This is a genomic window from Streptomyces sp. NPDC049687 (genome assembly GCF_044465285.1).
GTDB lineage: Bacteria > Actinomycetota > Actinomycetes > Streptomycetales > Streptomycetaceae > Streptomyces.
Genome location: NZ_JBITLN010000013.1, coordinates 113,996 through 229,338, shown reverse-complemented (window position 1 = coordinate 229,338; position 115,343 = coordinate 113,996). Strand labels below are relative to the sequence as shown.

Here is a 115,343-nt window from a genome sequence, read left to right as displayed (position 1 = left end):
GCACCTCATACCTCCGCGATCTCGACACGGCGTGCCGACGAGAGCAGTTCCCGGGTGTAGTCCTCGGCGGGGGACTCGAAGAGCGCGTCCACGTCGCTGCGTTCCACGATGTGGCCGTCGCGCATGACGCTGACCGTGTCGCAGATGTCCGCGACGACACCGAGGTTGTGGGTCACGAGGATCACAGCGAGACCGCGTTCGTCGCGCAGTTCGCGCAGCAGCTCCAGTACCTCGGCCTGCACGGTCACATCCAGGGCCGTGGTGGGCTCGTCGGCCACGATCAGGTCGGGGTTCGAGGCCACCGCGCCGCAGATGAGCACGCGCTGTGCCATGCCGCCGGAGATCTCGTGCGGATACTGGCGGAAGACCCGCTCGGGATCCTTGATGCCGACCCGTGCGAGCAGTCTCAGCAGCTCCCTTTCCGCTTCCTGCTTGGACATCTTCTTCACCGCGCGCAGGCCGTGGGTGAGTTGCGCGCCGACCGTGAAGCAGGGGTCGAGGTTCGACATGGGTTCCTGCGGCACGTAGGCGATGCGCCGACCGCATGCCGCGCGCAGCTGCTGGTCGTCGGCCAACAGGTCCTTGCCGTCCAGCACGATGCTGCCGCCGAGGACGACCGCCTCGCGGGGCAGGATACCCAGGGTCGAGAAGGCGATCTGGGACTTGCCGGAGCCTGACTCGCCCACCAGGCCGTGGATCTCGCCCCGCCGTACGTCCAGGTCGACGCCGTGCACGACCTCGCGGACGCTGTTCTCGCCGTCCGGGTAGCCGATGCGCAGGCCGCGGATCGACAGGACCGCTTCGGCCGGTGCGGCTGCGGGGTCGGCGGTGGTCGACTGGCGTTGCTCCTGCGCCTGCCGGGTCAGTTCGCGGCGCCGGCGCGGGGACAGCGTCGTGCTGTGGGCCGACGACTGGAGCACATCGCGCAAGGCGTTGCCGAGCAGGACAAGCGCCAGGACGGTCAGACTGATGAGGAGGGCCGGCCACAGGACACCGGCCTTGTTGTTGTAGAGGTTGCCGAACGCCTCCTGCAGGACGCCGCCCCAGGATGCCTTGGCAGGGTTGCTCAGACCGAGGAAGCCCAGGCCGGCTTCCATCGCGATCCCGGCCGCGAGGACGAACGAACTCTGGATGACGACGGGCGCGCGAACGGCCCACAGTACGTGGCGGCCGACGATCCTCCGATCGGAGAGCCCGACCACCTTGGCCGCGTCCACGTACAGCTCGCTGCGGACTCCGAGGACGACGGACCGGACCAGCCGGAAGTACGACGGTGCCACGATGAGGCCGTAGACGGCCATGGCCGCGACGATGTTCGACCCGGTCCGGGCATACAGCGCGATGAGCAGGATGACGCCGGGCGTCGACATGACGACGTCGGAAACCCAGTTCAACACCGCGTCGACCCTGCCGCGGTAGAAGCCGGCAGCGAGGCCGCTGGTCACTCCGAGTACGACGGAGACGACGAGTACCACGACACAGGCGAGCAGCGTCTGGCGGGTTCCCCACATCAGCCGGGACAGGATGTCCCGCCCCGTCGAGTCCGCCCCGAGGAGGTGCCCGGAGCTGAACGGGGACGCGTCCACGGCGCTGAGGTCTGTCACGTTCGGGCCGTGGGGGGCCAGCCAGGAGCTGGACAGGCCCAGGAACACCACGAAGAGCAGGAAGGCCAGGCAGACCGCGCCCTGGGTGTTGGTGAGCAGCCGCCGGAAGAGGGATCGACGCTTCGCGGCCGCCTGCACAAGAACGGCCGTCTCCAGCGGGGGAGTGGTGGTCATCGCGTCCTCGCTTTCGGGTTGACCGCTGCCGTGACGAGGTCGCCCAGCAGATTGACGACAAGCACGACCACGATGGTCACCAGCACGCACCCCATCACCAGCGGCACGTCGCCCTTCTGCGCCGAAGTGTTGCTCAGGTCGCCCAGGCCGGGCAGAGCGAACACCTGCTCGATGACCACCGCCCCGCCGATGAGGCCGAGGGTCTGCAGGCTCAGGGCGGTGAGACCGGGACCGGCGGCATTGCGCAGCACATGCCGGAAGACGACCTGCGATTCCGGGATCCCCCGCGCTCGCAGCGTCCTTACGAAATCCTGGGAGAGCGTGTCCAGGACCGCTCCGCGGAACTGCGCGGCGGCGTTGGCGATGGATCCCACAAGGAGGGCGATGACCGGGAGGGTGACCGACTTGAGCCATCCGCTGAGACTTTGGTCCGGTGAGACGTACCCCGTCGCAGGGAGCAGCCGGACCGAGACGGCGAAGGCGAAGACGAGCCCGATCGCGATGATGAAGGCCGGCACGGCCGCTCCCAGCACGGACAGGAACTGCACCACCCGGTCCAACCACCCGCCGCGGACGGCGGCGGCGACGCCCAGGAGGACGCTCGCCACCGCTGTCAGCAGCAGCGACAGAACGATCAGGGTGAGGGTCACCGGTACCCGGGAGGAGAGGGCCGAGGTCACTGACTGGCCCGTGAAGAACGAGTCGCCGAGGTTGCCCGTGACGACGCCCTTGAGCCACTCGCCGTACTGCACCAAGAGAGGCTTGTCCAGACCGAGTCTGACCACCTCCGCCCGGACGTCGGCCTCGCTGGCCCGCGTGCCCAGGACGGCCCGCGCGATCCCCGGCCCGTTGCCGTACATCAGGACGAACGTCGCGAAGCTGACCACGAGCAGCACCGCCAGTGAGCGGACCAGCTTCTTCACCACAGAACCCAACACCTGTCACTCCAATCGTTCATGCGTGGGGCTACTGGAAGTCCCACAGGAGCGGGTGCAGGCCGGACGGGTCGGTGGACTTCCGGACCTTGAGCTTGGGGTTGTAGGCGTAGATGGTGCCCGTGGACACCATCGGGACGAACCAGGCCTGGTCGACGACGTAGCGGTTGATGGCCTGCTGATCCTTGGCCGACTGCTGCGGGTTGTCGGTCACGATCTTTTCCCAGAGCCTGGCCACTGTCGGGTCGGTCTGGTGCATGACGTTCCAGATGCCGTCGGGCAGGATGTAGTCGGCGATGTCCAGCCGCGACTCGCCGTAGTTCCCGAGCACCCACATGGGGATGGGGTACTTGCCGCTGAGCAGTTCACTGATGGCGTTCGGGCCGGACAGGGTGACCTGCTTGACCTTGATGTTCAGCAGGCCCAGCTGCTGCTTGACGACCGGCATCAACGCGTCCAGGTTCTGCCCCTGCAGGTACGGGATCTCGATGCTGAAGCCGTTCGCATATCCCGCCCTCTTCATCAGGGCCTTCGCGGCCTCGACGTCGTAGGGGTAGGGGTCCTTGAGGTCCTTGATGTACGCCGCGGAGCCGGGACGGAAGATCTGCGGGGTCGGGGTGGCCAGCCCTCGGAAGAGGTTCTTCGCCATGGCGTCCTTGTCGAACACCATGTTCATGGCGCGGCGGACGTCCACGTTGCCCAGAGCGGGGATCTTCTTGCCCAGGTGGTCGGTCAGCAGGAGCCGGGCCACCTCGCTCGGCTGCATCTGGATCTTCAGTCCGGATGACTTGGCCTGGCTGTACGTCGCCTGCGTGATGAGGGAGCCGTCGATCTGCCCGGTCTTGAGCGCGTTGATCGTCGCTGTCTCGCTGGTGATGACCTTCAGCACGAGCTTCTTGTACGGGAACGACTTGGCGTCCCAGTACGCGTCGTTCTTGACGAAGGTGTAGACCGAGCCACCGGTCGTCGCCGATGCGTCGAGGGTGTACGGGCCCGAGCCGACCGGAGCCTTGTTCCGGTTGCCCGAGGCCAGGTACTTCGGACTGGCTATCGCGAGGTCACACAGGCGTGCGGTGAGCAGCGGGTTCGACTTCGTGGAGATCACGGCGGTCAGCTTGTCCGGCGTGGAGACCTTCATACCGGCGAAGCGGGCTGTGCTGGCGCCGTGTGTCGCCGCGTACTCGACCGACGCCTTGACTGCCGCCGAATTGACCGGGGTTCCGTCGGAGAACTTCATGCCTGGACGTAGGTGCATTGTCACGCCGGTGTTGTCCGACTTGAATTTCCAGGTCTTCGCGGCGGCCGGCTGGGGCTTGCCCAGAGCGTCACACCGGAAAAGCTTGTCGTACACCGCCGAGGCGCCCCAGCCCTGGTAGCTGGGCTGGTTGACCGGATCCCAGCCCTGGATGTCCTGGGTCATGCCGAGCGTGAGTGTGCCCTTGCCGCCGGCGTTCCCCGAGGTGGAACTCGCGTCGGTACAGCCGCTCAGGGCGACCAGTGCGGCCAGGGCTGTGGTCATCGTGACTGCCGTGGCAGCAGGTCGGGTGGTGCGCCGCATAATGGACTCCTTCGGACGCGAATGAAGTTGCGGCCTGTTTACATGCGGGCCGACGCAGATCCGTCCAGCGCTCGGTGGGAGACAGCGCGAACTGGACGACGTGATGTGTACAACGTTCTACGCGGCAAGTTACGGAGACGGCCAGAACGAGTCAAGAGATCGCACCGACCCCGCCGAGTAACAGTTCCGCAACGCGCCGGTAGCGCGATCTTCACTCTCCAGTGCCGCACCACTCATCACCAGCTAAGTCTCGCCCTGACTGACTTTTTCGGCCCTGTGACAGCGGGCGTGGGCCGATGTGTCACGGGTCGCGGCAGCCCACCGGGTCAGCGAGAAGAGTGCACCGATGCACAAGGCGACGAGAAATGCACTGACAGGAACACGGGACGCGCTAGGAGGAGCGCGCCGCTCGTGCGGCACGGCCGCGCGCCGGAGCCGCGCTCGTCCCGCGGGGCACGAGCCGGGGCGCCACGACGTAGTGGACCGGCTGGGTGCGGCCATTGAGCCGCTCCAGGAGAAGCCGTGTGCTCATCTGGCCCGTGAGGTGGCCCGACTGGTCCACCGTCGTGAGCGAGACCCGGCCGATCGAGGAGGCGTTGACGTTGTCGTAGCCGGTCACCGTCAAATCTTCCGGTACCCGCAGACCGCGTTCCTCCGCTGCCCGCAGGGCGCCCAGCGCGGCGATGTCGGCGCCCGCGAAGATCGCGGTCGGCGGTGTCGGCCTGGACAGTGCCTCGGTGGCGGCCCGGTAGCCGCCCTCCTCCGTGTAGCTCGTCTCGATGACGTCAGGCTCGAGGCCGTGGCGCTGCATGGCCCTGATGTACCCGTCGCACCGTGCGGTGTGTGCGAGGACATGCGGGCGTTCCAGGACCCCCGTCGGATGGGTGGTGTGTGCGATGCGCCGGTGGCCGAGACTCACCAGGTGGTCGACCATGAGGCGCGCACCCCCCTGGTCGTCGTCGACAACGGTGTCGAAGGAGGTGGCGCCACCATGGCGCGCGACCACCACCGTGGGCAGACTCGCCCCGAGCCGTTCGAGCCAGGCCGTGCTCATCTCCGGCGCGATGATGACGAGGCCGTCGACCTGGCGGTCGACGAGGGCCTCGATGCTGCGTTGCTGGCGCTCGGCCGCGAGGCCGCCGGTGATGAGTATCTCCTGGTAGGGCGTCGGCTCCAGTTCGTCCGTGACACCCTCGACGATCTCGGGCTGGAAGGGATGGGACAGCGCCACGAGCATGACTCCGACGGTGTAGGAGCGGCCCCGCATGGCGCGCGCGCCGGCCTGCGGCCTGTAGCCCAGCTTCTCGATCGCGGCGGTGACCTTGATCCGCATCTCCGGGCTGACGCCGTAGGCGTCGCGCAGCACTTTGGACACGGCCGACACCGATACCTGCGCTTCCCGGGCCACGTCCTGGATCGTCACGCGGCGCACTACGGAGGACTGCGCGGTGCCATCGCCGCGCGAGCGGACAGGCCGCTTGTCTCCGTTGCGTGAAGCCGTCATGTCGCCCCGCAGATCGGCGTCAGCAGCGCTGTTGTCCATTCGCGCCATGCTACAAGCGCCCGTTCCGATCGGTACCCCATGGATCGGTCCCTTCTGTTGCCTTGACATGAATTCAGGCAGTTCCCTACGCTCCCCTGACGTAGAACGTTACACAACGCCGGCCCCCTCAGGTGGTTCCTTCCCCTGTGTGTGAGGGCGTTCCTGAGCGGAGCCACACAATGCCCGCCTCGGGCCCGGTCACCCAATGCTCGATGAGTCTGGAGACTTACATGGTCGTGGCTGCCGCTCCCTGCGCCCCTCGGTTCGAGCACCTCACCGATCCCTCACCGGTCCGCGGTGTCGGTACGGGCTCTCCCCGTCTGTCGTGGTCGGTCCCGCAGGCGGACGCGGACTACCGCCAGACCGCCTACGAGATCGAGGTCCTGCGGGGCGGCACCATCGAGACGTTCCGGGCCGACAGCGCCGAGCAGATCCTGGTGCCCTGGCCGGCGCGGCCGCTGGCCTCCCGGGAGTACGCCGCCGTGCGGGTCCGCGTCGCCTGCCGGGACCGGTGGAGCGAATGGAGCGAACGAGCTGTCGTGGAGGCCGGCCTCCTTGATGCGGCCGACTGGACGGCGGACTTCATCAGTCCGGTCGGCATCGCCGGCACGCGCATGCCCGCTCCGGTGCTGAGCGGATCGCTCGAGGTGCCGGGCGAGGTGCGCACAGCCCGCCTCTACGCCACCGCGCACGGCCTGTACGTCGCCACACTCAACGGCCGGCGCGTCGGCGACCTGGTGCTCGCCCCGGGCTGGACGGCCTACGAGCACCGGCTGCGCTACCAGACGTACGACGTGACTGAACTGGTCCGCAGCGGGGAGAACGTGCTGGAGATCCTGCTCGGCAACGGCTGGTACCGGGGCCGACTGGGCTTCAACGGCGAGCGTGCCCTGTACGGCGACCGGCTGGCCCTGCTGGCCCAGCTGGAGGTCACCACCACCGACGGACAGGTCCATGTGCTCGCCACGGACGGCACATGGACGGCTCGGGAGAGCGAGGTCCTCGCCGACGACCTCTACGACGGCCAGCGCACCGACCTGCGTCGCCGCGGCCCCGGCTGGCGCCCGGCAGCCGGCGCGGTCGAGGTGGTGGCGGGCGACCTCACCCGCCTCGTTGCCCCGGAAGGACCGCCCGTCCGGGTCAGCTGCGTCCTTCCGGCCGAGAAGGTGTGGACGTCACCGTCGGGCCGGACTCTGGTCGACTTCGGACAGAACGCCGTGGGATGGGTACGGCTGCGGGTGCGCGGCCTGGCTCCCGGTTCCGTGGTCGTCGTCCGCCATGCTGAGGTCCTGGAGGACGGCGAGCTCGGCACTCGTCCGCTGCGCGCGGCCGAAGCCACCGACACGTACCTCGTCGCGGGCACGGGCGAGGAGATCCTCGAACCGTCCCTCACCTTCCACGGCTTCCGCTACGCGGAGATCTCGGGCGTGCCAGGCCTGCGTGCCGAGGACGTCGAGACCGTGGTGATCGGGTCGGACCTGCGCCGCACCGGCTGGTTCACTTCCTCCCACACACTGCTCAACCGCTTCCACGAGAACGTGGTGTGGGGCATGCGCGGCAACTTCGTCGACGTACCCACCGACTGCCCGCAGCGTGACGAACGCCTCGGCTGGACCGGCGACATCCAGGTGTTCGCCCCGACGGCGACCTTCCTCTTCGACAGCACGGGGTTCCTCAGGTCGTGGCTGGCGGACCTGGCAGCCGAACAGCAACCCGACGGATCGGTGCCCTACGTCGTGCCGGACGTGCTGCGCGACCGCGCGCCGACCGCGGCAGCCTGGGGCGACGCCGCGACGATCGTGCCCTGGGCGCTGTATCAGCGCACAGGCGACCGTCAAGTCCTGGAGCGGCAGTGGCCGAGCATGCGCGCCTGGGTCGACCGGCTCGCGGACCTTGCCGGCCCGGACCGGCTGTGGTCGGGCGGCTTCCAGTTCGGTGACTGGCTCGACCCCACGGCTCCGCCGGAGGCTCCCTCCCGGGCCAAGGCCGACCCCGACGTGGTGGCCACCGCGCACTTCGCACGCTCCGCGGAAATCGTGGCCGAGGCCGCGCGAGTGCTGGGGCGCGAGAACGAGGCCGAGCGGTACGGCGCCCTGGCGGCCGAGGTGCGTGCGGCGTTCGCCCGCGCCTACGTCACGCCGGCCGGCCGGGTCCTCTCGGACGCGCAGACGGTCTACGCCCTGGCCATCGAGTGGGCGCTGCTGCCGGGCGCCGAACAGCGCGAGCGGGCCGGCCGGCGCCTGGCGGACCTCGTACGCGCGAGCGGCTTCCGCATCAGCACCGGGTTCGTCGGTACGCCCCTGGTGACCGACGCGCTGACCTCGACCGGTCACGCCCAGGTCGCCTACCGGCTGCTGCTGCAGACCGGCTGCCCGTCCTGGCTGTACCCGGTCACCATGGGGGCGACCACCATCTGGGAGCGCTGGGACAGCATGCTCCCCGACGGCAGTATCAACCCCGGTGACATGACGTCGTTCAACCACTACGCGCTCGGCGCCGTCGCGGACTGGCTGCACCGCACCGTCGCCGGCCTCGCACCCGCCGCCCCCGGCTACCGCGAGATCCTCGTCCACCCGCGACCGTCTGCCGACCTCACGTCCGCCTCGGCGCGCCACCGCACCCCGTACGGCGAGGCCGGTGTCGCCTGGGAGCGGGCCGGCGGGACGTTCCGGCTCGATGTCCGTGTTCCGGTGGGGGCCACCGCGCTGGTGCACCTGCCCGGGACGGCCGAGCCGAAGGCCGTCGGTCACGGTGAGCACCACTGGGAGGTTCCCGATCCGATGGCAGACGGTGCCACCCAGCACGCGACGGCCACCGTCCGGGATGTGCTCGACGACCCGGACACCTGGGCCGCCGTCGTTGCAGCCGCCGTCGAGACAGGCGTCGTTCCCGGAGGGGAGGCGCAGGTCGCCGGCCGGCTCGCCGCGTATCTCGACGCACCCGCCGCCGAACTGGTCCTGGCGCTGACACCGCAGGAGTCGCTGGCGGGCTTGGCCTCCCTGGAGCGACGGCTGGAGGCGATCCGCGGTCTGCGCCCTGCCTGACGGCGCTCCTGCGCGAGCCCCGCCCCCGAATCACCCGACGACCAGGAAAGCAGCCGGTCATGAAGCACGGCACCCAGCAGGGCAGCAGTTCGTTCAGGCCCGGCCAGGTGCGCCGCGACATCCCGGCCGGACTCCCGGCAGCTTCCGGGCACCCCACCGCGAGGAACGACCGTTGAGCAAGCCGACCGACAACCACCGTGACCCCCGCCTGCCCGCCGCCACGCGCGCCGAGCTGCTGCTGCGAGAGATGACCCTTGAGGAGAAGTGCCACCAGCTCGTCTCCGTCATGCCCTGGACCCTGGTCCGCGCCGACGGGTCGGACTCCGGCGAGCTCGAGGAATGGCTCGGGCACCCGCCGGGCCATGTGGCCGGACTGATCGTCGACACCCCGGCCAAGCTGGCGCACCTGGTCGGCAGCATCCAACGGCGGGCAGTCGAACGCACCCGGCTCGGCATCCCCGTGCTGTTCCACCAGGAGGCCCTCAGCGGCTTCCTGGCCGGCGGCCACATGGCCTTCCCCACCGGTACCGGGCTCGCGGCCACCTGGAGTCCTGACCTCGTCCAGGACATGACCGAGCTGATCCGCGCCCAGATGATCCGCACGGGTGTCCGCCACGCGCTGTCGCCCGTCATGGACGTCGCACTCGACCCGAGGTGGGGACGGGTGCACGAAACCTACGGAGAGGACCCCTACCTGTCCGCCGCGCTCAGCGTCGCCTTCACGCGCGGCCTGCAGGGCGACGACCTCGCCCGGGGCGTCATCGCGACCGGCAAGCACTTCCTCGGGTACGCCCTGCCGATCGGCGGTTCCAACACGTCGGCGTACGAGGCAGGTGCGCGCTGGACCCGGGACCTGTTCGCCTACCCGTTCGAGGCCGCCATCCAGCTCGCCGGCCTGCGCTCGGTGATGAACTCGTACGCGGACGTGGACGGCATCCCCGTGGGTGTCTCGCGGGAGGTGCTCACCGACCTGCTGCGCGGGGTCCTCGGGTTCGACGGGTTCATCTCGTCGGATTACACGACCCTGGAGCAGGTGGTCGACCGTCAGCGCGTTGCGGCCGACGCAGGAGAGGCGGCGTGCCTCGCGATCTCCGCCGGCCTCGATGTGGAGATGCCCAAGCCGTACGCCTACGGCCAGGTGCTCGCGCAACAGGTCGAGCAGGGCAAGGCGGACGTCCGCGACGTCGACACGAGCGTCCTGCGCGTTCTGAAGGCCAAGTTCGAGCTGGGCCTGTTCGAGAATCCCTATCCGGCTGAGCACATCGACGTGTCCGCGGTCGCGGCCGAGGGCACGGAGCTCTCGCATGAGCTGGCCCGGCGCTCCGTGGTGCTCGCCAAGAACGACGGAATCCTCCCCCTGACCCCTGGGACGCTGAACGTCGCCGTGATCGGGCCGCACGCCAATGCGGCCAAACTCCAGTTCCCCACATACACCTATGCCTCATGGCGGGAAGCGACCGACGCCGTCACACGCGGCGAACTCGGCAACATGCTCGGCGCGGAAGACGTCACGACCTCCTGGTACAAGGCGATGTTCGAACCCGTCGCCCCGGAGGCGTTTGTCCACGAACGGTTCGGGGCCCGCTCGATCTCGGAGGAGATCGCCGGATTCGCCCAGCAGGTGTGCAGCGAACAGGGATCCACGCTGACCCGCCCGCTGGAGCAGCAAGCCATCGACCGGGCTGTTGACATCGCACGCGAAGCCGACGTGGTAGTGCTCGCCCTCGGCGGCGGAAGTCTGTGGTTCACCGGAGAACGCACCGAGGGCGAGGCCAGCGACACCGCCGACATCTCCCTGCCGGCCGCACAGACCCGTATCGCCGAGGCGGTGGCCGCCACCGGCAAGCGCCTGGTCGTCGTGCTCGTGCAGGGACGTGCGTACGCACTGCCCGAGGTGGTACAGAACGCCTCGGCGATCGTGATGGCGCCCTACGGCGGACCGTTCGGCCCGAAGGCGATCGCAGAGGTCCTCTTCGGCGTCACCAACCCCAGCGGCAAGCTGCCCTACAGCATCCCCCGCCACTCCGGGCAGGTCCCCGTCTACCACCACCAGAAGGCCGGCTCCGGCTACCGCAACCCGCTGCCCCCGAACGTCGCCCAGCACTATCTCGACCTGGAGGCCACACCGTTCCTCCCGTTCGCGCACGGTCTGAGCTACACCGACTTCGACCTCGGCGGCCTGTCCCACGACACCCGGATCGACACCGACGGGACCGCACGGATCACCGTCACTGTCACCAACACCGGCCCGGTGACGGGCGCGACCGTCGTCCAGCTCTACGTCCGGGTCAACACCAAGGGCCTCACCCGGCCCGCCCAGCAGCTGGCCGGCTTCAGCCGCATCGAACTGCCCAGAGGCGGATCCCGCCGGGTCACCTTCCGCCTCGCCGCAGCCCAGCTCGGCTACACCAACCTCGCCCGTGACTTCGCGGTCGAGCCCGCGGGCGTCGACTTCTTCCTCGGCTTCGACTCCGACGACCGGCGGGTCGAAGGAGCCTTCGAGCTGGCGGGCAAGCCCCGTGTCCTCACGAGCGCCGACCGCGCCTTCCTGTCCGACGTGGAGATAGAGAATGTCTGAGCTGCCCAATCCGCTGATCCCCGGCTTCAACCCCGACCCGAGCTGCATCCTTGTCGCCGGGACGTACTACCTGGTCACGTCCACATTCGAGTACCTGCCGGCCCTCCCCGTCTACCGGAGCACGGACTTCGTCACCTGGGAGCACATCGGCAACGTCGCGACCAGGGAGGAGCAGGTCGGCCTGGCCCAGGCCACCTCGGCCGCCGGCGTGTGGGCTCCGACCATCCGTCACCACGACGGACGGTTCCACGTCATCGTCTCGGTGACCGACAGCCCTCGGGGCTGCGTCGTGTTCACCGCCGTCGACCCGGCCGGGCCCTGGAGCGACGGCATCACCCTCGCCGGGATCGCCGGAATCGACCCCGACCTCGCCTGGGACGAGTCCGGCGCCGCCTACGTCACCTACAGTGCCCTGGAGCTGGACGGGGTCGAGCCCGTCGGCTTCCACGGCATTCGGCAGGCACGGGTCGACCTCGACGCGGGCAAGATCCTCGAGGAGCCGCGGCCGATGTGGTCCGGCACCGGGCTGGTCGCGCCCGAGGCCCCTCACCTGTACCGGCGCGACGGCTACTGGTACCTGATCATCGCGGAAGGCGGCACCGGCCAGGGCCACGCCGTGAGCGTCGCACGCAGCCGCTCCATCGAAGGACCGTATGAGGGTGCGCCCAACAATCCCGTGCTGCGCGAGGCGGGTTGGAACCACCCGGTCGAATGCACGGGCCACGCAGACCTGGTCCGCGGCCCGGACGGCGACGACGTCCTCGTCCTGCTGGGCACCCGCCGCGCCGGCCACGGCTCGCCACTGGGCAGGGAGACCTATGTCACCGCCGTGGAATGGCGCGACGGCTGGCCGCAGCCCGCGCACGTTGACCTCAACCCGCGTCCGGAACCGGTGGAGGAGTACTTCGACTTCGCGGACGGCTCCGCCCTGACCGACCCCGGCTGGCTCGCCGTCGGTCGGCCACCCGCCGAGCTCGCCTCTGTCGGCGAGCAGCCCGGTCGGCTCACGATCCGCGCCGCCGACGGCGGTCTCGACGCCTTCCGCCCCGCCTTCCTCGGCCGCCGCCAACGCCATCTGGACAGCCTCTTCGAGACCAGGATCGACCCGGCGAACGGCCGCGGCGGCCTCGGACTGCGCTTCACCGAGGACTTCACCCTCTGCCTCGTCGCAGAGCGGGCCCCCTCGGGAACCGGCACGAGGATCACGGCGCGGGCGAGCATCCCGACCCTCAGCGAGTCCTGGAGCACCGAGGTCGCAGGCGACCAGGTCACGCTTCGCCTGGTCACGCAGGTACCTTCGCGATGCCGAGCGCCATGGTTTCCCCCCGGCGACCGCATCCGGCTGATCGTCGTGGACGACACCGGCGCCGAGACCCAACTGGCCGAAGTGGACGGGCGGTTCTGGTCGGTCGAGACCTCCGCGACGTTCACCGGCCGTGTCACCGGCATGTTCGCCGAGGAAGGCACCGTCCATTTCGCCGACTTCCGCTACCGCGGCGAGGGCGGCTCATGACCACCGGATCCACGGGCACACCCAAGGGAACCAGCATGTACGACTCCTTCCGGCCCGGCCAGACGTGGCTGGACACGAACGGCCACCGCATCCACGCACACGGCGGGTCCCTGCTGTTCGAGGGCGGCGTCTACTACTGGTACGGCGAGAACAAGGAGCACTCGAAGCCGGGGAGCGGCATCTGGACCTGGGGCATCCGCTGCTACACGTCGACCGACCTCTACAACTGGCAGGACCGCGGGTTGATCATCCCGCCGGTCCTCGACGACCGCACGTCGCCCCTGCACCCGTCCCAGATGATCGACCGCCCGCACATCATCCATAACCCGCACACGGGAACGTACGTCTGCTGGCTCAAGATCATGGGTGTCGGCGGCGAACAGCTCTGCACGGTCCTGACGGCGGACTCGCTCCTCGGTCCTTACGAGATCGTCCGTACGGGGCTCAGCCCGCTCGGCATGTCCGCAGGCGATTTCGACCTGGTCGTCGATCCGGCCGACGGCAAGGCGTACTACTACTTCGAGCGGGTGCACAGCGAGCTGATCTGTGCCGAACTCAACGATGACTACACGGATCTGACGGGAGCGCACTCCACTCACCTCCCCCGCCCGCACCCCCCACTGGTACGTGAAGCGCCCGCCTACTTCCGGCGCGGGGACAAGCACTACCTGATCACTTCGGGTACGACGTGGTACTTCCCGAACCCATCGGAAGCGGCCGTGGCCGACACGTACCACGGCCCGTTCACCGTGCTCGGCGACCCGCACCCCACGGACCCGAGCGGCACCTCGTTCCGGTCGCAGATCAGCTCCGTCTTCCAGCACCCGGACCACGACGACCTCTACATCGCGATCGCGGACCGGTGGCTGCCCCAACTGTCGGAGGAGGAGTCGAACTGGGGCGAAGCCTTCCAACGGCACTACTCGGCGAAGGCGGAGGGGCGCGAGGCTCCTTCCCTCGTACTGCCCGAGGCCGATACATCGGTCGCGGACCATGTGTGGCTTCCCATCCGGTTCGACGGTGAGATGCCAGTGATCGAATGGCACGACGAGTGGCGTATCGAGGACACCAAGTGACGGTCAACTGGATGGACTTGGCCACCAGGGGCTTGCTCGAAGTCACGGGCGGTTGACGATGCCGGCATCCGCCTACCGGGACCTGCTGCGCACGCCGTCGGTGCCCTGGCTGCTCGCGACCTCGGTCATCGGCCGCCTCAACCAGGGCATGACCGGCCTGGCTCTGCTGATGCTCACGACCGAGCATACGACCTACGCCGTGGCCGGCGTGGTGTCGACGGCCGGTGTGGTGGGAGGCTTCATCGCCGGGCCGGTCCTCAGCCGGTGGGCCGATGCCCATGGCCGCCGCCGAGTGCTCACTGTCACCGCGGTTTTCTACGCGTTCACCATGGGCGCGCTGGTCCTGGCACCGCCGCAACCGGCCCTGCTGACCGGTCTCTCGTTCCTGTGTGGGCTGTGCACACCTCCGATGACGGCGTCGGTCCGGGCGACGCTGCCTGCCCTGGTCGGTTCGGACCGACGTCGCAGCGTGTTCGCCCTGGAAGCCGCCTTTCAGGAAGTCATCTTCGTCCTCGGCCCGCCGATCGCCGCACTGTTGGCCGCGTTTGGCGGTCCTCGCCTCGCCCTGGGCGTGTGCGGGGCGCTCGTACTCGTCGGAACCCTCGCCTACGCACGCGACCGCAATGTCGACGCCGGCCGCGAGCCTGGCCTTCGTAAGAAGGATCGCCGTGTCCTGCGTGTGACGGGCGTGCCCCGAGTCATCCTGGCCGGCACCCTGCTCTTCGCCGCGCTGGGGTGCCAGGCGCTCGGCGTCATCGCCATGGTGAGCGGCTCCCGGGTGTCCGCGGACGCCGGACTGGTCGTGGCGTGCGGAAGCCTCGGGTCGCTGTGCGGCGGCCTGGTCTACGGTTCACTACCGCGTCACCGGGCCGGGCTGCGGCGTCTGATGCTCTACGTGGCGGCCGGTCTGGCCCTGCTTCCCCTGGCGCCCGGCCAAGGGCTGCTGTCTGTGCTGGTGTTCTGCTGGGGGCTGACCCTCGCTCCTGCGATGTCCGGGCTGTTCGACCGGCTGTCAACGCTCACCCCACGCGAGTCCGCGACGGAGGCGTTCGGCTGGATGAACAGTGCGGTCGCCGCCGGCAATGGTCTCGGGACCGCGCTCAGCGGTTTCCTGATCACCGAGTTCGGCGCCCGTGCCTCGCTGGCGGTGGCATGTGCGGCCGCTCTTCTCGCCGCGCTCGTCTGCGAGCCGTGGCCCGCTCGTACCCCAATGTCCGATCGATCAATGGAGTCTGTCATGCCCTACGGCCCCTCGTCCGTTCTAGGTGAGGTACTGCGCAACAAACAGGCCGAGGCGGTGGTCCGCAAGTACGCGCCCCATCTCGACAAGGAGATCGAGAGCGCCCAGATGCGGTACGGCACGCTCGCGCAGGTGACCACGATGCTGCAGGGGGTGCGGACCGACCCCGCGGCCCGCGACGCCCTCTACGCCGAGCTGGCCACCCTCGAAGAGCCGGACGATCATCCGGCGTCGCCCCGCGACGAGGAGATCATCCTGGCCGCGGACTACGAGTCAGAAGACGTGCCCTCCGGCAGCGCCCGGCTGGTCGCCGCCTCGCACGGCACCCTGTGGCGGACCTTCGAGCTGGAACTGCACGGCCCAGCGCACGGCAACCCCTTCACCGACGTCACGCTGCAGGCCGAGTTCCGCAACGGCGACCGCTCGGTGACGGCGCACGGCTTCTACGACGGCGAGGGCATGTACCGCGTCCGGTTCCTGCCGGACGCGGAGGGTGAGTGGTCATTCCGGACGACCAGCAACGCCCGTTCCCTGGACTCGGTCACCGGCACCTTCCACTGCGGCCCGGCCGGCCCCGGTGACCACGGCCCGGTCAGGGTCCACGCGGGCGCCCACTTCCAGCACGCCGACGGCACACGCTTCCTCCCGCTGGGCACCACCCTGTACGCCTGGACCCACCAGGGTGCGGAGCTGGAGAAGCAGACCCTCGCCACGCTCGCGGGCAGCCCGTTCAACAAGGTCCGGATGTGCGTCTTCCCGAAGTGGTTCGTCCACAACGAGACCGAGCCGCCCCGCTACCCCTTCGCGGGTTCCGTCGAGGAGGGCTGGGACTTCCAGCGGCCCAACCCCGCGTACTTCCAGCACTTGGAGCAGCAGATCGCCCAGCTCGGCGCCCTCGGCATCCAGGCCGACCTCATCCTCTTGCACCCGTACGACCGCTGGGGCTTCTCCACCATGTCCCCGGCCGAGGACGACCGCTACCTGCGCTATGTGGTCGCCCGGCTCGCCGCCTACCCCAACGTGTGGTGGTCCCTGGCCAACGAATACGACCTGCTGTGGTCCAAGTCGACCGACGACTGGCACCGGATCGCCGCGATGATCGGCGACCACGACCCGCACGGCCACCTGATCAGCGTGCACAACTGGGTGGAGCTGTGGGACAACGACGCCGACTGGGTCACGCACGCCAGCATCCAACGCACGCCCGAGGGCACCCGCGAATGGCGCGAGCGCTGGGGCAAGCCCGTCGCCGTCGACGAGCTGGGCTACGAGGGGGACATCGAGTGGGGCTGGGGCAACCTCAACCCTCAGGAGATGGTGCGCCGCTGCTGGGAGGGCGTCGTCCGCGGCGGATACGTCACCCACGGCGAGTGCTTCCTGGCGGACGACGACGTGCTGTGGTGGGCGAAGGGCGGAGTCCTCAAGGGCGAGAGCACGCCCCGGCTGGAGTTCCTGCGGACCATCATGGAGGACATCCCGTCGGACGCGGCGGGCATCGATCCGCTGCCGTCCGACTTCGACGTCCCGGTGGGCGGTGTCGAGGGACGCTACTACCTGGCCTACTGCGGCATCATGCAGCCCCGCCTACGCACCTTCCATCTTCCCCAGGGAAGCCGCTTCCGGGCCGACATCATCGACACCTGGAACATGACCGTCACCGAACTCCCCGACCTCTACGAGGGCACATGCACCGTATCCCTGCCCGGCCGGCCGTACCTCGCTGTCCGCCTGCGTGCAGTGGAGGGCCGATGACACCCGGGCAGGGAATCGCTTCGGCGCGCGTGCTGTTCGGCGCGGCCTACTACCCCGAATACCATCCCGCCGAGCTGAGGAAGACGGATCTCGACCTGATGGCCGAGGCACGCTTCTCCGTAATCCGGGTCGGCGAATCCGTCTGGTCCACCTGGGAGCCCGACGACGGCCACTTCGATCTGGACTGGCTGCAGCCGACGCTCGACGGTGCCCACGAGCGCGGAATCGCCGTCATCCTCGGCACCCCCACCTACGCGGCACCGCCCTGGCTCGTCCGCCTCTATCCGGAGATCGCCGGAGAGTCGGAGACCGGCCGGCGCATGGGCTGGGGCGCCCGCCAGGAGATGGACTTCACCCACGCGGCGTTCCGCTTCCACGCCGAGCGCGTCATCCGCAAGGTCGTCGCGCGCTACGCCGGCCACCCGGCCGTGATCGGATTCCAGGTCGACAACGAGCCGGGCCTGCACCTGCTCCACAACCACGGCGTCTTCCAGCGCTTCGTGAACCGGCTGCGCGCACAGTACGGCGACATCGACAAGCTCAACGAGGAGTGGGGCCTGGTCTACTGGTCGCACCGGCTCACGGACTGGGCCGATCTGTGGACCCCCGACGGCAATGCCCAGCCGCAGTACGAGCAGGCCTGGCGGCGGTTCCAGGCCGACCAGGTCGGCGAGTTCATCGGCTGGCAGGCCGACATCGTCCGCGAGTACACCCGCCCCGACCAGTTCGTCACCACCTGCATCGACTACAGCCGGCCTGCCGTCGCCGACGACGACCTGACCCGGCGTCTCGACGTCACCGCCGGCAACGCGTACTACGTGATGCAGGACGGTCTGTCCCTGCCGGCGCGGCCCCGGCGCGGCGAGGGGCAGACCTGGGCGGCGCAGGATGTCTGGGAGTTCTACCGAACCGCGGACCGGATGTACTCCTCCCGCCAGGAGCCGTTCCTCGTCACCGAGACCAACGCCCAGGCCGTCGGCCCGTCCTGGGTCAACCAGCCCGCCTACGACGGCCAGTGGCGCCAGGCCGCCTGGGCACTCGTGGCCCGCGGCGCATCGATGATCGAATACTGGCACTGGCGGACGCTGACCTTCGGCGTCGAGACGTACTGGGCGGGCGTGCTGCCGCACAACGGCCGTCCCGGCCGCACCTATCGGGAGGTCGCCCGCATCGGCGCCGAGCTGGAGCGCGCAGGGAGTCTGGTGGCCGATCTCGTCCCGGACGCCGACGTCGCGATGCTGTACTCCCACCCCAGCAAGTGGGCCATGACCGCCCAACCGGCGGTCACCGCGCCGGACGGCGATCCGGATCCACGCTCGTACGAGACCATCTTCGGCGCCTTCTACCGGAGCGCGTTCGACGCCGGCCTGCAAACCCGGGTGCTGCACGCCGGGCAGGCCACCGACGAGAATCCGGCTGAGCTGGCCGGGAAGCATCCGGTGCTGGTGGCCGCCGGGCTCTACATCGCCGACGACGCCACGCTGGACTGGCTGCACTCGTACGCCGATGCCGGTGGCCACCTGGTCCTCGGTCCGCGCTCGTGCTACGCCGACCACGAGGCTCGTGCCAGGCGCGACATCCAACCCGCCCGTCTCGCGGATGCGGCCGGAGCCTGGTACGACGAATTCTCCACGCTCGACGCCGACTTGGCGGTCCGGGCGGGGGACGATTCGCCCTTCCCGCTGCCCGAGGGCGCGGCCGGCACCCATTGGGCGGACGGACTCCACGCGGACAACGCCACCGTACTCGCCCGCTACGACCACCCGCACTTCGGGCAGTTCGCCGCCATCACCACGAAGGCGCACGGCAAGGGCCGGATCACCTACGTGGGCACCGTCCCCAACGCTGCACTCGGCGCGAGCCTGTTCCGGTGGCTGCTGCCGGACACCGGACCGTGGAGGTCGCTCTCCGCCAGTGTCACCGCCACCGGCGCGACCGCGCAGGACGGCCGTCGGGTCCGTTTCCTGCACAACTGGTCCTGGCAGGAGACGGCGGTGACCGTCCCCGTCCCGGTCAGCGACGTTCTGGACGAAGCCAGTTACGAACCGGGTACCCCGGTGCCACTCGGCCCCTGGGACGTCCGGGTACTACGGGAGACGTGATCACGAAGTCCGCTCGCTCTCCCCGCCCCAGCAGCGAGGGTGCGGCCACGTCGAAGAAGCCTGTGGTCGGCCTCATCGGGCAGAGTCACAGGCTTCTTCGACGCCTCCGGGCAGAGGCTCAGTCGACGTAGACGTGGGTGCCAGGACCCGCGGTCATCCTGCGGCCACTGGGCAGGATGACGGTGGCTTCAGTGCCCGGCGGTACGACCAGCCGCAGGTGCAGGCGGCCGCCGTCAGGCCGCCAGGCCGCCTCGATCCGGCCGTACGGGGACTCGTGGGCGGCCTCCGCCCAGGTGAGCCCGCCGCCGGGGCGGGATTGTACGAGGAAGCGCCGATAGCCGGGCTCGACCAGCTGGAGACCGGCCACGTAGCGGTGCAGGAAGGAGATGACCGCGCCCTTGGAGTAGTGGTTCAGGGACGCGGTGGCCTTGCCGTCGGCAGGGACTCCGCCCCAGTGCTCCCACACGGTGGTCGCACCGCGGTCGATCATGACGAGCCACGACGGCTCGGTGCCCTGCAGGAGGCGTTCGTAAGCCAGGCCGTGGCCGAAATCGGCGAGCATGATGGCGATATTTGAAAGTGGCTCTGTCCGCAGTCCGTGAATCCCCAGGTCAGGGAGGTGAGCGGGGGATCGTTTCGGCAGAGTATGTCCCGGCATGGCAAGCAAGACGGTCGAGGCTGTGCTGTTTCCCGGGATCGATGTGCGAGTGGAGCGCGTCAGCGACTCTTCAGGCGTCCTCGTGGTGGAGGCCGTGTCCACCGCTCGCCCGGGCCGGTGCCCAGACTGCCGGAAATAGGCGAGGCGCACACATAGCACGTATCAACGGGCATTGGACGAAAGGCCGTTGGGGCCTCGCCGGGTCATAGTCCGGCTGCAGGTCCGCCGGTACTTCTGTGATCGGAAGAACTGTTCCCGCAAGACGTTCGTCGAGCGGGTGCAGGGCCTGTCCGAACGGCACCGCCGATCCAGCATCGGGCTGACGAGCTGGCTGCGGTTGATCGCGGTCGAGCTTGGCGGCCGTCGGGCCGCCCGGCTGTGCCGCCGCCTGCGGCTGGCCGCAGGCCGTACCCGGCTGCTTAGGCTGCTGGCGGCGCCGGCGGTGCCGGACCGTGCACCGAGCCGGCCAACGCGCCTTTCAGGCGGTCGAAGGCCCTTGTCGCGGCGGCGAACGGATCGATGGCATCGAAGGCGTCGTAGGGTTTCACCGGCTCTACTTTCTGCGGCTTCGGTTTGGTGTGGTACCTCCGAAGTTAGAGAGAAGAGCCTCTATCGTTCCCGGGAGTTCGCCGATTCCCCGTCCGGCGCGGGGTGAGCCGGTGCGAACCGTCCGAGCTGGCTCTCGATCAGCCAGCCCCGTTCCACCAGCCGTTTGAGTTTCCCCCGCGTCCCTTCGATCTTCGCGGTCACCGCGGGCAGCCCGATCCGGGGCACGATCTGTTTGGCCTGCATCGGCCCCAGCGCATCCGCAACGACCTCGACGATGTCCCGATGCACATCCGGCAGCACGTCCGTCGTGAGACCTTCCCGCCAGTGCGGCACCATGATCGACCCCACCACCCGCACTTCGGGCTCGACCCGGGCTTCCGCCGCCACCGGTTCGGCGATCCGCCTCGAGTTCCTCCACCCGGGCGCGGGCCGCAGCCTCCCGCGCCTCCAACTCCTCGATCAACGACACCATCGACGCCCCCTACTTCACCCGCCACAGTAGAAGGACGCCCATCTGCCTACACCGTCAACCAGTGTTCTCCCAACTCAGGGCTTCCCTAGAGGGAAGCCACACCCATCCCGGAAAGCGCCAGCCTCCCATCAACTCCCTAGCGGGTAGGCTCCTTGTCGCATTTGCCGACAGGGTCAGATCTACCGCCGGATCTCGTGCCGGAACGCGGTTGAAGCGGCCGGGGATCGGTGGAGGTGTCACGCTCTCAGTCGAGGGCGCGATGGCTGACGCCGAGGGCATTGAGACGCTCCAGGTGCGGACGCAGGCGGTCGGTGACGAAGTCCGCGAAGTCGTCGACGCCGTTGCTGTCGTTCCGCCACACCGCCTCGGCGAACGCGCACAGACGCGGGAACAGCATGTACTCCGCGTGCTTGGGCGTCGGAACGTACTCCGTCCACAGCTGGCACTGCGCGCCCAGGACATGCCGCGCCGCTTCGGGCTCGTCGGCGAGCGCTGCGGGCACGGGGCGGTAGTCGTACACCTTGGACAGCGGGACGAAGCCACTGATCGCGAGCGGCTCCCTGTCGTGGTCCTCACTCTGGTAGCGGTCGAAGTAGAGGTACGCGCACGGCGCCATCACCACGTCGAGTCCACCGCGTGCCGCCTCGACGCCGGCCTCCTCGCCGCGCCATGACATGACCACGATGTCCTTGGGGAGGTTGGCTGGCCCGCCGCCTTCGAGTACCTCGTCCCAACCGATGAAGCGTCGGCCGTTGTCCGAGAGGAACGTCGCCATCTGGCCGGTGAACCACGCCTGCAGGGCGTCCTCGTCGGTGAGGCCGAGCGATCGCATCCGTGCCTGTGCGGCTGGGCTGGCCCTCCACTCCTCCTTGGGACATTCATCGCCGCCGCAGTGGATGAGCCGACTCGGGAACAGGCTCATCACCTCGGTGAGAACGTCGCGGCAGAAGTCGAGCGCAAGGTCGTCGACGTTCAGCACCTGCTCACTGATCCCCCATATGGTCCAGACCTGGGGGGGTCTCAGGCCGTTGCCCAGTTCGGGATAGGCCGAGATGGCGGCGAGCATGTGGCCAGGCATGTCGATCTCGGGGATGACAGTGATGAAACGTTCCGCTGCGTACGCCACGATCTCGCGGATGTCGTCCTGGGTGTAGAAACCGCCGTGCGGCGTGCCGTCGAAGGTGTACTCACCCTCCGGCCGGTCGGCATGGCCGATGAGCGTCTCGTGTCGCCAAGCGCCGACTTCGGTGAGGCGTGGGTACTTCTCGATCGCGAGCCGCCAGCCCTGATCCTCCGTGAGGTGAAGGTGGAGGACGTTGAGCTTGTGGAGGGCAAGGAGGTCGATCAGCCGGAGAATGAACTCCTTTGGCATGAAGTGCCGCGCGACATCGAGCATCATGCCGCGCCAGCCGAGCTGGGGCCCGTCGGTGACGCTGACGGCCGGCACCGTCCAGTCGCGTTCGACGGCCGTCGCCGAGAAGACCTCGGCCGGAAGGAGCTGCCGCAGCGACTGGACGCCGTAAAACACACCTGCCGGGTCGCCGCCCGTGATGGTGATGTGGTCGGACGTGACGGTCAGTTCGTACGCCTCGGCGTCGAGGGCCCTCGGGGCGACGGACAGAGTGATCGCGGCCTGCCCGCCATCGGCATCCGGCAGGGCAAACCCGGTCGCGGGTCGCAACGCACGGCGGAGAGCGTCGGCTGCGGGGGCCGAAGCGGCGTCGGACCGGATCGATGTGGTGCCGGTCAGGCGGAAGGCATCGTCATGCTCGTGACGGTCGAGGCGCTGAGGCTTAGGAAGAATCACACCATGTGAGCCTACTGCTCGAATCTGCGTGACAATAGGCCAATCAGATCAGCTTCACGCATCTTGAGGGGAGCTGCTAATCCGAGAATCGATGAGTCAGTGGGCAGGCGGCAGCGCCCGGCCGAGCGGTAGCGAGGTCGGGTGTCGTCGTGTGGGATCAGGCTGCGGCGGGTTCGAGGCTGACCTTGTAACCGAGCGCTTCGAGTTGATGGACGTGGCTGCGTTTGCGCCGTTCGGGATCGATGCGGCGGGTGTAGAAGTCTGAGCCAAGGTCCTCAAAGCGGGCATTGGGGTCGTCGAGCAGGTGCCAGACGACCACCAGGATGAAACGCCCAACCCCGACGATGGCCTTCTTCTTGCCGCGATGGTGGGCGATCCTGCGCTAGCGCTCGCCGAGGAAGGTGTCGGTTCGGGCGGCTCCCACGGCGGCCTCGCCGAGCACGCGGGCGAGGTAGCGGTTGCCGTGGCCGGTGGCGCCCCGACCCTTGTTCTTGCCGGCCGATTCCTTCACGCCCGGAGCGAATCTGGCCCACGAGGCCAGATGGCCGGCGGTGGGGAACCGGCTCATGCCCAGCCCGATCTCCGCGATGATGACGGCAGCCGCGGTCGGGCCGATCCCGGGGATCTCATCCAGCCGCTCCTCGCGGTGCCAGGGCCGCACCTCGACGCGGGCCCAGTCGAAGATCCGTCGGCCATGGGCTCCTTCACCGCAGGAACGGCGTTTCCATTTCTGCCGCGGCAGGCCGGGAAACAGGTCGTGGACGGGGTGGTCGATGAACCAGCGGGTAACGACAGTGTCATGCCGGGTGGTGGCCATGACGTGGAAGACGTCCGCTTGCTCCAGCTCGAACCGCCAGCCCTTGCTGTAGCCGTAAGCGGCGTCCGCCGTCACCCAGCCGAACGGAACCTTGTCGGCGATGGCGCGGCGGACCATCGCCTTGGCCATGGCCACCTTCGTGGCGAAGGCGGCGCTGTCGTCGATGCCCGCCCGGCGGCAGCGGTCCCGGTCGTCCGTCCAGGAGGTGGGCAGATACAGCCGCCGGTCGATCAGTGTGCGTCCGCGGCCGGTGGCGTAGGCGAGGAACACACCGATCTGGCAGTTCTCGGTGCGGCCGGCGGTTCCGGAGTACTGCCTTTGCACGCCGGCCGATCGGATGCCCTTTTTCAGAAACCCGGTGTCATCGACGATCAGGACGGCGTCCCGGTCTCCGAGGTGTTCCACGACGTAGTCGCGTACGTCGTCCAGGACCTCGTCGGCGTCCCACTCGATCCGGTTCAGCAGCCGGTGGATGCGATCGGGGCCCGTGTGCCCGGCCTCCTCCGCCAGCGTCCAGCCGTTCTTCCGCTCCAGCGGCGCAACCAGCCCCCGCATATAAGCCAGCGCCGACTGACGTGGCTCCTCCCGGTTGAACCGGTGCACGAACCGCTCATGCAGTACGTCCAGCTCTCCGGCCCACAACCTGACTTCAGCAAGGCCCCCACCCACAACCACACCAACGAACGAGCTGGCCAGCAGTCACGGCAAGCACCGTTGCAGTACTAATACTCCAGCAGCGTTTCGCTATCTGGCCTGGTCAGAGGCATCGTCGGAAGTGTAGTGGGCGGATGGCGTGTCAGGGGCGGTCTTGCCGGTCCGCCCCTCCAACGAGTGGCATCGAGAACTGTCCGAGCTGTGATGGGGGCAGCCTCCTCGCGTGATCGACGACCTTGCCGACGCGACCTGGGACCGTGAACTCGAGGACCTCTTCCTGCGTATCGGCCACCGTTTCGGCCGCGCCGACCTGCGACGCCGCATGCGCGACTACGTCCGCGCCCTGCTCGCACCAGTCGGCCGCGAAAACGGCTGGCAACTGGCCGAACACGCAGGCCACCGCACCCCCGACGGCCTGCAACGGCTCCTGAACGCAGCCATCTGGAACGCCGACGACATCCGTGACGACCTGCAGACATACGTCGCCGACAAGCTCGGCGAAGCCGACGGGGTCCTCATCCTCGACGACACCGGCTTCGTCAAGAAAGGCGCCACCTCCGCGGGCGGGCAGCGCCAGTACTCCGGCACCGCCGGCCGCACCGAGAACTGCCAGATCGGTGTCTTCGCCGCCTACGTCACCACCCGCGGACGCGCCCTGGTGGACCGCGAGCTGTATCTGCCCAAGTCCTGGACGGACGACCGCGAACGCTGTCGCGCCGCCAAGATTCCCGATGAGAGGACCTTTGCCACCAAGCCAGAACTGGCCAGGGCCATGGTGCTGCGCGCACTCGCCTCGCCGCTGCCGATCGGCTGGGTGACCGCGGATGCCGCCTACGGCCAGGAATGCCGCTTTCGCCGGATGCTGGAAGAAACCGCCGTCGGCTACGTATTGGCCGTCCCGAAGTCCCAGCAGGTACCGCGCTTTGGTCGTGTCGACTACCTCTTCACGCAGGCGCCGGACGAGGCATGGGAGAAGCGCTCGTGCGGCGACGGCGCCAAGGGTCCGCGTGTCTATCATTGGGCTGCCGTCCAGCTTCCGGTGATCGAAGACTTCGACGGCGAGCGGCCCACCCATGACCGCTGGGCGCTGGCCCGGCGCAGTATCAGCAGACCCGATGAGATCGCCTACTACCTCGGTTATGCGCCGGTGGGCACCGGCGTCGGTCGGCTCGTGAGTGTTGCCGGGCGCCGGTGGGCGATCGAGGAGTGCTTTCAGGCCGCGAAGAACGAGTGCGGCCTGGAGCAGTACGAGGTCCGCCGTTACGTCGGCTGGACGCGGCACATCACCCACCGTGGCGGAAGTCCGCCGGCTGCTGGCAGCTGGCCTCGCGCACCGACCCTGCCCGCCGCTTCGCATCCACGCAATGAGCTGGTCACGGTGGCGGCGCAGGCGTCAGGCCGTCGCCAGACACTGCCACTACCGGCGACGATGCCACTCGTTGGAGGGGCGGTCCGGCAAGACCGCCCCTGACACGCCATCAGCCCACTACACTCCCGACGATGCTTCTGACCAGGGCCAGATAGCGAAACGATGCTGGAGTACTAACTGATCGTTTCAGAATGAGGCTCGCAGGCGGCGCAGACAGATGAGGCTGCAGGCCAGTTCGAGCAGACCCTGGTGAAGGTCGGCGCGTCGCTCGTAGCGGATGCGGAGTCGCTTGAATTGGTGCAGCCAGGCGAACGCGCGCTCGACCACCCAGCGGACCTTGCCCAGTCCAGAGCCGTGAGCGACGCCGCGTCGGGCGATCATGGGCTTGATGCCCCGCTTCCACAACAGGCGGCGGTACTTGTCGAAGTCGTAGCCCCGGTCCGCGTAAAGGTGCCGGGGCTTACGGCGGGGCCGTCCTCGCAGGCCCCGGATCGGTGGGACCGAGTCCAGCAGCGGCATGAGCTGGGTGACGTCATGGCTGTTGCCGCCGGTGAGTGTGACGGCGAGTGGGGTCCCGTGGCGGTCGACGATCAGATGGTGCTTGGAGCCGGCACGAGCGCGGTCGACGGGTGATGGGCCGACGTGGTCCCCCCTTTGAGGGCCCGGACGTGCGACCCGTCCACGGCACAGTCGCCCAGGTCCAGCAGATCGGCGCTCCGCAGCTCGGCCAGTAGAGCCGCGTGTAGACGCGGCCAGACGCCGGCCTCGGTCCAGTCCCGCAGTCGGCGCCACGCCGTCACCCCGGAGCAGCCCACGGTCTCCGTCGGGACGTCACGCCATGCGACGCCAGTCCGCAGCACGTACAAGACGCCAGCGAGGGCCACCCGGTCGGGAACACGCAGTCGCCCGGGATAGCGGTAACTGCGCTCGGGAGTACGCGGCAACAGCGGAGCCACCCGCTCCCACAGGTCGTCCGGAACAAGATCAGCACGCACTCGGACACCCTGCCCACCGTGACCGCCAACGGCAAGACCCGCAGCTCGACTTTGTCTCGGAGGGTGTCTGGTGGTGAGTTGGCGGGACGCGAATCGGATCAGCTCAGTTGTGGTGGGACCCAGGCATGGTGCCGAAGGATCATGCGCGTTGCGGCGCGGGAGGGTGTCAGCCGCATCGCCGTGTTCCGCAGGGCGACGGCCAGTGGGTGGGACAGCTGCTGGCCCATCCGCCCGGCCTGCCGCGCGGCCCGCGCGACGGCCTGGCTGCGCGGTCGGCGCTCGGCGTCGTAGCGAGCGAGCGCGGCCTTCACAGTGGCCTCGGTGGCTAGCGCGGCGGCCAGGGTGACTGCGTCCTCCAGCGCCTGGCAGGCACCCTGTCCGAGGTTGGGGGTCATCGCGTGTGCAGCGTCGCCGAGCAGCGCGATCCGGCCGACCGTGTACGAGGGGAGCGGTGTGCGGAGTTCGTTGACGTCGTGGTGCAGCACGGCGGCGGGCCGGGTCGCGTCGAGCAGGGCGGGGATCGGGTCGTGCCAGGTATGGAATCGCCCGCGCAGTTCGTCCAGTGGGTCGGCGAACCGCGTCCCGGCGGGGAGGCTGAGGACGGCGTGCCACTCGGCCCGCCCGTCGGGGAAGGCGATGTGCCCGAACTCGGCGCCGTGCCCCCAGGTCAGCTCGAAGTCGGTGCGCAGGTCGACCGCCTGCTCGGTGATGGCGCGCAGCACCGTCGAGCCGCTGTAGACCGGACCGGGGTGGGCTGGGAAGAGATGACTGCGCACTTTGCTGCCGATGCCGTCGGCCGCGACCACCAGATCGGCTTCCAGGACCGTCTTGCCGTAGCCGACCCGAACCGTCCCAGGGCCGGGCTGCTCGACCGAGTCCGCCTCGGAGCCGATCAGCAGTGCCTCGGCGGGCAGACAGTCGCGAAGCAGTCGGTGCAAGGTGGAGCGGGGGATGCCCATGATCGGTGTGCCCACCGCATTCTCCAGCGCCGAGCCGTCCATCCGGGCCAGCCAACCGCCCTGTGGTGTGCGAGTGCCGCCGTTGTACTGGCCTCGCGAAGCATCCCGTACCGCGTCGCCGACGCCGAGCTCATCCAGTGCCCGCAGGCCGTTGGCGGCCAGCGAGATGCCCGCCCCCGCGTCCTCAAGCATGGAGGCACGCTCGACGACCGTTACTTCCCATCCGATGCGGCGCAGTCCAATCGCGGCCGCCAGCCCGCCGATGCCCCCTCCAACCACCACTGCCGCGTTGCCCATACCGAAGCCCTCACCTTTCTACATCTGTAGAAGGGTGACTCTATCTGAGGCTCTACAGGTGTAGAAAGGAGTCATGGCTTCGGATCGGCGCACCCTCCTCGCGGACGCGGCTCTCGACGTGCTTGCCGACGAGGGAGTCCGCGGCCTGACTCACCGTGCAGTCGACCGCAAAGCGGCCATGCCGCCCGGCACCACGTCGGCCTACTTCCGCACCCGGGCCGCGCTGCTCACCGGACTGGTCACACGCCTGGTCCAACTCGACCAGGCGGAACTGCAAACGATGGCCGAAGAGCTTCCGCCTCTGCGCACCGTCGAGGAACTGGTGGACGGCATGGCGCTGCTCGCCCGACAGCGACTCACCGGCGAGGGCCGCCGCCGTTCGCTGGCTCGCTACGCCTGCGCCGTCGAGAGCGTGCGTGACCGTGAGCTGCGCGAGATCCTCGTACCCCGCGAGAACGCCGGCCGTGATGCTGTCCGGCTGTTCCTCGCCGCGCACGGCGTGACGGACGTCGAGAATCGCAGTCACGTCCTGCTGACCTGTATCGACGGACTCGTCTTCGACCGGCTGGTGAACGGCGGCGAAGTACCGCGCGAGGCCCTCGAAGGCCTGGTCGCCGCCGCCCTACGTTAGGACCCGGGCGTCCAGGTCCCCCTCGAACTGGCCTGCAGCCTCATCTGCCTCCGCCACCCACGCAGTCATTTTGAAACGATCAGTTAGTCAGCTGCCAGTGGGCTCGCGTCAGCTGCTTGATGACCTTGTGGCCCTCCGGGATCCGGCCGGCCAGGCGCTCCTGCTGTGTGAGCGTGATGGGCAGGCCGTAGTGCTCGCACGCGGCCTCGGTCAGCACGATCAGCGGGTCGGCGTCCTTGCCCGGCCCGGACAACTTCGGCTGACCGAGGCGCCCTTCGCGGAGCGTCCACTCCACCAAGGCCGGGATCGACTTGGCCGGTACGTCCAGGACCAGTCCGCCGACGCAATACGCCAGCACCTGGCCGTCTGCAACGTCGACGACCGCGAGCGGACCGTTCTCGAACCGCGGATCGGCGCCGCTTGCCAGGGTGTTTGCGGGGGCAGCCTTCTTCGCGGCCGGACGGCGCGACGCCGGCCTGGTCGGGGCCGCCGGACGCGGTACAGCGGCAGGGGCAGCGGGGCGGAGCGCGGTGTTCGCAGCCTCCGCAGCCGGGCCTGCGGGTGCGGTGCGGGCTTGCGCCGGTTCAACTGCCGATGGCGCAGGAGCGGCCGCAACGGCAGGCGTCTCGGGAACCGCCGTGTCCTCAGAAGACACCGGAGCGTTGGGGGGGTAGAGCTGGGCGAGCTGCTTGAGCATGCGGGCGTAGGCATCGCGCTCCGGCGGCCGCGGCTCGGTCTTACCGGCCTCCCAGCCGCTGACCGTTGCCCGCCGCACCTGCAGCGCGGCGGCCACCTCGTCCAGCGTCAGGCCGTGCGCTTGGCGCAGCCGCTTGCGCTCCGCCGGGGGCGGCAACGGGGAGCGGGACGCGATGAGCGCGTCGACCGCATCGAACAGCTCGGACATGCAGCACCTCCTGTCCCGCAACCCTAACGTGAAGCGCACATTTCGCGTACCAAACGCGTACGGGTGGCGTAAATGGCGGTTGGGGTAATAAATCTCGAGCCTGAGACAGCATGAGCTGCCATGAGATAAAGCCCCACGACAGCGATCCCACCCATCAACCTCTCACCCCCATGACAGCGACCCACCCACCCACAAACACCCCCTGACCAGCCCCGCAACACCCCACCCCAGAACGTCGCCACCGACTCTCACCACCACCGACACCAAACCGAGAGATCACATACAAGGAACTACCCCCTGGTCTGCTCTTCTACGACATGCCGCAGCCGTCGGGGGCACAGCCCGACCACGCTCTCCCCGGCGCGAGGGTCTGGACAGTCCCCCGGAACATCGTCACCGTGGAGACGATCAACTGCCTTGCGGCGCGGGCCCGTCGGTGCCGGCGGCGAGCGGCGTGCGCGAGGGTCCGTACACGGTCCGCACTCCAGGGAGCCCCCATGCCCGACACCACCGTCCTGCCCGCTCGCCCGCTCGGCCCCACCGGGATGCGGCTGTCCCGCATCGGCCTGGGCACCTGGGCCATGGGTGGGCAGGGGCCCCGGATGTCCTGGGGGCCGCAGGACGACGAGGAGTCCGTGCGGACGATCGTGTATGCGGTCGAGCAGGGGATCAACTGGCTCGACACCGCGCCGGTCTACGGGCTGGGGCACGCCGAGGAGGTGGTGGGTGCGGCGCTGCGGCGCCTGTCCCCGTCCGAGCGGCCGTACGTCTTCACCAAGTGCGGTCTGCGCTGGGACGAGCGGGCACAGGTGACCCGGCGGGGGGCTGCCGCCTCGCTCCGCCACGAGGTGGAGCAGTCGCTGCGCCGGCTCGGCGTCGAGCGGATCGACCTGTACCAGATGCACTGGCCTGCCGAGGACGGGACCGCGATCGAGGAGTACTGGGGCACTCTGCTCGCTCTGCGGGACGCGGGGTTGGTGCGGGAGGTGGGCCTGTCGAACCACACGACGGCCGAGCTGGAGCGGGCCGCGGCGGTCGAGGCGCCGGCGTCCGTGCAGCCGGCGCTGTCCGCGCTCGTACGGGACGCCGCCGCCGACGTGATCCCGTGGTGCCGGGAGCGGGGCGTGGGCGTCGTGGTGCACAGCCCCATGCGTCAGGGGCTGCTGTCCGGCGCTTTCGACGCCGCCCGGGTGCGGGCGCTGCCCGCCGACGACTGGCGCCGTGCGAACGCGGCGTTCTCGGACGACTCCCTCGCGCAGGCCCGGCCCGTCGTGACGGCGCTCGGCGCCGTGGCACGGGAACTGGGGGTGTCGACGGCGGCCGCGGCGGTCGCGTGGGCGCTTGCCGTGCCGGGGGTGACCGGGGCGATCGTGGGCGCGCGGGACCGCCGGCAGTTGGACGGCTGGCTGCCGGCCGCGCACGTCGGCGGGCTGGCCCCGGACGCCATGGCACATGTGGCGCAGGCCACGCGCGCGGCCGGTGCGGGCAGCGGTCCGCTTGTGGCGTAGATGCCCAGCTCACCGCGTTCCAGCGGCATTTGGGACGCTGTGCGCTGCCCGAGGCGTTCTGGAACGCGGGTGATCTCGCCCCTATAGTGCTGGCGCGGGCGGTCCTTCGTTACCGCTCCGCCGACCGTGGACTCGTATATCGCGAGGAGGTGTTCCCATGACCGTGAACTCCGCAGTCAACAGCGCCGTCAACTCCTGACCCGCATGCTCCGCATCCGAGCACGTCTCGGCTGATGTTCAGCGCGAACGTGTGAGCGCGGTGCCCCCGCGGACAGCCGCGCTCGCACGTCCCTCATGGTCCTCGCCGACCGGCTGACGCGGGACCGGTCCCGACGTCGAAGGTGGTGCCTCCTGACCCCCCTCAGCTACGGCCAGTTGTCCGTCCTGCGCAGCATCGAGCACATCCCCCGGCATGAGTGGTCGTCGGCGAACATCGCCCGCTGGCTGCCGCTCAGGCCGGGCGTCACCCTCGAGGAGATCCGCGCCGCCATCGAACTCCTGCCCCGGCGGCACGAGTCGCTGCGCACCGTGTACCGGCTGCCGGTGGACGCCACCCCGACCCAGCGCATCGAGGAACGCGCCACCGGTGTGGTCGAGTCGGCGGAGATCGAGGGCACGGACGAGGCGGCGTCGGCGCTCGTCGACGCGTCCCGGGAGCGCCCCTTCACGCTGGAGGACGACTTCGGGTGGCGGGCGACGATCGCCACCACCGGCGGGCTGCCCCGGGGCATCGCCCTGTGTGTCCACCACATCGCGGCCGACGGCTGGGCGCAGGACCTCATCGAGCGGGACCTGTCCCCCGTGCTCGCCGCGCCGCGGCCCGGCCCGCAGGCCGCCGGGTACGACACCGTCGGCGGCCCGCTCGCCCTGGCCGTGGAACAGCGTTCGGACGCCTGGCGGGAGCAGCGGCTCGCGGCGCGCCGCTTCCACGGCGAGGTGCTGCGCAGCGGGCTCCTCGCGCCGGCGCCCCTGGCTCCGGGCGAGCGTCTGCGGGAGCTGCCGCCGCGCTACGACGGTGAACTGCCCCTGGACCATCTCGCCGCGGCACTGGCCGAACGGGCCCGCGGGCTCCGGCTGTTCCCCCAGGCGCTGCTGCTCACCGCGGCCGCTCTGACCACGGCGGTGTGCTTCGGCGAGCTGTCCGCCGCGTGGTGGTTGATGACCTCGAACCGGTTCAACCCGCGGTGGAGCGATCTGGTCACCTCCATGAACCAGGTCGTGCCGATGCACGCCGACCTTGCGGCGGACGCCACGGTGGCGGACCTGGCCCAGCGCCTCCAGGCGTCCAGCGCCGACGCGCTGCGCTACGGCTGCTACGACGTGGACGAGATCAACGCCCTCTCCCGGGAAATCATCGGCGGGCTGCCGCTGTGGCGGTACATGTTCAACTACGCCGTGGGCGGCGCGATCTCGGGTCCACCGGACGGTGGTCACCCGGACGACATCCCGTACGCGCGGCCGCGCACCTCGACCTGCCGCCGGTCGGCGGCGGCCGCCTGCTACTTCGTCGTCTCCGACGAGCCCCACCTGATCCTGCGGTACTGCACCACGCTGGCGGACGCCGACGAGCCGCAGGTCGCCGCGCTGCTGCGGACGTACGAGACCCTGCTGCGGCAGGTCCTGCTCCGGCCGGAACTGCCGGTGCGGCGCCTGCTCGACACGGTCGGGGACGGCCTCGTCGGGGGCGGCCCCGCGGATCCGGCGGGTGACCGGTGAGCGCCGGAGGGCGGGCCGTGGCGGGCCCGGAGTTCCTGCGCTGGCTGCCGTCGCTGCGGGCCGATCCGGTCCTGGACCCGGGTGAGGTGACGCTGCTCTGCGTCCCCTACGCGGGGGGCAGCGCGTCCCTCTACCGCCCGTGGCGGGCCGCCGCGCCCGCCGGTATCCGCGTGGTCCCGGTCCAGCCGCCGGGCCGGATGGAGCGGTTACGGGAGGAACCGCTGCGCTCCGCCGAGGCCCTCGCCGAAGGGCTCGGCCGGGCGGTGCTGGACAGCGGCGTCCGCCGGTACGCCCTGTTCGGGATCAGTCTCGGCGCGCTGGTGGCGTACGAGACGGCCCACTGGCTGACCGCGGCCGGGCTGCCGCCGGAGCACCTCGTCGTCGCCTCCAGCCCGGGGCCCGCGCTGCCGCGGCCCGCCCAGGGCGCGGTGCATCTGGGGCCGGACGAGCAACTGGTCGATGTGCTCGCCGAGTTGGGGGTCACCCCGCCGGAGCTGCTGGCCCACCAGGAGATGCGGGGGCTGCTGCTGCCGGTACTGCGGGCCGACTTCGCGGTGACGGAGACGTACGTCCACCGCCCGCGGGCGGCCCTGCACGCCCCGGTGACCGTGGTCCACGGCGCGCAGGACCGGTACGTGGGCGACGAGGCCGCCCGGGCCTGGCGGCGGGAGACACGCGGGGCCTTCCAGGTGCGGCGGCTCGCCGCCGGGCACTTCGTGCTGCCCGAGCGGTCGGCCGAGGTCCTGGAGCTGGTGCGGGCCGCCCTGGCCGCACCGGTGGGGGCGCCTGCTCAGGAGTAGGCACGCGCCTGGGTCCGGTACAGCTCGCGGTAGCGTCCGTGCTCGTCGCGCATGAGCTCATCGTGGGTGCCGGTCTGGGCGATGCCGTGCCGGTCGACGACCACGACCAGGTCCGCGGTCCGGGTCAGGGCCAGCCGGTGCGAGGCGAACACGGTGATGCCGTCGCCCTCCCGGGCCGCCGCCCGCGCCGCGGCGATCTGCCGGGACAGCAGATCGTCCTCGGCCAGCGGGTCGACGGCCGCGGTCGGCTCGTCGAGGGCCAGCAGCAGCGGCGCGGTCCGCATCCGGGACCGGGCCAGAGCCATGCGCTGCCACTGGCCGCCGGACAGTCCCCGCCCGCCGTCGAGGGAGGCGCCGAGCGGGGTGTCTAGTCCGTCGGGCAGGGTCCGCACCACCTCGGCGGCGCCGCCGAGGGTCATCGCCTCGGTCACGGCGCGCTCGTCGTCGCGGCGCGGCAGGTCGCCGATGCCGATCGTGGTGCGAGCTGTGAACTCGAATGGGGTCGCGTCCTGGAAGCAGGCGGACAGCCGCCGCTGCCACTGCCGTGGGTCCCAGTCGGCGAGGTCGGTGCCGTCGACGGTGATCCGGCCCTCGGTGGGCCGGTACAGGCCGCACAGCAGCTTGATCAGGGTGCTCTTGCCCGCGCCGTTGAGCCCCACCAGCGCGACAGCCGCTCCGGCCGGCAGATGCAGGTCCACCCCGCGCAGGGCCCAGTCGTCGGAGCCGGGGTAGCGGAAGCCCACCCCGTGCAGGGTGATCCCCTCGCGCAGCGCGGCCACGGGCACCTCGGCCCCCCGGTCGTACCGGGCGGCGAGGCGGGCCGCCCGGTCCTCCAGGCGCAGCAGCCGGCGCATCGCGGAGAGGGTCTGCTGGAGGAACGCGTGGAAGGCGACGGCCTCCAGGACCTGGACGTTGATCAGCGTGACCATGCCGATGACGAGGACCACCTGTCCGGGCGTGGCGCCGCCGTGCTGGAACTGGCGGACCACGACGGCGAGAGCGGCCGTGTAGCCGAGGGCGAAGCCGAGCGCGGCCAGGGTCGTGCCGAGCAGATTGCGCCGTACGACGTCGACGACGTCGTCGTCGGCGCGGCGCGCGAGGTCACCGTGGCGGCGACGCAGATGCGGGCCGAGGGCGAACAGTCGCAGTTCTTTCGCGGCGGGGACGGAGACCGCGGTGCCGTAGAGGTGCCGGGCCAGTCGGCTGTCGGCCGCGGTACGCTCCAGGGCCTGTTCGTGCAGGCGGGCACCGCGCCGGGAGACGAGCAGCGCGGGGACGGCGAGCAATGGGGTGAGCAACAGCCAGGCGTTGGTGAGGGCGAGGACGGTGGCGGTGGCGGCGGCGCGGACGGCGGCGCCGGTCGTCAGGGCGATGGCGTCGGCGCCCTCGGAGAGCTGGACGCGCTGTCCGCGCAGCGCCTCCAGCTGGTCCAGGATCTCCGGGTCCTCGAGGTCCTCGATGCGGGGCAGGCCGCGGACGAGGTCCATCTGCCGCAGGTCGAGCAGGGCCGAGGTGCGTTCGATCATCCGGGTCGCCGCCTCGCTGGTGTACGAGGTGGTGCCCGCGGACACCGCGGCGGTGACGGCGATGCCCGCGGCGCCGGTGAGCAGAGCCGTGGTGCGTCCGTCGAGGGCCGCGTCGACGACGAGGCTGGTGAGGTAGGCGATGACGACGCCGAGGCTGGGGCGCAGTCCGAAGAAGAGGAACGTGGTGACGGTGTTGCGGCGGTCGGCCTGCCAGGACAGGCGCAGCGTCGCCCGGAGGGCACGCGCGGCGCCCACCTGCGAGTCGGTGGTCACGGGTGGCTTTCCTCTCCGGTGCGGTCCTTGGTGAAGCGGTCCGACTGGACGGTGAACATGCGGGCGTAGGCGCCGCCGCGCGCCATCAGCTCGCAGTGGCTGCCCGATTCGGCGACCGTGCCGTCGACGAGGACGACGATCCGGTCGGCCCGGCGAACGGTGGAGAAGCGGTGGGAGACGATCAGGACGGTGCTGTCGGCGGCCGCGGTGAGCAGGGTGTCGTAGAGGCCGGCCTCGCCGCGCACGTCGAGGGCCGAGGTGGGTTCGTCCAGGATGAGGAGCTGGGCGCCACAGTGCAGCGCCCACAGCGCACGGGCGAGCGCGACCCGTTGCCACTGGCCGCCGGACAGATCGGTGCCGTCGAACTCGCGGCCGAGGACGGTGTCCCAGCCCTCGGGCAAGCCGGCCGCGACCTCGGCCAAGCCCGCGCCGGCCACGGCCCGGTCGAAGCCGGGCGGGTCGGCGGGCGCGTCGACGGCCCCGAGGAGGACGTTGTCCCGCAGTGGCAGTCCCCAGCGCAGCCAGTCCTGGAAGAGGGCGGCGCAGCGCGGCTGCCAGCGGCGGACGCCGAGCTCGCGCAAGTCGGTGCCGTCGACGAGGATACGGCCCTCGGTCGGTTCGTACAGGCCGGTGAGGAGTTTGACGAGGGTGGTCTTGCCGGCGCCATTGGCACCGACGAGAGCGGTGGACGATCCCGCCGGGATCACCAGGTCGAGGCCGCGCAGCACCCAGCGGTCGCTGCCCGGGTAGCGGAAGCCCACGCCTTCGCACGTGATGGTGTGGTTCAGCCGCAAGGGCTCCGCTGGTGTCGCGGTGGCGTCGCGGCCGGTGCCGAGGTGCCGTTCCAGGGCGGTGACCGCGCGCAGGGTCTCGCCGGCGCGGGCGATGCTCAGCAGTCCGGGGCCGCGCAGGTGCAGGGCGAGGATGCCGGTGGCGGCGACGGCGTACGTGGTGAACTGGCCCGGGCTGATGCGGTGGTCGCGCACGTCGAGGGCGAGCAGGACGAAGGTGAGGCCCTGGGCGGCGAGCGCGGCGGCGCCGGTGAGCAGGTCGGCGCGGACGCCGCCGCCGCGGGCGCCGCGCAGCCGGTGGGCGGCCCGTTCCCGCTCGGCGCGGTACAGGCCGGTGAGCCAGTCGCCGAGCCCGAAGAGGCGTACGTCCTTGGCTGCGGTGGGCCGTACCACCAGCTCCTGGAGGTACCGGGCACGCCGCAGCCCCTCCGGGGCGCGTTCCGACGCGGTCAGAGAGCGCTGGTAAGTCCGGGACACCACGACCATGGTGGTGCCGTACGCCGCGATCAGCAGCAGGGCGAGCCACCATCGGTAGCCCGTGAGGAGCAGGGCGCCGGCCACGGCGCCGAGCCGGAGGACGGCCAGTTCGGTGGCGCCGACGACAGCGTCCAGGAGGGATGCCTCGGCGCGCCGGGCGTCGACGGTGGCGAGAAGGTCGCGTACGCCGGGTTCCTCGACGCGGGCGAGGGAGGCGGGGCGTTGCAGGGCCGCCATCACCCGGTCGGAGACGGCGCGGTCCAGGCGCCGCCCGGTGTGCTCGGCGAGGGCGACGGCGACCGGGGTGAGGGACTGCAGCAGGAAGAAGAGCAGTCCGAGCAGACCCACGGGGACGGCGACGGTGGTTCCGGTGGCGCCGTCGGCGAGGCGCGCAACCAGGGCGCCGGAGGTGAGGGCGAGGGCGGCGGGGACGCACGCGGCGACGGCGACGGCGCCGACCAGCAGGGTCAGCCCGTGCGGGTCGGTGCGGGCGGCGGCGCGCAGGAGCAGCGCGACGGGGGCATTGCGGGGTCGGCCGGGGTGCGGGTGGGACACGGGCGTTCGCCTCCGGTACGGGGTCAGCGCGCGGCGAGCACGGTGGTGCCCGCGGGCCGGTGCGAGGTCACGGCGTTCAGGGCGGCGTGGGGCAGTCGGCCGTCGACGACGTGCGCGCGGGCTACGCCGCCGTTCAGCGCGCTCAGGCACGCCTCGGCCTTGGGGCGCATGCCGTCGGTCATCTCCAGCGCCATGAGCTCTAATTGACTCGTCGTCAGTTCGCTGATGAGGGTCGGCCGATGGGGCCAGTCGGCGCAGATGCCGGGCACGTCGGTGAGCAGTACCAGGCTGCGCGCGCCCACGGCCACGGCCACGGCGGCGGCCGTCGCGTCCGCGTTGACGTTGAGGACGGCGCCGTCTTCGGCGACGGCCAGCGAGGAGACGACGGGGATGCGGTCGTCGGCGAGCAGGGTGGCGAGCAGACCGGTGTCGACGGCGGTGACGTCCCCGACCTGTCCCAGGTCCGCGCCGCCGCGCCGGCGCGCCGACATCAGCCGGGCGTCCTCCCCGGACAGACCCACGGCGTAGGGTCCGTGGCGGTTGACGGCGCCGATCAGCTCGCGCTGGAGGCGGCCGGTGAGCACCATGCGGACGACGTCCAGGACCTCCGGGGAGGTGACCCGTTGGCCGGCCACGAACTCCGCCTCGACGCCCAGGCGCCGCATGACCTGTGTGATTTGCGGGCCGCCGCCGTGGACGACGACCGTGCGCACTCCACGGCGCCGCAGTTCCACCGTGTCGGCCGCGAGCGCCTCGCGTGCGGCGGGGTCGTCCAGCACGGCGCCGCCCGCCTTGATCACGACGTCCGCCGTGGGCACTGGTGCGGGCGACGGACGGTCCGTGACGGCGGGCTCGTCCTCCTGGTGCGTTCCCAGACGCATGCGCATCCTTTCCCGTGACCGAGGTGACGATCAGTCTTGCCTGCCGGGTGGATGTTGTGAAGGGGCCCTCTGGGCACGGGCGTTGGGCGTGAACCCGTGGGCGGGGCTGCCGGGGGCCGGGGCCGTCTGGTGGCGCGGGGAACGCGCGGTTAGGGTGCGCGCATGGCATCGGAGGAGATCCTCGCGCGCGTGTGTTCCGTCTGGGCCGACGTCCTCGACCTACCGGAGGTCGGTCCGGACGACAACTTCTTCCAGCTGGGGGGCCGTTCGCTGACGGCCGTGCAGATCGTGCGGGGGACGCTCGACGCGTTCGCGGTGTCGCTGCCCGTGCAGACCGTGTTCGAGGCGCCCACCCCGCGCGCCTTTGTGGACCGGGTCACGGCCGGCGCCGAGGGAGGCGGGTTCGCCGGACCGGCGGCGCGGACCGCGGACACGGCACCGCTGTCGTGGCAGCAGGAGTGGCAGTACCGCCTGGAACAGGCCGTGTCCGGCAGCAACATCTACTCCTCGTTCGTCCGGTTCGAGCTGCGCGGCCCGGTCGACCGGGCCGCGTTCGACGGGGCGTGGCTGGACGTGGTGGAGCGCCACGCGGTGCTGCGCACCCGCTACCGGGTCGTCGGGGGTGCCGTGGAGCAGGTGGTGGACGGTGACGCCCACTACGACCTCGAGGAGCACGATCTGAGCGCCTGGGACGAGGCCACGCGCGGGCTCCAGCACCGCAAGGTGCACGAGGAGTTCACCCGCCGCGGCTACGACCTGGCGCGGGACGCGGGCCTGCGGGTGCAGCTGGTACTGCTGGAGCCGGACCGGGCGCAGGTGGTGGTGTCCGTGCACCACATCAACTTCGACGGATGGTCCCGGGACATTCTGCTCGCCGGGTTCGTCGCCGCCTATCGCGCCAGGCTGGGCCTCGGTGAGGCCCCCGCCGCGCCGCAGGCGCAGTACGCCGATTTCGCCCGCTGGCAGCGGATGCGCCTCTCGGAGGCGGCCGAGGACCATCTGCGGTTCTGGCGCGACGCGGTGGGGCCGGGGGCGCCGCGGCTGTGCCCGCGGGAGGAGAGTGCGCGGGCGACGTATCTGTCGGCCCGTCATGAGCTGGCGCTGCCGGCCGAGAGCGCACGGGGCCTGATCCGGCTCGCGCAGGAGGAGGGGACGACTCCGTTCGCGGCCTGCCTGGCGGTGTTCGGCGCGGTCCTGGCGGACCGGCTGGGTGTCGCGCGGCTCCCGGTGGCCACGATCACCGCCAACCGGACCTGGGCGGCGACGAACGACGTCATCGGGATGTTCCTGACCATCCTGCCGGTGGCCTTCGAGCTGGACGGCCGCGCGGACGTACGGGAGGCGGTGCGGCGTACGGGCGCGTCGGTGGTGCGGACCATGAGTCACCAGGAGTACCCGCTGGAGCACGCCTATCTGACGCAGGAGCCGGTGGCGACCCGCGCACTGGTGGAGGGGCTGCGGTACGGCATCGCCCTGCATCCGGCGTTGCGGCCCGAGCGCGAGCTGGTGCCGGGCCTGGGCCTGCTGCAACTGCCGCCGCGCCTGGAGACGGGCCCAGGCGACGAGGCGGACGAGGTCGATCCATCGACGTTCGACGTCACGCTGGAGCTGCGCGAGTCGCCGGACGGCATCGTGGGCCACCTCACCCACCAGGTCGACGCCGTGCCGCACGCCGAAGCGGCCGCGCTGGTGCGGTCCTTCGCCGCGCTGGCGACGCTCGCGCAGCGCGACCCGTGCGCGGTGTTGGCCGATCTGGCGGCCCGGGCGCGGTCGGCCGCCGACGACTGAATCAGCGCGGGGCGCCGGTCCACTGCAGCAGGACGCGCACCTGCCCCTCGACGACCTGCCGGACGGTGGGCTCGTCGAGGAGGTCGGTCATGTACTCGGCGGTGATCGCGAGGTCGTCGCCGTCGCGGCGCACCGCCACCGTCAGCGGGCAGGACGCCGCGCCGATGCCGGTGGGCAGGTCCTCGGCGTCCGGCGCCAGCCGCCGTACCCGCACGGCGCCCGCCGCCGCGGACCCGGCCGGTGCGGCGGTCCAGTCGACGGACAGGCCGACGTCGAAGGGGTGTCGGGCGGCCGCTTCGGGGCGGACGTGCTCGGCGGCGGTCTCCAGGGGCACGTCCTGGTGGATCTGGGCGTCGAGCACCGCCTTGGCGGCGGCGGCGATCAGCTGTCCGGGGTGGCGCTCGCGCAGCGGCAGCCGCAGGGCCAGCGTGGTGGCGAAGAGTCCCACGGCGGCCTCGAACTCGGCGCGCGGCCGCCCGGCGGCGAGCATGCCGAGCGACAACTCCTTCACACCGGTCGTCGTGTGCAGGGCGGCGCCCAGGGCGGCGGCGAGCACGGCGAAGGCGGTCGCGCCGCGACGCACTGACAACTCCTGGACGGCGGCGGCGAGTCCGGGGGGCGCGGGCAGGGCGATCGTGCGGGCGCCGTAGACGCGGTCGGCGGGCGGGACCGGGGGGCACGGCCAGGCGATCTCCTCGCGGCCGAGTTCCAGGTGGGCGGTCCAGTGGGCCAGCGCCGGGGCGAGCTCGCCGGCCTCCCAGCGCCGCCGCTGCCAGGCCGCGTACTCGCGATGGCCGAGGCGCGGTCCGGCGGGGCGTGCGGGCGCTGTGCCGGCCAGCAGGTCGCGCAGGTCGGCGGTGAGGATCTCCAGGGACAGGCCGTCGCAGGCGATGTGGTGCACGCACAGCAGCAGCACGGAGCGGTCGTCGGCCGCGCGCAGCCAGGCGGCCCGGACCGGTATCGCGTCGGCAAGCCGGAAGGGCCGCAGGTAGAGGGTGCGGGCGTGCTCTCGCAGGCGGCGTTCCGGGTCGGGCGCCGCGCGCAGGTCGGCCTCGGTGAGCGGGACCTCCGCGTCGGGCAGCAGCCGCAGGACGGGGTCCTCGTCGTCGCCGTCGACGACGCAGCGCAGGGCGGGGTGGTCGCGGACCAGGGTGCGCAGGGCGTGGACGACGGTGTCGCGGGAGACGGGGCCGTGCAGTTCGAGCGGCAGCACGACATGGGCCGACGGCAGTTCCGGCGCGGCCCGGTGCAGGGCCCACAGGGAGCGCTGTTCCAGGGCCAGCGGGACGGGCGTGTCGTCGGGTACGGGTACGGGTGCGGACGGGGAGCCGCCGGTGTCCGGGGCGGCGTCCTCGTCGGCGCGCACCGCGCGGGCGAAGGCGTCGAAGGTGCGGGAGGTGAAGATCGTGGGCAGGGGCACGGGGCGGCCGAGCTCCTTGCGGGTGCGGCCGATGAGGCGGGTGGCGAGCAGGGAATGGCCGCCGAGGTCGAAGAAGTCGTCGGTGTCGGCGACCTGGGGGACCTGGAGCAGTCGGCACCACACGGCGCGCAGCCGCTCGCGCTCCGAGCCGCCGGTCCCGGCGGGGGCCGGGGTGGGGGGTGCGGCGGCGAACAGGTCGCGTACCGCGGCGCGGTCGGTCTTGCCGTTGGCGGTGCGCGGCAGCGCGGGCAGCACCCGGATACGGGCCGGCACCAGATAGGGAGCGAGCCGCTGGGCGCAGTGGTCCCGCAGGGCGGCCTCGAGGCCCGCGCCGTCGGTGCGGCCGTCGGTCAGGGTTACGGCGGCGACCAGTCGGGCCTCGCTGGTGCGGGGGGCGAGGACGGTGACGGCGGCGGCGCTCACGCCGGGTGCCTCGCGCAGGGCGGCCTCCGTCTCGCCGGGTTCGACACGGTAGCCGCGCACCTTGCACTGGTCGTCGAGTCGGCCCAGCACGGTGAGCCGTCCGGCGGCGTCGAGCATCCCCTCGTCGCCGGTGCGGTAGACCCGGCCGACGCCCGGTTCGTCGGTGAAGTGCGCGACGGTCAGGTCGGGGCGGCCGAGGTAGCCGCGGCCGACACCCGGGCCCGAGATGTGGATCTCGCCGCGTTCGCCGGGGCCGAGCCGGGTGCCGTCGGCCGCGCGGACGAAGATGCCGACGCCGGGTAAGGGGGTGCCGGTGTGCGGCGGGAGACCGGCGGGGCGCGGGGGGTCGTCGTGATGCCACTCCCCCGTGGCCTGCACGGTGGCCTCGGTGGGGCCGTACACATTGGCGCGCAGGGTGTCCGGCAGGGCCCGGCGGGTCTCCTCCCACAGGTCGGGGGGCACCACCTCGCCGCCCAGGAGCACCGCCCGCGGCACCCGGTGGGAACCACCGGCTCCGGCGGGGCCCAGTTCTCGCAGGACCTCCGCCCAGAGCGAGGGCACGCAGTGCAGCGCGGCCCCGGGACGGGAGGCGAGCAGGGTGAGCAGTTGCGCGGGATCCTCCCGGGCCGAGGCGGGGGCGAGCCACACGTCCGCGCCGCGGGCGAGCGGTGCGTACACCTGCAGGACGGAGGCGTCGAACGACAGCGGGGTGAGCGCGGGCAGCGGCGGGACCTCGCCGTCGACGCGGTAGCGGTCGGCGACGGCGCGCACATAGTGCATGAGGTTGCGGTGCTCGATCATCACCCCCTTGGGGCGTCCCGTGGAGCCCGAGGTGAACAGGACGTAGGCGAGGTCGTCCGCGGCCGGACCAGCGCCCGGGTGCTCGGACGGGTGCGGCAATGACGCCTCCGAGAGCTCCAGCAGGTGCTCGACGGCGTCGGCGGCCGGGAAGCCGGACGGCCGCGTCGACAGGGCGAGGCGGGCGCCGCAGTCCTCGACGACGAGCCGGACCCGGGCGGCAGGATCTCTCTCGCCGAGCGGCACGACGGCGGCGCCGGCCCGCATGATGCCCAGCGCCGCGGCCACGCCCCAGGCGGTCGGCTCGCCGTGCAGCAGCACGCATTCCCCGCGGACGGGGGCGTGGGCGGCGACGGTGGCGGCCACCCGGTCAGCCATGGCGTGCAGGGCGGCGTAGTCGACGTGTTCGCCCCGGCCGGTCACCGCCGGTGCGCCGGGGGTGACCCGCGCATGGTGGGCCACGGCCTGGGGAAGGGTTTCGGCCCCGACCGGAATTGCCTCGGTTCGGGACATCAGCCTGTGCATGCCTTCCCCTTCCGTCTCTTGCCCGACCGCCAGTGAAGATCTGCCGGTCCATTAGAACAACGGCTCCCTCCCGCTTCAATACGACCTCTTCAACCGCCGTTTGCAGGCGGCCTGTTGTGACCTTGACGGCCCTTCAGGCACCTTGCTAGATTCAGCGAATCCGGCAACAGGTTCGAAAGTTTCTTTGGAATCCCCACTCCGTCCACTTCATAGCGGGAGTGCAGTATGCCGAGCTCCTTTTCCCGGTTTCTCTCCGAGGAAGAAATGCAGCGTGTACGGGAGTTGCATCTCCAGTCGCTGCAGGATTCCGAGCTGGACGAACAGGAGCAACCGCCACAGAGCGCTGAGGACCCTGCAGAGGGTGACCAGAAGTAAATGACGCGGGGGGAAGCACTCCGCGTCAGGAAAGAGATGGAGCAGGACGTGGCGGCGCTCTCCCGGCGCCGCTTCCCCGTGTTCACGAGCGAGCGGGGCGGCACCGCGTCGCTGGTGACCGGTGCCACCGGGTTCTTCGGCGCGGCGCTGGTCGCCGCCCTCCTGGAGCGCTCCGCCGACGAGGTCGTCTGCCTGGTCCGCGCCCCCGACGAGGAGCGGGCGCGCAAGCGGCTGTTGACGCATCTGGACCGCCATGTGCCGCAGGTACGGGGCCAGTTCGGGCGCCTGACGGCCCTCGCCGGGGACGTCACCGATGAGCACCTCGGTCTCTCCGGGGCCGCGCTCACCGCGCTCACAGCACGGATCGGCCGGATCTTCCACGCCGCCGCCGACGTCAACGGCAGCCTGCCGTACGCCGCACTGCGCGCCGGCAATGTCCGGGCGACGCTGCACCTGTGCGACCTCGCGGCCCGCTCGGGCGCGGATCTGCACCACATCTCCACCACGGCGGCCCGCACGGACGCGGCCGACGGCATCCCGCTGGAGCACCTGCCCAGCGGCTACGCACGGTCGAAGTGGATGGCCGAACAGGCGGTGGCCGCCTACCGGCGCTCCCTGCCCGCCGCCCGGGTGCTGATCCATCAACTGGGCGCTCTCAGCGCCCACACCGCGTCCGGGGTGTCGAACCCGGCGGACTTCCGCTGGCTGTTCCTGCGCGCCTGTCTGGACCTGCGGGCCGCGCCGCTGATGGAGGGCGGCCTGTGCTGGCTCCCCGTCGACTGCGCGGCCGCCGCCGTCGCCGCGGTCGCCCTGGCACCCGACGCCGATGCCGCCGGCCTGCCCGATCCGCTGCCGGTCACCGCCACCGGCGCCGTCCCATGGCATGACGTGTTCTCCTGGCTCCGCCAGGACGGACACCGGCTCGGGGTCGTCAGCCCGGACGGCTGGTGGCGCCGGCTCGACGCGCGTCTGCGCACCGGCCAGGACGAGCACCTGCTGGCGTTGGCAGCGCTGGCGCCCGCGCTGCCCGCCGCCCGGGCCCGTGGAGACGCCGCCGTCTGGCGTGCGCTCGCCGCACTGGCGGCACCGGAGACGCCCTTCGACCGGCCCCGGCTGCGCCGCAGCCTGCGGGCTCTGGCCTGCGCGCCCTGAACGTCCGCCCACCCGAGCACCGCCCGAACCGTACGACCACAGGCCGAGGAAAGGTATGCCCGTGCCCGCCCAGACTCTTCCCGTGATCCTCGACGGCGGCGGCGAATCGCTGTCCGACTGGTGGCGGCACAGCGAGCGGACCGTCCGTCAGGAACTGCTCGCCCATGGCGCCGTCCTGCTGCGCGGCTTCGCCGTGGACACCGTCGAGCGGTTCGAGGCGGCCCGCGCCCTGCTGCTGAGCCGCCCGGGCGCCTACGTCGAGGGCGCCACACCGCGCAAGCAGCTCGGCGCGCACGTCTACACCTCCACGGAGTTCCCCGCCTCCGAGGCGATCGCCCTGCACAACGAGAACTCCTACGCGCTGTCCTGGCCGGGCCTGCTGCTGTTCGGCTGTCTGAAGGAACCGGAGACGGGCGGGGCGACACCGGTCGCCGATGTGCGCAGGGTGCTCGACCGGATGGGCCCCGCGCTGGTCGAGGAGTTCGAGCGCCGGGGCGGCTGGCTGTTGCGGCGCACCTACAGCGACTGGTTCGGGCTCGGCTGGAAGCGGGCGTTCGGCACCGAGGACCGGGGTGAGGTCGACGCCTACTGCCGGGGCGCCGAGGTGGTCACGGACTGGCTGCCGGACGGGGCGCTGCGCACCCGGCAGGTGCGCCCCGTCACCGTGCGCCACCCGCTCACCGGCGAGCCGGCCTGGTTCAACCATGTGCACTTCTGGCACGCCTCGGCGCTCGGCCCCGAGACACGCGAGCTGCTGGAGGAGGAGTACGGGCCCGAGGGTCTGCCCTACTCGACGCACTACGGGGACGGCACGCCCATCCCCGACGACGTGGTCGCCCGGATCGTGGACGCGTTCCGCGCCGAGACAGCGGCGCGGCCGTGGCGGCGTGGCGATCTGATGCTCGTCGACAACATGCTGGCGGCGCACGGCCGGGAGCCCTTCACCGGCACCCGGCAGGTGGTCGTCGCCATGGGCGACCCGGTGTCCCGGGCCGTCGTGGTGTGACCCCGCCGCACCGCCGGCTCACACGTCGGGTGCGCCGGCCGCCGCCGCGGCGGCGGACAGGGCACGCACCACGTCCGCCAGATGATCCTCCGCCAGTACGCCCTCGCGGTATTCGAGTTCGCAGCGGATGCGGTCGCGTCCCGGGGTGATGAGCAGACCCAGGTCGTGCTTGGAGGCGATGAGCGGCACCGGATAGCGCGTCAGGCGCAGTCCGGCCGCCCGTTGTTCGTCGTCGTCCACGTTGGCGTGCAGGACCATCACGTTGCTGATCGCGTCCTCGCCGCGGCTGGCCTGGCCCACCGCCGCGCAGATCTCCCCGAACGGCACGTCCGCGTGGGCGACTGCGTCGGCCACTGCCGCCCCGGTCCGGCCCAGCAGGGCGTCCCGGTCGCCCTCCTCGGGCAGCCGCACCCGGACCGGCACGGTGTTGAGGAAGCAGCCGATCGTCTGCTGGGTCTCCGGGGCGCGCCGGTCGGCGACCGCGGTGGTGACGACAAGGTCGTTCTGGCCGGTGTGTCGGCGCAGCCAGTCGAGGAAGAGGGCGGTGACCCCGGAGAAGAGCGAGATGCCCCGGGCGCGGCACGCGGCGCGCAGCCCGGCCGTCTCCGCCGCGTCCAATGTGAACACCACCGAGCCGCCCTGGCGGCCGATGCCGTCGGAGGGGCGACGGCCGGGCAGGGCGATCGCCGTCGGCGCTCCCGCCAGCACCTCCTTCCAGTGCCGGAGGGACTCGGCGCGGCGCGCCGCGGGCGTGCGCACCGCGCGGACGGCGTCGGCGTAGGAGGCGGGCAGCGGCGGCAGGGCGGGGGTGCGGCCGGCACTCAGCGCCCCGTAGGCGGCGAGGAACTCGCGCAGGAACAGCCCGAGCGTCCAGCCGTCGGAGATCAGGTGGTGGAAGGTGACGACCAGGACGTGGTCGTCGGGGGCGGCCCGGATCAGGGCGGCCCGCCACAGGGGGCCGCGTTCCAGGTCGAAGGGGCGGCGGGCGGACGCGGTGACGGCCCGCAGCAACGCCGCCTCGTCCGCGCCGGGCACCTCGGTGACCGTGAAGTCGACGGCGTCGCCGTCCACCGGGGCGTGTACGGGGAGGCCCTCGTCGTTCTCCACGACGCGGCAGCGCAGCGCCTCGTGCCGTCCGGCCTCGTACCACAGGGCCTCGCGTACCGCGTCCGCGTCCAGGCGCCCGCGCAGCCGCACCGCAGCCGGGTTGTGGTAGGCGGTCGAGCCCGGCTGCAGCTGTTCGAACAGCCAGATGCCGAACTGGGCGGGCGACAGCGGGAGTTCTTCTTCCGGAGGCGGGGCCAGGCGGGCCTTGAGGGCCGCTCGCTGCTGCGGGGTGAGGCGGGCGAGCCGGGCGCGCAGGTCGGTCTCGGGGCGGGTCATCCCATCTCCTCACCGAGCGTCGCGGGTGGCCCGGGCAGGTGCAGGGCGGCCAGGCCGACGGGGGCGTCCCGGGCCGGCACACCGGTCAGCGGGTCGAGCAGGGTGGTCGTCACCCAGCCGTCCAGGACCAAGGCGGTGTCGGTCTCCGGGTCCAGGGGCAGGGCCTGCGAACGCTCCTCGACCACGATGCCGCCGTCTTGCGGGACGGCGACCAGGGAGGTGGGGCCGAAGGCTGCGAGTCGCCCGTAGCGCACGCCCCGCAGCTGTTCGAGGGGCAGGTCGGGGATGTTGACGTTGAGGACGGTGCGGCGGCGGGCCCCGCCGAGCCAGGCCAGGCAGTCGACGGCGACCTGCGCCGCGGCCGCCCAGTGCCGGGGGCGGTCGGCCGCGACGCTCACCGCGAGCGCTGACAGGCCCGCGGCCGATGCGGTGAGGGCCGCGCCGACCGTGGCCGAGTGCAGCACCGAACGCCCGGTGTTGGCTCCGGCGTTGATGCCGGACAGGACGGCCTGCGGGCGATCGCCGAAGGCGCCCATGCGTGCCAGCGTCACCGCGAGGGCCGGGCCCCCGTCGATGCCGAGGACGCGTGGCCCGCCGGGTTCGTCCTCCACCGACACGACGCGGACCGGCACGCCCGGCCGAAGGCCGAGCGCCGTGCCCGTGCCGCTGTGGTCCGCCAGCGGAGCCACGGCGAGCACGTCGTGGCCGGCCCGGGTCAGGGCGTCGGTCAGCGGGCGCAGTCCGTCGCTGTGCACGCCGTCGTCATTGGTCACCAGCACGCGCACGGTCGGTACTCCTGCCGTCGGTGACCAGGCGTGCGATGCCCGCCAGGTCGGGCGAGTCGAAGAAGTCCGTCAGGGAGATCCGGACGCCGAGGCGTTCCTCGACCATCCACACGATCTGCATCACGCCCAGTGAGGTGCCGCCGAGTTCGAAGTAGTCGTCGTCGGGCCGCACGCGGGGCCGCCGGAGCACCCGGGCGACGATCTCGAAGAACGCCGCCTCGTCCCCGCCGCCCGCTGTCGTTTCCACCGTGTCCACCAGCACGCCTCACTTCTGTGTCCGGGCCAGGTCCCGGTGTCTGAGCTTGCCCGCCTCCGTGCGGCCCAGGTCGTCGGTGAACTCGTAGCTCATCGGAACCTTGGCCAGCGACAGCCGGCGCCGGCAGTGGCCGTCCAGGTCCCAGGTGGCGGGCGGGTCGTCCGGGTCGGCCAGGGCGAGGACCGCGTGCACCGACTGGCCCAGGTAGTCGTGCGGCCGGCCGATCACCGCGGCGTCGCGCACGCCGGGGAATTCCAGGAGCACCGCTTCGATCTCCGCCGGGTAGACGTTGGCGCCGCCCACGTTGATCACGTCCGCGGTGCGGCCGACCAGGTAGAGATAGCCCTCGTCGTCGATCCGGCCGAGGTCGCCGAGGGTGAGGAAGTCGCCGCGGGCGCGCAACTGCGGCCCGTCGCCGAGGTATTCGGGCTGGCGGGTGGTGGGCGAGCGCAGGTAGATCTCGCCGACCTCGCCCGGATCCGCCGGCGTGCCGTCGGGGCGGACGATCCGCACCTCGCAGTCGGTGGGCCGACCCACGCTGCCCGGGTGGCGCAGCCACTCGTCGCCGCGGATGGTGACCAGGCCGAGCCGTTCGACGCTGGAGTAGTCCTCGAAGCACGCCTCCGGACGGAAGATCTTCAGCCACGCGTGCTTGACGCTCTCCGGGCAGGCGCCGGCGCCCTGATGGACGGCGACGACACTGGACAGGTCGCGCCGCTCGATGCCGGGGTCCTGGAGTATCAGCCGCATCATCGTGGGCACGATCCGGAAGCAGTTGACCCGGAACTCCTCCACCAGTTCGCCGAACAGGCGGGGCACGAACCGCTCCATCAGCACGATGGTGTGGTCGAGGACGAGCCCGTGGTGCAGCCCGGTGAAGCCGGCGTGGTACATCGGCAGCATCACCAACTGGGTCTGCCCGAAGTCCAGTCCGGTCTCCCGGTCCGCGTCCGACAGCAGCGCGTCGGAGTCGTACGTCCAGGTGCGGCGGCGTACGACGATGCGGGGTCGGCCGGTGCTGCCGCCGCTCGCCGACGCGGAGCGCGGCTCGGGGCCTTCCTGGACGGGGCTGTCGTCGAGGTGCCCGTCGGTCTCCCACCACGCCGGGGGCACATCGGCCCAGTCGCCGTCGCCGATCACGAACCCACCGACGGTTTCGCGCAGTTGCTCCCGCTCGGCGGGGGCCGCTGCGTGGTTCAGCGGCACCACCAGCGCCCCGGTCTTCCAGGCGGCGGCGGTGGCGACGACATGGCCGATGCCGGGCGGCACCGCGAGGGCGAGGGGGGAGCCGGGTTTCAGTCCGCGTTCGAGGAGCCCGCGGGCCGCACGGTTGCTGGTCCGCTCCAGTTCGGCCCAGTTCAGCACGGTGCGGGAGCCGTCGGCCGCCACCGAGACGACCGCTGTCCTGTCCGGATGCTCTTCCGCCAGATGCCGGATTCGCTCGCCGTGCGTGATGCGGTCCTTCAGCGCAATCACCATCATCCCTTGACTGGATTTCGGAACTGATCGCTGTAGCAGACGTGCGGTTGCGTAAGTTACCGTCGCTCGCGATCACGCGGCAAGGCCGCACCGGCGTCGGCACCGAGGAGGAAGCTACGTGGAGTTGCTGAGCGGCAGACGTGTCCTGGTCACCGGCGCCTCCACGGGGCTCGGGACGGCGATCGCGGAGCGGCTGGCGCGGGCCGGGGCCAGGCCCGCCCTGCTGGCGCGCGACCGGGAGCGGCTCCAGGCCGTGGCGCGGCGCACGGGCGGGATCGTGGTGCCCGCGGATCTCACGGACACCGTGGCGGCGGCCGACGCCGTGCGGGAGGCCGCCCGGGAGCTGGGCGGCCTGGACGCGGTGGTGAACAACGCGGGTGTGTTCCGTCTCGGCATGGTCTCCGACGGGGAGGTCGCCGACTGGCGGGACATGCTGGAGGTCAACGTGCTGGGTCTGCTGGCGGTCACCCAGGCGGCCGTACCGCATTTGCGGGAGGGCCGGCATCCGCAGATCGTCAACATCAGCTCGATGGGCGGTCGGCGGGTCGCCCAGCCCTCGCAGGGCGTGTACGCGGGGACGAAGCACGCGGTGCACGCCATCAGCGACGCGCTGCGCCGCGAGCTGTACGAGGACGGCATCCGGGTGACGGTCCTGGCGCCGGGGTTCATCCGCACCAATCTGGGCGCCTACATCCGCTCCCCGGAGGTGCGGGCGAACATGGAGCACGGGCAGACGGAGCAGGGGCTGGATCCGCAGGACGTGGCCGCCCAGGTCGAGCATGTGCTGTCCGCTCCTCCCGATGTGCACCACGTGGAGATCGCGTTGATCTCGATGCGGCAGCCGCCGGGGTGAGTCCCCGGCGGGCCGGACGACCGGTTCACGCCGGCGTGCGGGCTCAGTCCATGGCCAGCGTGTACGTCGCGGCGAGGGCGAGGCGGGCCTCGCCCGAGGTGTTGGCATCGCTGCCGTGGACGGTCATGTCGTGGTGGAACGCGGCCCAGCCGGGCGGGAGTTCGGCGACGACCGGCGGGCCCATCGCCTCGACGGCGTCGGGCAGCATCGCCTGGAAGTAGCGGTCGCCCGCGACCCCGCCGTGCGGGCGCAGTCCCCGACGATGGCTGCCGGGCCAGTACTTGAGGGCCCCGTTGGCGCGGGTCGCCGGGTCGAGGGCGATCCACATGTTGACGCCGACGATGTCGGTGCCCTGGTAGTAGACGCCGTCCTGGTGAACGAGGGAGGGGCTGCCGATCAGCGCCGGCTTGTGGAAGGTCTCGATGGAGGCGAACGTCGCGGAGCGGCCCGTGATGCGCTCGACCAGCCCGCAGAAGCGCTCGTCCTCCCCGAACCCCGCGAAGTACGGGTCGACGCGCTCGAGGAAGTACATGCCGCGCAGGGTCCCGTCGGGTTCCCGGCGCTGCCAGTCGTCGGGCAGCGCCGGCAGCAGCCACTTGCGGTAGCGGGCGATGTTGCGTCGCACCTCGGCTACCTCGTCGGGGCCAAGGAGATCGCGCACCAGGACCACGCCGTCGCGTTCGAAGGCGGTGTGCAACTCATCGCTGTGGACGTCATGGACGGGCAGTGCGGTACTCGTGTCCTTCGCAGTCGTCATACCTGGAACGCCCTTCTTCGTCATGGTCGTCGCGCGTGAGACTTTCCGCTCGGTGCCCCGCGCGTCAAGAGGGCGTGATTCCGCCAACTCCCCTTGCTTTTGCGGGTAGTGGCATATCACGATGCGGAACAGGCGCCATGGACGGACGGCGGGGCGGGCGCTTACAGTCGCGTGCTGTACCTCACCGGCGATCGTCCGACATGGAGGGTGCAGTGAAGCAAGCGGCTACGAACCGGCCGGCCGAGTCCCTCGATCTGGAACAGGCGGCGCTCCGCTTCCGCGAGGACGGCGCCCTGTTTGCCGGAGTGGTGCTCGACGCTGCCGAACTCACGGAAGTGCGCCGCCACTTGAAACGGTATGCCGAACACGTGGTGCCTCGCCTGCCGGAGAACATCCGCGCCAAGACGGTGCGTATCGAGGAGAACGGCGTCTCGCTGCGCAGCTGCTATTTCATGGACCAGATCGACGACTATTTCAACGCCTTCGGCAACCGCGAGGACTTCAAGGACCTCATCCGCGCCGTGACCGGCTGGGAGCCGGAACTGTACGTCGTGGAGACGTTCAACAAGCCGGCGACCGTCGGCTCGGCCGCCTCGGCGCACCAGGACTGCGCGTTTCTGCCTCTGGAGCCGATGGACATCGCCCATCTGTGGATCGCCATCGATGAGTCGACCGAGGAGAACGGGGCGCTGCGCTACTGGATGGGCAGCCATGTGAACGGCCTGCTGCCCCATGTGCCCGCTCAGTGGGGCCAGGGCGTCGACCCGGCGTACGTCGACTACGACGATCCGCGGCTGACCGTGATGGAGATACCGCCCGGCTCGGCGGCGATCCACAGCGGGTTGGTGGTGCACGACAGCCCGCCGAACACCTCGGGCAAGCCGCGCCTGGGGCTGCTGTGCGGCTATCGGGGCGCGCACACGCGCTACCTCGACGACGGCGCGGCCGGCTGACCGATGGCCGATCTGCGGGCCAGACTGGCCTCCCTCTCCCCCGAACAGCGTGCCCGGCTGCGCACCCGGCTCGGCTCACCCGATCCGGCGGTACCCGAGGCTCCGCAGACCACGGACGCGCCTCGGCGGCGAGCCGGCGGAGCCGACGCGACGGGCGGGCGGCGTCCCGTCCGGCCGCCCGCGTTCAGCCTGTTCTTCTTCGCCTCCGACGACAGCGACGCCGCCGGCGCCTACGAGTTCGTCCTCGACTGCGCGCGGTTCGCCGACCGCAACGGCTTTCGCGCGGTGTGGGTGCCGGAGCGCCACTTCGCGCCGTTCGGCGGGCCCTATCCGGACCCGTCGGTACTGGCGGCGGCGGTGGCCGCGCACACCGAGCAGCTGCGGGTGCGGGCGGGCAGCGTCGTCCTGCCACTGCACGATCCGCTGCTGGTGGCCGAGCGCTGGTCCATGGTGGACAACCTCTCGCGCGGACGCGTCGATGTGTCCCTGGCCTCCGGCTGGCACGCCCATGACTTCGCCCTCTCCCCCGGCACCTACCAGGACCGCAAGGCGGTGCTCTCGGAGCGGGTCGCCGAGCTGCGGACGCTGTGGGCCGGCGGCTCGGTGACCCGCACCGACGGCAACGGCAAGCCCGTGGACCTCACCGTCTACCCGCGGCCGGTCCAGCGGGAGCTGGAGCTGTGGCTGACCAGCTCCGCCAACCCCGCGACCTGGCAGGCCGCCGCCGAACTGGGCACGCATGTGCTGACCGCCCTGCTGGAGCAGAACCTGGAGGAGGTCGCCGCGAAAGCCGCGGTGTACCGCGACGCCCGGGCGGCCCGCGGTCTCGACCCGGACGGCGGCGAGGTCACGCTGATGCTCCACACCTTCGTCGGCGCGGACGAGGCGGCGGTGCGCGAGACCGTGCGCCCGGCTCTGCAGCGTTATCTCCGCTCCCACATCGACCTGTTCGAGCGGCTGGTGCGCAGCCAGGGCGTCGACATCGACCTGGGCACGGTGACCGAGGCCGACAAACAGGCGCTGGTGGAGCTCGCCTTCGAGCGGTACTTCACCGTCAGCGGGCTGTTCGGCACGCCCGCCTCGGCGGTGGAGCGCGTGGCGGAGTTCGCCGCCGCGGGGGTGACGGAGATCGGCTGCCTGATCGACTTCGGGATCGGGCACGAGCCGGTGCTCGACGGGCTCGCCCATCTGGCGGAGCTCAAGGACCTGGCGGCCGAACGGGTCCGGACCGTTTCATGACCTCGTACCCGCGAGCCCGGGCCGGCGCGGACGGCCCGGGCGGAGCCGCCTTGCGCCGGGACGCCCGGGGCGTACCCGTCATCGTGGCACGGGACCGCGAGGAGGCGGCCTTCGAGCTGGGCCGGGCGCTCGGCCAGGACCGGCTCTTCCAGCTCGACCTGTTCCGCAGGCGGGCCACCGGCCGGCTCGCCGAACTGTTCGGCCCCGGCTCCGTCGCCCACGACACGGCCCAGCGCACCCTGGGCATCGCCCGCGCCGCGCACCGCCACCTCGCCCGGCTGCCCGAGCCGCAGCGCGCCCTGCTGGAGAGCCACGCGGCGGGCATCGAACGCGGCCGGGCCGAACTCGCCGAGCCACCGCTGGAGTTCGCGATCCTCGGGGCCGAGCCCGAGCCCTGGAGCGCGGCCGACTGCGTCGCCGTGGGTCTGCTGCTCGCCCAGATGCTCGCCGGCGACGGCGCGGACCTGCGGATGCGGGACGTGATGGAGCGCACGCTGCCGCCCGCCGTGTGCGCGTTCCTGCTGCCCGAGCGCGGCCCGTACGCCACCGAGCCGGACGGCACGGCCAACGCGCCGGCACCGCCGCCGCCGCCCGAGGAACTGGTGGCGCTGCTGCGGGCAGCGCGTCCCCCCGCGTCCGGCAGTGGCCCCGTGGTCGGCGCGGACGAGTCGCCGTTCGGCTCCAACGCCTTCGCCGTGGCGGGACACCGCACCGCGCACGGCGGCGCCCTGCTCGCGGGAGACATGCATCTGCCGCTCACCGCACCGTCGCTGCTGTACCGGGTCTCCCTGCGCTATCCGCCGCACCGGATCGACGGGGTGGTGGTGCCCGGGGTGCCCGTGGTGGTGGCCGGCGCCTCCGAGCGGCTCGCCTGGAGCGCCACCCGGCTCACCGCCGCTCACGCCGACCTGGTCCACCTGCCCGCGCAGGACAGCCCCGACAGGACGGACCGCATCCGCACGGAGACCGTACTGGTGCGCGGCGGCGACCCGGTGGAGGTGACCGTGCGCGAGTCCCCCTGGGGGCCCGTGTACGGCCGGCACGGCGGCGTCGACGTGGCGCTGCGCTGGCGCCCGCTGGAGGACGGCGGATTCGACCTCGGCCTGCTCGCCGTGGCCGAGAGCACCGACGTCACCTCGGCCTGCGACGCCGCGAACCGGGCCGCCGGGCCGCCGCTCAACCTCGTGGTCGCCGACTCGGGCGGCCGCATCGGCTGGACGGTCACCGGCAGCTTTCCCCGGCGGCAGGGGCCGCTGCGGATGGTGCGCCCGGACCGCGGCGAGCGGTCATGGCGGGACACGGTGCCGCCCGAGGCCCTGCCCCGGTTACTCGACCCGCCGAGCGGGATGCTCGTCATGGCCAATCAGCTCACCGACCGCCACGGCGGGCCGGGCGTGCTCGCCGCCAACGGGTTCAGCGCCCGCCGCGCCCGGCGGGCCGCCGAGGTGCTCGCGGCCGGCACGGAACTGACCGTCGCCGACCTGCTGGCCCTCCAACTGGACACGGACGCCTCCTTCTTCGCCTTCTACCGCGACCTGGTGCACGAGGCCGTGCCCGCCGACGAGACCTCGCCGTCCGCGGCGCTCGCCGAGGCCCGGGCCGCCGTGGACCTGTGGGACGGCACCGCGGGCGCGGGGGCGCGCGGGCTGGGGCTGCTGATGCTGTTCCGGGAGAACCTGCGCGAGACGCTGTTCGCCGCGGTCCTGCAGTCCTGCCGGGAGCTGGATCCCGGCTTCCGCTATGTGTGGCACGACCACGAGGAGGCTCTGCGGTCGCTGCTCGCGGCCCCCGGCGACCGGTGCGTCCCGGCGCCGTACGTCTCGCGGCGCGCGTTCCTGCGCGCCCATCTGGAACTGGCGGTCCGGCTGCACCGGCACGCGGCGGGCGGCCGGCCCGCCACCGAGGTCCGCTGGGGCGACCTCAACCGCAGTGCCATGCACCATCCCCTGTCGTCGTCGGCCCCCGAGGCGGCCGCGCTCTTCGACCTGCCGGACGTCCCGCTGCCCGGGTGCGCGGAGTCCGTCAACGCCGCCCATCCGGGCTTCGGTCCCGCCGTACGGCTGGTCGCCGGGCCCGGGCGGCCGCAGGACGCCGTGCTGCAGTTGCCGGGCGGGCAGTCCGGCGACCCGCGCAGCGTCCACTACCGCGACCAGTTCGCCGCCTGGCTGCGGGGCACCGCGGCCCCGCTCGCCCCGCAGTCCGCGACCCCGGCGCCCGCCGGGGGTCCCACGCCGCAGGAGGCAGCACCATGAACCCGTTCTCGTTCTCCCTGGTCGCCGACGACGACCTCACCGGTGCCGCCTTTCTGGACCTGGCCCGCCGCGCCGAGGGGGAGGGCTATCAGGCCCTGTACTGCAACGACCACGGCCATCAGTCGCTGGCACCGTTCCCGGCCCTGGCGGCCGCCTCGACGGTCACCACCACGCTGCGGCTCGGGCCGCGCGTCGCCAACGCCGATCTGCGCCATCCCGTCCAGCTCGCGCACGAGGCGGCGACACTGGACGTGCTCAGCGAAGGCCGGGCCGAGCTCGGCGTGGGTGCGGGCTGGCTGGCCGACGACTACCGGGCGTCGGGTGCCCGGCTGGCTGGGGGCGGCCGCCGGGTGCGGCGGTTCGCGGAGGCGCTCGACGTCCTGGAGCCCCTGCTGCGCGGCGAGAAGCTCTCCCACCGCGGGGAGCACTACACGGCGGAGGTGGGCAGCGGGCTCACCACCGTGCAACGCCCGCGCGTCCCGCTGTGCGTGGGCGCGGGCGGCCCCCGGATGCTGGCGCTGGCCGCGCGCCGCGCGGACGTCGTCAGTGTGACCGGGCGCAGCCTGCCCGGCGGTGGCATCGACGGCGACGATCTGACGCCGGAACGGCTGGACGCCAAGATCGCGATCGTGCGCGAGGCCGCGGGGAGCCGGTTCACCGAGCTGCGGCTGCACCATGTCGTGTGGGAGTGCCTGGTCAGCCCGCGGCCGGAGGCGGTCGTCGCCGCCTACACGGCCGGCATGGGCGTCGACGAGAGCCGGCTGCGGCAGCTGCCCGGCCTGCTGATCGGCACGCCCCGGGACGTGGCCGACCAGCTGGTGGCGCGGCGTGAGCGCTGGGGTCTGTCGGAGGTCTCGGTGCCCGGCGCGTGCGCCGCCCAGTTCGCGCCCGTGGTCGCGCTGCTCGCCGGGCGCTGATCGCGTCCGCGGCAGACACCGCGACTGCCGTACGGCGACCGGGTGGGCACCGTACGGCGGTCGTTCAGCCCCGCTCCAGCGCGCCCAGGACGCTGTGTGTCACCCCTTCGGCGTCGAGGCCGGTCTCCCTGTGCAGCACGGGCACCTGACCGTGCGTCAGATAGCCGTGGGGTACGCCGAGCCGCAGGACGGGAGTCGGGCATCCCTCGGCCGACAGGTGTTCCAGTACCTCGCTGCCCAGCCCGCCGTCGGCGAAGTGGTCCTCCAGCGTCACCACGAGCCGGTGCCGGGCGGCCCGCTCGGCGAGCGCCGGGTCGACCGGCCGGATCCAGTGGGCACGGGCGCGTCCCGTGCGGTGGCCGTGGGCGGCCAGGCGCCGGCCGACGTCCGGCCCGAGCGCGTCCAGGGGGCCGGCGGTGATCAGCAGCACGTCGGCGTCGTCCGAGCCGTCCCAGCTCCACCGCCCCACGGGACGGGGCCCGCTCTCCGCTCTCGGCAGCGCCCGGTTGTGCCGCAGCAGGACCGGGCCGGACCCGTCGAGCGCCTCGCGCAGCATCGCGGTGAACGTCCCGGTGTCGGAGGGCTCGCCGATGACAGCGCCCGGCACGTGCCGGAACAGGGCGATGTCGAGGAGGCCGTGGTGGGAGGGGCCGTCCCCGCCGGTGATCCCGGCCCGGTCGCTGACGACGACCACCGGCAGCCGGTGCAGGCCCACGTCGAACATCAGCTGGTCGAAGGCCCGGCCGAGGAAGGTGCTGTGGATGACGACGACGGGACGCCGGCCGGTCATGGCGAGGCCGGCCGCGTAGGTGACGGCGTGCTGCTCGGCGATGCCGACGTCGACGATCCGGTCGGGGAAGGCGCGGGCGAACGGGTCGAGCCCGCTGGCACTGGTCATGGCCGCGGCGACGACCACGATCCGTTCGTCCTCGGCCGCCGCCCGGCACAGGGTGTCGCTGAGCACCGCGCCGGCCGCGACCCGGTCGCCCGCGGTCGGCGGCGGGGCGCCGGTGGCCGGGTCGAAGGGGGCGACGCCGTGCAGATGGTCGACGGGGTCGTTCTCCGCCGGCGGGTACCCCAGTCCCTTGCGGGTCACCACGTGGACGACGACCGGGCCGCGGTGGTCCCGGGCCCGGGTCAGGGCCGCTTCCAGCGCCGGGACGTCGTGGCCGTCGACGGGGCCGACGTAGCGCAGTCCGTGCCAGTCGGCGTCGTACGTACGCCCTCGGCCGCGCAGCTCGGCCAGGGCGAGCGCGACGGCACCGGTCGTCGGCGCGTAGCTGCGCCCGTTGTCGTTGAGGACGACGACCACGTCGAGCTGGCGCTCTGCGATGTCGTTGAGTGCCTCCATCGCCATGCCGGCGGTCAGCGCGCCGTCCCCGATGACGGCCACGACCTGCCGCCCGGAGCCCGCGCCGAAGCCGGCGGCGAGTCCGGCGGCGTACGACAACGAGGTGCCGGCGTGCGAGTTCTCCACCCAGTCGTGGTCGCTCTCGGCCCGTGACGGGTAGCCGGCGAGTCCGTCCCGGGTGCGCAGGGCGGGGAAGCCCTCGGCCCGCCCGGTGACCATCTTGTGGATGTACGACTGGTGCCCGGTGTCCCACAGCAGGATGTCGTGCGGGCTGTCGAAGACCCGGTGCAGCGCGAAGGTGAGTTCGACGACGCCGAGGTTGGGGCCGAGATGGCCGCCGTTGCGGGCCGTGCTGTCCACGACGAGCTGCCGGGCCGCGACGGCGAGGGCGTCGAGCTCCGCGGTGCCGGCCTCGCGCAGCGCCTTCGGGCTGAGCCTGCGCAGGGCCTCGGGTACCACGTCGGCCTGTGCCTCGGAGGTCATGCTCCGTCCTCCATCTCGGCGAGGAGGCGGGCGAGTTCCTCGGGCGACGCCTCGGCGAGGAGCGCGTCGACGTCGTCGCCGTCACTGCCGGGGTCCGGTTCGGCCGTCGTCGTCCCGTCGGTGTAGTGGGCGACCTTGGCGGCCAGCGCGGCGGCGGTGGCCTCCTCGAAGAGGTCGGACATGGGCAGGTCGATGCGGTAGTGGTCGCGCACCCGGGAGATGAGCTGCATCGCCATCAGCGAGTCGCCGCCGAGTTCGTCGAAGAAGCTGTCCTGGGTGCCGACCCGGTCGATACCGAGGAGCTGCGCCATGTTGTCTGCGACGAACTGCTCGCGTTCGTCGCGCGGTGCCACGAACGGCGTGGTCATCGACGGCCGCCGGTGCAGCCCGCCGTCGTCGCCGGCGCCGGGCTCCGCATCGGCCGGCTCGGGGACCGCGGGGCTCGTGGCGCGGGCGGTGCGGGCCCGTTGGACGCGCGCGTCGAGCGGAGCGGTGGAGACGGCGAGGTGCGGCAGGTCGTGGCGGAGGGCCGCCTCCACGGTCTCGGCGAGCTCCTCGGGGTCGAGGGCGTAGCGGTCACGGGCGGCGCCCAGGGACACCTCGCCGGGGCGGCGCCAGTGCTCCCAGTTGACGACGCTCCAGCGCGTCGCCGTGTCCGGCCGGGCGCGGCCCGCGTAGGCCTCGGCCCACAGGGTGGTGGCGGTGTAGGCGGCGCTCGCGACGCCGCCCAGGACGGTGGCGAGGCTGGAGACGACGACGCACGCGCCGACGTCGAGGCCCTCCAGGGCCGCGTCGAGCGCCGTGAGGCCCTCCACGCGGGCGTGGACGTGCGGGGCGAGGGCGCCGTCGGACAGGGCGCCCAGTTCGCCGACTCCGGCCGCGGCGGGCGGGCCGGCGGCGAAGAACACCGCGTCGATGCGGCCCCGGCGTTCCTGGACCTCCGCCAGGGCCTTGCCCAGGGCCTTCTCGTCGGCCGCGTCGCAGGTGATCGTCTCGTGGGTGCCGCCGATGTCCGGCAGTCCGAGGTCGTCGGAGGCGACCCGGTCGTCGAGGAGGACGACGTGGGCGCCGAGCCGGGACATCAGATGGCGGGCGGCCGCCCGGCCGAAGAAGCCCTGGCCGCCGATGATCACGTAGACGCCGCCCTGCCGCCAGGCCGGCGACTCTGCGGCCGGGGCGGGTGCGGGGGTGAAGCGGCGGGTCCACCGGCGGCCGCCGCGCAGGGCAACCACGGCGGGGGCGTCCTCGGCGTCCAGTTCGGCGGCGAGGCGTGCGGTCTCCCGGTCCTTGTCGCCGGGCCGCGGGGCGGCGAGGTCGACCCCACGGGCGCGCAGCAGCGCGGACTCCTGGTGGAGCAGCCGGGTGACGACGTGGGCGGCGGCCTGGGCGGGGTCGGCCGCTTCGTCGCCGTGCACGTCACAGGCGCCGTGCGTGACGACCACCAGCTCGGTGGGGCCCGTCGCGTGGCGTTCCAGGGCCCGGACCAGAGGCACGGCGGAGCGCAGTGGTCCGGCCGGGTCGTCGCCCGTCGCGGTGAGGAGGACGACGTTCGGCGGCAGGGTGCCGGCCTGGCGCAGCGGGGCGAGCTCGGCGTCCCAGGCGGCATCGTCCTTGCCGGGCGCGGTGAGCGCGCCGCCGGGGACGGGACCGGTTCCGGCGTCGACGACGGTGGCGGTCCGTCCCCGGGCGGTCAGGTTGCGGGCGAGCTCGGCGGCGAGAGCGCCGTGCCCGTCGGAGACCACGAGGACGGGGGCGCCGCCGCGCCGGGCGCGCAGCGGGGGCAGGCTCTCCCACACCGGCAGGTGCCACCAGTCTGCCGGGGATGGGCGCCGCTCGTCGTCCGCGACGGCGGCGGCCGCCGTGGCCCGCGGGCCCTCGGCCGGTGTCACCCAGTAGCGCCGGGGCTCGAACGGGTAGGTGGGCAGCGACAGCCGCAGCCGCCGGGTGCCCTCCCACAGCCGGGGCCAGTCGAGGTCGACGCCGCCGCTCCACAGGACACCGAGGCCGTCGAGGAGCACGGCCCGGTCGTCGCGCCGCTCCCGGGGCCCGCCCATGGTCTGGGCGATCGCGGGCCAGTCGCCGGAGACGGTCCTGGCGAAGGCCGAAAGGACCCCGCCCGGGCCGGCCTCCACCAGGGCCGTGCCCGGCTGGGCGGCGAGGGTGGCGCAGCCGTCGGCGAACCGCACGGTCGAGCGGGCCTGGCGCGCCCAGTAGCCGGGGTCGGTGGCCTCGTCCTCGGCGATCCAGGCGCCGGTGACGCCGGAGATCCACGGGATGGCCGGGGCGCTCAGGCGCACCCCGTCGAGCGCGGCGGTGAGGCCGTCGAGGGCGTCCTCCATCATCGCGGTGTGGAAGGCGTGCGAAACGTGCAGCCGCTGCACCGGGACGCCGTCGCGTTCGAGCCGGCGGGCCGCTTCCGCCACGGCCTCGGCGGGCCCGGCCAGGGTCGTCGCCCCGGCGGCGTTAACGGCCGCGATCTCCACTCCGTCGCCGGTGTAGGCCGCCGCCCGGTCCTCCGGCAGGGGCACGCCGATCATCGCGCCGGGCGGGAGGTCGCTCATGAGCCGGCCGCGGGTGGCGACCAGCCGCAGCGCGTCGGGCAGCGGGAGCGTGCCGGCCACGGTGGCGGCGACGATCTCCCCGACGCTGTGGCCGAGCAGGGCACCGGGTTTCACGCCGAGGTGGATGAGTTCCTGGGCGCAGGCGTACTCGACGACGAACAGGGCGGGCTGGGCGAGCGCCGTGTCGCGCAGCCGTTCGGCGTCCTCCTCGGTGGGGCGGCGGGCCAGCAGCAGTTCCCTGAGCGTGGCGGCGAGGCCGTCGTCGAGGTGGGACAGGCACGTGTCCACGGCAGCGCGGAACGCGGGCGAGGCGTCGTACCGGCGGCGGGCCATGCCGCAGTACTGGGTGCCCTGTCCGGGGAAGAGGAAGGCGACCGAGGTGGCGGGCGGTTCGGCGTGCCGGGTGGTGACGCGGCCGGAGCCGGGCGCCTCCAGGGCGTATCCGGCGTCCTCGACGTCCCGGACGACGACGGCGCGCCGGTGCGGCAGCGCCTTGCGGCCGAGGCCGAGCGTGTGGGAGACGTCGGCCAGGTTGGCGCCGGGGTGTTCGCGCAGCCAGCGGGCGAGGCGCGCGGTCGACGCCTCCAGCGCGCTGGGGGTGCGGGCGGACAGCACGAGGAGCTGGTGGCGTTCGGCGGGTTCGGAGACCGGGGGCGCGGGGGGTTCCTCAAGGACGACGTGCGCGTTGGTGCCGCCCATGCCGATGGAGTTGACGGCCGCCCTGCGGGGGGTGGGCCCCTCCCACTCCTCCAGTTCGTTGTTGACGTAGAACGGACTGGATTCCAGCTTCAGTTGCGGGTTGGGCGTGGTGAAATGCAGCGTCGGCGGGATCAGTCCGTGCCGTACGGTCTGGACGGCCTTGATGAATCCGGCGACGCCGGCGGCGGCGTCGAGGTGCCCGATGTTCGTCTTGGCGGAGCCGAGGGCGCAGTACTGCCGTTCCTGGGTCGACTCGCGGAAGGTCATCGTCAGCGCGGCCACCTCGATGGGGTCGCCGAGCGGGGTGCCGGTCCCGTGGGCCTCGACGAATCCGATGTCGGCGGCGTCGACGCGGGCCGCCTCCAGTGCGGCGGCCGCGGCCCGGGCCTGGCCGAGCACGCTGGGCGCGGTGAAACTCGCCTTGGCGGCGCCGTCGTTGTTGATCGCGGTGCCCTTGATCACGGCGTAGATGTGGTCGCCGTCGGCGAGGGCGTCGTCGAGGTGTTTGAGGACGACGACGCCGACGCCGGTACCGACGACGGAGCCGCCCGCCCGGGCGTCGAAGGCGCGGCAGTGGCCGTCCGGCGAGGAGGTGCCGCCCGGCTGGTGGAGATAGCCGCCGCCCAGCGGCATGCGCACCGACGAACCGCCCGCGAGGGCCATGTCGCACTCGCCGGCCAGGAGGGCCTGGACGGCGACGTGGATGGCGACCAGCGAGGTCGAACAGGCCGTCTGCACCACGGTGCTGGGCCCCTGGAGGTCGAGCTTGTAGGAGACGCGGGAGGCCAGGTACTCCTTGTCGTTTCCGATCATGATCTGGAGGTCGCCGACGACGTCGACGACCTCGCCGTTGGCGATGAGGTTGGTCGGCAGATAGGTGTTCATGGTCGAGCCCGCGTAGACGCCGACCAGCCCGTCGTAGCGCGACGGGTCGTACCCGGCCTCCTCCAGGGCGTGGTAGGAGCACTCGAGGAACTGCCGGTGCTGGGGGTCCATCACCTCGGCCTCGCGCGGGCTGTAGCCGAAGAACGCCGCGTCGAAGGTGTCGGCGCCGTCGAGGGGGGCCGAGGCGCGGACGTAGCGGGGGTTGTCGAGGAGGTGCTGGGGGACGCCCCGCTCCTTGAGTTCCTCGACCGTGTGAGTGCGGATGGACTCGATGCCCTCACGCAGGTTGCGCCAAAACTCGTCCGGGTCCGAGGCACCCGGCAGCCGACAGCTCATCCCGATGACGGCGACGTCGGCGGGAGTGGTCACCATGTGTTCGCTCACTGGGTGCTCCTCGGGTCGGGGTGCTCTCTGTGGGACAGGGCGCGCTGACGGCCGCGTGCCCGGCGTGCCACCGCGAGTGGTCGGGCGGGCGGCGGGGTGCCGGTCGGCGGGCCTGCCGCCGCTGTCTCGGCGAGCAGCCGCTGGAGGTGCTGGGCCAGCAGCCGGACGGTGGGGTGTTCGAACAGGAGCCGGAAGGGCAGTTCACCCGTGCCGAGCCGGCGGCTGATCCGGTCGAGCACCGGTCCGACGGCGAGTGAGTACCCTCCGGCCTCGAAGAAGTTGGTGTCGACGTCGAGGGAGTCGAGGCCGAGGACCTCCCGCCAGACGTCGGCGACCACGGCGGTCAGGTCCCCGGCAAGCGGGCGGCCGGCGATCGGGGACGGGCGCGGGACGCGGGCCAGCAGTGCGGTCTCGTCGAGCTTCCCGTGCCGGGTGAGCGGGAAGGCGTCGACGCGGACGATCCGCTGGGGCAGCAGGAAGGCGGGCAGGAACGCGGCCAGCTCTCGGCGCAGGGTGTCCTCGGTCGCGGCGGTGTCCGCCACGACGAACGCCATCAGCCGGGCCGCGGCCCCGCTCCGGTCGACCACGACGGCGGCGTCGGCGACGTCGGGCAAGGCCCGCAGCGCGGCCTCCACCTCGCCGGGCTCCACGCGGTAGCCGCGCACCTTGACCTGGGCGTCCCGGCGCCCGACGAGGTGCAGTTCCCCCGCGCGCACCAGTCCGAGGTCGCCGGTGCGGTACATGGCGGTGCCGTCGGCGACGACCTGGTCGGGCACGAATCCCCGCTCGGTCTCCTCGGGCCGGTTGAGGTAACCGCGGGTCACGCCGGGCCCGCCGATGCACACCTCACCGACGACGCCCTCGGGCAGGGGTGCGCCGCCCGGTCCCATGACGTACACCCGGCTGGCGCCGGTGGCCATGCCGACGGGGAGGGTGGTGGCCGTGGCGAGGCGCCCGGTGTCCACCGTGTGCATGGTGCAGTTGATGGACGCCTCGGTGGGTCCGTAGCCGTTGATGATCCGGCAGTCCGGGGCGAGCAGCGGCAGGGCGGCGGAGACAGCCGCGGGCGAGAGGGTCTCGCCGCCGAGCACGAGCAGCCGGATGCCCTTCAGACCGGTGTGCTCGGCGACGAGTTCGCGCAGGAACGTGGGGGTGGCGAACAGGGTGTTGACGTCGTCGCGGCGCAGGAACTCGCCGTAGCCGGCGGCGGAGTGGCGTTCGGCGGGGGCGGGCACGCAGAGGGTCCCGCCCCACAGGAGGGTGGTGAACAGCTCCTGCAGGCCGAAGTCGAAGGTGAGGGCCAGGGTCTGGGCCAGCCGCATGCCCGGGCCCGCGCCGAGTCCGCCGACCTGCCAGGCGAGCAGCGGGTGGACCTCCCGGTGGCGTACGGGTACACCCTTCGGGCGTCCGGTGGTGCCGGAGGTGTAGACGACGTAGGCGATGCCGTCCGGGGTGTCCCGCCCGACCGACAGCGGCGGCGCGGGGCGGTCTGGGGAACGGTCCGGATCGAGCGGTGGCAGGGCCACCGCGACCGCGTCGCCGGCCCACTCGGCGACGGCGGTCGCGCGGGGCGGCGGGTGGACGACCGCGGCCACGCCGCAGTCGCCGGCCATGAAGGCCAGCCGGGGCGCGGGGAGGTCCGTCGGCAGCGGCACGATGCCATAGCCGCGGACCAGGGCGGCGAGTGCGGCCACGGTGAACTCGACGGTGTCGTCCAGGTGCAGGCCGACGAGCGGGGTGCCGAGGTTCTTCGCTTCCGGCAGGTCGGGAAGCGCGGCCGCCGTCTCGCTCACGCGCGCCGCGAGGTCGGCGTAGCTCCAGCGGCGGTCCGGGGCGACGAGGGCGGGGGCGTCCGGGCGCAGCGCCGCCTGTTCGCGGAAGAGCGCGCCCAGGGTGACCGGCGGAACGGGCGGGGTCGTGGGCAGCAGGACGGCGGCGGGTGTCGCGGGACCGGTCAGGCCGGCGGGTGCGGCGGGCTCGGTCACGGCCCGGCGGACGAAGTCGGCGAAGCAGCGGGCCAGGGTCCGACCGGTGCCGGGGTCGATGGCCGCCGGATCGAAGGCGAACCGTCCGATCAGGCGGCGCCCCTGCCAGGTGAAGGCCACGTCGAGATCGGCGTGCGGGCGGGGCCGGCCGGGCGGCCGGGGGCCGAGCCGCAGCCCGCCGACGGTGACGCCGTCATGGGGCAGGTCCAGGGCGGCGCTGCCGAACCCGTGGGTGCCGGGGCCGGGGTCGCCCACCCAGTCGCACATGACGGAGAAGGGCGGCCCGGACGTGCCGCGGGGGCGCTGGAGATAGCGGGTGATCAGGGAGAGCGGGATGCGGGCGTGGTCCATGCCGTCGAGGAGGGCGCGCGCGGCGACGGATATCGCCTCCCCCGGGGTCGTGGTCCGGGGCAGCGTCAGCGGCAGGGGCAGGGTGTTGACGAGGTAGCCGACGGCGTCGTGGGTCTCGGCGCCGTCGCGGACGGCCAGCGGAACGCCGATCGCCAGGTCGCGCCAGCCGGTCAGTTCGGCCACGAAGAGTCCGAGGCAGCCGAGCAGCACCGCGAAGGGGGTGGTGGTGTGGCGGGCGGCGAGGGAGACGACGCGTGCGGTCGTGCGGTCGTCGAGGTGCAGCGACACCGCCTCGCCGCCGCTGCGGGCGGCGGTGTCGCCGGGGACTACGGGCCACTCCGGCGGTTCCACGGCGGCGAGCCGTCCGGCCCAGGCCCGCGCGCCGTCGTGCACCTGCGGGTCGGCGAGCAGGGCGGCCTCCCGCCGCACCACGGGTTCCCACGGTGTCGGCGCCGGCAGGTCGGGCCGCTCGCCCCGGCGTACGGCGTCGTGCGCGACCGCCCATTCGCGGGCCAGGACGGCGAGGGAGTGCAGGTCGGCCACGAGGTGCGACACGCGCAGGACGAGGACGGCGGGCTCCCCGGCACACTTCAGGACGACGGCGTCGAACAGGGGCCCGGTCGCCGGATCCAGGGGCGCGTCGAGCAGTTCGGCGGCGTGCGCCCGCAGGGTCTCGGGGTCCGGCAGGGTCCGTAAGGCGCACCACGGATGGGCGTCGGAGGGCAGCACCTCGTGCCGGAAACCCTCGCCGTCCCGGGGGAAGCGGCTGCGCAGCTGCTCGTGCCGGGTGACACAGATCCGCAGGGCGGCGGCGACGGCTTCGCTGTCGGCGTCCGCGGGGAGGGTGAAGGTCCGGGCGATGGTGTAGTCCCGGGGCCCGTCGGCGGAGGCGGCGGTGAGGAAGGCCAGCGCCTGCTGACCCTGGGTCATGCCACCGGGTGGCAGGGGGCTTCGCGCGCCGGGATCCGGCGGGGCCGTGGGGACCACGGACGCGGCTCCGGCATCGGCCGACCCTGTCGGTCCTACGACGCGTGCGCCGGAGTCTGCCGCGGCCTGCGGCTCCGTGTTCCTTGCCCCGTCCGCCTCCCCGAGGGCGGTCACCAAGTCGTCCACGGTGGTGCCGGCCAGCATCCGCGCCAGCGGCACGTCGAGTGCGAACTCGTCGTACAGCCGCTGCTGCAGCCGGATGGCCCGCAGTGAGTCCAGGCCGAGCGCGGTGAGGGTCTCGTCGCCCGGCAGGGCGCCCTCCGGCACGGCCAGGACGTCGGCCACGGCCCGGGCGAGAGCGTGGGCGTGGGGCGGCCGGGGCGCGGTGGCACGGGGTGCGGGTGCGGCGGCGAGCCGGGGCAGGGTTCCGTCGAGGTAGGCGGCGCGGCAGGCGCCGCGGCGGACCTTGCCGCTGGTGGTGCGGGGCACGGCGGAGGCGCGGACGAAGACGCAGTCCGCGAGGACGAGACCGTGCACGGCGGCGACCGCGGCGCGCACGGACCGTTCCAGGTCGGCCAGTTCCTCGCCGGCCCGGCGCACGGCCTGGACGGCGACGGGCCCCCGCGGGGTGTCGAACACGGCGCCCGCCGCGCGGACGAGCCTGGGATCGACTGCCTGGATGGTCGTCTCGATGTCGGCGGGGTGATGGTTGAGGCCGCGCACCACCAGGAGGTCCTTGGCGCGTCCGGTGACGTAGAGCTGCCCGTCCCGGATCCGCCCCAGGTCGCCGGTGCGCAGGTACCGCCGTCCGTCGACGCACAGCCCGAAGTGGTCCTCGGTGGCCCGGGGGGCACGCCAGTAACCGGCGGCGACGTTGTCTCCCGCGACGCAGATCTCGCCTTCTTCTCCGTCGGGGACGGGAGTGTCGCCGTCGATCACGAGGAGGCTGTCGGTCTGCCAGGGACCGCAGGAGACCACCTCGTGGCCGGGGCCGAACACCACCGTGCGCGGCGCGGTGTCCCGGCCGTCGCCGCTGATCAGAAGGGTGGCCTCGGCCATGCCGTAACTGGGGCAGAAGGCACCGGCGCTGAAGCCGCTCGGCGCGAAGGCCGCGGTGAAGTGGCGCAGTGTGTCGGCGCGGACCGGCTCGCTGCCGTTGCAGGCGATCCGCCAGGAGCTCAGGTCGAGATCTCCTGACGCGGCCTCGTCCGCGGCGGCGTCGGCGCACAGGGCGTACGCGAAGTCGGGAGCCGGGGAGATCGTGCCGCGGTGGGCGCTGATCGCCCGCAGCCAGCGCAGCGGGCGTCGCAGGAACGCGGTGGGAGGCATCAGGACGGCACTCGCCCCGAGGTACAGGGCGTGCAGCAGGCCGCCGACCAGTCCCATGTCGTGGTGGACCGGGAGCCAGGAGACAATGACGTCGTCCGCGCCGCCGCCGAAGACGCGGCCTATCTGCGCCTGGTTGGCGAGCAGGTTGGCGTGGCTGACCATGACGCCTCTGGGCGTGCCGGTCGAGCCGGAGGTGTACTGCAGGAACGCGAGGCCGTCCGGCCGAAGGTCGGGCGCCGTCCAGGCCTCCGGGTCGGCGTGCAGCAGGTCCCCGTACTCCACGACGGGCACGGAATCCGTCAACACTTCCTGCGTTTCTACTTCATGACGGACGATCAGAGCGGGATCGGCGTCGTCGGCGATCGCGGTCAGGGAGGCCACGGTGGCGAGAGTGAGGCCGGGCGGTGCCACCGGTACGGCCGTGCAGCCCGCGTACAGGGTGGCGAGGAAGGCGACGGCGAACTCCAGGCCCGGCCGGCACAGCAGCAGTACCCGGTCGCCGGGGGCGCAGCGGGCGGCGAGGGACACCGCGGCGGCTCGCGCGCGCCGGTCGAGTGCGGCGTAGTCGAGGTGGTCGGTCTCCTGTTCGCCGTCGGCGAGGAACCGTAAGGCGACCTTGGCGGGCGTGGCGGCGGCCGCGCGACGGACGCTGTCGAGGAAGGTGCGGTCCTGCGCGCCGGCTTCGGTGGTGACGAGTGGACGAGGATGGACGACGTGCCAAGGACGCACCTGCGATCCCCCTTGGTCATGGAAGGGTGTTTCCCGACAACCGGTTCGCGAAGTACATGACCCATGCAACTGGCCGGAGATCCTCCTGGCCCGGCTCAGCACGTGTCAAGGGCGTGGCCCGGGCCCGGATCCCGGGCGTGCGCCACTAGCCGGACACGGCGCTTCGGCGGCCGAACACCTTGGGCGCCAGTTCCCGTGCCTCCCGGGCCCAGGAGGCGAGCAGGCGGAAGACCTCGGCCCGCTCCCCGTAGAGCCGGTCCGCGTCCACGCTCTGGCTGCCGTAGACGGTGTGGTCGAAGTCCTGTGCGGCGCGCTTGAGCATGACGGGCACGAGCCAGGTCCACTTGGCGGCCATGACGCACATACCGAGGCGCACCGCCTCCGGCTCGCCGTCCCAGCCGCCCTCCCCCAGGCCCGCGCAGTAGCTCTCGTACACGGTGCGGTCCAGGGCGGGGAGTTCCTCGGCGGGGCGCAGCAGGTCCAGGGCCGTGTCGGAGACGTAGTTGCCGATGTCCGCGCCGATCCAGCCGGAGCCGGTGAAGGCCCAGTCGATGCCGACCGTGCGGTCCGCCTCCTCCAGGAAGTTCTTGGGCCAGGCGTCGTGGTGGCACAGGGTCTGCGGCAGGCGCTCGCCCAGTTCCACCAGGTCGTACCGCTCGTGGCAGAGCCGGAGGACGTCGTCGCGCAGGGCGCCGGCGAAGTGACGCTTCATCAGCGGGGTGTCCCACAAATCGCGGTCGTCCAGCAGGTGCCACTCGATGTCCGCCGAGGTCGCGTCGGGGGTGTCGAGGTATTCGCGCAACATCCCGCTGCTCCAGGGGACTTCGCCTGCCACCCAGCTGTCGTCGACGGCGCAGCGCCCCTGGGCCCGGCCGAGTCGGCGGGCGTGCCGCCCGGTGCGTTCGACGCTCCAGGCCTCACCCGAGGCGCCGGGCACGTCCCGCAGCCAGAGGCTCAGCCGGCCGTCGGCCCGCTCGAAGAGGCGCAGCAGGCTCGGCTGCACGACGTCCGCCTCCGTGTACGCCGCCGGCAGCCCGGCCAGGTACACGTCGGCCTCGCGCCGCCAGTAGCGGTAGCTCGCGGGGTCGTGGGAACCGCGCCAGGTGTTCCCGGCACGCCCGGGCGAGATGACCTTGACCACGGCGGAGCGGCCGCCGCCCGAGATCCTGGCCACTCCGGCGGTGACGCCGATGCGCTGGCCATGCGCGAACTCCGTGATCTCGACCTCACCGACGCCCAGAATCTCCTCGGCCTCGGCCGCGATGTCCTTGTCCTCCGGAGCGAAATCCCGCACGGCGCATTGCCCTCCCAGGTCGGTGGCCGGCATCGGCCGCAACATTCTGATCACAGGTCTCTCAGCGCCGCAAGAAGGCGCGTCAGGGGCTGGGTGGCGCATTAGCACCGCTTGCGGCAAGCGCTTTCTTGAAACGTTATTGACAGAGTCGTGACAGATCACAAACCATGCCCACACCCCCTGAGCCACCCTGCTCGAATTCTGGGCGCCCTTCGGCTGCCGGCCGTCACGCCTGCCTTCCCTAACGAAGAGATGAGGCAATGCCAGCACCCTCTGCGACGAACGCCTGGGCCCGTGCGGTGCGCCTGGCCCGGGAGCGGCTCGGGCTGCTGCGGCTGCTGAAGGGCAGTCCCGGGCAGGTGGGCGTCCTTGCGACATTCGGGATATGCCTGGCCGTGCTGCCGACCGCGACGGCGGTGGTCAGCGGGTGGCTGATCGAGCGGATGACGGCGGTGATCAGGGACGACGCCCCGGCCGCGAAGGTCGTCGCGCCGCTCACCGCCCTCGGGGGGCTCCTGCTCCTGGAGGCCTTGGCGGTCGCGGGCCAGGAGAGCAGCCGATACGTCGTGGCCGCCCACGTCGACGGACGCCTGCGCCGGCGCCTGCGTGCCCTGGCCGCGGCCCCCCGGGGCATCGGCCACCTCGAGGAGGCGCAGTACGCGGACGACGCCGCACGCGCGTCGGATCTGGGCGGACGGCATGTGCTGTCGCCCGGAGCGGGGGCTGCGGGACAGGTCGTCCTGCTGGGCCGACTGCTGAACGCGGTGCTGGCCACCGCCGTGATCGCCCGCCACTCCCTCGTCGCCGCGGCGGCGCTGCTCGTGTCGTCGCTTGTCATCCGGTCGCTCGTGCAGCGCCAGTGGATGCGGCTGCATCAGGTGGTGGACTCGCGTGCGCGTCCGCTGCGGCGGGTCGACTACTGGTCGGACGTGGCGGCAGGGGCAGGCGCCGCCAAGGAGATCCGGGTGTTCGGCCTGGCCCGCTGGGTGGTGGCCCGGCGCACCCAGGAGGCCTGGGGGTGGGCGGGGGTGATCTGGCGGACGCGCCGCGACATCCTGGTCCATCAGCGGGCGGCCGTCGTCCTGTCCCTGGTCGCGGTCACGCCGGCCTTCCTGCTGCCCGGTCTCGCGGTCCGCCAAGGGCAGCTGACGCAGGGGGAGCTGGTCACCTGTCTGGTCGCCGCGTGGGGTGTGCTGGGCATCACCGCCCTGGGCATGGAGGCCTTCGAGATCGAGGTCGGACTGGGCGCGCTGCGTGCCATGCGCCGCCTCTCCACCCGGATCCCCCAGGCCGTCGACGGCCACCCCGAGACAGCGCCGGAACCTCCCGGCCGGCCGCCGGAAGTCCGCTTCGAGGACGTCACGTTCGGCTATCCGCACGCCGGACGGCATGTACTGCACCGGTTGAACCTGCGGGTCGAAGCCGGCCGGGTGCTGGCCCTGGTGGGCGCGAACGGAGCCGGCAAGACCACCTTCATCAAGCTGATGGCCGGGCTGTACGAGCCGGCCGACGGCCGGGTGGTGGTCGCCGGCACCGATCTGGCCGACCTGGACGTCCGCGCCTGGCGGCGCCGGATGACCGTGATGTTCCAGGACTTCAACCGGTATCCGCTCAGCGTCGCCGACAATGTGGCGCTGGGCGCCCCCGAGCACCGTACGGACCGCGTGGGCATCCTGGCGGCGGTGGAGCGGGCCGGTCTTGCCGCCACCGTCGAGCGGCTCCCGCAGGGTGTCGACACGGTGGTCAGCCGTGATGTGCACGGAGGGGTCGACCTGTCGGGCGGGCAGTGGCAGCGCGTCGCCCTGGCCCGAGTGCTGTTCGCGGCGGCCCACGGGCGGGACCTGATCGTCATGGACGAGCCCACGGCGCACTTGGACGTGCACGCCGAGACGGCGTTCTACCGCGACGTGGTGGCGTCGGTGGCCGGCGCCACGGTCGTGCTGATCTCCCACCGGCTGTCCACGGTGCGCCCCGCCGACCGGATCGCCGTCCTGCGCGACGGGCGGATCACCGAAGCGGGCGACCATGACTCCCTCATGGCGGCCGACGGCGAGTACGCGCGGCTGTTCCGGCTCCAGGCGTCCCACTTCGCCGAGCCCGGAGGGACGCCGCGGGACGCGGCCGACGCCCCGACGGCGCTGTCATGAGGGCCGCCGTGCCCGGGCGCCTCGCCGTGCTGCGGCATTCCGTCCGGCTCACCTGGCGGGCGAGTCCGCGGATGACGGTCCTGGTCGTCCTGCTGGTGGCCCTGCAGTCGGGGGCCGTCGCCGTGACCGCGGTCGGCTCCCGTTGGCTGGTGGACTCGGCCGGGCTCGGCAGCCTGGCCGGGCTGCTGTCCGCGACGGCCCTCGTGGCGCTCGCTCACACCGTGTCCACCACGGGCCAGCGCGTCCAGGACAGCCTCTCCCTGGAACTCGTCAACCGGGTCGACGTGCTGGTCAACGAGGAGATCCTGGACACGGTCGCCGGGCTGTCCGGCATCGCGCACGTCGAACAACCCCACTACCTGGACCGGCTGTTCCTGCTGCGCCAGGGCAGCAGGACCCTCGCGACGGCGGTGTGGAGTCTCGCCGTGAGCGCGGCGGGCACCATCGGCGTGGCCCTGTCCCTGTGGCTGCTCGTCGACGTCCATCCGGGTCTCGGGCTGCTCGCTCCCCTGGCGCTGCTCCCGCTGTGGATCAACAGCCGCGCGCACGGCCGGCTGCGCCTCGCCGAGGCGGCCGCCGCCCGGCACCGCCGTCAGGAAGAGGCTCTGCACAACCTGTGCGTCGACGCGGCGTCGGCGAAGGAACTGCACATCAGCGGGGCCCAGGACGTCCTCGACTCAGAAGCCGTGGCCGCGTGGAACCGCTGTACGTCGCTCGTCACCCGGGCCCGGGTCGCGGGGAGTTGCTGGAACCTGCTCGGTTGGTGCTGCTTCGGCGCCGGCTACCTCGCGGCACTCGCCGTCACCGCGCAGCTGGCCGCGCGGGGCCGCGTCGGCCTCGGCGACGTCGTCCTCGTCCTGGTCATCGGGACCCGGCTGCGCGGGCAGGTCCAGCAGACCGTCGAACAGCTCGGCAAGGTCATCCAGACCGGGCAGGCCACCGAGCATTATCTGTGGCTTCGGGACTACGCGTGCGAGCACGGGCGCGAGGGGTCCGGCACCCCGCCGCGGGGTGGCCCGGTGCGGCTGCACGACGTCAGCTTCCGCTATCCAGGGGCGGAGCGTCCTACGCTGCGCAACATCGATCTGTGCCTCACACCGGGCAGCGTCGTGGCCCTGGTCGGGGTGAACGGGGCGGGCAAGACCACACTTGTCAAACTGCTCGCCGGAATGCACCGGCCGACCTCCGGCACCATCACGGTGAACGGCGAGGACCTGGCCACGCTCGACACGGCCGCATGGCGACGGCATGTCTCGGCGGCCTTCCAGGACTTCGTCAAGTTCCAGCTCCCGGTCCGCCATGCCGTCGGGATCGGCGATCTCGACCGCATGGAGCGAACGGACGCGGTGCGCGCCGCCATGACGGCTGCCGGGGCAGACAACTTCGTCGCACGGCTCCCGCAGGGCCTCCACACCCAGCTGGGACCGCTGTACGACGGTGTCGACCTGTCGCAGGGGCAGTGGCAGCGGCTGGCGCTGGCCCGTGCCCTGATGCGCACCGCGCCGGACCTCCTCGTCCTCGACGAGCCGACCGCGGCCCTCGATCCGGCAGCCGAGCACGACCTCTACCAGAGGTACACCCGCTCCGGCCGGGCCCGGCCGGAGGGCATCACGCTGCTTGTCACGCACCGCTTCTCCACCGTGCGGCTGGCCGACCACATCGTCGTCCTCGCCGACGGGCGGATCGCCGAACAGGGCGACCACGCCACGCTGATGACCCTGGACGGCCACTACGCCCGCCTGTACTCGGCACAGGCCGGCTCCTACCGCTCCGCCCCACCGGCGTCCGGTGACTGACGCCGTGCCGCACCGTCTCGGGAGGGATCCGCACACGTGACCACGCACCGAGCAGTACGAGAGCTGGAGTTCCGCGGAGAGCGCGGCGCGCGCGGCCCGTCCACCTGGGGCCAGCGCCACATCTGGTCGACGTTGCGGATCACCCGGCCGCACGACACGCGGTTCAACCTGCCGCTGCTGGCCGACGTCCCCGAGGGGCGGTCCCTGGACGACGTCCTGAGTGCCGTGCGGCGTCTGGTCGAACGGCACGAGTCGCTGCGGACGACCTTCGACGAGCAGCACGGCTATCCGCCCACGCAGACGGTGGCCGCGCACGGCCGTATGACCGTGTCGGTGGAGCCGTACGACGCCTCGCCGGACGCGGACCCGGCGGCGCTGATCATGAAGGAGGCCGCGTGCCATCACTTCGACGTCGCCTCTGAGTGGCCGATCCGCTTCGTGGTCCTCGTGACCGCCGGACGACCGCGCTGGATCGGTGCCGTCATATCCCACATGGCGGCCGACCTCATGGGCCGCGACCTCGTCAAATGGGACCTCGAAGACCTGCTGCGGGGGACAGCCGACGCCCCGGACGGCACCGGCCCGGCGCATCAGCCGCTGGACCAGGCGTCCCGCGAGCAGTCCGCCACGGGGCGCGAGGAGCTCGCCCGCACCCTGGAGCTGTGGAGAGCGGCAGTCGAGAGCGCCCCGCCCCTCCTTCCCGCCGCACCCCGCCCGTACAGCGGGGCGCGCTACCCCTCAACCACCCTGTACGCCAAGGGACTCGGGCGACGAGTCCGGCAGGCCGCGGACCGGCTCAGGGTCAGGAGCTCGGCGTTCTTCCTGGCCGCCGCAGCCGCCGCGCTCACCCGGCAGGCCGACGTCGACTCCTGCGCACTCACGATCACCTGCGCCAATCGCACGACCGCGCGCACGCTCGACTATGTCGGAACCATCGCTCAGCAGGGCCTGCTGGTGATCGACTCGGTGGGGTCGTCGTTCCACGACACGGTTCGCCGGACGTGGCCCGGCCTGCTGCACGCCCACGACTACAGCAGGTACGACCAGCGGTCCCTGGATCTGCTGGCCGCCGACCTCACCGAGCGCAGGGGCTTCGCCTTCGAACAGGACCGGCACTACGTCAATTTCAGCGAGGAGACGTCGCCGATCCGCGCGCCTGCTGGCTTCTCGGAGCTCCCGGAGGGCGAGGTCCTGTACAAGGAGGGCATGCCAGTCGTCAGCACACCGCTCACCTTCGGCATGCGGCTCGGGACGGACGGCGAGGACGCCTATGTGAAGGTCTTCGCCGATCGACGCCATCTGAGCGGCGAGGCCGTCAGAGGCATCCTGGCCGAGACGAACCGGTTGCTGCAGAACGGCAGCGCGGGAGACATCACCTACTGAACGCCACGAGTCGTGAAGGAGACACCCGTGCACGAAATCGAGGACATCAGGAATGGACTGTCGGAGATATTCGGCAGGGTTCTGCAGCAGCCGACGATTCCCACCGATGTGAGTTTCTTCGATTTGGGCGGCTCGTCGCTCGCCGCGATTCAGATCGTGTCGATGGTGGAGGAGCGGCACGGCGTGTCCCTGGATGTGCTCGAGGTGTTCGGGACCGAAGGCCTCGAGGAGCTCTCCCGGAAAGTTCATTCCCTCCTGGTGCAGGCCCCGTGACCCCCGGCCCCTCCATACTCCGGTCGGTGACGCCGCTTCGTCGGCGCGGAGGTGGTGGGATCGACGTCTCCGGCGTACTGAGGTTCCCCCGAGATGCCTGCGGACGGCCTCGGCTTTTGAACCCTGGTTGCTGCGCCGACAGTGAAGCCCTGTGTGATGGCGGGTGCGCGGTAGTCCGGAGTCCATAGAGGGAACAACGGGACCGGCGGGTGCAGGGTGAGAAGACGATCACTCTCCAGGAAGGGCCAGCGTGTGGCGGCTTCCTGGAGAGGACCGCTGTCCGCTCCTTGACGGAAGGCGGCCGTGGTCGGGCCGGCGGCGGGGTCAGATGGCGGGTTCGTCGAGGTAGGTGTAAGTGCTCTGCGAGCTGCCGCCGGGGGTGCTGACGGTGATGGTGATTCCTCCGGCGGGGTGGGGCGGGGCGGCTGCGCTGATCCTCTGGTCTGAGATGACGACATAGGCCGCGGAGGTGTTGCCGAAGATGACTTCCTGGGTCGTGGCGAGGTTGGCGCCGGTGATGGTGACCTCGGTGCCGCCGCTGGTTGGTCCGGTGTTGGGGCTGACGGCAGTCAGGGAGGGTGCGTCGAGGTAGCTGAAGATCAGGCCGTTGGCGTTGCCGACGGGGGTGATGACGGTGACGGACACCGGGCCGGAGGAGGGAGCGCCGGGGACGACGACGGTGACGGCGGTGTCGGTGACGGACTGGATGGCGGCCACTCTGGAGCCGAAGCGCACCGAGGTGGTCCCGGCCAGGTTGGCTCCGGTGATGACCGCGGTGCCTCCGCCGGTGACGGGGCCCATCTCGGTGGTGATCCCGGTCAGCAGCGGGGCGGGGCGGTAGTAGAAGGTGCCGAAGGAGCCGGTGCCGCCGGGGGTGGTGACGGTCACGGGAACCGCGCCCTGTCCGGCTGGGGCGCGCACGGTGACCGAGGTCGCAGTGTTGGCCAGGATGGTGGCGAGTCTGTCGCCGAAGCGCACGGCGGTTGCACCGGCCAGGTCGTGACCCCGGATGGTCACGACCTGGCCTCCGCCGGTGAGGCCCTGGCCGGGCACGAGCGTCAGGGCGATCACGCTGACGGCGTTGTCGGCGTTGTCCGTCACGTACAGCCGGGTCCCCTCGGGGGTGACCGCGATGCAGACCGGGCCATTGCCGACGGCAATCGTGCCGGTGACGGTGTTGGTGGCGGTGTCGATCACGCTGACGCTGTTATCGACGTAGTCGGCCGTGTAGGCGGCGGTCCCGTCCGGGCTCACGGCCACGAAGCGAGGCATGGTGCCCACCCCGATGGTGGCGATGACGGTCGTGGTGGCGGTGTCGATCACGCTGACGCTGTCTCCGCCCGCATTGCAGACGTAGGCACGGGCACCGTCCGGGCTGAAGGCGATGATCACCGGCACGTCGCCGGCGGTGAAGCTGCCGGTGACGGTGTTGGTCGCGGTGTCGATCACGCTGACGGAGCTGTCGCCGACGTTGCCGACGTAGGCGCGGGCGCCGTCGGGGGAGACTGCGACGCCGATCGGGACGGGGCCCGTGTTCACCGTGGCGATGACAGTGCCGGCGGCAGTGTCGATCACGCTGAGGTTGTTGGCGTTCTGACTGGTCACATAGGCGCGGGTGCCGTCCGGCGATACCGCCACCCCGAGGGCTCCGGCGCCGACCGCAATGGTGGACGTGAGGGTGTTGGTGGCGGTGGCGATTACGCCGAGGGCACCGTCGTCGAACAGGGTCACGTAGGCGCGGGTGCCGTCCGGCGAGACCGCCAGGAGGGTCGGACCGCCGGCGGCCGCGATGGTCGCGGTGACGGTGTTGGTGGCGGTGTCGATGACGCTGATGGTGTTCGATGCCCGGTTGGCGACGTAGCCGCGTCCCCCGTCCGGGGTCAGTGTCACCCCTAGTGGCGAGCTGCCGACGGGGATGGTGGCGTCAGCCGGTGGCAGCACCGTGGAGCGTTGCCGTGGCAGCGCGACGGCGGCCAGCAGCGGATCAGGTCGGGTCAAGGCGGTCATGGCGCAGCCTTTCTGAGCACGTATCAGCCACTGCCCGGGCGGAGGACGCAGCCCCGGGGCAGGGACGTCGGTTGATGCCGCTGCGAGGTTCCGCCTGCGGCAGCGCGGCCCGCGCTCCAGGCGGCCGATGGTCCTCATGGCCGAACGGCCACGCGAGAGAACCGTGGCGACCACCTACAGCACGTTCCCCGGCAAAGGGATGGGCGGCCCACCGGTTCCATTACTCAAAGTGACCCACAATGTCAAACGGGTGACAAGGGTCAGCTATGCAATATCACCCAAACGGCCCAGTCGTGATGCTTCAGGCTGCCCGATCTGCCGTATCACGAGCGCCATGGCATATCCGGATCAGGAACAAGTACCTACTTACCCCGAGATTGGACGTCGGGGTGGTCCGGCAGGTCGAAAGAGGTGGTCGCGCCTCCCACCCGTCACAGAGCGTCACTGGTCACCGGTTCTGACACAGCTTCTGAGCTTGTTCTTTATCTACCAGGACCTGCCAGGCTTGCCGATGGCCTTGAGAGTCTCGGGGCGTTTGCCGGTTTTGCCCGACGTCGTAGCGGGGTGCCCGGTGTTTGTTCTTGGCGCCGGGTGGCCGTCCGGGGCCGGTGCCTCTGGGTTCGGGAACACGGGTCGGGCAGGCGAGGTGAGCGCGGATGTTCCTGACCCCCCGGCGAACCCGGGCCGGGGTGAGCCGGTCGGAGGCGGTGGGTTTCTCCCAGGGCCGGCGGAGGTCCTCGGCGAGAGGCCGGGCGAGCCGGAGCTGGGTGTGAGCGACGATCAGGATCCAGGTCCAGCGGTCCGCCGCCTGGGGAGTACGGAGCTTCGGAGTGGTCCAGCCCAGGGTCTGCTTCGCGAAGCGGAAGGTGTGCTCCAGGTCGAAGCGGCGGAGAAATGCCTGCCAGAATCGGTCCACGTCGTCCGGAGTGGCGCCGGTCTTGGAGGACCACAACCACACCGGCGGGGCATCACGGTCCTTCGACAGATGCTCGACCTTCAACCGGATCAACGTGCCCTCGACCAGGGGAAGTTCACCGTCGTGGTCGAGCCATGAGGAGCGGTGGGTGAGCCTTGGGTGGACCCGGTCCCATGCCTGAGTCTCGGCCTCGCCGTAGTTGGTGTTTGCGGTGACCGTGGTGATCGCGGGCGCGGGCCAGGTCTCCGGCTTGGCGAAGCGGAATTCCGGGCCGTGCTTGGGCGGCCGTCCGCCCTTCGGGTCGTGGACGCGAGGCGGCTTGGGCAGGCGCATGACCCGGTCGGAGCGGACGCGGCCAACCAGCTCGACGGGCAGGTCGCGCAGGACCCAGGCCAGGCGGGTGACGTCATAGCCGGCGTCGCTGACGATCACGATATGTGGGTCCCCGCTCTGCCACTGGCCGGCCGCGACGAGCCGTTCAACGACTCCTCGGAGCTGGGCGGCGGTGACTGCGGTCGCGTCGTCTGCAGGTCCCAGCCGGACCGCGTCCAGGATCGCGGTCCAGGAGGTGGCACCCGGCTCCAGCACGGCGACAAAGGAGTACGGCCAGCCCGGGATGAACTGCGATGCCGTCTTCGCCCGGCCGTAGACGTGGCAGAACAGCCGGTCCGCTGAGCACGGCGCGTCCGAGCGAAGCCACGGCGACACATCTACCGCGAGGACCAGTCGCCCGCCGTCCGTGGTTCAGGCCGCCGTACATCGCTCCGTGCCCACGTCGATGTTCGGGCAGCAGCGTCAGGTCGACCGGGGACTTCACCGCACCGTCCGCACACAGCACCGCGTCCACCAGCTCGAACAACTCGTCGCGCCGTGCGGTCAGACACTCATAGAACTCACCTCGGAAGGCTGACGCTTGCGCGAACGCTTCCCTCCGGACAGCATCAGGCAGCAGACTCACCCTCACGGCCTTCGTCTTGGTCACGTGCACCTTGGTCGGAGCACATGATCAGACGAAGGCCGTTCCTGCGGCCGGTGGTTGTCGGGCTTACGATCAAGTTCGACGGCCGTTCGAGGCCCACAAGGGGGCGCAATGTCAGAGATCGCTCAGTGGCTCAAGGACTGGCATGCCGCACATGAACACGAGCTTCGCTCTCGTGGGATCAGCTCTGCGGTGAAGCGGCCCGTCCCAGGAACCCCATCCCGAGGGCGGCCGAAGGCCACGGCAGTGAGCCTCACACTGGAATCAGACGAGCGCACGGGGATGGTGTCCCTCTGGGAAACGGGTGCCACTTCACTGCTCTTCATCGACTCCGGAACCGAGCACACCTGGCAGGACCAACCGGTGCTCACCTCCGAGAACGAACTGCCACAGATCCTGGCGCCCCTCGTGAAGCTAGTCGAAGCAGCTACCGACGGTAGTTAAAGATCAAGCTAACTGGCTGTTCTCTATCCGTTCGCATGGTCGGCCCGATTCGAACGGGGTGCTGGATCGGGTGAGTTGGCCGGTACGGAGGCGTGACAGAAGGGCCTCTTGGTAGCTCGCGGTTGTCGAGTCCAGCGAGGAGCAAGAGGCCCTGTTGCCGAAGTGTCGCGTGGTGGCGGTTGCCGGGTCCAGTCCGTCCACTCCTGGGTGTGACTGTCTCGCCCACAGGTTCGGGAATGCGGCCGACCGGCCGGAGCGCCGGCCCCGGTATGGCTCGGACATGAGCGATGCTGAGTGGGCACTGGTGCGGGATCTGCTGCCGGAGCCGTCGTGGATGGCGGGCCGGGGCGGCAGGCCGGAGGGCTGCTGTCACCGGCAGATGATCGACGCGGTGCGCTATCTCGTCGACAACGGCATCAAGTGGCGGGCAATGCCGTCCGACTTCCCGCCCTGGCCGCGGGTGTATGCCTTCTTCGTCCGCTGGCGGGACCTTGGCCTGGTGGCCGAGCTGCACGACCGGCTGCGCGAGGCCGTCCGCCGCTCGGACGGCCGTGAGGAGGAGCCGAGTGCGGCAGTCGTGGACTCATGCCGACAGGAAGATCAACGGGCGCAAGCGCCACCTGCTCACCGACACCCTCGGACTCCTTCTGGCCGTGCTGGTCACGCCGGCTTCCACGACTGACCGGGACGCCGCCCGGATCCTGCTGCCTGCAGCAAAGAAGCATTTCCGGCGGCTGGTGCGGGTCTGGGCCGACGGCGGATACACCGGCCACCTCACCGACTGGACCCTCCAGCACCTCGGACTGGTCCTCGACATCGTCCGCCGCAGCGACGACGTCCAAGGTTTTCAGGTCCTGCCCCGCCGATGGGTCGTCGAAAGGTCCTTCGCCTGGCTCCTGCGCAGCCGGCGCCTGGTCCGTGATTACGAGCGACGTACGGACACCAGCGAGAGCGTCATCCTGTGGTCGATGACCATGCTCATGAGCCGCCGCCTGGCCGCCCGGCTCCAGCGGCGTCCTGCTCCGGCGCGGGCAGCGTGAACTTGCCCGGCTTCTCCTCGACCAGCCAGCCGCGTTCCACCAGCCGTTTCAGCCGGGCCCGCGCTCCCTCGACACGGGAGTCGGAGGCGCTGTCCCAGCCCAGCACCACCGCTGCCCGCCGGGCACCGAGCCCATCGGATCCCGCCTCCGCAGCAGCGGCCATCAACGCCTGGTAGTCCACCGACAACACCTCGGTCCCGGCCGCGTCCTGGCGGTGGGGCACCGCCCGGCGCGGACCCACTGGCTTCCTCTGCGACACGACGGCCACGGCGGGCGCATCCGCCTCGGCCAGCGCCTCCAAATACTGCTCCAGGCCGAGCACCCGGCGCCTGAGCACCTCTTCCGCCTCCGTCAGGGCCGCCCGCACCCGCTCCAGCTCGGCTTCGAGTTCCTCCACCCGCACCGCCGCGGCCTTCTGCCGCGCTTCCAACACCGCCCGCATCGACGGCATCCGCCACCCCCACGACATCTCGGTCAGCAACGGACCGAGACTTCCGTGCCAGCCGCCATCTCACGCCTGACCAACGGAAACCGCACGTGAGGTTCGGAAAGAGACCGACCGCTAAGGCACCCGGGGCGGCCGGCCCAAAGGACCGCACAACAGACCCCCGGAACGCAACCCGAACCCGACCCGGAGTCGGCCCGAACTCAGGCAGTCCCGGGTATCACAAGCCCCGACTCGTACGCCACGATCACCAGCTGTGCCCGGTCCCGCGCCCCCAACTTGCCCATGATCCGGCTGACATGGGTCTTGGCGGTCAGCGGGCTGAGTCCCAACGCGTCGGCGATCTCGGAGTTGTTGAGACCGCGCGCGACCAGCGCGAGCACCTGCCGTTCCCGTTCGGACAGCCCGCTCGGCCCGCCCACTGCGGATGTCGTCGCGGTGTTCGGCGCGCGCAGAAAGCGAGCGATCAGCCGCGAGGTGGGACCGGGCGAGAGGAGGGACTCCCCCGCGGCCACCGTCCGGATGGCGTCGAGGAGTTCGGCCGGCCTGATGTCCTTCACGAGGAAGCCGGACGCCCCGGCCCGCAGTGCCTCGACGATGTGCTCGTCGGTCTCGTACGTCGTCAGGACGAGCACCTTCACCCCCGCGAGATCCTCGTCGGCGGCGATGAGCCGGGTCGCCTCGATCCCGTCGAGGTCGGGCATGCGGATGTCCATCACGATGAGATCGGCCCGCGCCGACCGGGCCAGCGCCACGGCCTCCCGCCCGGTGCCCGCCTCGGCGACGACCTCCATGTCCCCGGCCGACGAAACGAGCATCGCGAAGGAGGCCCGTACGAGGTTCTGGTCGTCGGCCAGCAGTACGCGGATGGTCATCGAACCTCGTCCTCCCGGGACAGCGGCAGTGTGGCGGTCACCTCGAAGCCCCCAGCGGGCCCCGGACCGGCGTCCAGTGTCCCGCCCACGCTACGGGCCCGCTCCCGCATTCCGACGAGCCCGAACCCCGGCCTGCCGTCGGACGGGCCCACCCCGCCGCCCGAGCCGGCGTTCCCGCCCGTCCCGTCGTCCCTGACACTCACCCGCAGTGCGCCGTCCGCGGTCCACAGATCCACCCGCACGGTGAGGCCCTCGCGGCCACCGTGACGTACGGCGTTGGTGAGCGCCTCCTGCACGATCCGGTACGCGGCGGCGCCTGCGGAGGGCGGGATGCCGTCCGCGCGAACGGACAGTTCGACCTTGGCTCCGGCCACCCGGCCGGTCTCCGCGAGACCGGCCAGTCCGTCGATCCCCGGCAGCGGCCCCCGCATGTCCTCGGCCCCGGAAACAGAACCGGACACGGAACCGGCCCCCGCTCCCAGATCCGCGCCCACTCCCCCGACCGTGTCATGCGCCCGCAGCACCTCCAGCGTCGTACGCAGTTCCCCCCGGGCGGTCCGGCAGGTCCCCGCGATGTCGTCCAGTGCCTGGGCGACGGCCTTGCGGTCGAGGCGATCGGGGTCGGCGGTGAGGACGTGGGCCGCCACGGACGTCTGCACGCCGATGAGCGTGATGCTGTGGGCGAGCAGGTCGTGCAGGTCACGGGCGATCCGCAGCCGTTCCTCGGCGACGCGGCGCCTGGCCTCCTCCTCCCGGGTGCGTTCGGCCCGTTCGGCCCGCTCGACGATGGAGGCGACGTACCAGCGGTAGTAGCGGACGTCGATACCGATGAACAGGACCGCGATGATCCAGCCGGAGATCTCCAAGGACTCCGGCGCCCCCTTCGGGTTGGTGAGGCCGTCGCTGATCACTGTCGGGCCGAGGACGGCGACACCGGTGATCAGCGTGCGGCGTACGGTGCCGGTCGCCGCGACGGTGTAGAGCGCCAGGATGGTCGCGGGGATGGGCAGGGCGGGGTTGTAGTCGAGGGCGTAGTACGGAGCCACGCAGGCCACCACCCCGAGCAGGGCCACCACCGGACGGCGGCGCCGCCATACGAGGGGCACATGCCCGGCGAGCAGCAGCGTCCAGCCGAGATGGTCGGGCGGGATCCCTTCGCCGCCCATCAGGGCGATGGCTACGGCGAGCACGGCGACGCCCAGCGCGAGGACCGCGTCGTTGCGGGTGCGGTGCGGTGCGGTCAGCGGTTCGCGGTTGATGGCGGACATGATGTGCTCGACGCGACGGGACCGCCCGCCGCCACCAGCCGTCGTCTCCGCCGCCGACCGGTCGCGTACCCCTGTGGTCGTTCCCCGTTCTTCCACGGCTCCATCTTCCGGTACTCGTGCGGGAACCCGGGCGCCCCTCAGGAAGGAGAGGCACCCGGGCGGGCCCGCCGGATCAAGGTGCTCGATCGGCGTGCTGGATCAGAGCGTTCGATCAGATTGCTCGATCGAGGCGTTCGATCAGCGTGCTCAGGATGCGCCGACGGTTTCCGCCTGCCGCGGCGGCTCGGTCGGTCCGGCCGGTCCGGTCCGTTCGGCCGGGTCGGGCTCCCGTGAGAGCACGCCCGGCCACCACACCTTCCGGCGCAGGGCGACGCTGGCGCTGGTCACCAGGTACGTCCGTACGAGGAAGGTGTCGAGCAGGACGCCGACGGCGATCACGAAGCCGAGCTGGACCAGCTGCACCAGGCCCATGTTCGTCAGCACGGCGAAGGTCGCGGCGAGGACCAGTCCGGCGGAGGCGATGACGCCGCCGGTGGTGCGCAGCGCGGTGAGTGCCGCCGCGGTCGGTTCTGCTCCCGCCAGGGACTCCTCCCTCATCCGATGCATGAGGAAGATGCCGTAATCGACGCCGAGGGCGACCAGGAACACGAAAGACAGCAGTCCGAGCCCCGGATCGGTGCCCTTGAGGCCGAGGAGCGGTTCGAAGACCAGTCCGCCGATCCCGAGGGAGGCGCCCCACACCGCGACGACCGCGACCACCAGGAGCAGCGGTGCGACCAGACTCCGCAGCAGCCCGATCAGGATGAGCATCACGGAGACGAGGACGAGCGGCACAACGATCTTCGTGTCCCGGGCGTTGGTGACCTCCAGGTCGATCTGCTGGGCGCTGTCCCCGCCGACGTAGGAGCCCTTCAGTTCGTCCCGCAGGGACTTGATGGTGGCAGTCTCCCCCGCCGACTGGGGTGCGCTCTTCGCGAAGACGGAGATCTCGGTCCAGCCGTCTCCCGTACGCCCCTTCTCCGCGCTGCCGACGCCCGGTGTGCCACGGACGGTCGCGAGGGTCTCGTCGGCGCGCCCCTGCGGGGTGATCACGTCGATGGGCTGGCTGCCCTGCCCGGGATAGGACTTGGCAAGGGTCTCCATCGCGACGACGGCCTCCGGCTTGTTGACGAAGGAGTCCTCCTGCTTGAGCGGTCCCGGCAGGTTGAGCGAGCCCAGGGCGAGGGCGCCGAGCAGTACGGCACCGCTCGCGAGTACGGTCAGCGGCCTGCGTCCGGCAGAGCTGCCCATCGCCGAGAACAGGCTCCGCCGCTGCTTGGGCGTGCTCCCGAAGACGGGCACGAGCGGCCAGAACACACGCCGTCCGACCACTACGAGGATGGCGGGGAGCAGGGTCATCATCGCGATCAGCGCGCACAGCACACCGACGGTGCCGAGCGGACCCATGCCCCGGCTGCTGTTGAGGTCGGCGGCGAGCAGGCACAGCAGTCCGGCGGCGACGGTGCCTGAGGAGGCGAGCACGGCGGGCCCGCAGCCGCGCAGGGCGGCGACCATGGCCTCGCACGGTCGCTCGAAGCGCCGCAGCTCCTCCCGGTAGCGCGAGACGAGCAGCAGCGCGTAGTCCGTGCCCGCCCCGAACACGAGGATCGTCATCACACCCGAACTCTGCCCCGAGACGGTCGTGCCGAAGGCCTGGTTGAGGCCGTAGGCGACACCCATGGACATGTAGTCGGCGATTCCGGCGACGACGAGGGGCACGAGCCACAGCACGGGGCTGCGGTAGATCAGGATCAGCAGTACGGCGACGACGGCGACGGTGGTGTAGAGCAGCGGTCCGCCGAGCGAGTCGTAGACCGCGCCGGAGTCGGTGGCCAGCGCGCCGGTGCCGCCCACGTCGACGCTCAACCCGCCTTCGCCCTGGGCGACTTCGCGGACGTCGTTGACGAGCTTGTCCCGCTGCTCCTCGTTCGCCCCGGGCTCATTGCTGGCGACCGGGTACATCAGGGTCGTGCCGTCCTTGGACGGAATCCCCTTGGGAGCACCGCCGATCAGCTCGTGCTGCCGCGTGATCTCCGCGACCTGCCCGGCCGCGGTCTTCCGGTCGGCGGCGCTGAGCCCGCCGTCCCGGTGGTAGACGAGCACCATCTCGGTGGTCTCGCCCCCGGGCAACTTGTCCTCGATCTTCGCCGCTTGCGTCGAGTCCGCGCTCGCTGGCAGGTAGTCGGTGACCTTGTCGTGCTGCACGTCGGCGAGCTTCGCCGCGAACGGCCCGACGAGCGCGATCACGGCAATCCACAGCCCGAGCACCGCCCATGGAACGGCTCGCCTGCGTCCCGTCCTCGTCGTGGTTGTCTCTGCGGCCCTCATTGACCGATCTCCCTCCGGATGACGTCTGCTTCGGTCCCCAGACTTCCGGTGAGAACCACGGCTTTCGTCGGGCGGGAGGGCGAGGTGACGCGTACTGCCGGGGGCGACGGCGGGTGCGGATTACTCCCTGGGGAGTAGTCGGCGGACGGCGCGCCGCCCCGGAAGGGGGGTGGGGAACCGCGCGACCAGCCCTCACCGACCCGCAGCAGAAATCAATCCCCCGCGGGGAGGGCGCGAGGGGCCCGGGCCCACCCGGGGCTCACGACGGCGTCCGCGCCGCCGTGAGCAATCTCGTCACATCATCCGCACAGATGGTCAGGGCAGCGCCCACCGTAGCGAGGGTCTCCCGTTCGGCAGGCGTGTACGGCCCGTCGGCGAGAGAGATACGGGCGCCCTGGAGGAGGATGGCCTCCCGGCCGGCGGGGCCAGGTGGGGCGCCAGCGGGTCCAGGGCCTCGTGGAGCTCTATGGCCGGCCCGGGTCCGCAGAGTTCGCCGAAGATCCGGCCGGTCTCGGCCGCGAGCGCCTCGACGAGGGCCTCCAGCTGCTCCTCGGTGCAGTCCGTCGAACCCGGCCGAGCGGACGGCGCTCGCGGCGGTCTCCAGGGACGTACGGGCGCAGGTGCCGCCGGCCGCCAGGACGGCGAGGGCGACAGTGTGGACGGCGTCCCGGAGCATCGCCGAGAAGCGGGTCGTGGTGGGGTGATCGAGGACGTCCGCGCGCTGTTGGTCCACGGCCTGGCCGTACGAGCCCTGCGTGCGGCCGGAGTCACCGACATCGGTATCGCCAACTCGCACGGGCCGACCTGGCCCGCGTCCGAGGAGCCGGAGGACCTGGAGGCGGCGGCCTTCTACGACCTCCTCCTCAACCGGCTGTTCGCGGGCCCGGTGCCGACGGGCCAATACCCAGACGGCCTCGGCGAGTTGATGCCAGGCGACGTCGAGGTAGATCTGAAGGTCATCTCGAAGCCGGTCGACTGGTACGGGATCAACTACTACGCCCCGACCAGGGTGGGCGCGCCCCAGGGCTCGGAGATCGAGTTCGGCGGTAGTTGTCCACGGTCTTGCCGCGGTGGGTGAGGTTCTGCGGGACGTGGATGTGCACCGGGCCGGGCCGGCCCTCTAGGGCGGTGTTCACGGCCTTCTCGAGGACGTCGCACGTGTCGGCGATGTCCGTGAGCAGGAAGGACTTCTTGGTCGTCGCGGCGAACATCGTCTGCGAGTCGGGGGTGCGGCCCCGCCCCGACGTGTCGTTCACCGCACCGTGGCCGCGCCAGTCGAGGGAGACGAAACCGGTGAGCGCCAGCACCGGGTAGGAGTCGGACAGGGCGACGGCGAGGCCGGAGAAGAGGTTGAACGCGCCGGGACCGACGGTGGCGAAGCAGACCCCGAGCCGGCCCGTGTACATGGCGTAGCCGCACGCCATGAACGAGGCGGCCTGCTCGTGCCGGGTCATGATCGGCCGGATCTTCCGCGACTTCTCCAGTGCCAGGGCCAGACTGGCGATGTTCTCGCCGTTGCCGCCGAACGCGGTGTCGACACCCGCGCTTCAAGCCCCCTGACGATGGCTTCGTACACCTGCATGGCGCTCCTTCGGTGCGTGCTTCCGGGGCCCAGGTGGGTCGGCTACTCCTTCCAGCGCGCGGCGTGGGCGCGGTGGGCGTCAGTCAGGCCGTTCCGGAAGAACCGCTCGTAGTACTCGGTTTCGACGTGGTGCGTCTGCAGCCAGATGCCGGGCACGTGGATGGCGTCGGTGTGGGCCGGGAAGCGCCCGTGGGTGGCGTGGATGTACACGCAGACGTCGCGTGCGCAGTCGATCACCCGCTGGTCGTACTCGCCCGCCTCTTCGAGGTAGCGGGGCGCGTACCCGTCCCTGTAGATGCGGCTGAAGACGTCCTTGTCCTCGTAGATGCCGCCCTTGCCGAACTTGCTCTGCACCACCGCGTCAACGGCGGCCTCCATCGAGGGGTAGTTGGGCGGGCAGGCGCCTTTGATGAGGTGTTCGCCAGCAGCCCGCAGTCCCACCGGGTGGGCGCGAAGGGTCGCGTACTTCGGCAGCGGCACCTGCCAGCGCAGGAGGTCGGCGGGCTTGAAGCGCGGGGTGACGAAGTCGAAGCCGAGCATGCGGCCGTAGATGCGGGAGAACTTCGGGTCGCCCAGCATGATCTGGGGGCTGATCGACGCGTGGATCCAGGCGCCGAGTCCCATGGCATCGGCGACCAGCATCATGTTCTGCAGCAGCAGGTCGGCTTCCACCTGGGTGCGCATCGGCCCCAGGGCGCCGAGCGGCAGCTTGAGGTCGGGGTTGAGGAAGCCGTTGCGCACCCACTTGCGCACCCCGGCCGGGCGGTAGAAGTTGCGGTCATCGACGAACGTGGGCCGGGCTCCGTCAGGCTGGGTCAGCAGGTACATCAGCGCGTTGATGTACTGGTGGGAGAGGTCGACGACCGGCAGGAAGACCGTGGTGCCCGCAAGGTTGGACAGGAAGCGGTTGGAGTCGAGGTAGGCGGGGAAGTCGCGCATGCCCTCGGCCACGTCCAAGCGGCGGTCCAGCACCTTCACCTTCGCCCGGCCGGCCCGTTCGAGCAGTGTGTCGGGGTCGAATCCCGCCCCGGGCGACGGGGGCAGCTTCCTCAGGTAGTACGTCCCGCTGTCGTTGATCATGAAGAAGTGGGTGCCCTGGGCGTTGTCGGGGCTGCCCGCCGTACGCCCCACCATGTTCAGGTTCGGCTTGGCCATGATGGACTTGTGGTCGCGCGGGTCCTCGAAGGGCCGGTCGGGCATGCTGAGGCCGGAGCAGCCGGTGAGGGCGATGAGCACGGCCTCCTCCAGCTCGCCCAGGGGCTGCGGGCGGTGGGGGGAGTCATAGCTCATCGACCTGGCCGCGACGGAAGCGCCTCTGCTGACCCGGTGGGTGCGCCGCCGGAAGACGCTCTCCCACAGGGGCCGGGTCAGGAGGTCTTCGAGGCCGGTGTGCGTGGCTCGCTGCTGTACCGACATATCCTTCTCCCGGTCAGTCGTGGTCCGCGTCTCCGTGATTGCGCACGGGCTGGACGGCACGCCACGGCGCGAACGCGCTGGCCGTGCGAGGCAGGAGGCTCGCCAGCTCGGGGCAGTGCCGCTGGATGACGCTCGTCATGCCACTGCGGTCGATCCAGTCCATGCCCAGCGGGGTGTAGACCTCGGGCCTGAAGTCGACGGTGAGGAAGCGGTCGCTCTGCAGGCGGCGGCTGGCCATCAGGATGAAGACGCGGAAGGCGGTGTCGCTGAATCCGAAGCCGACGGGCGGGTTCTCGGCGAAGAGCCCCACCATGGTGTCGATCTCGTCGACTGAGCGGTACACGTCCTTCAGCCGGGCGACCGTCTCCGGGTCGGAGGAGAGGTCCTCGAACCGCCGGATGCGCGGCTTGTGCAGGCCTGCCAGGAAGTCGTTGTAGCGCGGGACGCCACGGCGCCGGGTGCGCACCAGGTCGACGACCGACAGGTCGATCACCTCTCCGTCGCGCTCGAACCTCTGCAGGGAGCGGGGGAAGTTGTTCAGAGTGATCGCCCCGGGATGGGCGATGCCCAGGGAGTACAGCGTGTCCGCCAGACCGGTCTTGCGGATGAGCGGCTCCGTGGCGGCGCCCTGGACGTCGTTGAACGTCAGGGTGTCGAGGCGGTGGCCGAACCGGTGGTCGACGATCTCGTAGTCGTCCGGGATGAGCGGGTGCAGCCGGTAGACGGTGGTGAACTCCTCCGTGAGGGAGTACGGCGCACCGTGGTGGTCGGGCAGAGTACGGGGGATGCCGCCGAGGTCGTGCGCCTCGAACAGCCAGGTGCCCAGTTGGTCGAGCCAGGTCTTGGGCGGGCCCTGCCAGTTGGTCTTCAGGGCGATGTCGATCGCCTTGGTGGCGAGGATCGCCGGCGTCCACTCGACCGTGTGGATCTTGGCGATCAGCGCCGCCACGATGAGGCGTGCCGTGTGGTAGGTGCGGTCCTCGTCCATGTGCGGATACTCGTCGCGCAGCGCCCGGCAGACGGCGTTGTGCTCACGGGCGAACAGGGTCGTCATCGCGCTGAGGCCGAGCCACCAGCTGTCGCGGAAGCCGGTGACCGGAAGGCCGTTGCCGAGCGGGAGGTGCCCCTTCTCCAGCCGCAGTTCGGCGCGGCCGTCGGGCTCGCGCAGGGACTTCGCGACCGAGGCGGTGCCGCCGTAGATCTCCGAGCCGTCCCACCAGTGCGAGACGGCACTGGCGAAGGTCGGCGGCTGTCCGCCGCCGGGCTGGTACAGGGCCTCGTTCTCGGCGAAGCGCATCACCTTCTCCGGAGGATCGCCGGGGGTGTTGTGCCAGGTCATGCCGGGAGGCAGTGGCACCTCGACCGACTTCTCGCCGACGGGGTGGCGCTTGTGGTCGACCCAGTCGTGCACCTGGAACTGGATCCACGCGGCCGCGAGGATGTTCAGCGACGTCGCGGGAATGAACCCGTCGCGGTGCAGCAGCATTTTGCTGACGGTGACCGGGTTGGGCGTGTCGAACAGGTCCGGCCGATAAACCGGCGGCATGTTGCGGCCGAAGGTGGCGCCGACGGCGCCCATCGCCGGTGCGGAGAGGTCGTTCCAGGAGCCGTCGTAACTGCGCCGGGTCCGCAGGTCCTCGTGGACCGGGACCGGTGCGGGCCGGGCGGCGGGCGGGGCCTCGTGAGGCTCGGTGTCGATGAGGTTGTGACGCATCAGCGTCTGCCGGAACGCCATGAGGTTGAGCAGTCCGGGCCCGGTGGGCAGCCGGTGCCACGGGACGACGCGGTTGACGGCGCGGAAGAAGGCCCGCAGCGGGTAGCCGAGCAGGGTGTTGCGCCGCGGTTCGACCGTGACGAAGCGCAGGCCCAGGCGGTGGGCGCTGCTCGCCTCGTACGCCGCCTTGCGCGCCCGGTTGAGATTGCCCAGGGGGCGGAAGGCGCCGGTGGTGTTCCACGGGTTGAACGCCAGCTGGTCGATCCGTGAGGCAACGGCTCGCGCCGCGGCGGTGTCCAGCTCCTGGCGCGGGATCGTCAGAATGGCCACCGGCACGGCGGGTGCATCCTCTTCCCTCCACTCGACGGCACCGTCCTCGATGGGCGTGCGCCTGCCGTCCACGTAGCGCTGCACGCACACGTCGAAGACGACGTCCGCCCGCTGCAGCCGGCGCGCGAGCTCACGTCGCAGGTAGTCGGGGTCGGTGCGGGACGGATCCGGGGCCCCGGGGGCGCTGGCGGCGGGGCGCAACTGATAGCGCACCGGTCCGGCCTCGCCCCACAGGATCGCGCCACGGCTCCAGTACGTCTCCAGTGCCAGGCTCCGCACCGGACGCCGGGCCCCGGCCGAAACGTTGCGTCGCATACGCGTCGCCGTGGACCAGCCGACAGAGAGGGGCAGCTTCACGAAGAAAGCGAACGCCTTGCGAAGCCGGGTGTCCGCCCCGGCCATGGCCTTCGCGAAGAGGACGAACTCACGCGCGTTGCGGGCATGCGAGACCGGGAAGCTCGTCATCAGCAGATCGTGGATCTCGTCGGGACCGACTTCGACGCGCAGCGCCGCACCCCGCAGGTCGGGTGCGTGGTCGGGCTGGCGGACACCGCCGGCGTTGGACAGCCGGACCGTGACCGGATACTCGGCTCCGGGCCTCGCGAAACCCGAGCTCAGTTCGGCGGGCAGGTCGTCGTGGAACCTCAGCCGGGCGTTCTCCACGCCGAGGACCGCCTTCGCGTGGAATGTCCGCTGGAGGGCGGCGGAGCCGCTGCGCTTCTTCGCCTTCAGCTGCACGCGCAGCAGGTCGGCTGCGAGCCGCTCGAAGATCAGACGCTCGGCCTCCGGACTGCCGCCGATGTACCCCTCGTACTGCTGGTTCTCGCGCATGTCTGAAACACTCGCGGACACCGGAGGCGCTGTCGCGTGGAGCGGGCATATGGGGGATGCCGAGCCGGTCAGCTGTCGGCGGTCAGGGAGATCGTGAGATCGGCCTCGAATCCGGGGTCCCCGACGCTGAACATCCACTTGGTCGGCTGCGCCTCGTCGTCGGGGGTCATCCTCTGCACCCCCGAGCTCTGGTCGGCCGTGGCGGCGGCGAACTGCTCGGGGGTGACATCCGGGTCCAGATACCTCTCGCCGGTGTGGCGGTAGAGCGACGGTCCGGCGGGGGTCGGCACGTATTGCACGTAGTACTGCTTGCGGAAGACGACGTACCGCGTTCAGCTCGAAGGACTTCACCGCGCTGGACCGGTACCTGCACCCCGACTGCATCCAGCACAACCCGTTCATCCCGCCGGCCAGGGCCGGGCTGCGCCAGTTCATCGCGGACCTGCCCGACGCCAGCCGGTACGAGCCGGGAGCGGTCATCGCCGAGGGAGACCTGGTCATGATCCACGGCAGGTACTCCGGCAGCACCGAGACGCCCCTCGTGGTGGTCGACATCTTCCGCTTCGAGGAGGGCCTGGTGGTGGAGCACTGGGACGTCCTGCAGGACGAAGTGCTCGCGAAGGACACGGTGGCGGGCAACCACATGTTCACCAACCCGCAGGCCGGCCGGGCCTGAGGCGCCGGACCGGCGAGGCGGGCGGCACGCGCCGCGCGGGCCATGACGGCGAGGGGCTCGACCGCACTTGCCGTTCCAGGGCTGAGGCCCGACCGACACCTGATGCAAACGAAGAGAGAAGTCTGCGGAAGAAGCGTCTGGCCGCGGCCTTGTCCCGGCGGTCCTGCACCAGGATGTCTTGTCGGCCAGGACCAGGTCCGGCCTGGTGCGGGGCGGTCCGCGGCGGCGGGGGACGCGCAGGCGGGCCAAGACCTCGGTGAAGGCGGGTGCGTCGTCGGCCTGGTCGGCGGTGAGGACGAACGCCTGTGACCGGCACCGGCCGTCGGCCGCGAGGTGGATCTTCGTGGTCAGTCCGCCGCGGGACCGGCCGATGCGTGGTCGTCCGGCCCGCCGGCCGGGCCCCCTGTTTTGCGGGCCCCGGCCGCATGCTGGTGAGCGCGCGCGATCGTGGAGTGGAGTCCATGGACACGGCCCAGCTGACGTTCGTCCGCGTCGGCCTGGGCCACCGGGGCGGTGAACACCCGCTCCCACGTGCCGCCGACGGCCCACATCCGCAGCCGGTTGCAGACGCCCCGCCAGCTTGAAGGCGATCGCGTCGATCACCTCACGATGGTCCCGTCGGCGGCCACCCCGCTTCGGCGTCCGGCCCGGGAGCAACGGCTCGATCCGCGCCCACTGCGCATCAGTCAACGGCACACCTGGACCAACGACCGGCTGATACGAACGAAATGGCCTAGTCCGTGAGATCCGCCGCGAGATTCGCGATGTTCGTGAGCAGTGCCGTGCCGCGCCGGGAGTGGTCGTAGCCGGCGAGGGGGTAGCCGTTGCTCAGACAGGCGAAGGACAGGCCGGTCTGCGGGTCCATGAAGCCGAGTTGGTAGGCGGCTCCGGCACTGCCGAAGAGGGCGGGCGAACCGGTGGACGGCAGGTTGCTGCCCGCGTCCGGGCCGGCCACGGTGACGAACAGGCCCATGCCGGTGCGGCGGCTGGAGCCGCCCCCGTAGATCTGCTCCCCGTGCGGGTGGTCCGTCAGCCGGATCCGGGTGCCCTCGGCCACGGCCTCCGGCTTCCACACCCCCGAGTGTTCCAGGGCCTGGAAGTACAGGGCGACGTCGGCGGCCGTGGCGACCAGCGCATGGCTGGGCTCCCCGGCCGCCAGCACCTTCGGGTCGGACAGGTACCAGGGGCCCCAAGGGTCGGGCTCCTCCTCGTCGCTCGTGCGGTCGGTGGCGGTCATCGGGGCGACGGTGCCGGGCTGTCGGTCCACCGGGACGCCGAGTTCGAGCGAGGACAGGCCGAGCGGTACGGCGATCCGCTCGCGCAGGTAGTCGGCGAACGTCAGTCCCGTACGCCGCTCCACCATCTCGGCGATCAGCCAGGCCGCCGAGGTGAGGTGGAACTGGAAGCGGCTGCCCGGCGGGTAGTCGAGCCGCCAGCGACCGAAGGCGGCGAGGCGCTGCTCGCGGTCGAGCATCTTCGGGTACCCGAGCGGTGCGAAGGGGAAGCCCGCGGTGTGCGTGAGCACCTGCTCGACCGTCACCTCCTCCTTCCCGTTGGGCGCGAACTCCGGGATGATCGCGGCAACTTGCTCGGACACGTCCAGCAGGCCCTCGCCCATCAGCTTCCAGACCGCGCCCGCGACGATCGACCGCCCGACGGACTGCAGGACGTATCGCGTGGACGGTTCGGCCTCCCCCCAGGTCTCGAACGCGACCAGGCTCCCGCCCCTCGCCACGGCGACCTGCGCGGACGGCAACGGTCCGTGCTCGACCTCCAGACGGATCCGGCGCAGGAGCACGTCCAGCCGGTGCGGGTCGACGCCGACGGCTTCCGGGGCGACGACCGAGTGGTCAAGGGTCACGTGGTCCTCCTTCGAGCGCGGTGGGTTCCCGCAGGCTTCTGCGTACGACCTTGCCGTTCGCGTTGCGCGGCAGGTCGTCCACGAATCACCAGCGGACGGGGACCTTGAACCCGGACAGCCGGGCGCGGGTGTGGCTCCGGAGCGCCGCCGGTCGTGGCGGGGCCTCGGGATCGGCGGGGACGACGAAGGCGACGACGGTCTGGCCGAGCCGCTCGTCCACAACGCCGGTGACCGCGACGTCCGCCACCCCGGGGTGCGCGGACAGGACCGTCTCCACCTCCAGCGGGTGGACGTTCTCGCCACCGCGGATGATCATGTCGGTGCGTCGGCCGAGCAGGTAGAGATACCCGTCCTCCGCCACGCGGCCCAGATCGCCGCTGTGCAGCCAGCCCTCGGCGTCGATCTTGAAGAGATGGTCGGCGCGGGCGTGGATCTCTCCGACGCCGTCCGGGCCGGGGTCGTGGACCCTGATCTCGACACCGGGTGCGGGGCGCCCCACCGACCGCAGCAGCTCGGTGCGTCCGGCCACCGCCTCCCGGTGGTCTGCCGGGGTGAGCACGCTGATCGGCGAGCCCTCGGTCTGGCCGAACATGTTGAGCATGCGGACGCCGGGCATCGCCTCGTAGGTCCGGCGCAGGGTGCCGGGGCGAATGGGCGCGCCGCCGTACTGGAGAGTGCGCAGCCTCTCGTGGCGGGCCTGTCCGGCCGCCAGCAGGCTCTCCAGCATCGCCGGGACCATGCTGGTGTGCGTGGTGCCGAGGTCCCGCAGCAGGGCCCAGCCCTCGACGGTGAAGCGGGGCAGGCCGGTGATCAGGGCGCCGGCGGCGAGGGCGACGGCGATGTTGCCCAGGCCCGCGATGTGGTGGAAGGGCGCGCTGCCGCCGTAGAAGCTGTCGGGGTCGAGTGCGCACAGGTGCCCGTTGACGCGGGCCCGGGCGGCCAGGCGCCGTTGGCTCATGGGGACGGGCTTGGGCAGGCCCGTCGTTCCGGAGGTGTGCAGGACGGCGGCGAGGTCATCGGGTCCGGCAGTCAACCGCCCTCTGCCGGGCGCCAGTTGGGGCACGATGGCGATCCGCCGACCGGACAGTTCGGCGACCTGCCTGCCGAGGTCGGCGAACTCGGGCTGTGCCAGCAGGACATGAGCCCGCGTCTCCTTGACCACAGCGGCGACCTCGTATGCCGTCATGCGCACGCCGAGCGGTGCGAGCGGGTGGCCGGATCCGGCGCCGCCGATCACCAGCGCGAGCGCGTCGGCGGAGGTGGCGACCAGTGCGGGCACCGGTGCGCCGGGCTCCAGGCCGAGGGTGTCCAGCCAGTCGGCCGCGCCGGCCGCACGGTCGAGGAGTTCGCGTCCGCTCCAGGTCAGGTCGCCGAACCGGACGGCGGGGCGGGCATGGTCGTAGGCGCGGCTCACCATGGCGGTCCAGGTGGCCGCCGTCCCGGCCTCCTGCGCGGCGGCCACCGGGTCAGGGCTCCAGGCGAGCCGCCGCGGTGCCGGTGACCACCTCGGCGCCGGTCTGGTTGACGGTGCGCAGGGTGAAGTGGGCGACCGGGCCGGTCGGCGTGTCCTCGATCGACTCGACCGTGACCGTGGCGGTGAGGGTGTCGCCGGGCCAGACCTGGGCCTTGAAGCGCACGCCGTAGCGCAGCAGTGCGTCGGTGCCGACCCAGTCGGTGAGGACGCGTCCGGTCATGCCCATCGTCAGCATGCCGTGGGCGAACACGCCGGGATAGCCCGCGGCCTCGACGGCGAACCGCTCGTCGGTGTGCAGGGGGTTGAAGTCGCCGGAGGCGCCCGCGTACTGCACGATCCGGGTCCGCTTGAGGTCGTCGACGAGGACGCTCTCGCGTATCTCGCCTACCTTGATGTCGTCCGGGCTCAGGCTCATCGGGCGTCCTTCGGGGTCGCCGGGCCCTCGGGGACGACGGCCACGGTCACGGCACTGACGACCGGTTCGCCGTCGGCGTCCCGGTACTCGGTGATGCGCTCGCTGAAGAGCAGGCGGCCGGTGCGGCCCTGCTTCTCCCAGCTGCGTCCGGTGCTGTTGTGCGCGTAGAGGGTCTCGCCGGCCCGCACCGGACGGTGGTACTCGAAGTGCTGCTCGGCGTGCAGCCCGCCACCGCCCTCGGCCATGACACCGGCGTCACGCCCCGACCCGAACCACTCCTCGTCCGGCTTGGGACGCAGGTGGTAGTCGGGGTCGTAGTGGGCGCTCGCCATGGTGAAGGTGGGCGGTGCCAGCGCCGACTCGCCCTGGAACGCCGGGTTCTCGTCGCCGATGGCGCGGGCGAACATCATGATGTGCCCGGCCTCGACGGGGAAGGGTTGCCCTGTCATCTGCGGGTGCTCCTCTCATCGGGTCAGTACGGCAGAAACGCGTCGCGCGTGGCCTCGTCCGGGTCGAAGTCCGGGGGCAGTCCCTCGAACTTGGGCTCCCTCTTCTCCACGAAGCTCGACACACCCTCGCGGAAGTCGGGCGAGCCCGCGAAGAACTCCATGGCGGAGTAGGAGCGGGCGAGGGCGTCGGTGAAGGTGCGGTCCAGGTCGCCGTACACCTGGTGGCGTACGACGGCCATGGCCCGCGGCGAGCAGTTGCGGGCGATGTCCCGGGCGTAGGCGCGGGCGGCGTCGAGCAGATTCTCGGGTTCGACGACGCGGCTGACCAGGCCGAGGCTCTTCGCCTCGTCCGCGTCGATGACGCGGCCGGACAGCAGCAGGTCGAGCGCGTTCTCCAGACCGATGACGCGCGGCAGCACGTAGGGCAGGTTGTACTCGCCGGCCAGTCCGCGGCGGGTGAACGCGGTGGTGAAACGTGCCCCGCGAGCGGCGAAGCGGACGTCGCAGATGAGCGCCTGGACCAGGCCGATGCCCGCGCAGGCGCCGTTGAGGGCGGCGATCAACGGCTTCGGCATGTTCCGCCTGCTGTACATGGGGACGCGGGCCTGGAGGTTGAGGGACTCCCCCGGCTGCGCGTTCTGCTCCAGGCGCTGCATGTCCATTCCCGGGCAGAAGGCCCGGCCCGCCCCGGTGATGATCACCACTTTGACGGCGGGGTCCTGTGCGGCCTGGTCGAGGAGCGCGAAGAAGCGGCGCTCCATCGGCAGGCTCCACGCGTTCTTGCGCTCGGGCCGGTTGAGGGTGACGGTGGCGACGCCGTCCTCGTCGACTTCGTACAGGACCAGGTCCAGGTCCTCGGGGGCCACCACGGTTTCCTCGGGCATCACGTCACTCCTCGTCCAGCGGTTCGATCGGGTCGCCGACGCCGGGCCGTTCCCCGGAGATGGTCACCACCACCTGTCCACGGGCGCAGATGCGTCCGTCGGCCCGCACGTCGACGTCGGCGAAGTGCACCCGGCCGCCCCGCCGCACACAGCGCGCGTACGCGACCGCCTCACGGCCGCGGGCGGGTGCGAGGTACTGCACCGACATCGACACGGTGCTGAGCCGGCTGCCCTTGGTGAAGTCGTGCCCGGCGATCACGGCTCCGGCGCCGGCGGTGTCGATGAGCGCGGAGATGACGCCGCCGTGGAAGACGTCTTCGTGGGCCGAGAGGGACTCGGCATAGGGGAGCACGATCTCGACCCCGTCCGCCTCCCAGCGCGTCACCCGGATGCGGCAGCGCCGGTTGAAGGCGACCCCGCGCTCCCAGCGGACCCGGAACCAGGCCCGGCGTTCGCGCTGTTCCTGATCGGTGAGGGTCCTCGCCGCGACGGTCATCAGCCCGCCCTCCGGTCCCGGCCTGACGGCCGATTCATATAGTTACATGAATTGAATAGATGAGGCAATCGCGCGGGCCGAAGCCGAGCGCTAGATGTATTATTTATATAACTGATTCGCTGTCTGTGAACAGAGGGAGGCCCAGATGCCGTCGACCGCACTGGCCGGGATCCGCGTGCTCGATCTGTCCCGCATCCTCGCCGCGCCGCTGGCCACCCAGATGCTGGCCGATCTGGGCGCGGAGGTGATCAAGGTCGAGCGGCCCGGATCGGGGGACGACTCCCGGACGTACGGCCCTCCGTTCGCCCCCGGACCCGAGGGCGAGCGGACCGACACCGCCGCCTTCTACCTCTCCTGCAACCGCAACAAGCGGTCCGTCACCGTCAACCACGCCTCCCCCGAGGGCCAGGAACTGATCCGCGCTCTCGCCGCACGGTCGGACGTCCTGGTCGAGAACTTCCGGACGGGCACCCTGGCGAAGTACGGCCTCGACCACGAGAGCCTGTGCGCACTCAACCCGCGCCTCGTCTACCTCTCGGTCACCGGCTTCGGCCAGACCGGCCCCTACGCCGACCGTCCCGGTTACGACGGCATCTTCCAGGCCATGTCCGGGATGATGAGCGTCTCCGGGCACCCCGAGGAACCGATGAAGGTCGGCGTCAGCATGATCGACATCCTCACCGGGCTCTACGCCTCCACGGCCGTCCTCGCGGCGCTGCGGCATCGGGACCTCACCGGCGAGGGGCAGTTCATCGACCTGTCCCTGCTGGACTGCGGCGTTGCCTCGCTGTCCCACTTCGCGATGAACTACCTGGTCTCCGGCGAGGTTCCGCAGCGACGCGGCAACGGCGGCTACGGCGGAATCCCCTCGCAGGCCTTCGCCTGCGAGGACAAGCCGATCTTCCTGGTCGCGGGCAACGACAAACAGTTCGCCGCGTTCTGCGCGGCGGCCGACCGCACCGACCTCCTGCAGGACGAACGGTTCGCCACGACCTCCGCCCGGATCGCCCACCGCGAGGAGATCCTGCCGGTGCTGGCGGCGATCCTGCGCACCCGCACCCGGGACGAGTGGCTGACCGTACTCGACGCGCACGACGTGCCCGCAGGCCCCTACAACGAGATGCCCGAGGTCTTCGCCGACCCGCAAATACAGCACCGGGGGATGCTGATCGAGGTCGAGGACCCGGCCTCCGGACAGCTGCCGATGCTCGCCAACCCCATCCGGTTCACTGCGACGCCGGTCGAGGGGTACGCCCCGCCGCCGGCGCTGGGTGAACACACCGACGAAGTGCTCACCGCTCTCGCGGGGGTGACGGGCAGTCAGCTGGCTGTGCTGCGGGACCGTGGTGTCGTGTAGCGGCGTCAGCCGATCAGGGTCCGGCCGCCCTCCAGCATCAGCGTCGCGCCCGTCAGATAGGCCATGTCGTCGCTGACGAGCGCGGCCACCGCCCTGCCTATGTCGGCCTCCGGGTCCCCGAGCCGCCCCAACGGGATCTGCCGGGCGAGCTCGTCCGCCTTGTGCGGGTGCGCGGCCAGGTAGTCCTCCGCCGCCGGGCTGAGCGCGGCCGGACAGATGACGTTCACGCGGATCCCGTACGCGCCCCACTCCCGCGCGGCGACCCGGCTCAGGCCGCGGATCGCCTCCTTGGCCATCGCGTACGCCGCGAAGGTCGCCTCGCCCTGCACGGCTGCCGACGAACCGAGGTTCACCACGCTGCCACGGCTCTCCTTGAGATGGGGCAGGGCCGCCTGCATCGCGTGGAAGGCAGCCAACGGGCCGCTGCGATAGGCGAGTTCGACATCCGCGTACGACGTCTCCGCCAGTCTGCGCTGCACCGAGGACTGCGCGTTGTTGACGAGCACGTCGAGCCCCCCGAACGCCCGTACCGTCTCGGCCACCATGCGGTCGACGTCGTCCCGCTCCCCCACATCCCCTACCACGGGGTACGCCCGGCCCCCACGCTCGGCGATCTCCCCGACCGTGTCCTTCAGCTTGCTCTCGGTGCGACCGGTGATCACCACCGCCGCCCCGTCGGCCGCCAGCGCGAGCGCGATGCCACGCCCCACTCCTTGCCCTCCGCCGGTGACCAGCGCCGCCTTCCCTGACAACCGTGCCATCACGTCTCCTTCCAGAAGGCCGACCAGGAGGGGAAGGCGTCGGGCAGCGCCGGCTCTCCGGCGCCCTCCCAGCCGCTGAAACCCACCGCCTGGGGGCGCTCGGTCACGTCCGCCGCGTACCAGTGGCGCTCGCGGCGCCGGGAGAAGTACCAGTCACCGTCAACGCGCGCGTAGTCGTCCCAGTAGCAGATCGCCATGACGATCCACCGCTCCCCCACCTCGTGCTCGGCCCGGCAGTACACCGCGCCGGTCGCGGTGTCGCGGCCGGTGAACTCGACGCGGTGGCCGCAGATCTGGTGGACCGACCGGTGGAAGCCACGCACCTGCGGTTCGATGTGCTGCCGTAGGACAGCCCGCCCGCGGCCATGGCGCCCCATGTCCACGTCGGGCCGGAAGCAGCCGACCCAGGCGTCGAGGTCGCGGCCGTCCACGGCGAGCGCGTAGCGGATGGGCAGTTGCCGGATGGCGAGCTGCGACTCGATGCGGTCGATACGGTCCTCGAGCGACGTCACGGGCGCGGCTCCTTGGGCAGGCCCAGGACCTGCTCTCCGATGATGTTGCGCTGGATCTCGCTCGACCCGCCGTAGATCGTCTCGGCGAGGGAGAGCAGGAAGGAGCGCTGCCGGCGGTCCAAGGCGTAGTCCTCACCGACGATCTGTCCGACGGGACCCGCCAACTCCGTGGCCAGCTGCCCCAGTTGCTGATGCCGGGTGGAGGCGTACAGCTTCGCGGTGGTGGCCTGCGCGCCCGGGGTACGGCCGGCGGTCAGTTCGGCGACGGTGCGCAGGTTGGTGGTGCGCATGATGCGTACGGAGATCCAGGCGTCGACGATGCGGCGGCGCAGCATCGGGTCGTCGAGCGCGCCCCGCTCGCGGGCCAGGTCGATCAGTGCCTCGGCCTCCCGCTCGAAGGTGAGCTGCTGGGGCAGGAGCGTGGTGCCGCGCTCGATGCCGAGCGTGGCCATGGCGGTGCGCCAGCCCTGGCCGACCTCGCCGACGACCATGTCGGCGCCGGTGCGGGCGTCGGAGAGGAAGATCTCGGCGAACTCGTCCTGCCCGGCGAGGTTGCGGATGGGGCGGATCTCCACGCCGGGCTGGTCGGTGGGCACCAGCAGCAGGCTCAGGCCCTTGTGCCGCGCGGACTGCGGGTCGGTGCGGGTGAGGACGTAGAGCCAGTCGGCGTGGATGCCGAATGACGTCCAGACCTTCTGTCCGCTGATCACCCACTCGTCGCCGTCCCGCTCCGCCCGCGTGCGCACGGACGCCAGGTCGGAGCCGGCGCCGGGTTCGCTGAAGCCCTGGCCCCACAGCTCCTCGACGGCGATGATCGGCGGCAGGAAGCGCTTCTTCTGCGCTTCGCCGCCCATCTTGAGGAGCATGGGGCCGAGCAGGTCGAGGGCGTTGACCGTGGCCCGGTACGGGGCGTTGACGCGGGCGTACTCGTACTCGAAGACGATCTCCTCCAGCAGCCCGAGCCCGCGTCCGCCGTACTCCTTCGGCCAGCCGACGCCCAGCCAGCCGCCTGTGGACAGTTCACGGTCCCAGGCGAGGCGGACCTCCCAGGCGGCTCCGTCGGTGGGGCCGCCCACGCCCCGGTGCTCGGCGAACTCCCCCACGAGGTGCTCCGCCAGCCAGTCCCGCACCTCGTCGCGGAAGTCGCGTACCGCGGGCCCGAAGTCCAGCTCCATGTCTGCTTCTCCTCAGGTCTCAGATGCCGAGCCGGGTGGCGAGCAGTTCCCGGTGGTACGACGGTGTGCCGAGCAGTACCTCGGAGCTCTTGGCCCGCTTGAAGTACAGGTGTGCGGGGTGCTCCCAGGTGAAGCCGATGCCGCCGTGGACCTGGATGTTGTCGGCGGCGACCTTGGTGAACGCCTCCGAGCAGAAGGCCTGGGCGAGGGCGGCGGCCATCGCGATCTCCGTCTCGTCGTCCGCGTCCAGCGCCCACAGCCCGCCGTACGCGGCCGAGCGGGCGGACTCGATCTCCATGAGCATGTCGGCGCACTTGTGCTTGATCCCCTGGAACGAGCCGATGGGTCGGCCGTACTGCTCGCGGATCTTGGCGTACGCCACGGCGGCGTCCAGGGCGGCCGCGGCTCCTCCGACCTGTTCGGCGGCCAGGAGTACGGCGGCGGTGGCTAGGGTGCGCTCCAGGGCCGGCCAGGCCGTGCCCTCGTGGCCAAGGAGGCGGGCGGGGGTGTCCGCGAACTCGATCCGGGCCTGTTTGCGGGTCTGGTCCAGGGTGGGGAGGGCGGTGCGGGTGAGGCCGGGGGTGTCGGCGGTCTCGACGGCCAGGAGGCTGATGCCCGAGGGGGTGCGGGCGGCTACCAGGAGCAGGTCGGCCAGGTGCCCGTCCGGGACGTAGGTCTTCGCCCCGTTGAGCCGCCAGCCGCCTGTCTCGTCACGGAGCGCGGTGAGCCCGATGCCCTGCTCGTCCCAGCGGCCGCTGCCCTCGGTGAGCGCCAGCGTGGCGACCGTCTCGCCGGACGCGATGCCCGGCAGGAAGTCGTGCCGCGCCTGTTCGTCGGCGCAGCGCAGCAGCGCCTCGGCGGCCAGGGCGACGGTGGCGAAGTACGGCCCGCCGAGCAGCGCGCGGCCCGCCTCCTCGAAGACGACGCCGAGGTCGACGTAGCCGAAGCCCGAGCCGCCGTACTCCTCCGGCACGGCGAGCCCCTGGAGGCCGAGTTCGCGTGCCATCCGCCGCCAGACGGCGGGGTCGTGACCCCGGGGGTCGGCGGCCAGGCGGCGCACGGTCGCCTCGTCGGAGTGTTTGGCGAGGAACGAGCGGACGACCTTGCGCAGTTCGTCCTGTTCCTCGCTGAAGGTGAGATCCATGCCGAGCTTCCCGTCCTCGGTGCAACGTCACGTGCGGCGTGCTTGCCGCCCACCTCTCGATACAGTTAGATAATTATAGTATCCACACTGAATGCACCAGGAGCGCGACGTGACCGATCCCTACGCACCGTTCACGAGCCTGACCTTCGAGCGGCCCGCGCCCGGCGTGCTGCGGATCGTGCTCGACGCCCCGAACCTCAACGCCGTGGATCCGCGGATGCACGGGGAACTCGCCGACATCTGGTCCGTCGTGGACCGGGACGAGGTGACCCGCGCGGTGCTCGTCCAGGGAGCGGGCAGGGCGTTCTCGGCAGGCGGGACCTTCGACTCCATCGAGGCCATGACCGAGGACTACGCGGTGCGCGCCCGGGTGATGCGCGAGGCGCGGGACATGGTCTACGGGGTGCTCAACTGCTCCAAGCCGGTGGTCTCCGCGATCCACGGCCCGGCGGTGGGGGCGGGTCTGGTCATCGGCATGCTGGCGGACATCTCCGTCGTCGCGCGCACGGCGAAGATCGTCGACGGGCACACGCGGCTCGGAGTCGCGGCCGGTGACCACGCGGCCATCTGCTGGCCGCTGCTGTGCGGCATGGCCAAGGCCAAGTACTACCTGCTCACCTGCGAGACGCTCACCGGCGAGGAGGCCGAGCGGATCGGGCTGGTGTCCAAGTGCGTGGACGACGCGGACGTGCACACCGAGGCCCTGCGGGTGGCGACCGCCCTGGCCGCCGGCCCCGCCAGCGCCATCAGCTGGACCAAGCGGTCCCTCAACCACTGGTACCGCACCGCCCAGCCGATCTTCGAGGCCTCGCTCGGCCTGGAGTTCTTCGGGTTCGGCGGGCACGAGGTCGTCGAGGGACTCGCCGCCCACCGCGAGAAGCGGCCCGCGGACTTCGAGGGCGTCAGCGGCAAACACCCGCTCGACCTGTGACCACCGTACGAGAGGAACCGATCGATCATGGCACTGCAGCAGACCGGCACCGAAGTGCCCCTTCTGATCAAAGGTCTGACCTTTGAGGAGATGCCGGTCGGGCAGGTCTTCCGGACCGCCCGCCGCACCATCACGGAGACCGACCTGGTCAACTTCGTCACCTGGGGCGGCTTCACCGAGCCCCTCTTCTGGGACGCCTCGCACGCCGCGGACGGCGGCTACACGGGACGACTGGTGCCGGGGGGACTGACGTACTGCATCGCCGAAGGTCTCGTCCTCCAGACGAACGTGCTGCACGGCACGGGCCTCGCCTTCCTGCACATGGAACTCGACGTGCTGGGTCCGGTGTACGTCGGCGACACCGTGTACGCCGTCGTGGAGACCACGGGCTGTCGGCCCTCCAGCAAGCCCGGCCGGGGAGTGGTGACCAGCCGCATCACGGTACGCAACCAGCGGGACGAGGAGGTCCTCGTCTACACGCCGGTGCGGCTGATCCGCGGCAAGGACTACGAGGCTCCGGCCTGAGCCCGGAGCCGGGACGGGCTACGAGAGCTCCAGCCTCCTGAGCCCGGGGCCGGGCTACGCGGTTCCGCCGTCCTGACTCCCGGCCGGCACCAGACGCAGACCGGTGGCCCGCCCGGCTTCGGGTACGGCGGCGTCGGCGAAGGCGCCGCGGTGCAGCCAGTCGGAGGGGATCGGGGGACGCGGCGGGGCCTCGTGGTCCGGGACCGCCATCGCGTACAGGCGGGTGTAGCGGAACTTCGCCTCCAGGTTGTCCAGGACCGACCAGTACTCGTAGCCGCACACCTCCACACCGGCCGCGGTGATTCCGGCCAGCCAGGAGAGCCGGGCGCGCAGCAGGGACCGGCGCCGTTCGTCGTCGCAGTGTCCCGTGGCGTCCACGAGGTCCAGGTCGCCCATGCCGTTGTCGATGACGGACAGCGGCGGCAGCAGGTCGCCGTACAGCTCGCAGAGACCGGCGACGGCGTCGGCGAGTCCTTCGGGGATGATCGGCCAGCCGTAGGCGGTGGTCTCCACGTCGTCGAACGGCACGATCGCGAAGCCCAGGCCCACGAGCAGGCGGTTCACCTCGTTGAGGGCGCTCTGACAGGTTCTCGTCGGCAGCACGCGGGGCAGGTTCTCCGGCGCGGTGACACGGAACGGGGTGTGCCAGGACAGGCCCAGCAGGTCCTGCTCGGTGGCGATGGTCTCCAGGTCCCCGGGGCGCACGCAGCCGGTGTCCTCGACCGGTGAGTCACCGTCCTCGGTCACCATGTGTTCGCCGAGCAGCAGCGGGTCGAGGAAGAGACGGTTGGTCCAGCTCTCCAGGCGTTCCAGGGCGAGACGGTCGTAGGGGTCGTCGGTGGCCGGGTAGCCACCCACGAGGGTGACCGTGGTGCCGATCCGGCCTCGCGCGCCGGTGGCCCTCAGGGCTTGGGTGGCGCGCCCGTTCGCGAGCAGGATGTGGTGGACCGCGGGCAGTCCGGCCCGGCCCGCGCCCCGGTTCGGGGGATACATTCCGGCCACGTGGTCGGCGAGGGTGGGGCCGGCGAGGTCGGTGGAGGTGATCCAGCGTTCCACCCGGTCGCCGAAACGGCGGCCCAGCTCGGCGGCGTAGACGGTGAAGTGCTCGGCGGTGTCACGGGCGAGCCAGCCGCCGGCCGCCTCCAGCCACGGCGGCAATGAGCGGTCGAGCAGGGTGAGAGCGGGCCGGGTGCCGTGCGCGAGCAGCGCGTCGAGTGCGCGGTCACAGCGGTCCAGCGCGTCCCGGTCCCAGCTGCCGGGGCCGACGGGCTGGAGCTGCGGCCATCCGGCGACCATGCGGTGGGTGTCCGCGACGACACCGGTCAACTGCCGCAGGTCGTCGATCCACTGCCGGAAGTGCCCGCCGCGTTCCGGCAGGGGCGGCGGGGGCGCCGCGATGGTGTCCGCCGTGGCGACTCCCCAGTCGACGCGGCGAAGCGATTCGTGCAGGAAACCATCGCTCATGGTTACCGTCCAGGCGGTAAATGGTTTAGCGCATTCAGCTGAATGTCTGCCGACCGGACGCTAACAGGTCAAACAAACTACGACAATGTTTCGGCCAGATCTCTCGATACGGGATCAGACCGCCTCCAGGATGCGGTCGGCCGCCCTCCGGGCCATGGACACCATGGAGAAGGGACACCATCGAGAAGGGACAGAGGTTCGATGCCGCCAGTGTCTACCGGCACCCCGCCCGGACCGGCCGCACCCGACCGTACCGGTGGACACCGTCGTGACACGCGCCCTCGCCGAGCGCGGCAGAGCCGTCGAGGTGCACGCCCGTGGCCGGGGCCCGGAGGCCGCAGATCCTCCAGTTACCCGGCATCGCACCGGCCCAGACGAGAAGATCGGCGGGCGTCGACGTCCTGGTGGACAGCCCGTACGTGGGCGGCCGGACGCGCGCACCGCCGGCGCCGGCCGAGTCCGGTCCCGGCTGCGGTGGCCCCCTCGCAGAGCGGCTCCGCCTGCGGCGCGGCGGCGGGGTGCAGCGGGCCGTCCGTTCCCGGGGCCGGGGAGGGGCCGAAGGTGCGGGGTCCGCGGGCCGGGTGCTCCCGAGCTGTCGCTCCGAGGACCCGAAGACGTCCGTGCCGCTGTTCAAGGCCGACGGCCGGGACGCCACATCGCCGATCAGGATGCTCAGTGCGGTCGAACGTCGTCATCCCCGGCCCTCCGATGCCGGTGCCCGCTCCTCCAGGGGGCGGAACTCCTCTTCCTGCCACCAGGGATACAGAGGTGGCATGTCCTTGCTGACCCGGCCCGGGAACGCGGGCGGCCGTTTGGCGAGGAACGACTGGACGCCCTCCACGGGGTCCGGACCGCCACCGATCTGGCTCATGATCCGGGAATCGAGCCGGTGGGCGGCCATCGGGTGGGGTTCGCCCAGCATCCGCCACATCATCTGGCGGGAGAGGGCGACGGAGATCGCGGAGGTGTTGTCGGCGATCTCCCGCGCGAGTTCGTAGGCCGCCGGCAGCAGCTCCTCCGGCGGGTGCACGGAGCGGACCAGCCCGGCCGCGAGCGCCTCGTCCGGGCCGAAGACGCGGCCCGTGGCCACCCATTCCATCGCCCGTTGCATGCCGACGACCCGGGGAAGGAACCAGCTCGACGCCGATTCCGGCACGATGCCGCGGCGGGCGAAGACGAACCCGAACTTCGCCGAGGTCGACGCCAGGCGGATGTCCATGGGCAGGGTCATGCTGGCCCCGACGCCCGCGGCCGGGCCGTTGATCGCCGCGATCACCGGCTTCGTGCTGGAGAAGATCCGCAGGGCGACCCGGCCGCCCGTGTCCCGGTGCCAGGCCCCCGCCTTGCGATGATCGAACGAGGAGCCGCCGGAGCTGACGTCGGCGCCAGCACAGAAGCCGCGTCCGGCGCCGGTCACCACGATCACCCGGATGTCGTCGTCGGCGTCGGCCGCGTCCAGGACGTCGAGCAGGTCGGCCATCATCTGCGGGTTGAAGGCGTTGAGCTTCTCGGGCCGGTCGAGGGTGACGGTGAGGATCCGGTCCGCCACCTCGGTCCGCACCGTGTCGTACTCCTGCTCCGGCATACGCGTCCTCCGTCACTCCGGCGAGCCGTTTCCAGAAAGCTTAATTAGTTATAGCATTCAACTCTAACGACTCGCCCCTGGCCGATGGGACGAGCTGATGGATGAACTGATGGCGGTGGAGATGACCGACCTGGTGGTGACCGCTGTCGGCCCGGTCCGGCTCATCGAGCTGAACCGGCCCGACCAGCTCAACGCGATGAGCGAGGAACTGCACTCCGGCCTCGCGTCCCTGTGGAACTCCCTCGCCGCCGACCCGGAGGCCCGGGTGGCCGTCCTCACCGGGCGCGGCCGGGCGTTCAGCGCCGGGGGCAACTTCGACATCATGACCCGGGTCCAGCACGACCGCGCCTTCCGGGAGCGCAACATCGACGAGGCGCGGCGGATCATCACCGGCATGGTGCGCTGCCCGCTGCCGGTGATCGCGGCCGTCAACGGGCCCGCGGTGGGCCTGGGATGCAGCCTGGCCCTGCTGAGCGACCTGGTGCTGATCGCCGACGACGCCTATATCGCCGACCCTCATGTCCAGGTCGGGCTCGTCGCGGGCGACGGCGGCGCACTCGTCCTCCCCCTGCTCGTCGGACTGACCCGCGCGAAGGAACTGCTGTTCCTCGGCGACCGGGTGAGCGCCGAGGAAGCGGTCCGGCTGGGCATCGCCAACCGCACCGTGCCCAAGGACAAGCTCCTGGACGAGGCCATGGACCTCGCCGGACGGCTGGCCGCCCTTCCCGCGCAGGCGCTGCGCGAGACCAAGCGCGCGGTGAACCTGCACCTGGAGCAGGCGCTCGCCACCGTGCTCGAACCCGCCCTGCTCGCCGAGCAGGAGACCATGCACTCGCTGGACCACATCGCCGTCGTCGAAAAGATCATCGCGTCCCGCGCCCGTCGCCGGACCGCCGGGGAGGGCTGAGGCATGGACTTCGCGTTCAGCGAGGAGCAGGAGGAACTGGGGCGCACCGTACGGGCGTTCCTGGCCCGCACCTCGCCCGCGACCGAGACGCGGCGCCTGATGGAGACCCCCGAGGGCTTCGACCGGGCGCTGTGGCGCCGGATGGGGACGGAGCTCGGGCTGCAGGGGCTGGCGGTCCCGGAGGAGTACGGCGGTGCCGGATGCGGGCCGGTCGAAATGGGCGTGGTGATGGAGGAGATGGGCCGTGCACTGCTGTGTGCGCCGTTCCTGTCCTCGGCCGTGCTGGCGACGACCACGCTGCTGCGCTGCGCCGACGAGGACGCCCGCAAGCGCCTGTTGCCGGGCCTGGCCTCCGGCGAACTCGTCGGGACCCTCGCCCTGACCGAGGACTCCGCCCGCTGGGACGCCTCCGGGGTCCGGCTCACCGGGCGTGAGAGCAAGGGAAGTTGGCTGCTGACCGGACACAAGATGTTCGTCCTGGACGGTGCCACCGCCGATGTCGTCCTCACCGTCGCCCGCACCGCCGACGGCATCGGCGTGTTCTTCGTGGAGGGCGACGCGTCCGGCCTGACCCGTGCACCGCTGCCCACGATGGACCCGACCCGCCGCCAGGCCCGCCTCGACTACCAGGACGTACCGGCGACCCGGCTGCGTACGCACGGCGACGGCTGGGACCTGGTCTCGCAGGTGCTCGACCGGGCCGCGGTGGCGCTGGCCGCCGAGCAGGTCGGGGTGGCCTCCCGTGCGCTCGACATGGCGGTGGAGTACGCCAAGGTGCGCCACCAGTTCGGACGCCCCATCGGCTCCTTCCAGGCCGTCAAGCACCTGCTGGCCGACGTCCTGCTGGAGGTGGAGTCGGCGCGCGCCGCAGCCCATTACGCCCTGCTCGCGTCGGAGAACGAGGACCCGGAGCTGCCTGCCGCGGCGAGTCTGGCGAAGGCGTTCTGTTCCGACGCGTGCGTACAGGCGACGGAGCAGAACATCCAGGTGCACGGCGGCATCGGCTTCACCTGGGAACATCCGGCCCACCTCTACCTGAAGCGGGCCAGGACGTCACAGCTGCTGTTCGGCGATCCGGCGTACCACCGGGAGCTGCTCGCACGGAGAATCGGCATGGACACGGACAAGGGAGCGGCATGAAGGTCGACGGCAAGCTCAACGTGTGGAGCACCACGGAGGTCGTGGAGGAGGCCCGGCACCACGAGAAGGCCGGCTACGACGGCCTGTGGGCGTCGGAGTCCAAGCACGACCCCTTCCTGCCGCTGGTGCTGGCGGCCGAGCACACCGACCGGCTCGAGGTGGGGACGGCCATCGCGGTGGCCTTCGCCCGCTCCCCCATGCAGCTCGCGTACACCGCGCACGACCTGCAGAGCTACGCCGGTGGACGGTTCTCGCTCGGTCTCGGCAGCCAGATCAAGCCGCACATCGAGCGGCGCTTCGACATGCCGTGGAGCCGGCCCGCGGCCCGCATGCGGGAGTACGTGAGCGCGCTGCACGCGATCTGGGACGCCTGGAACGAGGGCGTGAAGCTCGACTTCCGCGGCGACTTCTACTCGCACACCCTGATGTCGCCCTTCTTCTCTCCCCCGCCCGCTCCCGGCGGCGCGCCCAAGGTGTTCGTGGCCGCGGTCGGCCAGGCGATGACCAAGGTGGCGGGCGAGGTCGCCGACGGGCTCCTCGCGCACGGCTTCACCACCGAGCGGTACCTGCGGGAGGTGACCCTGCCGACCGTGGAGGCGGGGCTCGCCACGTCCGGCCGCACGCGTGCCGACTTCGCCGTCTCCCATCTGCTGCTGACCGCTACCGGCCGCACCGAGGAGGAGATGACCCGCGCGATCGACGGCACCCGTGCCCAGATCGCCTTCTACGGCAGCACACCCGCCTACCGCGGGGTGCTGGAGCTGCACGGCTGGGGCGAACTCGCCGACGAACTGCACGCGTTGTCGACGTCCCGGCGCGAGGACAAGTGGGAGGCGATGAGCCGCCTCGTCGACGACGAGGTGCTGCACACCTTCGCGGTCGTGGCGGAACCGCAGCGGGTCGCGGGCGAGATCAGGGGCCGGTACGGGGCACTGGTCGACCGGGTGTCCTTCTACACGGCGTACGAGATCGACGCCGAGGTGTGGGAGCCCATCGTGCAGGAGCTGCGCACCCTCGGGTGATGGTCGGCCGAGCGGGCCCGGGAGGTCAGCCGAGCAAGTCCAGGACGGTGGTCATGGACCTGTTCTGCAGCAGGTAGTCCTCGGCTTCCTGAAGGTGGACGCGCCAGAGCTCCTCGGCGGCCTCGGTGCGGCGCGCGGCGACCAGTTCGACGAGCGCGCCATGCGCGCGGAAGCCCCGGCGGTTGGCCCGTACGTTCTCGGGGCTGCCCGCGTCCAGGTCGACGTGGGACCAGTTCGCCTGGTCGATGATGTGCCGGACCATGCCGTTGAGGACGCTCAGCGTCTCGTTGCCCGCCAGTTCGACGACCAGGGCGTGGAACTCCATGTGGGCGCGGATGAACGCCGACGGATCGTCCATCAGCGTCTCGGCCTCGGCGACCGCGGCCCGCAGCCGCTCCAGGTCCTCGTCCGTGCGTCCCTCGGCCAGCAGACCGGCACACGGTGCCTCGATGACCGTACGGGCGTCGTAGACGTCCTTGAGGGTCGTGCCCCGGTATTCGAGCACCACGCCGGCGTACCGGGCCGCGACCGTGCCCTCCGGGGTCTGCACCCGTGCCCCACCCCGGGCGCCCCGGCGCACGCTGATCAGCGACTCCGACTCCAGGACCCGGAACGCCTCGCGCAGTGTCGGCCGGGAGACGGCGAACTCCGCCATCAGCGCCGCCTCGGCCGGCAGCGCCTCGCCCTCGGCCAGCTCCCCGCGCACGATCTTGCGGCGCAGCTGTGCCGCCACCAGCTCGGCCATCTTGGGGACGCGCACCTTGACACCGTTCACGCCCCCGCCACGACCGCCCTGCCGCCCCGTCGTACTTGTCACCGGGCCCACCTCCGTCCGACCCAGGGGTGCGGGACACAGCCCGAGCACCGGGTAGACGGCCCACTCTACTAGATAACTGATTAAACTAGGTTACCGAGTTCGCGCGCAATGAGATGTTCGGCCAGCGCGAGCAGCAGATCGCGACCGACCGCCTTCTGCCGCATGTCCCCCATCACCAAGGGGACTTCCGGGTCGAGGTCGAGCGCTTCACGGATCTCCCGTTCGCTGCCTACTGCTACGGCGATCGGCGAACGGGTGTCGCCCTGCCCAGCGCCACCAGGTCGTCGATCAGGATTTTCGTACCGCCACCGGCAGGTTCAGTTCCGCGGCGATCTCGGCCACGGCTGCGGGTGTGCGGCACTGCTGGAGGATCGAGCGGTGCTCGGGTTGCAGGCCTCGCAGTCCGGCCCGGCCCGGTACCGGTTCGACGGTCCTCACGAGGGTGATCAGAGTGAGGTCGTCGCACGCGGGTGCCGTCCGGCCCTGGGTGATCGTGTAAGGCCTGACCGACAGTTCCTACCATCATCGGTTTCAACCGATGCGATCAACGCTCCGGCACGAACCAGGGCAGCGTGATCTCGTCCGTGAGGGGCCGGAAGTGGACGCGAACGCGCATGCCGATGCCGACGGCCTCCGGATCACCGGCGTCCACGTGGGAGAGCAGGGTGCCGCCGTCGTCCAGGTCGATCACGGCGAGCGCGAAGGGCGCATCGAAGCCGGGGCCGGGGGCGCGATGGACCACGGTCACCGAGTAGACGGTCCCCCGGCCCGCGCTGGGCGCGTAGTGCCAGTCCGGCGCCATGCACCCGGGGCAGGCCGGCTCGGGGACGAAGAAGCGCAGGTCACAGCTCGGGCAGTAGGGGACGACCAGGTCGCCGCGCCGGGCCGCGTCCCAGAACGGCTCGGACAGTTCGGTGGGGACGGGTACGGGTCGGCTCATCGCGCTCTCCCCAGCAGGCTCATCTCGTAGTGCTGTGCGCCGGATCCGGCGTTGCCGACGACCGCGAGTTCGGCGCCCTCCACCTGGTGCACGGCGGTGCCGCGCAACTGCCGTACGGCCTCGACGACTTTGAGCGTCATCTGCTGCGTCCCGTTCCAGGCGTACGACAGACAGCCCCCGTCGGGATTGACGGGATGCTTGCCGCCCACGGCGATGGCGCCGCTGGCCGCCAGCGGTCCGCCCTCGCCCTCGCCGCACAGGCCGAGTGCCTCCAACTGCCGGATGATCTCGAAGGAGTTGGGGTCGTAGAGGGAGAAGAGGTCCACGTCGTGCGGGCCGACGCCGGCCATGGCGTAGGCGCGGGTCGCGGCGTCCTTGCCGAGCTGACCGACTTCCCGGTACAGCGCCGGGTTGGCGTACGCGGCCTGGTGGTACTCCATGCCGCCGCCGAGGACGGCGACGGGCACCTGTGGCAGGTCGCGGGCCCGTTCGGCGGTGGTGACCACCAGTGCGGCGCCCCCCTCGCCGACGATGCAGCAGTCCAGCAGGTGGAAGGGCGTGGCCACCATCCGGGAGGCGAGGACGTCGTCGGCGGTGTACGGGCCGCGGCCGTACATCATCGCCTCCGGGTTGGTGGTGCCGTTGTTGCGGATGGTGGCGGCGACCTCGGCGAGCTGCCGGGAGGTCGTGCCGTACTCGTGCATGTGCCGTGCCGCCACCAGCGCGAACTGGGCGACGACATAGCTGCCCCACACGTCGGCGAACTCCAGGGGCACACCGGCTCCGACGGGACCGGCTCCGCGCGAGACCAGCTTGCAGCCGCCGACGACGACGGTGTCCGCGTATCCGGCGCTGATGGCGGCGGCCGCCTTCAGCAGGCCCCGTGAGCCGGCGTTGTCGAGCATCGAGTCGCTGGTCCAGCGCAGGTCCCGGCCGAGCATCCGCGCCCAGGAGCTGCCCTCGCCGGGTACGCCGCCGGGGCCGGGCCAGTCGACCTGGGCGCCGTCTACGTCGGCCGGGGTCAGTCCGGCGTCCGCGATCGCGCCGCGTACCGCTTCGAGGGCGAGGTCCATGGCGTCGCGGTCGGGCAGTGTCAGCGCCTGTTCCGTGGCGTGCACGCCGACGACGACGGGTTGGCGGGGGTTCACCGGGTCACCGCCCCGCGCCGAGCTGGTCGCCGCCGGGATAGCCGCCCCCGCCGAAGCGCTCGTCGAGGGCTTGGTAGTCCTTGGCGTAGTCCTTGGTGCGCGGCAGCGACTCCAAGAACTCGACCGTCTTCGGCTTCTTGTACGAGGCGATCCGCGCCCGGCAGTGCTCGATGACGTCCCCGGCGGTGAGCGGCTCGGCGCCCGGCTGGAGCACCACGACGGCCTTGACGTCCTGCGCCCAGCGCTCGTTGGGCACGCCGATCACGGCGGCCTCCTTCACCGCGGGGTGGGACTCGATGCAGTTCTCCACCTCGGCCGGGAAGATGTTCTCGGCGGCCGACTTGAGCATGCGGGTCGTCGTCCCGAGGAAGCTGATCGTGCCGTCGGGTTCGCGCCGGCCGAGGTCGGTGGTGTGCCACCAGCCGAAGCGGAAGCGTTCCTCGTTGATCTCGGGCCGGTTCCAGTAGCCGAGGTGCACGAGATCGCCGCGGACACAGATCTCGCCGGCCTCGCCGACCGCGCACTCGTTGCCGGTGCCGTCCAGGACGCGTACGGCGGTGAAGGGGCCGGGGCGGCCCGCGTTGCCGGTGCCGGTGCCGCCGTAGGCGCCGGTCACCGCGAAGCCGGTCACCTCGGTCTGCCCGTAACCGCGGCCCATGCCGCCGCCGTTGCGGGTGAAGCGGCTCTCATCGGTGGGGACGGTGCCCTGCCACAGCTGCGCGGCGACGCTCGCGCGCAGGTGGGACAGGTCGTGGCCGGCCTCGCTGTTCAGCGCGACGAGCTGCGCGATGGTCGGGGGCATCAGGTAGGCGTGGGTGCACCGCTCCGCCGCCAGCAGCGGGAGCAGTTCCTCGGCGACCACGCGGCGCACGACCACGTTCTTGCCGCCGTGGACGAAGGCCGGGACGCCCCAGAACTGGTAGTTGCCGATGTGGAACATGGGACCGGCGCCGAGGAAGGACGTCTCCGTGCCGATGTCCCCCATCCAGGCGGCGCTCGCGCCCATGGCGAGCAGGTTGCGGTGCGAGAGCATCGAGCCGGACTGCCGGCCGGAGATCGCCGCGGTGTAGATGACCAGGAGCGCCGCGTCGGGGTCGACCTCGGCGGCGGTGTCCTCGGGCGCTCCGGAGGCCAGGAAGGACTCGTAGGAGTCGGCGCCATCCGAGTCGTGGCGCAGCCACAACGCCCGGTGGTCGCTGCCGAGTTCGGCTCGCGCCTTGGCGACCGTGTCGCCGATCTCCTCGTCCTGCCAGACGACGACCTTGGGGTCGAAGTCCTCGACGGCGAAGGCCATCTCGGGGGCTGCCCAGCGCCAGTAACCGGGGCAGACCATGGCGCCGATCTTCGCGGCGGCGCCGAGCAGCTCCCAGATCCGGAAGGAGTTCTGGCCCAGCCACAGGATGCGGTCGCCGGAGCCGACGCCCGCGTCCGTGAGGGCGCCCGCGAGTCGGTTGGTGCGCTCGTCCAACTGGGGCCAGGTCAGCCGGACGTCGCCGTCGACGAGGGCGACCTTGTCGGGGAAGGACCTTCGGTGCTCACGGATGATGTCGCCGAACGTCAGGCGGCGGGCGGGATTCACTAGAATGCTCCCCATGGTCGGTCAGACGCGGCCGATGCCGACGCCCTTCACGTTGATGAACTCGTCCAGACCGGCCTTGCCGCCTTCCCGCCCGAACCCGCTCATGCCGACGCCGCCGAACGGTGTGGCGGGCGAAGTGATCGGATTCGGCCCGGGGTTGACGTAGACCGTTCCGGCCTTCAGGCGCGGCACCAGGCGGTGGACGCGCGCGATGTCACGGGACTGGATGTAGGCGGACAGGCCGTACTCGCTGTCGTTGGCCAGGGCGACGGCCTGCTCCTCGGTGTCGAACGGGGTGATGGCCAGGACCGGTCCGAAGACCTCCTGCTGCGCGAGGTCGCTGCGGTTGTCGACGTCCGCGAAGACGGTCGGGGAGACGAAGTAGCCGTCGGATGCGATGCGTTCGCCGCCGTACACGAGCCGGCCGGCACCGTCCTCGACCGCCTTGTCGACCATGCCCTGGACGCGGTCACGGGCTGCTTCGTTGATGAGGGGTCCGATGTACGTCGTAGGGTCGAGCGGGTCGCCGACCGGCAGATGAGCGATCACTCCGGTCACCCGGGCGATGACCTCGTCATAGATCTGGCGCTCCACAAGCAGACGGGTGGGCAGTGCGCAGCCTTGACCGGTGTTGCTCATGGCGAAGGCGGCGCAGTACGGGACGACGGTGTCCAGGTCGGTGTCGGCGAAGAGCAGGTTGGCGGACTTGCCGCCGAGCTCGAACACGACCGGCTTGAGGCTGAGGGCCGCGTCGGCCATGATGCGGCGCGCGGTGGCGGGGCCGCCGGTGAAGGAGATCTTGTCGACGCCGGGGTGGGTGACCAGGGCCGAGCCCGCGTCGCCGAGTCCGGTGACGACGTTGATGACGCCGTCGGGGATGCCCGCCTCGCGGGCCAGGTCGGCGAAGAGCAGCGCGGAGAACGGTGTGGACTCGGCCGGTTTGATGACCACGGTGTTGCCGGCGGCGAGCGACGGCGGGACCTTCATCGCGAGGGACAGCGCGGGAGAGTTCCAGGTGATGATGTGGCCGATGACGCCGTACGGCTCGGCGATGGTGTACTCGACGTTCTCGTGCGGACTGTAGGCCGCGCCGACCATGCCTTCGATCTTGTCGGCCCAGCCCGCGTAGTACTCGGTCCATTCGGCGACGTGCGGTCCGACGTTCTCCGCC

Annotated in this window: 84 protein-coding genes and 7 pseudogenes (2 of these 91 running past the window's edge); 33 read left to right on the top strand and 58 right to left on the bottom strand. The window is 71.5% G+C overall.

From position 1 onward, the window contains the following. The 5 genes from ACIBVL_RS33710 to ACIBVL_RS33690 form a co-directional block, all read right to left on the bottom strand. A protein-coding gene (locus ACIBVL_RS33710) for an ATP-binding cassette domain-containing protein (RefSeq protein ID WP_399103247.1) crosses the window boundary here: on the bottom strand, window positions 1-4 show its 5' end (the start). Its footprint begins 839 nt before the window's first position; the window shows 4 of its 843 coding nt (coding positions 1-4); the start codon lies at window positions 2-4; its stop codon lies off the left edge, out of view. 1 nt (window position 5) lies between these two features. Next, on the bottom strand, window positions 6-1,778 hold the full coding sequence (locus ACIBVL_RS33705) for a dipeptide/oligopeptide/nickel ABC transporter permease/ATP-binding protein (RefSeq protein ID WP_399103245.1): 1,773 nt from the start codon (window positions 1,776-1,778) through the stop codon (window positions 6-8). Continuing rightward, on the bottom strand, window positions 1,775-2,716 hold the full coding sequence (locus ACIBVL_RS33700) for an ABC transporter permease (RefSeq protein ID WP_399103242.1): 942 nt from the start codon (window positions 2,714-2,716) through the stop codon (window positions 1,775-1,777). Before ACIBVL_RS33700 ends, ACIBVL_RS33705 begins: the two co-directional genes overlap by 4 nt. A gap of 28 nt (window positions 2,717-2,744) precedes the next feature. Further along, the gene (locus tag ACIBVL_RS33695; RefSeq protein ID WP_399103239.1) at window positions 2,745-4,232 is read right to left on the bottom strand and encodes an ABC transporter substrate-binding protein; all 1,488 of its coding nucleotides are present in this window, start codon (window positions 4,230-4,232) and stop codon (window positions 2,745-2,747) included. A gap of 430 nt (window positions 4,233-4,662) precedes the next feature. Beyond that, complete coding sequence (locus ACIBVL_RS33690) at window positions 4,663-5,814, bottom strand: LacI family DNA-binding transcriptional regulator (RefSeq protein ID WP_399103237.1); 1,152 nt, start codon at window positions 5,812-5,814, stop codon at window positions 4,663-4,665. Between the two features lie 212 nt (window positions 5,815-6,026). Here ACIBVL_RS33690 and ACIBVL_RS33685 point away from each other — a divergent pair, with 212 nt between their 5' ends. From ACIBVL_RS33685 to ACIBVL_RS33660, 6 genes are all read left to right on the top strand, one after another. Continuing rightward, entirely contained in the window at window positions 6,027-8,858 is a 2,832-nt protein-coding gene (locus ACIBVL_RS33685; RefSeq protein WP_399103235.1) for a family 78 glycoside hydrolase catalytic domain, read from the top strand. 172 nt (window positions 8,859-9,030) lie between these two features. Beyond that, a complete protein-coding gene (locus ACIBVL_RS33680) occupies window positions 9,031-11,436 on the top strand; it encodes a glycoside hydrolase family 3 N-terminal domain-containing protein (protein ID WP_399103233.1) in 2,406 nt (801 codons plus the stop codon). Next, window positions 11,429-12,949 carry a family 43 glycosylhydrolase gene (locus ACIBVL_RS33675; protein WP_399103231.1) on the top strand — a complete coding sequence of 507 codons (1,521 nt, stop codon included), beginning with the start codon at window positions 11,429-11,431 and terminating at the stop codon, window positions 12,947-12,949. Before ACIBVL_RS33680 ends, ACIBVL_RS33675 begins: the two co-directional genes overlap by 8 nt. Continuing rightward, window positions 12,946-14,025, top strand: a complete 1,080-nt coding sequence (locus tag ACIBVL_RS33670; RefSeq protein WP_399103229.1) for a family 43 glycosylhydrolase — start codon at window positions 12,946-12,948, stop codon at window positions 14,023-14,025. Before ACIBVL_RS33675 ends, ACIBVL_RS33670 begins: the two co-directional genes overlap by 4 nt. Before the next feature lie 58 nt (window positions 14,026-14,083). Further along, window positions 14,084-17,017 carry an MFS transporter gene (locus tag ACIBVL_RS33665; RefSeq protein ID WP_399103227.1) on the top strand — a complete coding sequence of 978 codons (2,934 nt, stop codon included), beginning with the start codon at window positions 14,084-14,086 and terminating at the stop codon, window positions 17,015-17,017. Continuing rightward, window positions 17,014-19,119 (top strand): beta-galactosidase, encoded by a 2,106-nt coding sequence (locus ACIBVL_RS33660; RefSeq protein WP_399103225.1) that lies wholly within the window; start codon window positions 17,014-17,016, stop codon window positions 19,117-19,119. The genes ACIBVL_RS33665 and ACIBVL_RS33660 overlap by 4 nt, the downstream gene beginning before the upstream one ends. A gap of 118 nt (window positions 19,120-19,237) precedes the next feature. Here ACIBVL_RS33660 and ACIBVL_RS33655 read toward each other — a convergent pair whose 3' ends face one another. The 7 genes and pseudogenes from ACIBVL_RS33655 to ACIBVL_RS33625 all read right to left on the bottom strand — a co-directional run. Then, window positions 19,238-19,681, bottom strand: a complete 444-nt coding sequence (locus ACIBVL_RS33655) for an alpha-L-rhamnosidase C-terminal domain-containing protein (RefSeq protein WP_399103223.1) — start codon at window positions 19,679-19,681, stop codon at window positions 19,238-19,240. Window positions 19,682-20,196: 515 nt separating this feature from the next. Further along, the gene (locus ACIBVL_RS33650) at window positions 20,197-20,325 is read right to left on the bottom strand and encodes a hypothetical protein (protein ID WP_399103221.1); all 129 of its coding nucleotides are present in this window, start codon (window positions 20,323-20,325) and stop codon (window positions 20,197-20,199) included. A 61-nt stretch (window positions 20,326-20,386) separates the two neighbouring features. Continuing rightward, window positions 20,387-20,713: a hypothetical protein gene (locus ACIBVL_RS33645; RefSeq protein ID WP_399103219.1), complete on the bottom strand. Its 327-nt coding sequence runs from the start codon at window positions 20,711-20,713 to the stop codon at window positions 20,387-20,389. A 329-nt stretch (window positions 20,714-21,042) separates the two neighbouring features. After that, entirely contained in the window at window positions 21,043-22,605 is a 1,563-nt protein-coding gene (locus ACIBVL_RS33640; RefSeq protein WP_399103217.1) for a beta-N-acetylhexosaminidase, read from the bottom strand. 157 nt (window positions 22,606-22,762) lie between these two features. Further along, entirely contained in the window at window positions 22,763-22,924 is a 162-nt protein-coding gene (locus tag ACIBVL_RS33635; RefSeq protein WP_399103215.1) for a hypothetical protein, read from the bottom strand. A gap of 63 nt (window positions 22,925-22,987) precedes the next feature. Next, the gene (locus ACIBVL_RS33630; RefSeq protein WP_399103342.1) at window positions 22,988-23,266 is read right to left on the bottom strand and encodes a transposase; all 279 of its coding nucleotides are present in this window, start codon (window positions 23,264-23,266) and stop codon (window positions 22,988-22,990) included. After that, window positions 23,240-24,091, bottom strand: a pseudogene (locus ACIBVL_RS33625) (IS701 family transposase); the annotation flags it as partial. The pseudogene ACIBVL_RS33625 and the gene ACIBVL_RS33630, both read right to left, overlap by 27 nt. A 208-nt stretch (window positions 24,092-24,299) precedes the next feature. Here ACIBVL_RS33625 and ACIBVL_RS33620 point away from each other — a divergent pair. Beyond that, window positions 24,300-25,626, top strand: a pseudogene (locus tag ACIBVL_RS33620) (IS701 family transposase). 5 nt (window positions 25,627-25,631) lie between these two features. On the opposite strand, the gene ACIBVL_RS33615 reads toward ACIBVL_RS33620, so the two are convergent. Both ACIBVL_RS33615 and ACIBVL_RS33610 read right to left on the bottom strand, forming a co-directional pair. Further along, a protein-coding gene (locus ACIBVL_RS33615; protein WP_399103214.1) for an IS5 family transposase occupies window positions 25,632-26,440 on the bottom strand; the annotation gives its coding sequence in 2 pieces (ribosomal slippage) (window positions 25,632-26,101 and window positions 26,101-26,440; 810 coding nt in all). A gap of 98 nt (window positions 26,441-26,538) precedes the next feature. Continuing rightward, window positions 26,539-27,696, bottom strand: coding sequence for an FAD-dependent monooxygenase (locus tag ACIBVL_RS33610; RefSeq protein ID WP_399103211.1), 1,158 nt, complete (start codon window positions 27,694-27,696; stop codon window positions 26,539-26,541). Window positions 27,697-27,769: 73 nt separating this feature from the next. Between ACIBVL_RS33610 and ACIBVL_RS33605 the strand changes: the two genes are divergently transcribed. Next, window positions 27,770-28,327 carry a TetR/AcrR family transcriptional regulator gene (locus ACIBVL_RS33605; protein WP_399103209.1) on the top strand — a complete coding sequence of 186 codons (558 nt, stop codon included), beginning with the start codon at window positions 27,770-27,772 and terminating at the stop codon, window positions 28,325-28,327. A gap of 85 nt (window positions 28,328-28,412) precedes the next feature. Here ACIBVL_RS33605 and ACIBVL_RS33600 read toward each other — a convergent pair. After that, a pseudogene (locus ACIBVL_RS33600) lies at window positions 28,413-29,231 on the bottom strand (helix-turn-helix domain-containing protein); the annotation flags it as partial. A gap of 497 nt (window positions 29,232-29,728) precedes the next feature. On the opposite strand from ACIBVL_RS33600, the gene ACIBVL_RS33595 reads away from it, so the two are divergent. From ACIBVL_RS33595 to ACIBVL_RS33585, 3 genes are all read left to right on the top strand, one after another. Continuing rightward, window positions 29,729-30,739 carry an aldo/keto reductase gene (locus ACIBVL_RS33595; RefSeq protein ID WP_399103207.1) on the top strand — a complete coding sequence of 337 codons (1,011 nt, stop codon included), beginning with the start codon at window positions 29,729-29,731 and terminating at the stop codon, window positions 30,737-30,739. A gap of 294 nt (window positions 30,740-31,033) precedes the next feature. Next, complete coding sequence (locus ACIBVL_RS33590; RefSeq protein ID WP_399103204.1) at window positions 31,034-32,455, top strand: condensation domain-containing protein; 1,422 nt, start codon at window positions 31,034-31,036, stop codon at window positions 32,453-32,455. Then, on the top strand, window positions 32,452-33,255 hold the full coding sequence (locus tag ACIBVL_RS33585; RefSeq protein WP_399103202.1) for a thioesterase II family protein: 804 nt from the start codon (window positions 32,452-32,454) through the stop codon (window positions 33,253-33,255). The genes ACIBVL_RS33590 and ACIBVL_RS33585 overlap by 4 nt, the downstream gene beginning before the upstream one ends. Here the strand turns inward: ACIBVL_RS33585 and ACIBVL_RS33580 are convergent. Genes ACIBVL_RS33580 through argB form a run of 3 tightly spaced genes read right to left on the bottom strand, consistent with a single transcriptional unit; the run spans window position 33,246 to window position 37,758 of the window. Beyond that, on the bottom strand, window positions 33,246-35,054 hold the full coding sequence (locus ACIBVL_RS33580; RefSeq protein ID WP_399103200.1) for an ABC transporter ATP-binding protein: 1,809 nt from the start codon (window positions 35,052-35,054) through the stop codon (window positions 33,246-33,248). The genes ACIBVL_RS33585 and ACIBVL_RS33580 overlap by 10 nt on opposite strands. Beyond that, a complete protein-coding gene (locus ACIBVL_RS33575) occupies window positions 35,051-36,877 on the bottom strand; it encodes an ABC transporter ATP-binding protein (protein ID WP_399103198.1) in 1,827 nt (608 codons plus the stop codon). The genes ACIBVL_RS33580 and ACIBVL_RS33575 overlap by 4 nt, the downstream gene beginning before the upstream one ends. A 23-nt stretch (window positions 36,878-36,900) precedes the next feature. Beyond that, window positions 36,901-37,758, bottom strand: coding sequence for an acetylglutamate kinase (gene argB, locus ACIBVL_RS33570; protein ID WP_399103196.1), 858 nt, complete (start codon window positions 37,756-37,758; stop codon window positions 36,901-36,903). Window positions 37,759-37,920: 162 nt separating this feature from the next. On the opposite strand from argB, the gene ACIBVL_RS33565 reads away from it, so the two are divergent. Beyond that, the gene (locus ACIBVL_RS33565) at window positions 37,921-39,546 is read left to right on the top strand and encodes a condensation domain-containing protein (RefSeq protein WP_399103193.1); all 1,626 of its coding nucleotides are present in this window, start codon (window positions 37,921-37,923) and stop codon (window positions 39,544-39,546) included. 1 nt (window position 39,547) lies between these two features. On the opposite strand, the gene ACIBVL_RS33560 is transcribed toward ACIBVL_RS33565, so the two are convergent. After that, window positions 39,548-42,700 carry an amino acid adenylation domain-containing protein gene (locus ACIBVL_RS33560; RefSeq protein WP_399103191.1) on the bottom strand — a complete coding sequence of 1,051 codons (3,153 nt, stop codon included), beginning with the start codon at window positions 42,698-42,700 and terminating at the stop codon, window positions 39,548-39,550. A 423-nt stretch (window positions 42,701-43,123) separates the two neighbouring features. Between ACIBVL_RS33560 and ACIBVL_RS33555 the strand changes: the two genes are divergently transcribed. After that, window positions 43,124-44,239: an SDR family oxidoreductase gene (locus tag ACIBVL_RS33555; RefSeq protein WP_399103189.1), complete on the top strand. Its 1,116-nt coding sequence runs from the start codon at window positions 43,124-43,126 to the stop codon at window positions 44,237-44,239. A 61-nt stretch (window positions 44,240-44,300) separates the two neighbouring features. Continuing rightward, on the top strand, window positions 44,301-45,245 hold the full coding sequence (locus tag ACIBVL_RS33550; RefSeq protein WP_399103187.1) for a TauD/TfdA family dioxygenase: 945 nt from the start codon (window positions 44,301-44,303) through the stop codon (window positions 45,243-45,245). An 18-nt stretch (window positions 45,246-45,263) separates the two neighbouring features. On the opposite strand, the gene ACIBVL_RS33545 is transcribed toward ACIBVL_RS33550, so the two are convergent. The 4 genes from ACIBVL_RS33545 to ACIBVL_RS33530 are packed head-to-tail and all read right to left on the bottom strand — an operon-like array spanning window position 45,264 to window position 49,151. Beyond that, complete coding sequence (locus ACIBVL_RS33545) at window positions 45,264-46,628, bottom strand: condensation domain-containing protein (RefSeq protein WP_399103186.1); 1,365 nt, start codon at window positions 46,626-46,628, stop codon at window positions 45,264-45,266. Beyond that, window positions 46,625-47,413, bottom strand: coding sequence for a 5'/3'-nucleotidase SurE (surE, locus tag ACIBVL_RS33540; protein ID WP_399103184.1), 789 nt, complete (start codon window positions 47,411-47,413; stop codon window positions 46,625-46,627). The genes ACIBVL_RS33545 and surE overlap by 4 nt, the downstream gene beginning before the upstream one ends. Beyond that, a complete protein-coding gene (locus tag ACIBVL_RS33535; protein ID WP_399103182.1) occupies window positions 47,391-47,669 on the bottom strand; it encodes an acyl carrier protein in 279 nt (92 codons plus the stop codon). The genes surE and ACIBVL_RS33535 overlap by 23 nt, the downstream gene beginning before the upstream one ends. 9 nt (window positions 47,670-47,678) lie before the next feature. Further along, window positions 47,679-49,151: a class I adenylate-forming enzyme family protein gene (locus tag ACIBVL_RS33530; RefSeq protein ID WP_399103180.1), complete on the bottom strand. Its 1,473-nt coding sequence runs from the start codon at window positions 49,149-49,151 to the stop codon at window positions 47,679-47,681. A 115-nt stretch (window positions 49,152-49,266) separates the two neighbouring features. On the opposite strand from ACIBVL_RS33530, the gene ACIBVL_RS33525 reads away from it, so the two are divergent. Continuing rightward, window positions 49,267-50,001, top strand: coding sequence for an SDR family oxidoreductase (locus ACIBVL_RS33525; RefSeq protein WP_399103177.1), 735 nt, complete (start codon window positions 49,267-49,269; stop codon window positions 49,999-50,001). A 43-nt stretch (window positions 50,002-50,044) separates the two neighbouring features. On the opposite strand, the gene ACIBVL_RS33520 is transcribed toward ACIBVL_RS33525, so the two are convergent. Continuing rightward, window positions 50,045-50,758, bottom strand: a complete 714-nt coding sequence (locus tag ACIBVL_RS33520; RefSeq protein WP_399103175.1) for a phytanoyl-CoA dioxygenase family protein — start codon at window positions 50,756-50,758, stop codon at window positions 50,045-50,047. 212 nt (window positions 50,759-50,970) lie between these two features. Here ACIBVL_RS33520 and ACIBVL_RS33515 point away from each other — a divergent pair, with 212 nt between their 5' ends. Genes ACIBVL_RS33515 through ACIBVL_RS33500 form a run of 4 tightly spaced genes read left to right on the top strand, consistent with a single transcriptional unit; the run spans window position 50,971 to window position 56,119 of the window. After that, window positions 50,971-51,711 carry a phytanoyl-CoA dioxygenase family protein gene (locus tag ACIBVL_RS33515; protein WP_399103172.1) on the top strand — a complete coding sequence of 247 codons (741 nt, stop codon included), beginning with the start codon at window positions 50,971-50,973 and terminating at the stop codon, window positions 51,709-51,711. 3 nt (window positions 51,712-51,714) lie between these two features. Continuing rightward, window positions 51,715-52,950 (top strand): MupA/Atu3671 family FMN-dependent luciferase-like monooxygenase, encoded by a 1,236-nt coding sequence (locus ACIBVL_RS33510; RefSeq protein WP_399103170.1) that lies wholly within the window; start codon window positions 51,715-51,717, stop codon window positions 52,948-52,950. Continuing rightward, window positions 52,947-55,202: a penicillin acylase family protein gene (locus ACIBVL_RS33505; protein ID WP_399103168.1), complete on the top strand. Its 2,256-nt coding sequence runs from the start codon at window positions 52,947-52,949 to the stop codon at window positions 55,200-55,202. The genes ACIBVL_RS33510 and ACIBVL_RS33505 overlap by 4 nt, the downstream gene beginning before the upstream one ends. After that, window positions 55,199-56,119 carry a TIGR03621 family F420-dependent LLM class oxidoreductase gene (locus tag ACIBVL_RS33500; protein WP_399103166.1) on the top strand — a complete coding sequence of 307 codons (921 nt, stop codon included), beginning with the start codon at window positions 55,199-55,201 and terminating at the stop codon, window positions 56,117-56,119. Before ACIBVL_RS33505 ends, ACIBVL_RS33500 begins: the two co-directional genes overlap by 4 nt. Window positions 56,120-56,183: 64 nt before the next feature. On the opposite strand, the gene ACIBVL_RS33495 is transcribed toward ACIBVL_RS33500, so the two are convergent. The 4 genes from ACIBVL_RS33495 to ACIBVL_RS33480 all read right to left on the bottom strand — a co-directional run bounded on the left by ACIBVL_RS33495 (window position 56,184) and on the right by ACIBVL_RS33480 (window position 69,097). After that, a complete protein-coding gene (locus ACIBVL_RS33495) occupies window positions 56,184-57,953 on the bottom strand; it encodes a 1-deoxy-D-xylulose-5-phosphate synthase (RefSeq protein ID WP_399103163.1) in 1,770 nt (589 codons plus the stop codon). Next, complete coding sequence (locus tag ACIBVL_RS33490; RefSeq protein WP_399103161.1) at window positions 57,950-62,482, bottom strand: SDR family NAD(P)-dependent oxidoreductase; 4,533 nt, start codon at window positions 62,480-62,482, stop codon at window positions 57,950-57,952. Before ACIBVL_RS33490 ends, ACIBVL_RS33495 begins: the two co-directional genes overlap by 4 nt. Beyond that, the gene (locus ACIBVL_RS33485; protein WP_399103159.1) at window positions 62,479-67,803 is read right to left on the bottom strand and encodes an amino acid adenylation domain-containing protein; all 5,325 of its coding nucleotides are present in this window, start codon (window positions 67,801-67,803) and stop codon (window positions 62,479-62,481) included. Before ACIBVL_RS33485 ends, ACIBVL_RS33490 begins: the two co-directional genes overlap by 4 nt. Before the next feature lie 145 nt (window positions 67,804-67,948). Continuing rightward, window positions 67,949-69,097, bottom strand: coding sequence for an aminoglycoside phosphotransferase (locus ACIBVL_RS33480; protein WP_399103156.1), 1,149 nt, complete (start codon window positions 69,095-69,097; stop codon window positions 67,949-67,951). Between the two features lie 260 nt (window positions 69,098-69,357). Between ACIBVL_RS33480 and ACIBVL_RS33475 the strand changes: the two genes are divergently transcribed. From ACIBVL_RS33475 to ACIBVL_RS33460, 4 genes are read left to right on the top strand one after another with little or no spacing between them, the layout of a single operon-like run. Further along, window positions 69,358-71,244: an ABC transporter ATP-binding protein gene (locus ACIBVL_RS33475; RefSeq protein WP_399103153.1), complete on the top strand. Its 1,887-nt coding sequence runs from the start codon at window positions 69,358-69,360 to the stop codon at window positions 71,242-71,244. Further along, on the top strand, window positions 71,241-73,040 hold the full coding sequence (locus tag ACIBVL_RS33470; RefSeq protein WP_399103151.1) for an ABC transporter ATP-binding protein: 1,800 nt from the start codon (window positions 71,241-71,243) through the stop codon (window positions 73,038-73,040). The genes ACIBVL_RS33475 and ACIBVL_RS33470 overlap by 4 nt, the downstream gene beginning before the upstream one ends. A gap of 36 nt (window positions 73,041-73,076) precedes the next feature. Beyond that, window positions 73,077-74,423, top strand: coding sequence for a condensation domain-containing protein (locus tag ACIBVL_RS33465; RefSeq protein ID WP_399103148.1), 1,347 nt, complete (start codon window positions 73,077-73,079; stop codon window positions 74,421-74,423). Window positions 74,424-74,450: 27 nt separating this feature from the next. Continuing rightward, entirely contained in the window at window positions 74,451-74,696 is a 246-nt protein-coding gene (locus ACIBVL_RS33460; protein ID WP_399103145.1) for an acyl carrier protein, read from the top strand. Window positions 74,697-75,020: 324 nt separating this feature from the next. Here the strand turns inward: ACIBVL_RS33460 and ACIBVL_RS33455 are convergent, their stop codons facing one another. Beyond that, the gene (locus ACIBVL_RS33455) at window positions 75,021-76,703 is read right to left on the bottom strand and encodes an IPT/TIG domain-containing protein (protein WP_399103143.1); all 1,683 of its coding nucleotides are present in this window, start codon (window positions 76,701-76,703) and stop codon (window positions 75,021-75,023) included. Between the two features lie 486 nt (window positions 76,704-77,189). Next, a pseudogene (locus ACIBVL_RS33450) lies at window positions 77,190-78,577 on the bottom strand (NF041680 family putative transposase). A gap of 745 nt (window positions 78,578-79,322) precedes the next feature. Here ACIBVL_RS33450 and ACIBVL_RS33445 point away from each other — a divergent pair. Both ACIBVL_RS33445 and ACIBVL_RS33440 read left to right on the top strand, forming a co-directional pair. Further along, window positions 79,323-79,724 carry a transposase gene (locus ACIBVL_RS33445; RefSeq protein WP_399103141.1) on the top strand — a complete coding sequence of 134 codons (402 nt, stop codon included), beginning with the start codon at window positions 79,323-79,325 and terminating at the stop codon, window positions 79,722-79,724. Then, window positions 79,609-80,082, top strand: coding sequence for a transposase (locus tag ACIBVL_RS33440; protein WP_399103138.1), 474 nt, complete (start codon window positions 79,609-79,611; stop codon window positions 80,080-80,082). The genes ACIBVL_RS33445 and ACIBVL_RS33440 overlap by 116 nt, the downstream gene beginning before the upstream one ends. Here the strand turns inward: ACIBVL_RS33440 and ACIBVL_RS33435 are convergent. The 5 genes and pseudogenes from ACIBVL_RS33435 to ACIBVL_RS33415 all read right to left on the bottom strand — a co-directional run. Then, window positions 80,021-80,524 carry a hypothetical protein gene (locus ACIBVL_RS33435; protein ID WP_399103340.1) on the bottom strand — a complete coding sequence of 168 codons (504 nt, stop codon included), beginning with the start codon at window positions 80,522-80,524 and terminating at the stop codon, window positions 80,021-80,023. The two genes, ACIBVL_RS33440 and ACIBVL_RS33435, sit on opposite strands and share 62 nt — an antisense overlap. A 206-nt stretch (window positions 80,525-80,730) precedes the next feature. After that, complete coding sequence (locus tag ACIBVL_RS33430; RefSeq protein ID WP_356762974.1) at window positions 80,731-81,402, bottom strand: response regulator transcription factor; 672 nt, start codon at window positions 81,400-81,402, stop codon at window positions 80,731-80,733. Beyond that, entirely contained in the window at window positions 81,399-82,766 is a 1,368-nt protein-coding gene (locus ACIBVL_RS33425) for a sensor histidine kinase (protein ID WP_399103135.1), read from the bottom strand. Before ACIBVL_RS33425 ends, ACIBVL_RS33430 begins: the two co-directional genes overlap by 4 nt. Before the next feature lie 150 nt (window positions 82,767-82,916). Continuing rightward, complete coding sequence (locus ACIBVL_RS33420; protein WP_399103132.1) at window positions 82,917-85,037, bottom strand: MMPL family transporter; 2,121 nt, start codon at window positions 85,035-85,037, stop codon at window positions 82,917-82,919. Window positions 85,038-85,296: 259 nt separating this feature from the next. Then, window positions 85,297-85,752: pseudogene (locus tag ACIBVL_RS33415) on the bottom strand (TerB family tellurite resistance protein); the annotation flags it as partial. Window positions 85,753-85,758: 6 nt separating this feature from the next. Between ACIBVL_RS33415 and ACIBVL_RS33410 the strand changes: the two are divergent. Further along, a pseudogene (locus ACIBVL_RS33410) lies at window positions 85,759-86,085 on the top strand (family 1 glycosylhydrolase); the annotation flags it as partial. Here the strand turns inward: ACIBVL_RS33410 and ACIBVL_RS33405 are convergent. The 4 genes from ACIBVL_RS33405 to ACIBVL_RS33390 all read right to left on the bottom strand — a co-directional run bounded on the left by ACIBVL_RS33405 (window position 86,024) and on the right by ACIBVL_RS33390 (window position 91,209). After that, entirely contained in the window at window positions 86,024-86,521 is a 498-nt protein-coding gene (locus ACIBVL_RS33405; RefSeq protein WP_399103338.1) for a thiamine pyrophosphate-binding protein, read from the bottom strand. The pseudogene ACIBVL_RS33410 and the gene ACIBVL_RS33405 sit on opposite strands and share 62 nt — an antisense overlap. Window positions 86,522-86,661: 140 nt before the next feature. Continuing rightward, window positions 86,662-88,035, bottom strand: a complete 1,374-nt coding sequence (locus tag ACIBVL_RS33400) for a hypothetical protein (protein ID WP_399103129.1) — start codon at window positions 88,033-88,035, stop codon at window positions 86,662-86,664. A 13-nt stretch (window positions 88,036-88,048) separates the two neighbouring features. Then, a complete protein-coding gene (locus ACIBVL_RS33395; protein WP_399103127.1) occupies window positions 88,049-90,910 on the bottom strand; it encodes a peroxidase family protein in 2,862 nt (953 codons plus the stop codon). A 68-nt stretch (window positions 90,911-90,978) separates the two neighbouring features. Beyond that, the gene (locus ACIBVL_RS33390; protein ID WP_399103347.1) at window positions 90,979-91,209 is read right to left on the bottom strand and encodes a hypothetical protein; all 231 of its coding nucleotides are present in this window, start codon (window positions 91,207-91,209) and stop codon (window positions 90,979-90,981) included. Here ACIBVL_RS33390 and ACIBVL_RS33385 point away from each other — a divergent pair. Next, on the top strand, window positions 91,203-91,586 hold the full coding sequence (locus ACIBVL_RS33385) for a nuclear transport factor 2 family protein (protein WP_399103336.1): 384 nt from the start codon (window positions 91,203-91,205) through the stop codon (window positions 91,584-91,586). The genes ACIBVL_RS33390 and ACIBVL_RS33385 overlap by 7 nt on opposite strands. A 585-nt stretch (window positions 91,587-92,171) precedes the next feature. On the opposite strand, the pseudogene ACIBVL_RS33380 reads toward ACIBVL_RS33385, so the two are convergent. The 7 genes and pseudogenes from ACIBVL_RS33380 to ACIBVL_RS33350 form a co-directional block, all read right to left on the bottom strand. Continuing rightward, window positions 92,172-92,282 (bottom strand): annotated as a pseudogene (locus ACIBVL_RS33380) (transposase); the annotation flags it as partial. A gap of 37 nt (window positions 92,283-92,319) precedes the next feature. Further along, window positions 92,320-93,447 (bottom strand): serine hydrolase domain-containing protein, encoded by a 1,128-nt coding sequence (locus tag ACIBVL_RS33375; RefSeq protein ID WP_399103125.1) that lies wholly within the window; start codon window positions 93,445-93,447, stop codon window positions 92,320-92,322. A gap of 85 nt (window positions 93,448-93,532) precedes the next feature. Then, window positions 93,533-94,909, bottom strand: coding sequence for a class I adenylate-forming enzyme family protein (locus ACIBVL_RS33370; RefSeq protein WP_399103122.1), 1,377 nt, complete (start codon window positions 94,907-94,909; stop codon window positions 93,533-93,535). A gap of 4 nt (window positions 94,910-94,913) precedes the next feature. Then, window positions 94,914-95,336 (bottom strand): MaoC/PaaZ C-terminal domain-containing protein, encoded by a 423-nt coding sequence (locus ACIBVL_RS33365; RefSeq protein ID WP_399103119.1) that lies wholly within the window; start codon window positions 95,334-95,336, stop codon window positions 94,914-94,916. Next, window positions 95,333-95,785 carry a MaoC family dehydratase N-terminal domain-containing protein gene (locus ACIBVL_RS33360; RefSeq protein ID WP_057612767.1) on the bottom strand — a complete coding sequence of 151 codons (453 nt, stop codon included), beginning with the start codon at window positions 95,783-95,785 and terminating at the stop codon, window positions 95,333-95,335. Before ACIBVL_RS33360 ends, ACIBVL_RS33365 begins: the two co-directional genes overlap by 4 nt. 23 nt (window positions 95,786-95,808) lie before the next feature. After that, complete coding sequence (locus ACIBVL_RS33355; RefSeq protein ID WP_399103115.1) at window positions 95,809-96,669, bottom strand: enoyl-CoA hydratase-related protein; 861 nt, start codon at window positions 96,667-96,669, stop codon at window positions 95,809-95,811. Window positions 96,670-96,673: 4 nt separating this feature from the next. After that, the gene (locus tag ACIBVL_RS33350) at window positions 96,674-97,165 is read right to left on the bottom strand and encodes a PaaI family thioesterase (protein ID WP_037709930.1); all 492 of its coding nucleotides are present in this window, start codon (window positions 97,163-97,165) and stop codon (window positions 96,674-96,676) included. 145 nt (window positions 97,166-97,310) lie between these two features. Between ACIBVL_RS33350 and ACIBVL_RS33345 the strand changes: the two genes are divergently transcribed. Next, window positions 97,311-98,522: a CaiB/BaiF CoA transferase family protein gene (locus ACIBVL_RS33345; RefSeq protein ID WP_399103113.1), complete on the top strand. Its 1,212-nt coding sequence runs from the start codon at window positions 97,311-97,313 to the stop codon at window positions 98,520-98,522. Window positions 98,523-98,527: 5 nt separating this feature from the next. Here ACIBVL_RS33345 and ACIBVL_RS33340 read toward each other — a convergent pair whose 3' ends face one another. From ACIBVL_RS33340 to ACIBVL_RS33325, 4 genes are read right to left on the bottom strand one after another with little or no spacing between them, the layout of a single operon-like run. Beyond that, window positions 98,528-99,283, bottom strand: a complete 756-nt coding sequence (locus tag ACIBVL_RS33340; RefSeq protein WP_399103110.1) for an SDR family NAD(P)-dependent oxidoreductase — start codon at window positions 99,281-99,283, stop codon at window positions 98,528-98,530. Then, window positions 99,283-99,795 carry a nuclear transport factor 2 family protein gene (locus tag ACIBVL_RS33335; protein WP_399103108.1) on the bottom strand — a complete coding sequence of 171 codons (513 nt, stop codon included), beginning with the start codon at window positions 99,793-99,795 and terminating at the stop codon, window positions 99,283-99,285. Before ACIBVL_RS33335 ends, ACIBVL_RS33340 begins: the two co-directional genes overlap by 1 nt. Next, on the bottom strand, window positions 99,792-100,970 hold the full coding sequence (locus ACIBVL_RS33330; protein ID WP_399103106.1) for an acyl-CoA dehydrogenase family protein: 1,179 nt from the start codon (window positions 100,968-100,970) through the stop codon (window positions 99,792-99,794). Before ACIBVL_RS33330 ends, ACIBVL_RS33335 begins: the two co-directional genes overlap by 4 nt. Window positions 100,971-100,989: 19 nt before the next feature. Next, on the bottom strand, window positions 100,990-102,114 hold the full coding sequence (locus tag ACIBVL_RS33325) for an acyl-CoA dehydrogenase family protein (RefSeq protein WP_399103103.1): 1,125 nt from the start codon (window positions 102,112-102,114) through the stop codon (window positions 100,990-100,992). Between the two features lie 109 nt (window positions 102,115-102,223). Between ACIBVL_RS33325 and ACIBVL_RS33320 the strand changes: the two genes are divergently transcribed. Together ACIBVL_RS33320 and ACIBVL_RS33315 are read left to right on the top strand one after the other, a co-directional pair. Then, entirely contained in the window at window positions 102,224-103,045 is an 822-nt protein-coding gene (locus tag ACIBVL_RS33320) for an enoyl-CoA hydratase/isomerase family protein (RefSeq protein ID WP_399103101.1), read from the top strand. 27 nt (window positions 103,046-103,072) lie between these two features. Beyond that, window positions 103,073-103,570, top strand: a complete 498-nt coding sequence (locus ACIBVL_RS33315; RefSeq protein ID WP_399103098.1) for a MaoC family dehydratase — start codon at window positions 103,073-103,075, stop codon at window positions 103,568-103,570. A gap of 54 nt (window positions 103,571-103,624) precedes the next feature. On the opposite strand, the gene ACIBVL_RS33310 is transcribed toward ACIBVL_RS33315, so the two are convergent. Both ACIBVL_RS33310 and ACIBVL_RS33305 read right to left on the bottom strand, forming a co-directional pair. After that, a complete protein-coding gene (locus tag ACIBVL_RS33310; protein ID WP_399103095.1) occupies window positions 103,625-105,034 on the bottom strand; it encodes a family 1 glycosylhydrolase in 1,410 nt (469 codons plus the stop codon). A 691-nt stretch (window positions 105,035-105,725) separates the two neighbouring features. Continuing rightward, window positions 105,726-106,619, bottom strand: a complete 894-nt coding sequence (locus ACIBVL_RS33305) for a crotonase/enoyl-CoA hydratase family protein (RefSeq protein WP_399103093.1) — start codon at window positions 106,617-106,619, stop codon at window positions 105,726-105,728. A 97-nt stretch (window positions 106,620-106,716) separates the two neighbouring features. Between ACIBVL_RS33305 and ACIBVL_RS33300 the strand changes: the two genes are divergently transcribed. The 3 genes from ACIBVL_RS33300 to ACIBVL_RS33290 are packed head-to-tail and all read left to right on the top strand — an operon-like array spanning window position 106,717 to window position 109,688. Then, the gene (locus ACIBVL_RS33300; RefSeq protein WP_399103091.1) at window positions 106,717-107,526 is read left to right on the top strand and encodes an enoyl-CoA hydratase/isomerase family protein; all 810 of its coding nucleotides are present in this window, start codon (window positions 106,717-106,719) and stop codon (window positions 107,524-107,526) included. Between the two features lie 3 nt (window positions 107,527-107,529). Then, a complete protein-coding gene (locus ACIBVL_RS33295; protein ID WP_399103088.1) occupies window positions 107,530-108,666 on the top strand; it encodes an acyl-CoA dehydrogenase family protein in 1,137 nt (378 codons plus the stop codon). Continuing rightward, window positions 108,663-109,688, top strand: a complete 1,026-nt coding sequence (locus tag ACIBVL_RS33290) for a TIGR03617 family F420-dependent LLM class oxidoreductase (RefSeq protein ID WP_399103086.1) — start codon at window positions 108,663-108,665, stop codon at window positions 109,686-109,688. Before ACIBVL_RS33295 ends, ACIBVL_RS33290 begins: the two co-directional genes overlap by 4 nt. Window positions 109,689-109,713: 25 nt before the next feature. Here the strand turns inward: ACIBVL_RS33290 and ACIBVL_RS33285 are convergent, their stop codons facing one another. From ACIBVL_RS33285 to ACIBVL_RS33260, 6 genes are all read right to left on the bottom strand, one after another. Next, window positions 109,714-110,505, bottom strand: a complete 792-nt coding sequence (locus ACIBVL_RS33285) for a FadR/GntR family transcriptional regulator (protein WP_399103083.1) — start codon at window positions 110,503-110,505, stop codon at window positions 109,714-109,716. A 288-nt stretch (window positions 110,506-110,793) separates the two neighbouring features. Beyond that, entirely contained in the window at window positions 110,794-110,952 is a 159-nt protein-coding gene (locus tag ACIBVL_RS33280; protein ID WP_399103334.1) for a DUF742 domain-containing protein, read from the bottom strand. 97 nt (window positions 110,953-111,049) lie between these two features. Then, window positions 111,050-111,445 (bottom strand): Zn-ribbon domain-containing OB-fold protein, encoded by a 396-nt coding sequence (locus tag ACIBVL_RS33275; protein WP_399103081.1) that lies wholly within the window; start codon window positions 111,443-111,445, stop codon window positions 111,050-111,052. Beyond that, a complete protein-coding gene (locus ACIBVL_RS33270; protein WP_399103079.1) occupies window positions 111,442-112,593 on the bottom strand; it encodes a thiolase family protein in 1,152 nt (383 codons plus the stop codon). Before ACIBVL_RS33270 ends, ACIBVL_RS33275 begins: the two co-directional genes overlap by 4 nt. A 4-nt stretch (window positions 112,594-112,597) precedes the next feature. Then, a complete protein-coding gene (locus ACIBVL_RS33265) occupies window positions 112,598-114,172 on the bottom strand; it encodes an AMP-binding protein (RefSeq protein ID WP_399103076.1) in 1,575 nt (524 codons plus the stop codon). Between the two features lie 21 nt (window positions 114,173-114,193). Next, window positions 114,194-115,343: the 3' portion of an aldehyde dehydrogenase family protein gene (locus ACIBVL_RS33260; protein ID WP_399103074.1), read on the bottom strand. Its footprint extends 341 nt past the window's final position; the window shows 1,150 of its 1,491 coding nt (coding positions 342-1,491); its start codon lies off the right edge, out of view; it ends in the stop codon at window positions 114,194-114,196.

Bases quoted from the DNA above. Each gene is read 5' to 3' on its own strand.
- ACIBVL_RS33705 (WP_399103245.1), bottom strand. From the start codon at position 1,778: ATGACCACCACTCCCCCGCTGGAGACGGCCGTTCTTGTGCAGGCGGCC.
- ACIBVL_RS33695 (WP_399103239.1), bottom strand. From the start codon at position 4,232: ATGACCACAGCCCTGGCCGCACTGGTCGCCCTGAGCGGCTGTACCGAC.
- ACIBVL_RS33690 (WP_399103237.1), bottom strand. From the start codon at position 5,814: ATGGACAACAGCGCTGCTGACGCCGATCTGCGGGGCGACATGACGGCT.
- ACIBVL_RS33685 (WP_399103235.1), top strand. From the start codon at position 6,027: ATGAGTCTGGAGACTTACATGGTCGTGGCTGCCGCTCCCTGCGCCCCT.
- ACIBVL_RS33675 (WP_399103231.1), top strand. From the start codon at position 11,429: ATGTCTGAGCTGCCCAATCCGCTGATCCCCGGCTTCAACCCCGACCCG.
- ACIBVL_RS33670 (WP_399103229.1), top strand. From the start codon at position 12,946: ATGACCACCGGATCCACGGGCACACCCAAGGGAACCAGCATGTACGAC.
- ACIBVL_RS33665 (WP_399103227.1), top strand. From the start codon at position 14,084: ATGCCGGCATCCGCCTACCGGGACCTGCTGCGCACGCCGTCGGTGCCC.
- ACIBVL_RS33660 (WP_399103225.1), top strand. From the start codon at position 17,014: ATGACACCCGGGCAGGGAATCGCTTCGGCGCGCGTGCTGTTCGGCGCG.
- ACIBVL_RS33655 (WP_399103223.1), bottom strand. From the start codon at position 19,681: ATGCTCGCCGATTTCGGCCACGGCCTGGCTTACGAACGCCTCCTGCAG.
- ACIBVL_RS33610 (WP_399103211.1), bottom strand. From the start codon at position 27,696: ATGGGCAACGCGGCAGTGGTGGTTGGAGGGGGCATCGGCGGGCTGGCG.
- ACIBVL_RS33605 (WP_399103209.1), top strand. From the start codon at position 27,770: ATGGCTTCGGATCGGCGCACCCTCCTCGCGGACGCGGCTCTCGACGTG.
- ACIBVL_RS33595 (WP_399103207.1), top strand. From the start codon at position 29,729: ATGCCCGACACCACCGTCCTGCCCGCTCGCCCGCTCGGCCCCACCGGG.
- ACIBVL_RS33590 (WP_399103204.1), top strand. From the start codon at position 31,034: ATGGTCCTCGCCGACCGGCTGACGCGGGACCGGTCCCGACGTCGAAGG.
- argB (WP_399103196.1), bottom strand. From the start codon at position 37,758: ATGCGTCTGGGAACGCACCAGGAGGACGAGCCCGCCGTCACGGACCGT.
- ACIBVL_RS33565 (WP_399103193.1), top strand. From the start codon at position 37,921: ATGGCATCGGAGGAGATCCTCGCGCGCGTGTGTTCCGTCTGGGCCGAC.
- ACIBVL_RS33560 (WP_399103191.1), bottom strand. From the start codon at position 42,700: ATGTCCCGAACCGAGGCAATTCCGGTCGGGGCCGAAACCCTTCCCCAG.
- ACIBVL_RS33555 (WP_399103189.1), top strand. From the start codon at position 43,124: ATGGAGCAGGACGTGGCGGCGCTCTCCCGGCGCCGCTTCCCCGTGTTC.
- ACIBVL_RS33545 (WP_399103186.1), bottom strand. From the start codon at position 46,628: ATGACCCGCCCCGAGACCGACCTGCGCGCCCGGCTCGCCCGCCTCACC.
- ACIBVL_RS33530 (WP_399103180.1), bottom strand. From the start codon at position 49,151: ATGATGGTGATTGCGCTGAAGGACCGCATCACGCACGGCGAGCGAATC.
- ACIBVL_RS33520 (WP_399103175.1), bottom strand. From the start codon at position 50,758: ATGACGACTGCGAAGGACACGAGTACCGCACTGCCCGTCCATGACGTC.
- ACIBVL_RS33510 (WP_399103170.1), top strand. From the start codon at position 51,715: ATGGCCGATCTGCGGGCCAGACTGGCCTCCCTCTCCCCCGAACAGCGT.
- ACIBVL_RS33505 (WP_399103168.1), top strand. From the start codon at position 52,947: ATGACCTCGTACCCGCGAGCCCGGGCCGGCGCGGACGGCCCGGGCGGA.
- ACIBVL_RS33500 (WP_399103166.1), top strand. From the start codon at position 55,199: ATGAACCCGTTCTCGTTCTCCCTGGTCGCCGACGACGACCTCACCGGT.
- ACIBVL_RS33495 (WP_399103163.1), bottom strand. From the start codon at position 57,953: ATGACCTCCGAGGCACAGGCCGACGTGGTACCCGAGGCCCTGCGCAGG.
- ACIBVL_RS33475 (WP_399103153.1), top strand. From the start codon at position 69,358: ATGCCAGCACCCTCTGCGACGAACGCCTGGGCCCGTGCGGTGCGCCTG.
- ACIBVL_RS33470 (WP_399103151.1), top strand. From the start codon at position 71,241: ATGAGGGCCGCCGTGCCCGGGCGCCTCGCCGTGCTGCGGCATTCCGTC.
- ACIBVL_RS33455 (WP_399103143.1), bottom strand. From the start codon at position 76,703: ATGACCGCCTTGACCCGACCTGATCCGCTGCTGGCCGCCGTCGCGCTG.
- ACIBVL_RS33445 (WP_399103141.1), top strand. From the start codon at position 79,323: ATGAGCGATGCTGAGTGGGCACTGGTGCGGGATCTGCTGCCGGAGCCG.
- ACIBVL_RS33435 (WP_399103340.1), bottom strand. From the start codon at position 80,524: ATGCGGGCGGTGTTGGAAGCGCGGCAGAAGGCCGCGGCGGTGCGGGTG.
- ACIBVL_RS33430 (WP_356762974.1), bottom strand. From the start codon at position 81,402: ATGACCATCCGCGTACTGCTGGCCGACGACCAGAACCTCGTACGGGCC.
- ACIBVL_RS33420 (WP_399103132.1), bottom strand. From the start codon at position 85,037: ATGAGGGCCGCAGAGACAACCACGACGAGGACGGGACGCAGGCGAGCC.
- ACIBVL_RS33400 (WP_399103129.1), bottom strand. From the start codon at position 88,035: ATGTCGGTACAGCAGCGAGCCACGCACACCGGCCTCGAAGACCTCCTG.
- ACIBVL_RS33395 (WP_399103127.1), bottom strand. From the start codon at position 90,910: ATGCGCGAGAACCAGCAGTACGAGGGGTACATCGGCGGCAGTCCGGAG.
- ACIBVL_RS33365 (WP_399103119.1), bottom strand. From the start codon at position 95,336: ATGAGCCTGAGCCCGGACGACATCAAGGTAGGCGAGATACGCGAGAGC.
- ACIBVL_RS33360 (WP_057612767.1), bottom strand. From the start codon at position 95,785: ATGACAGGGCAACCCTTCCCCGTCGAGGCCGGGCACATCATGATGTTC.
- ACIBVL_RS33355 (WP_399103115.1), bottom strand. From the start codon at position 96,669: ATGCCCGAGGAAACCGTGGTGGCCCCCGAGGACCTGGACCTGGTCCTG.
- ACIBVL_RS33350 (WP_037709930.1), bottom strand. From the start codon at position 97,165: ATGACCGTCGCGGCGAGGACCCTCACCGATCAGGAACAGCGCGAACGC.
- ACIBVL_RS33345 (WP_399103113.1), top strand. From the start codon at position 97,311: ATGCCGTCGACCGCACTGGCCGGGATCCGCGTGCTCGATCTGTCCCGC.
- ACIBVL_RS33340 (WP_399103110.1), bottom strand. From the start codon at position 99,283: ATGGCACGGTTGTCAGGGAAGGCGGCGCTGGTCACCGGCGGAGGGCAA.
- ACIBVL_RS33330 (WP_399103106.1), bottom strand. From the start codon at position 100,970: ATGGAGCTGGACTTCGGGCCCGCGGTACGCGACTTCCGCGACGAGGTG.
- ACIBVL_RS33325 (WP_399103103.1), bottom strand. From the start codon at position 102,114: ATGGATCTCACCTTCAGCGAGGAACAGGACGAACTGCGCAAGGTCGTC.
- ACIBVL_RS33315 (WP_399103098.1), top strand. From the start codon at position 103,073: ATGGCACTGCAGCAGACCGGCACCGAAGTGCCCCTTCTGATCAAAGGT.
- ACIBVL_RS33310 (WP_399103095.1), bottom strand. From the start codon at position 105,034: ATGAGCGATGGTTTCCTGCACGAATCGCTTCGCCGCGTCGACTGGGGA.
- ACIBVL_RS33305 (WP_399103093.1), bottom strand. From the start codon at position 106,619: ATGCCGGAGCAGGAGTACGACACGGTGCGGACCGAGGTGGCGGACCGG.
- ACIBVL_RS33300 (WP_399103091.1), top strand. From the start codon at position 106,717: ATGGATGAACTGATGGCGGTGGAGATGACCGACCTGGTGGTGACCGCT.
- ACIBVL_RS33295 (WP_399103088.1), top strand. From the start codon at position 107,530: ATGGACTTCGCGTTCAGCGAGGAGCAGGAGGAACTGGGGCGCACCGTA.
- ACIBVL_RS33290 (WP_399103086.1), top strand. From the start codon at position 108,663: ATGAAGGTCGACGGCAAGCTCAACGTGTGGAGCACCACGGAGGTCGTG.
- ACIBVL_RS33275 (WP_399103081.1), bottom strand. From the start codon at position 111,445: ATGAGCCGACCCGTACCCGTCCCCACCGAACTGTCCGAGCCGTTCTGG.